Origin of the sequence: Marinobacter sp., from assembly GCF_965229985.1 — a bacterium.
Classification (GTDB): Bacteria; Pseudomonadota; Gammaproteobacteria; order Pseudomonadales; family Oleiphilaceae; genus Marinobacter.
In genome coordinates, this window is the sequence record NZ_OZ245935.1 from 4,297,270 (window position 1) to 4,408,401 (window position 111,132).

The window sequence follows — 111,132 nt, forward strand, 5'->3', positions numbered from 1 at the left end:
ATGTATTCATTGAAAACGGTGGCGTACAGGGGGTTGTCCTTGAAGCTGCGGCGCATGAAGAATGCCCCGCCCCGGCGCAGGATCGGCCCGACAACCGGCATATTGAGATTGATGCCAGCGGCGATATGCGGTGGCATCAGGCCGTTCTTGTAGAGCACATAGGACAACAGCAGGTAGTCGATGTGTGACCGGTGGCAGGGCACATAGACCACCGCGTTGTCCTGGGCCACTTCTTTCACCACCCGGATATTGTTAACGGCAATACCTTTGTAGATCCGGTTCCACAGCCATGACAGCACCACTTCCAGGAACCGGATGGTAACGATGGACATGCTGGCGGCAATTTCGTCTGCGTACTTGTAGGCCTTGGCACGAACCTTCTCCGGGGGGATGTCGTCTTTTGCCGCGGTCTCCCGAATAGCCTCCTTGACTGCCTGGGTGCGCACCAGGCCTGCCACCAGGGTGCGGCGATGAGAGAGGTCGGGCCCCAGAACAGCCTGGCGAACGCGGCGGAAGTGGGTTCTCAGAATTCTCGCCAGTTTGCGGTTGGCGCGCTCCTCACTGTGCCGGTATTCATCGATGACCTGCTTCAGTGACAGCGGCTGGTTGAACTGTACGTAGGTATTGCGGCCGTGAACCATGATGATCAGGAACTTCTGAAGCCGACCGGCAATGGACCATGTGTCGGATAGCAGCAGTTTGACCAGGGATTTTTCCTTGTCCGGAGAGCGGCCCCAGAACAGGGACACAGGCACAATCTGGACATCCTGGTCTGGGTGTTCGAGTCCGTAGCGAACCAGGGCCTGAAATTCATTGGTGGGCGCTGGCGCCTGGCGACCTCTGAAAAAACCGCCAATCCGGCGGTAGAGAAAAAAGAAGGAGTGGGACGGACCGTTCTTCACCGGCAGGGCTTCGGTGGCGCCCGGCAGGCCTGCCCGGATGACCTCCTGCTCGAGAACCAGGCGGCTCGACAGTGAGCTGTACTGCAGCACGTAGCAAACCGGTTTGTCGGGATCCAGGGCGAGGGCCTCAACGCTGTTGCCGCTGACATCTGTCCGGACCCAGATGAACAGTATCTTGCGGAAAAGGGTCAGGATCAGGCTGCGAATGCCCTGGTAAAGACGCATAAATTGCAACTCCGTTGAAGAAACAGGTGCCAAGTTTACTTGGTTGAGTACAGAGCGGAAAGTCGAGCTTTCATTCTTGGCCGGTGCAGCAATGTGGTACATTTCGGACTGATCTATTAATCACCCGATTGACGCATCAAATGGTGGTCGAATGACTCAGTGGATACCCGGCTGGACGACCCGGCCGCCGGAAAAAGGCGATCTCATCCTCGCGTTGTCGGGGACAGACGTGGTCAAGCCTGATAACGGCTGGCTGCATCATGGCGACAGTCGCCTTTTCCGGGACGGGTTGCCCGAGTCGGTGTCTCTGGGCAACTACGACGGACGCGACGTATTCGTGACAGAATTACCGGACTCTGGTGTTGGTGATCATGAGACTATTCCCTTGCGGGATGCTCTGCTGATGCTCAGTGATGCCCCGGCGGATATGCTCAGCACCGGGTTTCAGGTATGGCAGTGGTGGCGCGACCACCGCTATTGCGGTCGGTGCGGCGAACAAACCGGCTTCCACCCCAGGGAGCGGGCCAAGTGGTGCGAACCCTGCGGAATCCCGTGGTATCCGAGGCTCGCACCCTGCGTGATAGTGGTGATCCGTCGGAACGATCGGCTGCTGCTTGCCAGGTCTTCAAGGGTCAAGAGGCATTTCTACAGCCTCATTGCCGGTTTTGTTGAGCCCGGCGAAAGCCTCGAGGGCGCTGTGCATCGCGAGGTGAAGGAAGAGACCGGGCTGGATGTCACCAATATCCGCTACCATGCGTCGCAACCCTGGCCTTTCCCCCACCAACTGATGGTCGGATTTTTTGCCGATTACGCGGGGGGCGAGCTGGTTCTTCAGGAGGATGAGCTTGCCGATGCCGACTGGTTCCTGCCGGGTGATACACCCCCTGTGCCGCCGGAAACCACGATTTCGGGCCGGCTGATCCGGGCCATGGAGAACGAGATTTCCCGGGGAGGCATTCCGGTTTGAGCGGGCAGGCGCCTCCAAGGGTTCTGGTGTTCGACTCCGGCGTGGGCGGGCTGAGCGTCGCGGCCTGCATTCACCGATATCTGCCGGGGCTGGAGATCGTCTACCTTGCGGACAACGCAGGCTTTCCCTATGGCGATAAATCCGAAACGGTCGTGATTGACCGCTGTTGCACCCTGATTGCCAGAGCTCTCCAGCTGTACCCATCGGACGTTATCGTCGTGGCCTGCAATACCGCCAGCACCGTGGTTCTGCCGCATCTACGGGCCATGACACCGGTGCCGGTTGTGGGGGTGGTGCCCGCCATCAAGCCGGCGGCGGCGAAAACCGTGAACCGGCGGATGGGGCTTCTGGCGACGCCGGCAACGGTTCGCAGACCCTATCTGGACAGGCTGATTGAGGAATTCGCCGGCGACTGCAAGGTTGAACGCATCGGTCATCCGGGGCTGGTGCGCTGGGCGGAGGACCTGGTTTCTGGGCGAGAAGTTCCACTTGCCGAGCTGCAAGCAGCAATGCAGCCATTTCGAGACGCCGATGTCGACACGCTGGTTCTGGGCTGCACCCATTATCCGCTGTTACTGGAAAGCCTTAAGCAGACTCTCCCGTCAGTTCGTTTCTGGGTCGACTCGGGGGAGGCCATTGCCCGGCGGGTGGCCTGGCTGCTGGAACAGAAAGGACAACTTGCGCTGGCCGAAGGCCAGACCTGCGGGGCAGGGGATCACCCCGTAATGTCAGCTTTGTTCTCAGGTTCGGCGCCCAAAGGAATCATAACTTTCATGACAGGACTCGGGTTGGCGCCGAGGCTGCTCAATGAAGACTGGCCCGGTGATGCCCCGGGAGTTACAGCAATCGGGTCAGTTTAAACATGGCCAGGAATTCCAGCGCCGGAATCGATCGTTTGTGACAGCAATAGGTTTTAAAGTTCTCGCCCCGGAAGCGCGATTTGGTGAACTCCAGTCCCTTGAAATTATATAGGAAATTACCTTTTTCATAGAGTCCGTGCAGGAGACGTTTCAGCAGCCTGCTCTCCTGATGTTCTGTTGCCGAATCCAGTGACAAGGGAATCAGCCCAAGATCCAGGTAGGGCACGCCCTCGGCCTTGAAAACTTCCATCGCATGGGCCATGAGGGTATAGAAAATACCCTGGCGGAAATCGGCATTGGCCCGGGAAATGTTGGGCACATAACTGATGATCTCGTTGTTGCGATAGATCGGGTCGAAATAGATAAACCCGACCGCCTTGCCATCCTGATAGGCGTAGAAGTGCCTTTCGTTTTCGCGGTAGTCCATTTCCATGGGGCGTATCAGAAATCGAATTTCATTGCTCTTGCATTTCCGTGTTCGGATCCAGGCCTCAGATATTTCACGGGTGTGGTCGTCGCTGAAACGTTCCTTGACGGTAATACCGCTTTTCTCCGCCTGGTTCAGTGCGGTTCTGAGAATCTGCTTCTTCTTTCCACTGAGGGACCATTTTCTCAAATCGATGCGGGACTCGCTGCCAAACTGGGTGCCGTAGAGGCCAAAGCGCAGATGGAGGAAGTCGACCACTGGCTTGGACACCTGGATGTAGCTGGCATTCGGAAATTTCTGGTGAAAGCTCTCCAGCAGGCCGCCGAAATCCTCCGGTGCACAGACCGGGTCCGAGAGCACGAAGGTTGCCCCCCACTTGCGCATGTAGGCGATGTAACCTATACCCGGTACATCGAAATACTGCATGCCTGGTTGGAGCGTGGAAAACGACTGGGAATGGGTGCCGTATCTCTTCAGGAAATCGACACGCTCGGTAAATGTAAATGAGCCGCTCTCCAGCGCGCCAACCCTGTCCAGTGCGAGTATCTGATCCGACATGCTGCTTCTCCCTGTTTATTTTTGTTGGGTGACTCTCTAGCGAAGTGCTCAGGCCTGCTTGCGTCCGAGAATGGACCAGTAGCAGTTCATGTTCAGAAGCTTGAAGTGCTTCTTGTCCGTGACCTGAAGGCCCAGCCGCTGCATGTGCTCGGGGTAGTTGTAGATTTTGTGGAAGGCATTGTTGGCGAACAGCCAGAAAATGAAGACCGCCATGTACCAGTAGAGCTTCTTGAACATTCTGGAAAGCAGGTTGCCCGTGGGGTAGGAAAAGTCGCCAACAACCACTCGGGCGTCGGCCTTGCCCAGACGTATCAGGTGCTCCAGGACCCGGACCATCATGTCTTCGTCGAATACGTTGAGGAAAAAGTTGGCGACCACCATGTCGTACTGCTCGAACTCATCCACCTTCATGATGTCGCTGTGGATGCGATGGATAGTAAGGTGTGGAGCCTCTTTTTCCTGAGCCTCGGCAAACTTTCGCAACATGGTTTCGGACAGATCCACCACAGTCACATCGGCGCCCAGTTCAGCAGCCCGAATGGCATCCCGGCCGTGGCCAACTCCGGCGAACAGTATCCGGTCTCCAGGCTGGACGGTTTCAACATCCAGCATCGCTGTCTTGCAACGGTGAATGTTCTTGCCGCTATAGAGGTTGCTCAGGAAATCGTAGACGGGACCAATATACTTGTACTTGTCGCGCATGATGACTGCTGCCTGTTCTTGTTCCTTGGATGCCGTCACCGTTTTTGTCGTTATTGGTCCGAGAATGTCGGACATTCCGGTGATCAGCGCCTATGGATTTGAGCTTAGAGAACAGGGTGGGAGAAATATGTGCAGTAATGCGCATTTCCGGATACACAAAGTAACGTACTGCAATACTTTGCAAACCAGATCGCGGTTTTATATCGGAGTGTCAGACAATAAATAATCGTCTATCAGAATGATGCGGCTTTGGCTCTTGTGGTGCCGAGGGTTCTGGAGATTTCGGCTGCAGGCCTGGCAGGGCCGTAGAAAAAGCCCTGAACCTGGTGGCAGCCCAGGCCTCGAAGGTATTCCAGTTGCTCGTCGGTCTCCACGCCTTCGGCAACAATCTCCAGTTTCAGCCCGTGAGCCATGGCGACGATGGCATTCACGATGCACGCGCCGTCCTCTCCGCTGCGAATGGCTTTTACGAAAGACTGGTCGACCTTGAGGGTATGGATAGGGAGGCGGTGCAGGTAATTCAGTGACGAATAGCCGGTGCCAAAATCGTCAATCGCTATCCGGACACCCAGAGCCGCCAGTTCACGGAGTTTCTGGGAGATCTGCTCAAGATCGTTCATGATCACGTTTTCGGTGATTTCGATTTCCAGATTGCCGGCCGGGAAGTTGTGGGCCTTTACCTGCTGCATCAGGGTTTCCACAAAGCGCGGGTGTTCGACCTGGATGGGTGACAGGTTGACGGCCAGCCTGAGGTCGGCATGGCCAGCCCGGATCCAGCGGCCAACGTCCTGGCAGGCCTGATCCAGAACCCGCTCACTGAGCTGGCCGATCAATTTGGTCTCCTCCGCCAGGGGCAGGAAATCCCTGGGGTAGAGCAGTCCACGTTCCGGATGCTGCCAGCGGACCAGGGCTTCGAGACCGACAACCCGGTTGGTTGTGGAGCATACCTGGGGTTGGTAGAAAACCCTCAACTCGTCCCGCTCCAGCGCCAGGCGCAGATCCCGCTCCAGGTTAAGCCGGTTGGCGGTGTCGATGCTCATGCTGTCGGAATAGAAGCGGTAGCCGTCCTTGCCCTTGCCTTTGACATGGTACATGGCAATGTCGGCGTTCTGGATCAGCTGGTCCATGAATTCGCCGGCTTCCGGGAAGATGGCAATACCGATGCTCACACCCACGAACACCTCGTGATCACCCAACTGAAAAGGCGCCCTGAGGGCATCAATCAGCTTCTTGGCGATCTGTCTGGCATCGTCGTGATTGTGGATGGAGGGCAATAACAGGGTGAATTCGTCGCCACCGAACCGGGACAGTGTGTCGCCCTTGCGCAGACATTTTTCAAGACGGTGGGTTACTGCTTGCAGCAGACGATCTCCCATGGCGTGACCGAGGGTATCGTTGATGACCTTGAAGCGGTCCAGATCCAGGAACATCACTGCGAGTTTCTGGCCGCCGCGTTTAGCGTGGGTTATTGCAAGCTCAAGACGGTCCTTGAATAGGGCTCTGTTTGGCAGGCGGGTCAGCAAATCATGATAGGCCTGGAAATTGATGAACGCTTCGGCCTCCTTTCGCTCGGTGACATCGCGGGCAGTGCCGTAATAGCGCGCGCCATTGCCATTCCCGCCACCCTGGGTTGTTCCGGAATGGGGCCAGGTTTGCGGATCGATTGGAAAGGCAGTTATCTCGAAGTGTCGGGTTGCCCGGCGGCTTCCGCGGGTTTTAAGGCGAACCTCCAGGGTTCTGGGGTTGTCTGCGGTGATGTTGGGGCCCTTCAGGGCCAGGGTTCCCCGGGTCACGTCCCGGTCGTCAAGGATATGTCGGAAGTGCTGACCACAGAGTTCCGCTGGCTGATATCCGAGCAGGCTCTCGACCTTGCTGTTTACAAAACAGAAGTGGCCGTCGTGATCGAGCATGAACACGATGTCGGGCGAACTGTTAACAATATATCGGTGCAGGGCCTCGGATTTTTCCAGCCGCATCTGGATGTGTTCGTGGGCTTCAAGAAGTGATTTCTTCCCGATAACACTTTCGACGGTGGCCAACAGCTCTTCAGGATCGAAGGGTTTGCGGATGTAATCCAGGGCACCCCGACGCAGGGCGCGGCTCACGGCGCTGAAGGAGCTCTCGCCGCTAACCACAATCACCCCGCAATCCGGTTGCCTATTGGCGAGATGGGCCATGACATCGAAGCCGCTGACTTCTGGCATCCGCAGATCCAGCAGCGCCAGATCGAACGCTTCCTGGTCAATCAGGTCACAGGCTTTTCGACCCCCGTGTGCTTCCGCAACCTCGTACCCCCGGCTGCGCAACAGCGAAGCCAGTGTATTCAGCAGGCGGGGCTCGTCGTCCGCTACCAGTATCCGTGCCGTTAACCCGTGACTGAAAGGCTGATCAGTTTGTTCAGGTGCCATCGGTCTGTGTCCGTTGTTTCTGCGTCAGTCGGTCTCGTTCTTTTTATGGCTGGCCGCCGGGAACAGAATCCTGAAGGTGGTGCCCTCCTGCCCCGTCCGACAAGCTATGATGCCCTCCATGTCATCGACTAGCTGCTTCACAATACTCAGGCCCAAACCGCTGTGGCCTTCTCCCTTTGTGGTTTTTACTGGTGCAAACAGGGTGTCCCTGATCTCACCGGGTATTCCCCTGCCTGTATCTTTAACTTCCAGCTCCACCCAGGTGCGATGATTCTGCCACACCGGGGCAGATGTATGTATTTCAACTGTGCCACCATCATCCGGAAGGCTTTCCGCAGCGTTACGAACCAGGTTGATAACAACCTGGCGAATCCTGGTGGCGCCAGCCGTAACCCGTGTTGGTTCGCTGCACAGGGATAACTTCAGGTTGCGGTTCGCAGAGCTGAACAGGCTATCTTCGAGGATACGGGCCAGACTTTCCAGTTCGGCATTGAGCTCAACCCCGTCGTCACCGTGTTGGCTGTTGTCAGTATGGCTCATCTGCAGCAAAAGGTTGCCGGCCCGGTCCAGCTCATCGCGGATCACGTCCAGCTCCTGCTGGACACCGGCATCTTCAAGCCTGCCGCGTAACTGGTAAATGTACTGTCTGATGATGGTCAGGGGATTGCTGACCTCGTGCACCTGTTTGCGCAGCCGGTCGCGGGCTATTTCCTGATCCAGTCCTTCCGTTCCAGTGTCTGCAGCTGCTCCAGCAGCCGTTCGGTTTGCCAGCACGGAAGCCAACTGGTGGGTAAAGATATCCGCCAGTTCAAGAGTTGTCGGCAGATGATCATTGTCGGTGCCCAGGGCGAATACGCCAGGGCAATTGTCACCACCCTTGACCGGCACGGCTAGCAGCGATGGTGTGTGTAACAGCGAGAGCAGCTGACGGTCCAGTACCGTGGGTGAGCGTTCGCCAAGACTAACTGGCAGGCCGGAAATGAAGGCTTCGGTAAGGACACTGCCACCGGGCTTGGCGGTTACTGCCAGTTCGGGGATGTCTCCAATGGTGCCGGACAGGAGCACGAGGTTGTCTCCTGTGTGTCCAAAGCAAAGTGCCGGTAAGCCCGTGATCAGGGTAAGACTGTTCACCGTTTCGGCGAGAATATCCTCGGTTTCACCGGTCAGGTCGGCAAGGTTGATGGCCTGGTTCGCCATGGCCTGACGCAGAATAGTCTGTTTGAGTTGCCTCGAGGCGCTTTCGCCACAGTAATCCTCATCCAGTGGGATTCCCATAGAAGCGGCCATGCCCGAGACTTCATGTCCAATACGGCGGTTGATCTCACGGGTCAGTTCTTCGTTCAGCCCGAATACCGTGCCTGCAGCTGCAATGCCGGCGGCGTCTGACAGGGCTAGCCGGGTAGCGAGGCTGATCAGCTTCACCAGATGCCCGGCATCCCGCAGTTCCGAGGGCAATGCCTGCTGATAGCGCATGGCATCGGCTGCCATGGGCCCCAGCCCCCAGGAAGCCACGAGCTCGGCGGCGATGTCTGACTGGTGATCAAGATAGTGTTGCTTCGCCTCGGTGGCTGGCGTTTTAATAGCGATCAGTTCACCGATGTTGTGAAGCATGCCCAGCATGAAGGCTTCGTCTGGTTCCGGGTAGCGGGTGAGCGTGGCCAGGGCCCGGGCGGTCAGGGCGGTAGTGAGCGAGTGTCGCCAGAAGTCTCTGAGCTGCTGCCATTCGTCCCCGCCCAGCTCGAACAGCAGTTGTCGAAGGGCGGCGGTCAGTACCAGCGTGTGAAAACGGCGGGTGCCGAGTCTCAGGAGTGCCTGGTCAACGGATCGAATCGGGGTGGAGGGGCCGTACAAGGCGGAATTGGCCAGTGCCAGTATACGAGCCACCAGCGCCGTATCGGCAGAGACAATCTCGCTGATTTTTCGGTAGCTCTCGTCCTGATGACAAGCATCGAGCGCCCGCAAGGTCACCTCCGGGAGACTCGGTAGCTGTAAATCAGGCGCAATGTGCATAGGCTTACCTGCCGTGCGGCGAAAAAATCAGTATCTGACGGAGCGTTCATTCTTATTGTCCGAAAAGAGCTTAGACAATAATCCGTCGTTATTAAATACTTATTGCTCTTTTTTTAAGCAATATATTATCTGATTCGTGATATGTGTAGAATTTTTACAGGTTAAACTATCCGAAACCGAAAAATCAGGGACCTAGATTACCGGTGATGAACGCCAGAGAACCTGTTAAGCACAATCCGAACCAACCTCGCACCATTGCCATTACCGGCGGCAAGGGTGGGGTGGGTAAAACCTCGGTTGCCCTGAATCTTGCGCTTACCCTGGCGAGGCAGGATAACCGGGTTTTGTTGCTGGATGGCGACACTGATCTGGCCAATGTCAGCATCATGGTTGGCCTTTATCCAAGAAAGACCCTTGCCAATGTGATGGCCGGAGAGTGTCGTCTGGAGGATATTATCCTCGAGACCGATTACGGACTGCACATTGTGCCGGGGGCATCTGGCGTCCAGGAATGTATGGACATGGGGCCCACTGAAAGCCTCCGTATACTGCGGGCGCTTTATAATCTCGAAAACCGCTACGATTACGTTATCACCGATACTGCTGCCGGCCTGCAGGCCGCCGGGCTGCATATGATTGCTGCAACAGAGTTGGCCTGTATGGTCGTGACCCCGGATCCGGCCTCCCTGACTGACGCCTTTTCGCTGATCAAGGTTCTGCGGCGCAGGGGGTACAACCGGATACCCAGTATTCTGGTGAATATGGCCCAGGGTGCCAGCCAGGCGCGATCTGTGTTCCAGCGCCTGGATGCCGCTGCCCAGCGCCACCTGGGAATCTCGCTCCATTACATGGGTGGGATCTGGCGGGACGAAACCCTTCGCCAGTCGGTTCTCAACCAGAAGCCCGTTGCGCTTCTGCCTGTTTCGGACCCCTCATGCCGCCAGTTTCATACCCTTGCGGACATGCTGGATGTGCGGCTGTCCCAGTTACCCAGGCGCAAGGCCGGTATTGCAGCCTACTGGCACAAGGTGTCGAAAAGAGAGTCCGCGAACCCACCCAAAGGGTTGAGCAAGCCAGAGCCCCAGGCTGAGAGTGAGGCGCCGGCGATCAAAGAGCGTTGCCTGGAGGCCGTTGGTGAAATTGAGGCAGTGTTCAGTCAGGCGCCGGTGGACCCGATGCTGCGTTATGAAGCATTCACCCGGCTTTTTGCACTGCTGGGGAGCACGCTGGACAGTGATGCCATCGAGATTATCCAGACCGGTTTGGGGTCGTTCCAGTGGGAGAGCCTCAGCCCCGAACGCAAGCATCATCTGGCCATCCACCTTCGTGAGCTGGCGGACCAGATTTCGCCTCCCGCGCGCAAGCCGGAACCCCCTGAACCGGCCCACCCGGTGCTCCGCGAGCCTTTTTACGACCGCATCAGTTTTGGCGAGCAGGATCGCCTGGTGCGGGTGTTGAAGGAGCAGCCGGCAGATATCTCCCTGGATCAGCTTCTGCGGTCTCTCTCGGGCAATGATCCGGGTCGCTCCTGATAGGCAGAAAAACCTACCTTCTTTTCCGTCATTTTATTAGCACTTTTTGTAGCGTAACTTTGCTGTGTGTCACCGCTCTGTCACCAAAGTTGTGCAAGGATTAAGCATAAATTTGAATCGTGGCCCGCAATATGCAGTGGATCTGTTGTACCTGATTCGCAAACTTTCCCTTTGTTGGCAGGTGTGCGCCGACAACGAATTGAAATGAGAAGGAGTTCTCCCATGGCAACACAGCAGCTGAATCCCGAAGCGTCTTCAAAAGTACTTGAGCGGCTCCGGGGCAAGCATGTTCTGATTACTGGTACCACCGGGTTTCTCGGCAAGGTGGTTCTGGAAAAGCTTATTCGCGCCGTCCCCGATATTGGCGGCATTCACCTGCTGATCCGTGGTAATAAACGCCATCCCAATGCCCGGGACCGTTTTTTCGATGAGATCGCCACCTCATCTGTCTTTGATCGGCTTCGTCAGGATGACAACGAGGCTTTCGAAACCTTCATCGACGAGCGTGTGCACTGCGTTACCGGGGAAGTAACCGAGCCATTGTTTGGCCTGTCCGCAGACCGTTTCCGTAAGCTGGCTGGTGGCATTGATGTGGTCATCAATTCCGCGGCCAGTGTGAATTTCCGTGAAGAGCTTGATAAAGCGCTTGCGATCAATACACAGTGCCTGGAAAACGTCGCCGAGCTTGCCCGACAGAACAAGTCCCTGGCGGTACTTCAGGTTTCCACCTGTTATGTGAACGGCATGAATTCCGGACAGATCACAGAAACGGTAATCAAGCCGGCGGGAGAATCCATTCCCCGCAGTACGGAGGGCTATTACGAGATCGAAGAGCTGGTTCGCCTGCTGGAGGACAAGATTGCGGACGTACGCTCGCGCTACTCCGGCAAAATGCTGGAAAAGAAGCTGGTAGACCTGGGCATTCGTGAAGCCAATCACTACGGTTGGAGCGATACCTACACCTTTACCAAATGGCTCGGTGAGCAACTTCTGCTGAAGGCCCTGTCAGGGCGCGCGCTGGCAATCGTGCGCCCATCAATTATTGAAAGTGCACTCGAAGAGCCCGCGCCGGGCTGGATTGAGGGTGTAAAAGTGGCAGACGCCATTATCCTTGCCTACGCCCGTGAGAAGGTCACGTTATTCCCCGGCAAACGCACTGGTGTTATCGACGTTATCCCTGTGGATCTGGTGGCCAACGCCATCATCCTGGCGGCTGCCGAAGCCGTTGCTGATGCACCTCGTCACCGGATTTACCAGTGCTGTAGTGGCAGCTCCAACCCGGTTTCCCTGGGACAGTTCATTGATCACCTTATGGCGGAGTCCAAAGCCAATTTCGCCGAATATGATCAGCTGTTCTACCGTCAGCCGACCAAACCCTTTGTTGCGGTTAACCGCCGGTTGTTCGATGCCGTTGTCGGCGGGGTTCGCATTCCCCTGAGCATTACCGGGAAGGTTTTGCGTATGCTGGGCCAGAATCGCGAGTTGAAAGTGCTCCGGAATCTGGACACGACCCGTTCGCTGGCCACCATCTTTGGTTTCTACACCGCTCCGGACTACATCTTCCGGAATGACGATCTGCTGGCCCTGGCATCGAGGATGGGCGAGCTGGACAAGGTTCTGTTTCCGGTGGACGCACGGCAGATTGACTGGTCGGTTTACCTGCGCAAGATCCACCTGGCGGGCCTTAATCGCTACGCCCTCAAGGAGCGTAAGGTTTATAGCCTCCGCTCTGCCAAGGCTCGCAAAAAGGCAGCGTGAATCCAGAGCCCGGTCGCCAAGACCGGGCTTTTTTCTGCCCGGCCGTTGCTCTTCCCGGTTTGCCATCGGCTCCAATCGAACTATCCTTTAGAAAGCTTCTCGTTCGGCGCAATTTACCGTTGTTTTCTTGCGGGTTACCGACCTTTTTGGGCTAAAAGTTCAGGCGGATTAGGACGTTAGTCTAATTCATTGTGTAGTGGCTAGCATGGTGAACTACCACTATCCGTCTACAGGGCCGGAGAGGTCCCAACGTCTGAATTCCAAAACCGACAATGACAACAGACTCTGACTAAAGGGGGAGCACAATGACTGGTAAACAGGTATATCCGGTAAGCCCGGAAGTGGCCAAACAGGCCCTTCTGAACCGGGAACAGTATGAAAAAATGTATCGTCAGTCAGTTGAAGACCCGGATACCTTCTGGGGTGAGCACGGCAAGCGCCTTGAGTGGATCAAGCCCTACACCAAGGTCAAAAACACGACCTACGATTACAACAACCTGTCCATCAAATGGTTCGAAGATGGCCAGTTGAATGCCTCTGCCAACTGCCTGGACCGTCACCTGGAGAAGCGTGGCGACCAGACCGCCATCATTTTTGAAGGTGATGACCCTGCCGATTCGCGTAACGTGACCTATCGCGAACTGCACGAAGAAACCAGCAAATTCGCCAACGTCCTGAAAGGGCTGGGCGTGAAAAAGGGTGATGTTGTTACGATCTACATGCCGATGATTGTCGAGACAGCCGTCGCCATGCTGGCTTGTGCTCGTATCGGCGCGATTCACTCTGTGGTTTTCGGTGGTTTCTCTCCGGAAGCCCTGGGCGCGCGCATCGTTAACGGCAAGTCCCGCTTTGTGGTGACCGCGGATGAAGGTGTTCGTGGTGGCCGCAAGATCCCGTTGAAAAAGAACGTGGATGCCGCCCTCAAGAACGAAGACACCGCCAATGTCGAAAAAGTGGTGGTAGTGACCCGTACCGGCAATTCCGAAGTGCCCTGGAATGACGCCCGTGACGAGCGTTACGAGGATCTGATGAAGGCTGCATCTGCAGACTGCCCACCAGAGCCCATGAACGCCGAAGATCCGCTGTTCATGCTGTACACCTCTGGCTCCACAGGCGCACCGAAGGGTGTGCTTCACACGACCGGCGGTTACATGGTCTATGCCTCCATGACCCACGAGTACGTGTTCGATTATCACCCGGGTGACGTGTACTGGTGTACGGCTGATTTTGGCTGGGTGACCGGCCATAGTTACATCCTGTATGGCCCGCTGGCCAACGGTGCCATCACCGTTCTGTTCGAAGGTGTGCCTAACTATCCTGACAGCTCGCGTATGGGACAGGTGGTCGACAAACACAAGGTAAACATCCTTTATACCGCGCCGACCGCAATCCGTGCCCTGATGGCGGAAGGTGAGTCCTGCATGAGCGGCACCACCCGCGAAAGCCTGAAACTGCTGGGCTCGGTGGGCGAGCCGATCAACCCGGAAGCCTGGGAGTGGTACCACCGGGTTATCGGCAACAGCAAGTGCCCCATCGTGGATACCTGGTGGCAGACCGAGACCGGCGGCATCCTGATCTCTCCGCTGCCGGGCGCCATTGATCTGAAACCGGGTTCCGCAACCGTTCCGTTCTTCGGTGTCCAGCCGGCATTGGTGGACAATGACGGCAATATCCTTGAGGGCAAGACCGAGGGTAACCTGGTTATCCTGGACAGCTGGCCGGGCCAGATGCGCACAATCTTTGGCGATCATGAGCGCTTTGCCCAGACCTATTTCAGCACCTATAAGGGCATGTACTTTACCGGTGATGGTGCCCGTCGTGATGAGGACGGCTACTACTGGATCACCGGCCGCGTCGATGACGTTCTGAACGTGTCCGGTCACCGTCTGGGTACCGCGGAAGTTGAAAGCGCGCTCGTTGCCCATGATAAAGTCGCCGAAGCGGCGGTTGTTGGCTATCCCCATGAAATCAAAGGGCAGGGCATCTACGTCTACGTTACCCTGGTTCATGGCGAGGAGCCCTCTGACGAGCTGAAGAAGGAACTGGTGCAGTGGGTACGCAAGGAAATCGGTCCGATTGCCTCGCCGGATGTGATCCAGTGGGCGCCTGGACTGCCCAAAACCCGTTCTGGCAAGATTATGCGCCGGATTTTGCGTAAGATTGCGTCTAACGAGCACGACCAGTTGGGTGATACGTCTACGCTGGCAGACCCGGGTGTAGTCGATGACCTGATCAGCGGTCGTGCGAACCAGTAACGCCTGTGTGTTACCAGGCCACGTACCTGTAAGGAATCTGTTGAATGGCACAAACAATTATCGTCGCTGATGATCACCCGCTGTTTCGCGCAGCATTGAAGCAGGCGGTCAGTCAGGCGGTGCCCGATGCCGAGACGGTGGAAGTCGACAGCATCAAGGCACTGCAGGCGGCGGTAGAGTCGCACCCGGATGCGGATCTGGTTCTGCTGGATCTCAACATGCCGGGTGCCCACGGCTTCTCCGGGCTCGTGTTCATGCGCGGGCAGTACCCGGGGCTGCCGGTGGTGGTTGTGTCAGGATCTGAGGAATTGCAGGTGATGCGTCGCTCGATTGACTACGGTGCTTCCGGCTTTATTCCGAAGTCGGCGCCGCTGCCCACCATCACTGAGGCGATTCAGGCTGTTCTGGAAGGGGATGTCTGGTTGCCGGAGGGGGTGGCTGACAAGATCGAGCGGATGCATTCGGATGCCACCGACTTTTCCGAGAAGCTGGCGTCGCTCACGCCGCAACAGTTCCGGGTGCTGGGAATGCTGGCCGAGGGGCTTCTGAACAAGCAGATAGCTTATGATCTGGACGTGTCGGAGGCCACCATCAAAGCGCATATCACGGCGGTGTTCCGGAAGCTCGGGGTGCGGAACCGCACCCAGGCGGTGATTGCGATCCAGCAGATGGAGATCGATCCTTCGGATCAGTCGTTGTCTGGTAGCTGATCTGGTTTTACTGGTTTGGATTTGAGACGGGAGCCTTCGGGCTCCCGTTTTTTTGACTGGGGGATAAAGTCGGTTATTTGCTGCCAGCGTATCCCAGTTCCTTATCCACCAGATTGAACAGCTCCTCGCCCTTGTGCCAACGGTCGAAGTTCTCCAGGAATTGGTCGGTCAGGGCCCGCTTCCAGCCGATGAAGTCGCCGGCCATGTGGGCGGTCATGGTGACGTTCTCCATGTCCCAGAGTGGGTGATCTTCTGCCAGCGGTTCCTCTTCGAAGACATCGAGTCCGGCGCCGGCAATCTCGCCATTTTTGAGGGCTGTGATCAGATCATTGGTTTTGACGATCGGGCCGCGTCCAATGTTGATCAGGCGGGCGGAGTTTTTCATGGCCTTGAAGGCTTTCTCGTCAAACAGGCCTTCGGTCTGGGGCGTCAGGGGTGCCGCAATCACCACGAAGTCCGCGTGACCCAACTGCTCATAAATATCGTCGTTGCCGTGCACCGCTACAAAATCCGGATCCTCTTTTCTCGGTTTGCGGGCAATGCCGTGTGCCTTTAATCCGGCAGCGCCGACCAGGCGACCAATCTGGCGGCCAATAGAGCCGGCACCGACAACCAGAACCTGCTTGCCCTCAGCCCGTTCCGTATCCCGATGTTTCCACTGGTGCTTCATCTGCAGCCGGATGGAGTTAGGGAAATCCTTGGCGAACATCAGGATGGTGCAGAGCACATACTCGGCAATGGTGCGGTCGAAAATGCCCCGGGCATTGGTCACGGTGACATCTCCCTTGATCAGATCCGGGAACATCAGTGCATCGACGCCAGCACTGGTAGCGTGGATCCATTTCAGCTTGTCTGCCGTGTGCCAGGCGGCCGCCAGGGCCTCTGTGCGAAAGTCCGTCACCATCATGATGTCGGTGCCGGGCAGGGTGTCGCGAAGGGTTGGCTCGTCACAGGCAAAGCGCACATCCGCGCGGGCCCTGACTGCGTCCATCCCCGGCGGTTCCTGTTCCCCTGGCGCGGTGAGAACGGTAACAACAGGTTTGCTGTGCTGAGTCATTGAGCCTCCGCTTTTGTGATGAATGACTATGTGTGACTGACGATCGCCCATGAGGGTATTTACAGTCTGGTCGGCAGGTACTGTCGGGTCAACTTGCGTGGCAACAGATTTTGCTCTGACGGCGGTGATGGCGGTACTTTCACGTACATCATCTTTATGACGTTTTGTCTTGTAGAGGCCTTTCATACTGACTAACCTGCAGGAGTAGATTCTATTTGCCCCGTTTGCAGGAGGTGTTTATGGCAGAAGCCGCCAACAAAGAAACCGGCCAGACCAAACCGCGTAGAGTGAAGTACCGGAAAACCAAGGCCAGTTGGAACCCTGCCATGCAGGCGATCCCGGTGCCGGGCATCCGGCGCATGGTGAATATGGCGGCCACCATGAAGGATGTCATTCATCTTTCCATCGGTCAGCCGGATCTGCCGACCCCCAAGCACGTAATCGATGCCTACATCGATGCGCTCAATGCGGGGCAGACCGGCTACACCATGGATGCCGGTCTGCCGGAACTGCTGGTGGCCCTGCGTGACTACTACGGCAAGCGTTACAACCGCAAGCTGACCCGGGATAACATCCTGATTACCAGTGGTGCCACAGAGGCCATGTACCTGGCGATTTCCGCTACCTCTGCGCCAGGTCGGCAGTTTATCGTGACGGATCCGTCATTCCTGCTCTATGCACCACTGATCCGAATGAACGGTGGTGAGGTGAAGTTTGTCCAGACCCGGGCGGAAAACAACCACCAGTTGGACCCGGATGAGGTTATCCGGGCCATGGGGCCCCGTACCTTCGCGCTGATCCTGAACAACCCCAACAATCCGACCGGGGCGGTTTACCCGCGCAGTACCGTTGAAACCATCCTTGAAGAGTGCGCCTACCGGGGCATCCAGGTTTATGCGGACGAAGTTTACGATCACCTGATCTTCGACGATGACGACTTCGCCAGCGTGCTGAACTGCTCGATGGACCTGGACAACATCATGTGCATCAGCAGCTTCTCGAAGACGTATAGCATGGCGGGGCTGCGTGTAGGCTGGGTAATTTCCAGCCAGGCGGCGATCAAGTCGCTGCGGCGCTACCACATGTTCACCACGTCGGTGGCCAACACGCCCTCCCAGTTTGCCGGTGTGGCCGCTCTGACGGGGGACCAGCAGTGCGTTCGCGATATGGTCGATATCTATCGTGAGCGTCGGGACAAGGTGGTTGAGCTGGTTGACCAGACGCCCTACATGACTGGCTACAAGCCTGGTGGTGCCTTTTTTGCGTTTCCCGACCTGCCGCCCCATGTAGATGGCTCGGATCTGGCCCTGCGGATGCTGAAAGAAACGGGCGTCTGTATGGTGCCTGGTGATGCCTTCGGCGAAGGGTGTACCAACGCCGTCAGGATCAGTTTTTCCACAACCTGCGAGAAACTGGAAGAGGCGTTTGATCGCGTCATCCCGTGGATGGCCAAACAACAGTTCTGAGGTGATGCCATGTCAGCCCTGGACTCGGTATTGATTCAGTGCCCGTACTGCTGGGAGACGCTGGATATCAGCGTCGACCCCTCAGTGCCGGAACAGGAGTATGTCGAGGATTGCCAGGTCTGTTGCAGGCCCATCCTGTTGCACGTGGTTTTTGATGACAATCTGACGCCTCAAGTGGAGGCCCGGGCTGAAAATGAATAGAACGCCGCTGTATCTCTTTCGGGCGCTACTGGTTTTGATGCTGGTGCTCGCCAGCGGCTGTGCCAGTCTGTCGCCCTATTCGATTTCTGAAGGTGAGTTGGAGAGACATCTCCAGGATGTGGTGCGTGAATTTGATCGCAACCAGTTGAACAGCGGTTCTCCGCTGAGTCTGAGTCTCGATGATGCAGACATTACCCTCGGGCCCGATGGCCGGGACGTGGCAGTAATCGATGTGAGGGGGCAGGTTGCCCTGAATGCGTTGATGACGAAGCTGCCCGTAGATATTGCCTTGAAGGTTGAGGGTGCGCCGGTTTACGACAGTGCTGAAAAAGCCATTTTCATACGACGGTTGCAGCTTCTGGAGAGCAGTATCGACTCCCCCTTCTTCAAAGGGGATCTGAAGCCTGTAACCGATACGGTGATGCGGCTCGTGGCCCAGATGCTGGAGACCATGCCGGTGTACCGGCTGGACGAAACCGACTTCGCCCAGCGTATGTTCGGTATGATGCCTGTGGATGTGCGCGTGGCACCTGGCCGACTTGAGTTCGTCATGGCCGACCAGTAGCCCTGATTTACTGAGATAGCCTCTCGCAGATCGCAGAGCCGATTTCGTGGGTGCCTCGCCGGCTACCGGAATTTTCGGCCAGATCGGCAGCCACTGCATCGAACAGTTCTTTGCCCGCGGCGGCAATGGCGGGATCTTTGCGCCCCAGCCATTCGAGCATGCGGGCGGCGGTGAATAGCATGGCGGTGGGGTCCGCCAGGCCCTGTCCGGCGATGTCCGGCGCGCTGCCGTGGGTAGGTTCGAACATGGAAGGCATATCCGGATCGGTGGGGTTCAGGTTGCAGGAAGGCGCAACCCCCATGCCGCCTGACAGCACCGCGGCCAGGTCCGTCAGGATGTCGCCCTGCAGGTTACTGGCCACCACCACGTCGAATGCCCAGGGGCTTTGCACGAACTTCATGCAGGCGGCGTCCACCAGTTCATGGTGCGTGGCCACATCCGGGTACTCCTTGCTGATTTCTTCAAAGGCCTCGGTGTACATATCGCCCCAGTAGCGCAGGGCATTGCGCTTGGTTACCAGGCACACCTGGCTTTCGCAGGTTCGGCCATCGAGTGTCCGGAATGTTCGCGTCCGGCCTTCCTTTACCCGATCTGCCGCGCGGTTTCGGGCCTGTTCAAATCCGTAACGTATGATCCGGTCAGTTGCCTTCCGTGTGAACACCTCCATCTGGGTGGCTACCTCGTCGGGCGTGCCCTTGCGTAATCGACCACCCTGGCTGACGTACTCACCCTCCGAGTTTTCCCGAATCACCAGCATGTCGATGTCCTTGGCGCGCTCATCCGCCAGGTATTGGCGGGCACCGGGAAGAAGCCGGGCCGGGCGCTCGCAGACCCACTGGTCGAACCCTTTGCGCATGTCCAGCAGTGGCGCCAGGGAAATGCTGTCCGGTAGCAGGTAGCGGTCCGGGTCGTCCACAGGGCCGGGATCCCCGAGGGCGCCCAACAGAATGGCATCGTACTTCTGTAACTGCGCCAGGGCATCCGCCGGCATGGACTCTCCATGCTCTTCGTGCCAGGCGTGGGAGGGCCAGGGGAAACGCGTCCACTCGATGTCCAGGCCGTGTTTGGCGCGCAGGGTTTCCAGGCAGCGCACAGCCTCGGCCACCACTTCGGGGCCTATGCCGTCGCCCGGGGTTACAGCGATGCGGGTAGATTGGGCCATTCGGGAAACTCCTTTTGTGGACAGACACGTATAAACGACAAACCCCAGTTTAGTCATGTAAACGGGGGATGCCACCGTTTGACATGCTTTAACCATAAAGTGGTTTTACCGGGGAGGGGTTCGAAGCTATATTGGATTGAAAATACGTCTTATTGACACTGTAAAATCGCCAGAAGTGAAGTCAGGAGTTGAAGTGAACCAGCCCGCCGTACTTTTTGATGAGTCTCATTGTGAGCAATGCGCCTGTGGGGAAGGGTTGGATTTTTCCTTTACCTTTGCGTTCCAGCCCATCGTTGACGCTCTTAACCGATCCGTCTACGCCTATGAAGCCCTGGTAAGGGGGACCGACGGTGAGGGCGCCATGAGCGTTCTTTCGAAGGTGAATGAGCGCAATCGCTATGCATTTGATCAGGTCTGTCGGGTCAAGGCGGTCAAGCTTGCGGCCCGGCTGAAAATGGAGCCAATGCTCAGCATTAACTTCATGCCCAATGCAGTGTACCGAGCCGAGTACTGTATTCGGACAACCCTTGCAGCGGCCAAGACCTACAATTTCGATACTCGTAAAATTATCTTCGAGCTGACCGAGGATGAGGCGCTGACTTCAACCTCTGTTGATCACCTTGTGTCCATCATCGAGGCCTATCAGGAAATGGGGTTCAGTACGGCTATTGATGACTTCGGCGCTGGCTTCTCCCGTTACAACATCATGATGGCAAGTCCGCCCAATCTTCTTAAACTGGATATGGCACTGGTTCGTAATATTCATACCGAGCCGAACAAGCAGGCGGTGGTGGCCGGGATTATCACGATGATGAAACAACTGGGCGGTGAGATTATTGCCGAGGGCGTCGAAACCGAGGAGGAATATTTCTGGTTGCGGTCTCAGGGAATTAATCTCTACCAGGGCTATCTGTTTGCCAAACCGGGGTTTGAATGCCTTCCGGAGCCCGAGTTTCCGGCCTGATCGGCCTCTAAACTGACAGGAACAACACCTTGCTATACCGAATGATCACCATTGTCGGCGGACTCGTTTTTGTCATCATCCTGTTCGCCCTGATCTGGTTTTTCTGCAAGAAATTTCTGGAGCACCACGGCGTTACTGACCAGGTAAAAGACCGCGCCATGGTTCTGGCTACCTGGACCTTTGCCGGGATCAGCGTTGGGCTGGTTTTCGCGGTGGTTGGCGCGTTTGTCCTGGGTCCCTGGGCGTTCTACCGAACCCTGCGGGGCCACGGTGTGGAAATCTCCGATGGCGCCGCTGTCTGGTGGGGGCTTGGCATCGTCGTGGCCTCCCTGGGTATCACGGCTATCGGATTTTTCGGTTTCCTGATGCTTGTAGGGGCGTACTGATTCTCAACTGATCGCCTTCAACTGCTCCCGGAACCAGATCAGCGCCGGTTCTCGCTCGTAAGCCTTGTGCCAATACAGGTGAACGTCGATGGACGGCAGGTCCGCCGGCGGGTCCATGATCCGGATATTGGCCCGCTCGGCAATGATGCGGGCGTAGGCTTCCGGCATGGTCAGCAACAGATCGGTGTCCTCCACCACTCTGCAAGCGGCGTAGTAATGCTGGCACCTTAGCCGGATGCTGCGCTGAACCCCCAGCCTCGATAGCTCGAAATCCTCAATCCCCGGCCCCTCGGTCCGTGACGACACCAGCACGTGTTTCGCGGACAGATACCCTTCCATATCCAGAGCCTCTGTTGCCAGCGGGTGCCCTTCCCGGGCCAGAACCACCAGGCGGTCACGCCGCAGCAGTTCATGGGAAGTCTGGTTGCTCACGGGCAACAACACATCCACGGCAAAATCCAGTTTGCCTGCCGCCAGTTGCGTCTCCATATCACGCCGCGCAATCCGCTGACTGACGATCTCCAGTTCCGGGTAGGCGTCCAGTCGTGCCATCAAGCGGGGCAGGAAGGTGGATTCCAGGATGTCTCGCAACCCGAGTGAATAGGTTTTGCGCTGGGTGGCCGGGTCAAAGGCATGAAACTGGTTTACCGCACCCTGGATCTGGGTGAGCCCCGGTCGCATGGACTCGAGGAAGCGCCGGGCCAGGGGCGTTGGCACCATCTGGTTGCCCTGGCGGGTAAACAGCGGATCATCAAAGTGGTCCCGAAGCCGGGACAGCGAGTGACTGACCGCTGGTTGGGTCAGATGCAGTGCCCTGGCCGCGCGGGTCAGGCTTCCTTCCCGGTAGATGGTGTCGAAGACGTGCAGCAGGTTCAGGTCCAAGCGATTGAGGGCCATGAGCGGGTCCGTTCTTTGGAAATTTTGAATAAGTATGGTTAATAATAAACGATAAGAATAATTCAGTCGCGTAATAGTTAAGTCATCCCTAGACTGGTCTCAACGTGATTATTCCGTGCACGCCACCGTGCAACCGTTAGCGAGGAGACGGCGATGGATTTCAATATTTCCGAGAAAGGACAGGATTATCTCAGCCGCGTGAAGCAGTTCATGAAGGATGAGATTTTTCCTATTGAAGAGCAGTACCACAAGGAGCTTGCCTCCCTGGATAACCGCTGGGTTGTGCTGCCGATCATTCGGGAGCTGAAGGAAAAAGCCAGGGCCCAGGGTCTATGGAACATGTTCTTCCCGGACGAAAAATACGGCTGCGGCCTGCTGAACTCAGACTATGCCCTGATTGCCGAGGAAACCGGGCGCAGCTTTATTGCGCCGGAGATCTTCAACTGCAACGCGCCGGACACCGGGAATATGGAAGTATTGATCCATTACGGCTCCGAAGAGCAGAAAGCCGAGTGGCTGCCGCGCCTGCTCAGCGGTGAGATCCGCTCCGCCTTCTGCATGACCGAGCCGGCGGTTGCCTCTTCCGATGCCACCAATATGGAGGCGACTGCTGTTGTTGATGGCGACGAAGTGGTTCTGAACGGCCGCAAGTGGTGGAGCACCGGTATCGGACACCCGGACTGCAAGGTTGCCATCTTCATGGGACTTACCGATCCGGACGCCCACAAGCATCGCCGTCATTCCATGGTGCTGGTGCCGCTGGACACCCCGGGCGTCAAGATCGAGCGTATGCTGCCGGTATTCGGCGAATACGATGAGCCCTACGGCCATGGCGAAGTGCTGTTCGACAACGTTCGCTTGCCCAAGAGCGCGTTCATCGCCGGCCCGGGCCGCGGGTTCGAGATTGCCCAGGGCCGTCTGGGGCCAGGCCGCGTGCACCATTGCATGCGCGCGATCGGTGCGGCGGAGCGCACACTGGAGATTCTGATCAAGCGTGCCACCACTCGTGAGGCCTTCGGGCGGCCGATCGCCAAGCTGGGCGGTAATCCGGATATCATTGCCAATGCCCGCATGGCCATTGAGCAGGCTCGTCTGCTGACCCTCAAATGCGCCTGGGCACTGGATACCAAGGGCATCATGGGGGCACTTCAGGAAGTCTCCATGATCAAGGCGGTGATTCCGTCCATGCTGCAAACCATCGTGGATCAGGCCATTCAGATTCACGGCGGTGCCGGGGTCAGTGACGACGACTTCCCGCTGACGCAGTTGTTCGCCTATGCTCGGGTTCTGCGGCTGGCCGATGGGCCGGATGAGGTGCATCGGGCTATGGTGGCTCGACTCGAATTGCGAAAGTATAAGAACTGATAGCTCGGTGGCAGAGCGGGCGGCGCAGGCCTTCTGAAACACGCTGTGAATACATCCATGTACGCTTGGCTCCGCCATCCATGGCTCCGCACAGTTTCAGAAGGCCAGCCCCGCCCACTCTCGTACATCTGAGAGTTACGCTGATCAAAAATACGACAGAACGGGAATCACCATGACACAAAGAGTATTTATCACCGGAGGCGCGAGCGGACTTGGCCGCGCCATCGCACTGCGCTACGCCAAAGAAGGCGCCAAAGTCTGTATCGGCGATATAAACCCCGAGCAGGGCGTTAGCGTTGAGAAAGAAATCAACGCCGCCGGTGGCGAGGGTTACTACGTCGAGTGTGATGTTCGCCGGCTCACGGATTTTGAAAAAGTCCGCGATGATCTCGTCAAGAAATGGGGTGGCGTTGATGTGGTGGTGAACAACGCCGGTGTGGCTTCTGCTGGCTCCATCGAAGACACCACCATGGCGGACTGGGAGTGGATTCTCGATATTAACGTGCTGGGTGTGGTTCGGGGCTGCAAGGCGTTCACGCCTCAATTCAAGCAGCAGGGCTCCGGTGCGTTCGTGAATGTGGCTTCCATGGCCGGGCTGATGCTGGCGCCATTGATGGATAGCTACAATGTGACCAAGGCCGGGGTGATTGCCCTGTCCGAGACTCTGAGTCAGGAGCTTCGGGATGCCGGTATTCACGTGAGCTGTGTTTGCCCGGCGTTTTTCCAGACCAATCTGACCAGCAGCATGCGTTCCGATATTCCCGGTATCCAGCAGAACGTGAACAAGCTGATGAAGCGGTCCTCTGTGACCGCTGAGGACGTGGCCGAGGATATTTTCCGGTCAGTGAACAACAAGAGCTTCTGGGTGTTGCCTCACGCCAAGGAGCGCCGCATGTGGATGCTCAAACGCCATGCCCCCAAAGCTTTCGACTGGCTGATGCATCAGGAAAGCAAGCGCTGGATGAGCAAGATGGGTGGCAGCAAGGCCTGAGAGCGCTGTTTTGAACTGTCTTAAACTGAAGAGTCAAAAGGAGAGTCCTGAATGACCCAGATCGACCAGGCCGTGGACATCCGGGAAGGCGAGGAGCTGGATACCGGCGCAGTAGACCGGTTCATGAAAGAGGCGATTCCGGATCTTCAAGGCGATCCGGAGATTCGCCAGTATCCGGGCGGCGCCTCAAACCTGACTTACCAGGTGGATTACGGCGATCGTTCCTATGTGTTGCGCCGGCCGCCATTTGGCAAGATCGCCAAGTCCGCCCACGACATGCTGCGTGAGGCGAAGGTCATGCGGGCGCTAAAACCGGTTTATCCCTACGTGCCCAACATCATTGCCATTTGTCATGATCACGACGTGCTGGGTTGCGATTTCTATGTGATGGAACGGTTAAAGGGCATCATTCTGCGCCAGGACTTTCCCAAGGATTTCGAACTCAGTGAAGCCGATACCCGCAAGCTTTGCCTGAACGTGATCGACAAGCTGGTGGATCTTCACCGTGTCGATGCCAAAGCAGCAGGCCTGGACAAGTTGGGCAAGGGCGAAGGTTACGTTCAGCGCCAGATTGGCGGCTGGAGTGACCGTTTCCGCAAGGCACGCACCGATGATGTGGGCGACTTCGAGCAGGTCATGAGCTGGCTCAACGACAAGATGCCCGAGGACATTGCCCAGGTCGTGATCCACAACGATTTCCGCTTCGACAACGTGGTGCTGAATCCGGACAACCCGTTCGAGGTGATCGGCGTGCTGGACTGGGAGATGGCAACCATCGGCGATCCGCTGATGGATCTGGGTAACAGCCTGGCTTACTGGATTGAGGCGGACGACGAAGGCCCGTTCCAGATGCTGCGTCGGCAACCGACCCATAGCCCTGGCATGCTCACCCGCAAGCAGGTGGTGGAGTATTACATGGAGCAGTCCGGCTTTAAGGTCGACAACTTCGATTTCTATGAGATCTACGGCCTGTTCCGGCTGGCAGTTATCATCCAGCAGATCTATTACCGATTCTATCATGGCCAGACCAAAGACAAGCGTTTCGCTGCCTTTGGGCACGCCGCCAATTACCTTGAGAAGCGCTGCCAGCGACTGATTGCGGAGAGCTCCCTGTAATGGCGACGATTTATCTGGTTCGTCACGGCCAGGCCAGTTTCGGGAAGGAGAACTATGACCAACTCTCTTCCACCGGCTGGGAGCAGGGCAGGGTGCTTGGCCGCTGGCTGGCCGGCAAAGTTGAACCGGCGGCGATTTTCGGGGGCGATCTGGAGCGCCACCGGGAAACCGTCGAAGCCATCGCCACCGGGTACGGATCCAAACTGCCCGATATGCAGGTGGTTCCCGGCTTCAACGAGTTTGACCACACAACCGTGGTGGCCCGGTACCGCCCGGAGTGGAGTGACCGCGCGGTGATGGCGCGGGATCTCAAGACGTTCCCCAAGCCGGCCAAGGCGTTCCAGGAGGCCTTTGTACACGCTGTGCGTCGCTGGGCCTCGGGTGAGTATGACCATGAGTACGAGGAAAGCTGGCCGGACTTCAAGGCCCGTGTCCTGGCGGCCTTCGAGGAGATGATTGAGTACGCCGATGGCGGCGACGTGTTGGTGGCGACCTCCGGTGGACCGATTTCCGTAATAGCCCAGCATCTGCTTGGCCTGGACGACGCCCGGGCACTGGGCCTGAACGAGGTGATCGCCAACACCAGTGTCTCGCGGGTCCTTTATTCAGGCCCCCGGCGCAGCCTGGCCGTTTTTAATAACTACAGCCACCTGGAAGCGGATGACCCCGCCCTGGTGACATTCCGATAGTGAATTGAGGTGAACGAATGAGCAGCAAGAACCTGTTTGATCTGACTGGCAAAGTTGCCCTGATTACCGGTGCCAGCCGCGGCATTGGCGAGAGCGTTGCCCGGACCCTGGCCGAGTATGGCGCCCACGTGATTGTCAGTAGCCGGAAGATTGACGGTTGCGAAGCCGTTGCCAGCAGCATCCGGGATGCTGGCGGTAGCGCCGAAGCCTACGCCTGCCACATTGGTGATATGGACCAGATCGAGAGTATCTGGGGGCACATTGAACAGACCCACGGCAAGCTGGACATTCTGGTGAACAACGCTGCCGCCAACCCTTACTTCGGGCCGGTAGAGGACACCGACCTGGGTGCGTTCAACAAGACCGTGGATGTGAATATCCGGGGCTATTTCTTCATGTGCGCCCGTGGCGCCCAGCTGATGAAGAAAGCCGGTGGCGGTTCCATTGTGAACGTGGCTTCCGTGAATGGTGTAAATCCGGGGCACTACCAGGGCATCTACTCGGTCACCAAGGCCGCCGTAATCTCCATGACCAAGTCCTTTGCCATGGAGCTGGGTCAGCAGAAAATCCGCGTGAATGCGCTGCTGCCGGGGCTGACCGATACCAAGTTTGCCAGCGCCCTGACCACCAACGAAGCCATCAAGAAGCAGGCCATGGCTCACATCCCCATGAAGCGGGTGGCCGATCCGAGCGAGATGGCGGGTACAGTGCTGTATCTGGTTTCCGATGCTTCCAGCTACACCACGGGCGCCTGCATCAATGCCGATGGTGGTTACCTGACAGTCTGAGTATCCGTTGGGGTCGGATGAACGCTTTCATCTGCCCCCGCCTTCAATACTTCCGAGACTATCAGGCCGGTGAGCAGGTCAATGCTTCAAAATCGTTTTTGAGCTCTACTGCCCGATTCTGCAGATGGGCCAGTGTTGTGTTGTCACCTGCCAGGATCAGATCATGCATCAGGGACGCCATGGCAACGCGACTCTCCGCCATCATGGCTTTGTAGGCCTCGCCCCTCACCTCCTCGGAATTGAGAATCAGATATTCCAGTTCCGCCTCGAACGTCGGCTCGTCTCTTCCTTCCAGTATTTCCAGTAGTGCCAGTTGCCAGTTCCTGCGGCCCTGCAGCCAGATTTCAGTCTGGGCGCCCCGATTGGCTGACCATTGCCGCACGATGTCTCGTTGATTACTGTTCAGTTCTCCCAGCCAACGTTCGACCCGCTCTGCGGTTCTCTCGGCCCGGGCCTCGGCTGTCGCTTCCGGGGAATCGGCCAGGAATTCCTCTTCCATTTCCCGCTGGCTTTGCCCCATGTTGTCCGCCAACTCCTGTACCTGCTCATCGCTCAGGCTGGAGAGAAGGTTTGTTGCGACCGGGGCTGCCCGTTCCAGAAGACTCGGGAAGAAACTGAAAAGTTGCTGCTGATGGTACTCTATAGTGGCCTGATCGGGTGGCTTGTTGGATACGTCAGACTCGAGTTCATCCAGCCAGGCCTGATAACGGGGCAGCTCGGCACTGCAATGCCATTGCCGGAGTTGTGCAATATCGTTGTTGAGTTGCTGCTTCTGGTCGGCGGTAAGTGACACGTAGTCCTCAACCCACCACACAATGCCCCAGTCCGCATATCGATAAGCCACCTTGGTCGAACTGCAGCCAACCAGACCAAACGCCAGTACCAGAATGAGAACAAAGGGTTTGGCAAAACTGGTTGCGCTCTCGTGACCGGTATCCATGGCTCACCTGTCTTGGTAAAAAGGCGTATCGAAAAAGGGTTGCAAGCTCACTATCATTCAGCGTTTATTGATTAACAGTGTACGACATATCACGCCTTTCAGATGCTGCTCCGAGGAACGCTGGAGCATTGTTCAGGAGAAGTCATGAGCAAAATGAGACTTTCACGTCTACGCCAGCTGATTTTCGGCTTTTACATGTCCGGAATCATGTCCCTGCTGATGTCCGGGGTGATCACTTTCATCAATACGGGCATCGACAGTGAGTTCCATTACAGATGGGGACCGGCTTTCCTGGTCGCCTGGGCCGTTGCCTTCCCTCTGGTGACCTTCATCGCTCCGCTTGCCGGGAAGATGACTGAGTTCACCATGCGCAGACTTGACTGATTGCGTACACATGTAAGCTTAAATGTTAAAAGATGCAAATCCGTTCGTTCTGACTCCCCGTAAATGCATTGACGCATGATTCATGGACTGAATTTATGCAGGTTCGAACCACTCAAATCCTGGTAAACAACCTCTACAAGTGGGGAGTTGAAACAATGAATACAAAATACGCTTTACCGATGGTTTTAGCGGGCAGTGTCATGCTGTCCGGGTGTTGGCTTGATGACGATGATGATCCAGCAACCACCAGTGTCCGAGTCCTGCATGCATCTTCGGATGCACCCGCGGTAAATGTACGGGTGAACGGTGATGTTGTTGTCCCCGGTGCTGATTATAAGCAGGCCGCTGTTTTGACGCCGAGTGCTGGAGTTGCTGATATTGCTGTCGACGGATTGCTCCCGGGCGGTGAGACTGTGACAGTGATTTCTGCCGATGGGGTTTCGCTTCGTTCCGATACCAGCTACGACGTGATTGCAGTTGGTAAAGTTGGCGACGAGACCATCGAGCCTCTGATTCTGACCGATGATGGCGCCCGTGATGATGCCAACAGCGCGCGTTTGAGGGTTGTTCATCTTTCGCCCGAGGCCCAGACCGCTGCCGCTGGTCCAGTGGATGTATATGTGACAGCTTCCGGCGATCCGCTTCCTGCCGAAGCTACCTTCAGCTTCTCCTTCAAAGAAAGTGTAGGCCCACTGGAGCTTCCGGCCTCAGACGACTATCAGATTCGGGTCACTCCTGCAGGTTCAGACACCGTTGTTTATGACAGCGGGCAGATTGGCTTGCCGGCAGGTTCTGATCTTCTGGTCGGCGCCGTCGACAATACTGGTGCGAATGGCGATGCAAGCCCGATCAGCTTAGTCGTACTTAATGGCAGTAATGTTGCCGAAATTTTCGACGCAGGCCAGGACGCCGGCGTGCGCGTTGTGCATGCCTCTTCCAACGCACCTAACGTTGACGTTTTTGTTGGCGAAACAGGTCCGGCGGCATTGTCTGACATCCCGTTCGGCAGTGTTTCTCCGTTCGCCTTCCTTGATGGCTATGCTGCTTTGCCGGCCGGGGATACCCGAGTTCGGGTTGCTGCTGCTGGAACCGGTCTCAGTGGTGGGCAGGTTGTCATTGACGAGACACTGCCACTCGTCAACGGTCAAGGCTATAGCGTTCTTGCGGTTGGGCAGTTGGATAACATCGAAGCGCTCGTCGCAGAGGATACTGTTCGCAGCATCGCGACCCAAGCCTCTTTGAGAATTGTTCACGCGTCCACTGCCGCCGGCAATGTCGACATCTATCTGGTACCGGGCACTCAGGACGGTATCGGTAACGCAGATCCGGCTCTGTCAGACGTGCCCTTCAAAGCCGTAACAGATTACCTGCCGATAGCGGATGGCACATATAACGTTTACATTGCGCTGGCAGGCACTGGTACACCGGCGATCACCGCCGAAGGTGTTGAGCTGAATGCAGGTGGAGTCTACACAGTGGTTGCGCGGGATGCGGATCCTGATAATGCAGATCCAGCGTTGCAAGCGTTGGGGCTTATCTTGTTCGATGACTTCGTAGGTCAGCCCCAGTAAAACGTGTTGTTAAAGCTTTGAGTTGAGCCCCGGCCACGGCCGGGGCTTTTTATTGAATACTGGTTTCAGAAGTGCCGGAGTCGGCATGGGAAATGGCAGTCCCGGTCGGCGGCCGGAAATGCAGCGAATACAGAATCCGGTCCAGCACGGCCTGGCCGTTCCAGGCAGGATCGTTATTGACCATCCCCACCACCGCCCAGGTGGTGTTATTCGAATCGCGGGTGAATCCGGCGATCGATCTCACGTTTTCCAGATAACCGGTTTTGATGCGGCCCTCACCATCCATGCCGGTATTGCGCAGGCGGCGTGCCATGGTTCCATCCATAGCGATGATGGGCATGGAGGCCATCAGGTCCGCCGAATACGGGCTGTTCCACGCGTGTTGCAAGATCTGCGCGCCCTGGCGGGCGGTAATGCGGCCATGCCGGGTGAGGCCGGCGCCGTTGTCGATCACCATACCGGCGGTGTTGATACCCTTGTCTTCAAGCCAGTCATAGATCACACGAATGCCGGCAACCCGGTCATCGTTCTCATCTTCCAGACGGTTCTCCGCACCAATGGTAAGCAACAGCTGGCGAGCCATGACGTTGCTGCTCCACTTGTTGATGTCCCTCACCATGGTGACCAGATCCGGCGAGGTGGTTTTCATCACCAGCCGTGCATCTTCCGGCGTGATTCCGTTGAGATCGCCGCCCGAGACCACGACCCCGAGGTCTGCCAGCAAGGAACGGATCAACGAGGCGCTGTACTGCTCATGGGGCAGCAACGACAGGTATGTGGTGGTTCGGCAGCCCTGGGGCAGTTCGCCGGTTACCCGAACGGTCACCCGGTGGTCTTCATGAATAATGGGTTCCCATTCGAAGTTTCTTCGTGACGGGCAAGGGCCTTCGGCGGTGGCAACCACGCGGTTGTCGATGACCACTTCGCCGAGGGAAGGCGTGCTCCAGGCCTGGGTGCCACGCTCGTCGGCGCGCACCTGGAAGTGCATCAGGTTGAGGTTGGTCAGATACGCGGACGGCTCTACCAGGAAGGGTGCGTGGGGGTTGTCGCCGTTGTCCTCAAACGCAGGAAAACCACCGTCTACCTGAAAGTAGGTGCCATCAAGAATCAGGTCGCCCTCAATTCTGGTAATCCCCATGCTGCGCAGCTCGCTCAGCGTTGTCCAGAGCCGTTCGATGGTGAGCTTCGGGTCGCCGCCAAAGCGGACGTAGAGATTACCTTTGAGGGTGTCGCCGGCCATAACGCCGTCGGTCAGGAAATCGGTATCCCAGTGGTGATTGGGGCCGAGTACCTCCAGTGCCGCAAAGGTGGTTACCAGTTTCATGATGGAGCCCGGGCTCATCAGGGCATCGGCATTGATGTACTGATTGATGCCGGGGCCGTTCAGGGGAATGGCCGCCATGCTCATGGCATCTTCATTCTGCAGGGACTGAAGCGCGTAATCCTTCAGCTGATTGGTCCAGAGGCGATTGCCGGAGAAGCCGGAGTCATCGTTCTCGGCGACTGCGACGGAAGGAGCCGCCATCACAGTGAAGGCCACGAGGGATGCCAGCATAGCCCGCCTGAATCCAGGACACAGTTTTTCTGCTCTTGATGAGCCTGAGCGTCGCATACCCTTGATAACCATCATCACCGTCCAGTGAGTTCTTATACTTCAACAATAGCCCATCCTGGCCGTTTGTACTATGCAGAAAAGCTCTACATGACGTTAAAAAATGGCAGTAGTGTCGTTGTTTGTATTGAATTTTTGTGACGCGATGTAAGTGCCCTTGCGAATCATGGAGTTAGGTGGACAAAAATTAACCTTCTGGTTGTCAATGACCCTGTTATCAGATTTTCGGCTGCTTTTTCCGGCATCTGGGTCATGGAATTGGGACCGAAAAGGGCGTTTCCTAGATAGTGTGTAACCAAGTGTTCCGAAAACAACGAAAGGAGGGCAACATGATCGGTATTCCATTGGGTCTTTTGACTGCGAATGCCGTGGAATGGGTATTCCATAAACACGTTCTTCATGAACTGGGCCGGAACCGGGCAAGTTTCTGGTCGTTTCACTGGCATGATCATCATCGCAATGTGCGTCGAAATGGCTTCCTCGATGACGATTATCGCAATCCGCCCCTGACCTGGAACGCTCAAACCAAAGAGGTGGCTGCACTGGTTGCGGGGGCTGCAGCAGTCACTCCACTGCTGCCTGTGGCACCATTCTTCGTAGGCACCCTCTACTACAGTGCCTGGAATTACTACCGGGTCCATAAGCGCTCACATCTGGATCCGGATTGGGCGAGGGAGAACCTACCCTGGCACTATGATCACCACATGGGACCAAACCCCAACGCCAACTGGTGCGTGACGAAGCCCTGGTTTGACCACATCATGGGCACCCGGGAGCCAATGGAAAATCGTCAGATTGCGTGATAATGGCGTGGTCTCCAACAGAAGGTTTGTTTATGTCGAATATGCTGTCTCATAACGTCCACGTGCTGGGCTCGGTCGCTACATCGTCGCTGACCGCCTGGCGCGGTTGCCTGGTGGTCAAAAACGTGCCACAGCCGGAAAAGCCGATCGTGCTCTATGACATGGAGGGCTGTCCGTACTGCCGTCGTGTTCGTGAAGCCCTGACTGCCCTTAATCTGGATGTGGAAATCCGGCCCTGTCCGAAGGGCGGGTCGATTTTCCGGGCCCAGGCGGAGGCGCTGGGAGGTCGGCAACAGTTCCCTTTGCTGGCGGACCAGAACACGGGCACGGTCATGTACGAATCCGAGGAGATCATCGAGTATCTGTTCCGGCAATATGCCGGCCGGTCGGTACCGTCCTACTATCGTGGTCGGGTCTGGCAGCCGGTCCTGGGCTCTGTAGCCTCGGTAACCAGCGCCATGCGGGGGCTGAGGGTCAGCCATGGCAAGCGTCCGGAGCAGCCTTTGCACCTCTGGAGTTTCGAGGGCAGCCCGTTTTCACGGCTGGTGCGTGAGCGGCTTTGTGAACTGGAAATTCCGTATACCCTGCATAATCTAGGCAAGGAGCACTGGACTGAAATCGGGCCGGCGAAGCAGCGCATTAAACCAGGGCCCTATACCCCGATTCCCGGTGGCAAGCGGGATGCGTTTTTCCAGGTGCACAAGCGGGTTCAGGTGCCTTATCTTGAAGACCCCAATACCGGGGAGGGCTTGTTCGAGTCTGCCCGCATTCTGAAATATCTCGATGCTCACTACGGGAACTGATTTGTTGGTAAGACTGTCAGCCATGTAGCTGCCGCCCGGGTGGGTCATCCCTTCTCCAGACACGCCGTAAATACTTCCATGTAGGCTCGGTCGGGCCATCCATGGCCCTCCACGGGCTGGAGAAGGGATGACCCACCCGCGCTGTTCGGGCATTGTGCTATTCGCACTGAAATTTATGTCAGTGGGGGAGCCGATATGGCGAATCGGATCACGCGAAGGAAGTTTCTTATCAGTTCCGGCCTGGCTGGAATTGCTCTCAAATCCCCGATGCTTTTTGCAAACACGTCGGGAAACGCTGCTTCATCTCCTATCATGCGCAGGATTCCCGGTATGGACGAATCCATCCCTGCGATCGGTATGGGCACCTGGATTACGTTCAACGTGGGTGGCGACACGCAGCTGGTTCAGCAGCGTACCAGGGTTTTGAAGACCTTTTTCGATTTGGGCGGAACCGTTGTGGACGGCTCGCCGATGTATGGCAGCGCAGCGGATGTCATGGGTGAAGCGCTGGACTCTCTGGACGCCCACGACCGGATTTTTGCCGCCACAAAGATCTGGACCGGCGATGAATCAGAAACCCGGGCGGAGGCGGCGCGTTCGAGCAGGCGCTGGGGTGTTGAACGGTTCGATCTGTTGCAGGTGCACAATCTGCTGGGTTGGCAAGGGCATCTTGAAACCCTCAAGCAGATGAAGGCCAACGGTGAGGTTCGGTATATCGGCATTACCACTTCCCACGGTCGGCGGCACCGGGAGTTTGCACAGATCATGGAGCGGGAACCGCTGGATTTCGTGCAACTGACCTATAACGTTCTGGATCGCGAGGTTGAGGATCGGTTGCTGCCACTGGCCCGGGAGCGGGGCATCGGGGTGATCGTTAACCGGCCGTTTCAGGGTGGTTCGCTGTTTCGCCGGTTCCAGTCCGAGCCGCTACCGGGTTGGGCCGGGGAGGCCGGTGTCAGCAACTGGGCAGAGTTCTTTCTCAAGTTCATCATTTCCCATCCGGCCGTGACCTGTGCCATTCCGGCCACGAGCAAGGTCGAGCATATGAAGGAGAACATGGGCGCACTCTATGGGGCGCTTCCGGATGCCGATCAGCGCCAGCGGATGGCGGATTACGTGGGGTCTCTGTGAGTGGCGCGGATTGGCTGAGCTACTCGCTGCAGGATTTCGTGATGTTCGGGCCGCAGGTTTTTCTGCGGCTGTTTGTTCGGATCAACCAGGATCTCTGGCCCTGGCAGGTGCTGGCGGTGGTTGCTGCCATTGGCATTCCTGTTCTGCTTTTCAGGCAGGGGCGGTTCGAACGGCGTCTGGCTGTCGGGCTGATGGCGGTTGCCTGGGTCGTCAGTGGCTATGGCTTTCTGGTGGGCTATTTCGGCCCCATTAATTGGCCGGCGGTTTGGTTTGGCTGGGCCTTTGTGGCGCAAGGGGTTCTGCTTGCCGCCGCGATGTTTTCCGGTGGCGTTCGTGAGGCCGCGCTACCATCTGGCCGATTTGTTGCCCTCTGGCTGATCGTGGTTTGTGGTTTGCCCTGGTTGGCCGTAGCGGAGTCTGGCCAGTGGCAGGCGCTCGCGCTGTTTGGCATCGCGCCCGGAACCACCGCAGCGGCCGGTGCCCTGATTGTTGCAGTGATAACCGGGCCCTGGCGTTGGCTTTACCTGCCGCTGCTGGTGTTGTGGAGTCTGTTCAGCGCGGCCATGTTCTGGGTGCTGCAAGCTTGGTGGTTGCTGGTCGCCCCTGTGGCTACGCTGTTTCTGGTGGGTGCAGGCTCCTGGCTCAGTCCCAGGACGGCGCAAAGTCCGGATTAGCGATGCGTTCGTTACGGTCGAGTTCGTCAATCGCGCGTATTTCCTCCTCGCTCAACTCAACCTCCAGCGCCTCCAGGTTGGCCTTCTGGTGTCCCGGGCGTGTGGACGAAGGGATGGGCACAACGCCTCTCGATGCCACCCAGGCAATAGCCACCTGGGCCGGCGTCAGGTTTCGCTCACCGGCAATGCGTTGCAGTGTTTCGTCCTCCATCACCTTGCCGACTGCCAGCGGCATATAGCCAGTAACGGTAATGCCGAGCTTCTGCGCATGCTCCACGACCTTGCGGTTGGCGAGGAAGGGGTGCACCTCTACCTGGTTGGTGAAAATGGGTGTGTCGCCCAGGATCTCTTTCGCCTCATCCATCTGGGCGCAGGTGAAGTTGGAAATGCCGATGTGCTCGGCCAGCCCTTCGCGCTGGGCATCCCTGAGGGCACCAAGATATTCTTTCATGGGCACTTCATCGCCGGGCGATGGCCAGTGAATCAGGGCCAGATCCACATGGTCGGTTTTCAGCCGCGCAAGACTGTCGTGCAGGCTGTTGATCAGGTCGCTGGCGTGCAGCTGGTCAAACCAGATTTTGGTGGTCAGGAAAATTTCCCGGCGCGGAATGCCGCTGGAGGTAATGCCATCGCCAACTTCCGCTTCATTCTCGTACATCTGGGCGGTATCAATATGGCGGTAGCCCAGGGACAGGGCGCTCTTGACGGCGTCACGGGCGTCATTGCCCTTGAGCCGGAAAGTTCCCATGCCGATTTTCGGAAGTGCGCTGAATGACATAATGTCCTCCTTAGCGAATCATGTGTTTCTAAAGTGGTGCCGGCAGACTGGTTCTTCAAGTGGCCCGCGGGTATCATCGCGCGTGACTTAACCAGTGACCAGAAGCAGTGAGGCCCGGACCATGTACACCGGTCGTTGCCTGTGTGGCGATATCAGTTTCGAATACGACGGCCCGCTCGGCCCGGTGGCCCTTTGCCACTGCAACCAGTGCCGGCGTGCCCACGGAAGTGCGTTCTCGGCCAGCGCGCCGGTGCAGAAGGTGCGGTTCCGGTTCGTATCCGGCGAAGACAGGATTACCGAGTTCGAATCACGCCCCGGCAAGTACCGGGGTTTCTGCAGCCGTTGCGGCAGCCAGCTCTACAGCCGTGTTGATGCCATTCCCGGGATTCTCCGGCTCAGAGTCGGTTGCATCAACGAACCCCTGGGCAAGGGGCCGGCCCAACACGTCTTCGTTGGTTCAAAGTCCGACTGGTTCGAGATTACCGACGAACTGCCGCAGTTCGAAAAGACTGAGAGAACCAACGACCCTCACTGAGCCGGCACCATCCGGTAAACCTTGCCGCGGGGTGAATCCGTGAGCAGCCAGAGTGCCCCATCGGGGCCCATGCGCACATCGCGGATTCGCTCCTCGAGACCGGTCAACAGATCTTCCTCTTCCGTCACCTCACCGTCTTGGATGCGCAGGCGAACCAGCTTGCGCATTTTGAGTGCGCCTACGAACAGGTCCCCCTGCCATTCCGGAAACAGATCTCCGGTATAGAACGCCATGCCCGAGGGCGCAATGGACGGGTCCCAGTAATGCAGTGGCTGGGCCATGCCTTCCTTCTTGGTTTTGTCAGTAATGGGCAGGCCCGAATAGTCGATGCCGTAGGTGATTGTCGGCCATCCGTAATCGGTGCCTGCCCGGATGATGTTGATTTCGTCGCCACCCCGGGGGCCGTGTTCGTGGCTCCAGATCTCGCCCGTTTCCGGGTGGATGGTCATGCCCTGGATATTGCGGTTGCCGGTTGTATAAAAGGTATCGTTGACGCCGCTGGTGTCCAGGAACGGGTTGCCCGGCGCCGGGGCGCCGTCGGTTGTGATTCGGTGAACACCTCCGGCATCGTCAGCGTCGTTCTGGGCGCGATCCATGTCGCCACGATCGCCGACCGAGACGTAGAGATTGCCGTCCCGGTCGAATTCCATGCGGCCCGCGAAGTGCCGACTTGTGTTGGAGCGGGGAAGAGCTTCAAAAATGACATCAACATTCGTAAGGCGGTCTTCTTCCAGCCGGGCGCGGGCAACACGGGTGGTCATGCCTTCCCGGTTGCGGTGGGCATAGCTCAGAAACAGTAACTGATTCTGCTCAAAGTCCGGATGGAGGATAATGTCCAGCAATCCGCCCTGGCCGGATACCACGAGCTCGGGTACCCCGCTGATGGGGGCATTTACCAGCGAGCCGTTCCGAATCATTCGCAGCTGTCCTTCCCGCTCTGTCACCAGCATGGAGCCGTCCGGCATAAATGCCAGGCTCCAGGGGTGTTCCAGATTCTGCGCTACGGTTTCCAGGCGGAAATCCGCTTTATCGGAGGAAAAGGTCTGGTTCGCCATGCCGGGAACGGCAACCAGCAATAAGCTGCCTGTCAGGACAAGGTGTTTGAGATTACCCATTGAAGCCTCCGTTCTTACCGGTGCCATTAGAACATTCAGAGTAGCAGTTGAAGCGGGCTTCGCCGAGGCTTGGTTCCGCCCCCAAGAGTATAGGGCTCCGGACACATTACGGATCATTGATCTCCTGTTGCAAATAATAAGCATTCGCATTAAAGTGAAATTAACTTGGTTTTCGTCAAACGGGAGGAAAGGGAATGGCACCCGAACAGGAAATGATCGAAGGTTTGAAGCTTGCGGCAGGTGCCGGTGTGCTTATCGGCCTGGTTGCCATTGGCCTGGCGTTGTCGTCTGCTTTTGGGGCGTAAGTGCAGCGAGTCGTTCCTTGCGATGTACGCCACAGGTACCGCAGTAACCGCCCTCCGGCAGCAGGTATTTCAGGCAACACCCCTTTCGCTGAGGGATTGCCGTGGCTTGCTCACCGAACACCGCAGGAATCCAGCCAATAAACTGGTTTGCATCGTTTTGAAATTGCTCCAGCCAGCCTTGCGCCAATTGGCAAAGCGCTTGCGGGTCGACCCGGTTCCACACGGCTGAAAACGGCGCCCCCAGTCCAAGACCTGTACTGCTCCAGTAGGCGCCCGGGCTGACTCCCAACTGGCGCCGGAAGACAGGGTACCACTCAGCTGTCAGAGCTCCTGCTGATCTGACAAACGTTTCTTCATCAACACCCTCGCCACCCGGCAGCTGATACCAACGGGATACGGTTTGTTTCGGGTGGTCTGCCGGAGCCAGGAAGATTCGTTTGGCATCCGGTAAAGGCGCGTGGCCGTCGCGGAACAGCCTCAGGGTCAGCGGCGCAATAACGCTCAGCGCCAGATCCTGCTGAAGCACAGAAATATACGCGCGCACGGCCCGGGGCCCGGCGTTGTCAGGGTATTCGATGCCAACCTGGCTGAGTAGTAGCGACGGTTGCTCCAGGCATTGGGCCAGAGAAAAGAGGCCGCTTCGCGCACCGACAGCGGGTTGCAGCGCCTCGTTCACAACCGATTCCCGATCCAGCCCTGACTGGCTCAGAAGATGGCTGTATTCCCGGGCCCACTGGCCGAGCCCGGGCTTAGGGTCAGGCTCTGCCATGGCGACTCAGCCCCCAGAGGAAATACAGGCCACCGACCAGGGCTGCCAGAAGCCCCGCCGGAAGCTGGTTGGGGTAAACCACAATCCTGGACAGGTAGTCTGCCATGCCGAGCAGAAGACCGCCGGCAAGGGCAGCAACAACGAGCTGCCGCCCAACGGTCTGCTGGCCCAGAACACGGGCCAGGTGGGGTGCAATAAGGCCCACAAAACTCAGTGGGCCGATCACGACCGTCGCCGAAGCGGTCAGCAACGCTGCTAACAGAAGCAACATCAGGCGGACTTTCGTCACCGGCAAGCCCAGTGAGCTGGCCGATGTTTCTCCCAGGGGAAGAATGCTCAGGGGTCGGATAATCGCCAGAAGGCCAGCTGAAATCAGCACGATCAGCGCCAAAAGCCCCAGGGCCTCGGCTTCCGAGACCAGCCAGGTGGAACCGTACATCCAGTTGAGAAGCTGCGAGGCGACCGTGCCACCGGAAGCCATGACCAGTCGAAGGCCCGCGTCCATGAACACGTATAAGGCGAGCCCGCCAAGCAGGAGCTGGTTGCCGGCAAACCGGTGCTTGCGGGCCAGCATGATCAACAAACCGAGGGCAGCTGCGGCGCCCAGGGTGGCCGCTCCCAGCTGTCCTGCCCGGCCAATATCGGCACCGAACAGAACGATCAGAACCATAACCACCGCCGCGCCGCCGCTGATGCCGAGCATTTCCGGGCTGGCCATGGGATTGCCTGTCATACGCTGGATCAGTGTGCCCGCAAGGCCCAGGGCCACGCCCGCAAGAATGGCTGCCAGTAATCTGGGGCCGCGCCAGACCCACGCCTCGTGCCACTGGGCGATCGGAGTCCAGCTCCATTCCTCCAGGCCCGGGGACCACCCCATGGAGATGCCAATGGTGCTCAGAAGGAGCGCGGCTATGGCTCCGCCAATCACAGGGGTGGAACGCCTTTTTGGCAGGAAACCGGCGGGGCTGTCGTCTTGCCCCGGCATATGATGGGTGTTCTTCAAACCCTGCAGGGCCAGCAGAATAATCGGTCCGCCGATCAGGGCGGTGGTTGTGCCAGTTGGCACCAGTGATCCGTCGCCCCGGGTGGATGCCCAGTGGGCGAGGGTATCCGCCAGTAACAGCAGACCCGCGCCCAGGAGACTGCTCCAGATCAGGCGCTCAGACAGGGTACGGGCGCCCAACAGCCGTGCCAGCACCGGTGCCGCGAGACCGATAAAGGCCACGACACCAACCCGGCTGACCACGGTGGCACTCATCAAAACCACCAGAAACAGCGCCAGCACCCGAATCAGACCGACCTTGGCACCAAGGGACCGGGCAGAGGTCTGCCCCAGTTGCATGACCTGAAGCGGGCGCATCAACAGGACCATTAACACGCCCAGCGCCAGTACTCGGGGCCAGAGTTCCATTAACGGCTGCCAATTATTCTGGACCAGGGAGCCCGCGCCCCAGATAAACAGGTTTCCCAGCCATTCACCCTTGAGTAACAGGAACGCCATGTTCACGGCGCCCAGGAAAAAGGTGACCACAAGCCCGGCCAGTATCACGGTGACCGGAGAAAAGCCCAGGCGCCAGGTGAGCGCGATAACCAAGCCGATTGCCAGTAGCCCGCCGGAAACCGCCACCAGGTCCTGACTGAAGGCGAGCAACCCGGGGAAGAACATGGTCGCGACTGTTACCCCGAACTGGCCGCCGGCTTCCACGCCCAGGGTTGTGGGCGAGGCGAGGGGATTGCCGAGGATCTGTTGGGTAACCGCGCCGGCGAGGCCAAGGCCACAGCCAATGAGGACAGCAATGGCGACACGGGGTGCCCAGCTGTAGTGCGCCAATACCGATGCGTAATCATTGGCTTCGAACGTCCAGAAGGCGGCGATGAGGGCGCCGGCATCGAGCTGACCAAACCAGGGCGCCGCGCTCGCGAGAAACGCGCTACACCAGATCAGTGCCGCAGCCACCGGCACCCTTGCGGGCAGGGATGGGCGACCGACCGGGCTGTATGTGGATTCAGCGTACATTGTCTGAACCTCCTGCCAGCAGACCATCAGCGAGTAACGTTGCCAGTCGCTTTACCGGGAAGACCCCGCCAAACGGCCAGACCGGATCAATCTGGTACACCTGATCGCGCTGAACCGGCGGCAGGTAGGTCCAGAAAGGGCTGTTGGCCAGGGTGTCAGACAACCTGGGCAGGGTCGGAGAAATGACAACGATCCGGCTGTCCTGATAGGGCGCAAGTGCTTCAAGCCCGACGACCGAGAACCCCCAGTAATTCCCGGAGTGGGGCCAGGCGTTCTCAAGGCCAAGGGCGTTCAGGGCGCTCTGGAAAAGGCCGTTGGGTGCGTATACGCGAACGTGTCGGTCGTCCAGAAAGTTCACCAGCGCCACCGGTCGGTCCGTGAGGCCGGCATTCTCCAGACGACGGCGCTGAGCCTGCAGGGTCTGGTCGATGTCGTTGAGAACAGCCTCTGCCTGCTCCTCCCGGTTCAGTATCTCACCGAGCGTTGTAAGCATGCCGCTGGCCTTTTCAAACGGTCGGGAGCCTTGCTTGTAAACGCTGACAACGTAGGTAGGCGCAATGCGCTCCAGCAGGTTAGCCGCAGGAGCCATCTCGGAGCTGGTGACGATCAGATCCGGTTTGAGCTCGGCAATGGCTTCCAGGCTCGGTGCCACCCGGGTGCCGATGTTGGCCACACCCTCGGGAAGTTCCGGTTCCTTGACCCACACGTTATAGCCATCGCGATCGGCAACGCCGATGGGAGTGACACCCAGTAACAGCAGCGCCTCGGTGGCGGCCCAGTTGAGAGCAATCACCCGTTCCGGCGTTTTATCGAGGGTCAGGGTTCCCTGTTCGTGCTGCCAGCTAGCGGCACTGGAAAAGACCGGCACGAGGCTCAACAGCAGAGCCGCGCCGTATCGCCAACAGCGTTCAGACCTAGTGAACATAGGACACCCACTGCCCGGGCGCGCGCTCCATTACGCCCATGGGCACGCCATAAATGGATTCCAGGATGCCGGAGTCCATGATGTCCCGGGGGCTGCCATCGGCGACAAGCTGACCGGATTTAAGGGCGACCAGGCGGTCGCAGAACCGCGCTGCAAGATCCACATCGTGCAGAACCACGACAACCGTAAGATCCCGCTGTTCGGCGAGACGATGGACCAGGCGCAGGGTTTCAACCTGGTGTTTTACATCCAGGGCCGAAATGGGTTCATCCAAAAGCAGGCACTGGGTCTGCTGGGCCAGCAGCATGGCAATCCAGGCACGCTGGCGCTCACCACCTGAGAGGGTGTCGACAGAGCGATGCTGGAACTGGCCGAGTCCGGTGTCCTCAATGGCCCGGATGATCAGCCGGTGGTCTTCCTCGTTATAACGTCCCAGCGGTCCGCGCCAGGGGTAGCGCCCAAGTGCAACCAGCTCGCGGACCGTCAATCCGTCGGTTCCCGGCGGATGCTGGGGCAAATAGCCCACGCTGCGGGCAAACTCCCGGGCGCCTGTGCTCCGGAAGGATTTGCCCAGAAGCTGTACTTCGCCAGAAGACGGTGCGAGCTGGCGGGCAAGCACCTTGAGCAGGGTGGACTTGCCGGAGCCGTTATGCCCGAGCAGGGCGGTTACCTCACCCTCAACGAATCCGAGGTTCAGGTTTTGAAGGATGGCGGTGTCGCCAATGCGAACATTGAGACTGGAAACGTCAAAAAAAACAGGCATGCAGGCTCCCGGAATACTGAGGGCCTGCAGGATAATTTAAATGCGAATCACTATCAATATATATTGCGTTAAACGGCGGCCTGAATCTGTCCAGTCTGTACCCGCCACTGGTTGGCGTAGGCGCCATCCTGGTCCAGCAGCTCCCGGTGGGTTCCCTGTTCCAGCACTTTGCCGCCTTCAATCACCGCAATGGAGTCGGCATCAACGATCGTGGAGAGTCGATGGGCAATCATGATCACGGTCCGGTTATGGCCAATGCGCTTCAGTGACCGCTGGATGGCGGCTTCTGTTTCGTTGTCCACGGCGCTGGTGGCTTCATCAAGCACCAGGATCGGCGGATTTTTCAGCAGCGCACGTGCGAGGGACAGTCGCTGGCGCTGTCCCCCGGAAAGGCGAACGCCCCGTTCACCGACCGGTGTATCCAGGCCTTCAGGGAGGGCTTCGATGAAGGACCAGGCTTCCGCGGTTTTCGCAGCGTCGGTGATTTCCGCGTCGCTGGCAGCCGGATTTCCGTAGGCCAGGTTCTCCCGAATGGTGCCCTCGAACAGATAGACATCCTGGCTCACCAGCCCGATCGCGCCGCGCAGGGATTTCAGGCTGAGGTCCCGAATGGGTTGGCCATCGATTCGGATTTCGCCATGGCTCGGGTCGTAGAACCGGAGCAGCAACTTGATCAGAGTCGATTTACCGGAACCGGTAGCGCCAACCAGTGCAAGCGTATTGCCGGCTGGCACGGTCAGGCTGATATCCCGGATGCCGGCACCGCTGGAGGGATAGTGAAAGCTTACTTTCTCCAGCTCAACGTCGCCTTTTACCGGTTCCTCGAGAGCCTTGCCTCCCTCGTCACGCACGTGCACGGGTTCGGCCAGCAGGTCCAGAATCCGACGGGTGCTGGCCATGGCACGTTCAAACAGGTCAATGACCTCGGCAAGCCCTGTCAGGGGCCAGAGCAGTCGCTGGGTCAGGAACACCAGTACACCATAGGCACCCACGTTCAGGCTGCCCTCGAGGGCCATCATGCCGCCAACCGTGAAGGTGGCCAGGAAGCCGGCGAGGATGGCCATCCGGATTACCGGGATAAAGGCCGAGCTGATACGGATGGCCCGGCGATTGGCCTCCACGTAAGCTTCGCTGCTCTCTTTCAGGCGCCTGGCTTCCCGCTGTTCAGCAGTAAAACTCTTGATAGTGGCGATGCCGCCCAGGTTGTTGGCCAGCCGGCTGGACAGGTCACCCACTTTTTCACGGACATCGGCATACAATGGCCCGGCTTTGCGCTGAAAGTAGAACGCGCCCCAGATGATCAGTGGAATGGGCGTGAATGCCAGCAGCGCAATAAGTGGCGAGAGCACGAAGAATACGGCGCCGACGGCAACAACAGTCACCAGCACCTGAATCATGGCGTTGGCGCCGCCGTCGAGGAAGCGTTCAAGCTGGTTCACGTCGTCGTTCATGGTGGCCACCAGCTGACCGGAGCTACGGGCCTCGAAGAAGCTCATGTCCAGGCGCTGGGCATGTTCGTAGGCATCCTGCCGCAGGTCCGACTGCAGCCGCTGGGCCAGGTTTCGCCAGAGAATCTGGAACAGGTATTCGAACAGGGATTCGCCGGCCCAGATGAAGAAGGTGAGTACGGCCAGAATGGTGATCTGTTCCTGGGCGGTTTCAAAACCGAGGCCAGCGACAAAGCTCTCTTCCTGGTTGACGACCACATCGATGGCGACACCGATCAGTATTTCCGGGGCGATATCGAACAGTTTGTTGATGATGGAGCAGGTGGTGGCGGCGATGATCTGTCGGCGATAGCCCCGGGCGTATCTGAGCAGGCGGGCCAGGGCAGCAAAACTGCTGGTGGTTTGGTGGCTGTGTGAGGACATACTCCGCTTCTCTCCCGTGAATCAGGCAGGCCCGCGTTGAGCCTGCAATCAATAAGGCGGGAAGGGTAGCGGATCTGTCCGGGTTTTAAAACAGAATCATTATCAACTGCGTGCGTTTCTTTGCAGCCAGCGGTCAAGCTTGTCGGCAAATTCCTTGCGGTCGGTCTGGCTGAAGGGAGCTGGCCCCCCGGTGACCTGGCCAGCGTTGCGCATTTCTTCCATGAAGTTGCGCATGGCCAGGCGCTGGCGAATGTTTTCTTTGGTGAAGGCCTGGCCGCGGGGGTTGAAGACGTCGGCACCTTTTTCAATGGCTTCGGCGGCCAGGGGGATGTCCTGCGTGATCACGAGATCGCCTTCGTGCATCTGGTCCATGATTTCGTTGTCGGCTACATCGAAGCCCTGGGGGACCTGCCGGCGCTTGATGTAGGGGCTCGGGGGCAGGGTGATGGCGTGGTTGGCGATGAAGGTGGTGTCGATTTGCCAGCGGGTGGCGGCGCGGCAGATGATTTCCCGGATTGGAACGGGGCAGGCGTCGGCGTCGACCCAGATTGGCATGGTGGTTCCTTCTTTTGGCTTGGCTCTGCTGGGAGTTTACCTTTTGTTGTTGTGAGCTTGGTAGGGTGGATCCGCGTATCTTTTCGTGGTTCTCGGCTTTGGTGGCTGAGGCATTGGGGGCGCCCTTCCAAAAACCGCTACGAGCACGTCCATGTGCGCTTGTTTCAGGCCATCCCTGGCCTTCAACATTTTTGGAAGGGCACCCCCAATGCCTCTGTCGAGCTCCAGAGGTCGACCCGCGAAAGCAAAGACTCGCGACCATATTTCTAAGAGAGGTGTCGGAGATGATTAGCCGAATTCTATTTTCAGGCCTGTTAGCCCTTCTGTTTTCGTTACCGGCCGTGGCTGCCGATAACAACGAAGAAGCCTGGGACGCCCTGCGAGACGGACGGGCTGTTCTGATGCTGCGCCATGCATTGGCGCCGGGGGGCGGGGACCCGGGTAACTTTGATATTAACGATTGCAGCACTCAGCGAAATTTGAACGATACCGGCCGGGAGCAGGCTCGGGCGTGGAAGCCGTTTCTGGCGGACCATGGTATTACCGAGGCGCGGGTGTTCAGCAGTCAGTGGTGTCGCTGTATGGATACCGCTACCGGAATGGACATGGGTGAGGTGACCGAGTGGCCGTCGCTGAATTCGTTTTTCCGGAATCGTGGTGACGGGCCGACTCAGACGCGGCAGACGATTTCTCTGGTGAATCAGTTGGAGGAAGGTGCGCCGGTGATCATGGTGTCGCACCAGGTGAATGTCACGGCTCTGACCGATATTTTCCCATCGTCCAATGAGGGAGTGATCATTGCCTTGCCTCTGTCCGAGACACCAACAGTTCTGGCAAGGGTTTCGCCCGGGCGTTGATGGTATAATCCTGTGCCCATTCAATTAACAGGAAATGATAATGTCGCAGCTCCCTCCATGCCCCCAGTGCAGTTCTGAATACACCTATGAGGACGGCGTTCAACTGGTATGCCCAGAGTGCGGGCATGAGTGGTCTGAGGCGGAGGCTGCGGCAGCTGACGCCGCGAAGGTGGTTCGCGACGCCAACGGCAATGAGCTTCAGGATGGTGATTCGGTGACTGTTATCAAGGATCTGAAGGTCAAGGGCTCCAGTTCCGTTGTCAAAGTTGGCACCAAGGTGAAGAGTATCCGCCTGGTTGAAGGCGACCACGATATCGACTGCAAGATCGACGGTATTGGCGCCATGAAACTGAAATCGGAATTCGTCAAGAAGGCCTGACTTTTACCCCGTTGTAGCACTCTGGATCTGTTGCTCGAGTTCCCTGGCAAGGCCCGGGTCGAGTTGCAGGGCGCTGGCCAGTTGGTCCAGCCAGGCCCGTTCCATGGGGTTCTGGTCATCAATCATCACTGCGCTGACGATGTAGATTTCCCGGCTTGCCTGTGGCGAGTCGGCATTGCGGGCCAGGGCAACGGCATCCAGCGGGGCGTCGAACTGCTGTTGGATCCAGGCGTGGAGTTCATCATCTGGCCCCAGTTTTTCGATTTCCTGGGTGAGAAGCGCGCGCTCGTTGGCGTCAATGTGGCCGTCTGCGCGGGCCGCCATGATCATGGCCTGGAGGATTTCCAGTCCCCGTTGTTCCTGTGCCTGTCCCTGCAGTTGCTCCAGTGGTTGGCCCTGCTGTGCCGCTGCCGGTTGCGCCGGGCTCTGACTGTTGGTCTGATAGTTCTGATAGGCTTTCCAGGCCAGGACACCCACCCCTGCAAGGGCACCGTATTTCAGTGCTTTGCCGCCCATCTTTCGGCCGCGCTTGGAACCCAGCATCATGCCGAGCGCTCCGCCGCCCAGCAGGCTCTTAACGTCGATGCCTGAACCGGAACTTTGGCCGCCTTTGAATTGGCTGCCTAGGCTGTTCACCATCTTGTTGACATCCATTCCTCCACCCTGGGATTGAGTGCCCTGGGCCTGTTTCATTACCTGGTTCAGTACAGACATCACGTTCATTTGCCAGTTCCTCTCTCGGATAACCCGCTATGTATCGACGCCAGTTTACGCTGCCTGACGCCATGGGTTCATGGGGTCGGTATTACCCTGTTGTCATATTTGGCAGCATTTAGTTCCATGGATGACGGCCTGAAGGCATGGGAGCTTGATTTGGCGCTTCGCCCGACTATCTGCGACCATTCGTCGCACTGAAAAACTTGGATCCGCGGTACCGTCTTTCTATCCTGTACCTCTATATCATCGACAAGGAACACTGGACATGAAGTACTGCCTGAGCGTATTTGTGCTGGCATTGGCCCTGGTTGCCCCGACGACTCTAGCCCATGATTACAGCCAGGGTCCCGTCAAGGTCGATCATCCCTGGAGCCGGCCCACACCGCCTGGCACGCCCATGGGAGTGGGCTACATGAGCATCTCCAACAGCGGCAGCAGTGATATCACCCTCGTTGGGGCCGCAACCCCCAGGGCAGGCAGCGTATCGATCCACGAGACCAGCATGCACGATGGTGTGATGCGAATGGCTCCGGTCAACGGCGGGCTTGTCATACCAGAAGGTAGTACCGTGGAGTTGAAGCCCCACAGCTTTCATCTGATGCTGGAAAAACTAAAAAGCCCGTTGCGCGAGGGTGAGAGTATTCCGCTGACCCTGAGCTTTGAGGGCGCGGAAGATATGCAGGTTGAGCTGAATGTTGCGCCGCTGGATCGCGAGATGATGGAAAAACAGAGTATGGACCACTCTGGCAAAGAGATGGACCACAGCGGGCACTGACGCATCTGCCCGGTTCAGTCTTCTATACTTGAACTGGCCGGGCTACCACTCCTTGTCTTCGGCGCTTTCCTCGGCTTCGATCTCCGCCTTGCGTGCCTGAATCTTCTTCATTTTCTCATCGGAGATTTTCATGCTGTGTGCATTGTCGCGCAGTATCATCAGGCTGCCCACGATCAACGCAAGGGCAACAATTATGAATATCCATCCTATGGCTGGCATGTCCACCTCCACCAAATGATCCGCTTCCCTACATAGTGGACCACGCATCGATCTGTCACAACTGTCACGCATCCTGCCACAGAGTTGTCGGGTCCAGTCGATAATACCCTTGCAGGGCCTTGTAGACCTCGGGCTGTTCTCGCTTGAGATGGCGCGGCTGCTGGAAAAATGCCTCGGTCAGCACTGCGAAAAATTCTGCCGGTTCGGTAGCGCCGTATGGATCAAGCCAGGATCTATGGTGGTGCCGGAGGGAATGCCTGAGGTCTTCGTAGGCCGTCGTCATGGAACTTTGCCAGTGCCGGGCCTGCTCTCCACTCAGCGGCGGTGCCCCGTCTGCGGTGCCGTCCAGGTAGTCCAGCTGGTGTGCAAACTCATGTAGCATGACGTTATGGCCACTGTGCGGGTTCCTGGCGGCCTCCTGGCATTCTCGCCAGGCCAGCACCACCTGGCCCCTGCTTGAGGCCTCACCGGCCCGTATTTCATTACTTTCGCTGACAACCATGCCATCGCTTTCAATGTCTCTGACGTGATAGGCATCGGGATAGACCAGAATGCTGCTTACCTCGTCAAAATCCGAATAGGGGCGGGCAAGAATCAGCAAGCAAGCGTGGCCGGCAATGGTTACTCTCACCGTGTCGTCCACCTCAAAGCCGTCACAGCCATAGAATTCTTTCTCGGAGAGAAAAAGCTGGACCCGTTGCTCCAAGGTTTGCTTGAGGGCTTCAGGAAGCCGTCGGTAAAGCGGCACGTTCGAATCAAGATGCTCGCGCCACGGTGTTGGAAAGGGGACCCTCAGTTCCCGTTCCCTCCGCCAGGCGCGGTAGAAGAAGAGGTAGAATATGGTTGCCGCGATCAGGGTCACTGCAAATACTGCGAAAACAAGTGCTGCTGACATGCTGCTCCCAGCGACCATTGATTGAATTACCCCGTATCTTACAGAAAAATTGGATCTGCACGCAGTCAGGGCCCGTATTGCTGGTTGTTCTAAAGTGCAGGGGATGTGAAGCTGCATGAACTGTATTGATCGTTGAGGAGGCTGATATGTCCGATAATTCCACTGTTGTAATCACCGGGGCAAACCGGGGCATTGGTCTGGAGCTCGCCCGGCTCTATGCAAGCCGCGGCTGCTCGGTGATCGGCGTGTGCCGGGAGGCCTCGCCGGAGCTGGAAGAGGTTGCGGCGAGGATCATCGACAGAGTCGATGTGACCACCGATGAGGGCGTGACGAAGCTCGTGGCCGGTCTTGAGGGCGAGCGTATCGATCTGTTGATCAACAATGCCGGTCTGCTGCAGGACGAGAAACTGGGCAGTATCGATTTCGATTCCATCCGCACCCAGATGGAGATCAATGCCTATGCTCCCCTGAGAGTGGCTGAAGCCTTGTTCGAAAAAATCCCCTCCGGAGGCAAAATCGCCAACATCACCAGCCGGATGGGCTCTATCGCCGACAACGACTCTGGCGGCCGCTATGGGTACCGTGCTTCAAAGGCGGCGTTGAATGCCTTTGGCAAGTCCCTCGCGATGGATCTGAAACCGCGGAGTATCGCCGTGGCCCAGCTGCACCCGGGTTATGTTCAGACCCGAATGGTGAATTTTGGTGGGTTGATTACTCCAGAAGAATCGGCAAAAGGCCTGGCAGAGCGGATTGATGGCCTGACCCTGGAGAATACCGGATCGTTCTGGCACAGCAACGGCGACGAGCTGCCGTGGTGATCCTGAAAACATTTTCATTTGTTTGCATTGGAGTGAGGCAGGATTCTGTTTTAACGAGTACTCTTGTTACCTAAAAAGGAATTCTGCTGTCGATGAAAAGTGCGAGTGCTCCAATGAATTATGAGCCTGAGCGGGAGCGCAGGCCCCAGTTCTGGCGTTTGGCCATGCGATGTGCCCAGATCGCCGGAACTGTAGATGTCATCTTTTTCTTTCTTTTTCATGCATTGGGTTCGCCGATTCTGGCATGGATCAACGTGGTCAGCGTGGCCATGTACGCCGGGGCCTATTACGCACTCAAATACCACAGGAACAGGATTGCGGTCGTACTCATCTGGGCCGAAGTGCTTGGCCATGCCGGACTTGGCATCGTTCTGATTGGATGGGAGAGCGGTTTCCATTATTACCTGTTGATGTTCATACCGGCGATTTGTGTGTCCGCATCACGGAAATGGGCCATCTATGCGCTGTTGGCCCTGTGGGGTTACTACATCGCCCTGGATGTCCTGATGTGGTATATCGAGCCGTTACAGCCGATTCATCAAACGGCTCTGCATATCGTCCATCTGTTTAACCTGAGCGTGGTCTTTGCCATGTTCAGTTACCTGTCTTCCTATTACCTGAGAATGGTGGTCACAGCCCAGCGCAAGCTCCGGGAAATGGCAACAACGGATTCACTGACCGGGCTTTTCAATCGCCGGCACATGACCTATCTGGCTGAAAAAGAATTGGCCAGGTTCAGCCGTAGCGGTCACCCAGTTGGCTTTCTTCTGCTGGATGTCGATCATTTCAAATCAATCAACGACGCCTATGGCCACGAAACCGGCGACCGAGTGTTGGGTTTTGTTGCCGATGTGATTCGTGAGGAGCTCCGGGCCCAGGATTTGATTGGTAGGTGGGGCGGTGAGGAGTTCCTGGCCATTCTCCCTGATACGGATTCCGGCAAAGCGCAGGCAAGCGCGGAGCGGATACGAAACGCGTTTTTGGCCAGGGACTGGAGCGCGATTACTGGCGGTGATGCCGAAGTTACGATCAGTATCGGTGTGAGCGAACTGCGAGCTGGCGACGACCTGAGTGCGGCTGTCAGCCGGGCTGATGAAGCGCTTTACCGGGGTAAAACCGGCGGCCGTAATCGGGTCGAGCTGGAAACCATCTGACGAGATAAAGGGGTAGCTTTGATGAGTCTTGCAATTGCATTGCACGTTCTGTCCGCGGTTATCTGGGTTGGCGGTATGTTCTTCGCCTACATGGCGATGCGTCCGGCCGTGGTTGAGGTTGTGGAGGCCTCTCAGCGTGGCCTTCTGTGGTCCAGGACGCTTGAACGGTTTTTTCGCTGGGTGTGGCTCTCAGTTGTGTTGCTACTGGTCACCGGCTACTGGATGATTTTCAGTGTGTTTGGCGGTATGGCCGGTGCCGGCTGGCATATTCACGCCATGCAGACGCTCGGGCTGGTGATGATGTTGCTCTACTTCCACGTGTATTTTGCGCCTTTCCGGCGGCTCAAGCAGGCGGTTGCAGACAAGGATCCGCAGGCTGGCGGTGTACAGGTGGGCAAGATTCGCCGGCTAGTCGGTATCAATCTGATCCTCGGCCTGATTGTGGTCGCCATAGGGTCTGGCGGTCGGTACCTGTAACCTGCTGAACGATCGGGGACCGATATCATGACCGATATTCGAAAGAGAGCCATTGCCGGCCTGAAAGCGGGGGATTCCTTTACCCTGGCACGAACGTTCACCGAGGACGAAACCCTGTCCTTTGGAGAGATCAGCCGCGATCAGAACCCGGTGCACTACAGCGACGAGTTCGCGCAAGCCAAGAACCTGCAGGGCAAGATCTGCCACGGTCTGCTGGTTGGTGGAATGATCACGGAAGTGGGAGGGCAGATAGGCTGGCTGGCGTCAGGAATGAACTTTCGCTTCCGCCGGCCAGTGTATTTCGGCGACACCATAACCTGCGTGTTCACCATCACCGATGTAGATGAGCGGAACCGGGCCCGGGCCGAAGCGATACTCTCGAATCAGCACGGTGAGCCGGTTATCGAAGCCTGGTTGACGGGTATTCTGCCAGGACCCAGGGAACAGGAAGTGATGTCAGTAATGGTCAGCGAACAGAAAACGACGCCCGAGAGCTGACCAGCAGCGGCTATTATTTCAGTCCTCCTCAGAGTCCCTCATTCGTTCCTGCCGCTCCCACTCTTCTTCCTTTGCCGCATCGATGATTTCCATCAGTTCGTCAACGTTGGCGGCGGTATCATCGTGCTGGAAACAGCCGGTGAGTTTGCTTTCCGGGTGGAGGTCGCCTGATTCGTAGAGCGCCCAGATCTCCTTGCCATAATCGGTGTTCAACAGCTCCGGCGCGAATCGGCCAAAATAGCGGCGCATGTTGTCGACGTCGCGTTCGAGCATGCGTTCCGCGTTGTTATTGCCGGAGGCGTTGACCGCCTGCGGAAGATCAATAATGACCGGTCCGTTGGCATCGACCAGAACGTTGAATTCCGACAGGTCCCCATGGATCAGACCGGCGCTCAACATGCGGACCACCTCGCGGATGACCTGGCCGTGGAAGTCACGGGCCTGCTCCGGGGAAAGGATGACATCATCCAGCCTGGGCGCGGCCTTGCCATCTTCATCCGCCACCAGCTCCATCAGCAGCACGCCGTCCACGAAGCCCAGGGGTTCGGGAACCCGGACACCCGCGGCGGCAAGCCGGTAAAGGGCATCCACCTCGGCATTGAGCCAGGCATCTTCCTGCTCCTTCTGGCCGTATTTGGTTTTCTTGCTCATGGCCCGGGCCCGCCGGCTGTTCCGGACCTTTCGGCCCTCCTGGTATTCCACCGCCTGCTTGAAGCTTCGCTTGGAGGCTTCCTTGAAGACCTTGGCGCAACGTGTCTGGTCGCCACAGCGCACCACATAAACCTGCGCTTCCTTGCCGCTCATAAGCTGGTAGAGCACTTCGTCCACCATGCCGTCATCGACAAGTGGTTGTAATCTCTTCGGTACTTTCATAAAACCTTTCAGACGGACAGTGAGTCGGCCAGCCACGTTCATTGATCTGGAACAAGACTGGATGCAGGCAGGGCAGGGACAATGACTGCTACGGAGCATAGCTTACATGAAAATCGTTTTCCTGATCCTGTTGATTCTGGTGGTTGCTGTCACCATCGCTCTGTGGTTCTGGCGACAGGCTGACCACAATGCGGACCAGGCCGCCATGGCGAGGTTGGCGGCTCTGCAGCCGGCTTCACCGCAGCGTTTTGATCTTTCTCTCCTCGAGGGGCTGCCGGAGCCCGCCCGGCGGTATTTCCGGTACACCATTCAGCCCGGAACTCCGCTTTATACGGTTGCCCGGATATCCATGACCGGAAAATTCGGCATGGGCAATCGGGAATCGCCCGAATACATGGACATGCAGGCCACTCAGATGCTGGCCATGCCCGAAGGCTTTATCTGGAAAATGAGCGCCAGCCGCGGCGCCCTGCGGGTTTCCGGCTCAGACACCGAACAGTGGACGCGGTTCTGGCTGATGGGATTGCTTCCGGTGGCCCGGATGGGCGGCGACCCGGATCACACCCGTTCGGCATTCGGCCGGTATGTGGCGGAGGCGGTGTTCTGGACGCCGGCGGCTCTGCTGCCTGGCCCAGGGGTTGCGTGGCAGCTTGTGGATGTAAATACGGCCAGGGTGATTGTCCGCCACGAGGGTATGGAGCAGGCGGTGAATGTTGTGGTGGCTGAAGACGGTCGTCCCCTCCAAGTGAGTTTCGACCGCTGGAGCAATGCGAATCCGGAAAAAGTTCATCGCTTGCAGCCGTTCGGTGGATACCTGTCAGAGTTTCAAGAGTTTGAGGGATTTGTATTGCCGACCCGCGTAGAAGCCGGGAATTTCTTTGCCACGGACGATTATTTTCCCTTCTTCATTGCCGAAGTCACAGATGTGGAATTTCCGAGGCCCGCCGCAATGATGCATCCGGAGTAGTATCCCGGATGCAATCGCATGGCTACCTTGCCCTTAGCGCACGACAAACACCGAAATGTCACTGTGCCTGACGATGTTGGCGCCGTTGGAGTGGAGAATGTGGAGCTTGTCGCCGATTCCCGGCGGATGAGAAGCCATCACCACCAGGTCTGCACCTGTGGTTTTAATAGCCTCAAGCAACTTGTCTTCAAGTTCCACTGCCGTATCGGCGGTCTCCATGACGATGCTGTCCGTACTGATGCCGTGGGATTTCCCCTGCTCCTCCGCGAAGACGGCCAGTTTCTCCTTGAGTTCTTTCGGATTGTGAGCTGCGGCTCCCGGCGTGCTGTTGGTGACGCTGACGTAACACAGGGTCGCGTTGTAGTGTTTGGCAATATCAATGGATGTATTAAGTGCCTTCACCATTTTATCGGTATGGGCGAGGTCGACCGGAACGAGGATCTTGCTATACATGAGAGTTCTCCTTTTCCGCCTGAGTTGCAGAACATTGGTCTGTTGTCCTGCATTCAGATTGGCAATGCCCTGTTGGGTATGTCAAAAAAAGCCCGGTGAAGTTCACCGGGCTTTTTCGGTCAAGGGTGCCTCGTTACCGTCAGACGAGGTTGTAAAGGAACACTACGGCGATACCGGCCGGCGTTAAATACCGGAGTACAAACATAAACGCCGTGTAGCTGCCGCCCTGCAGACCAATATCGGCCGGCAGACCCTCTCGTTTCATCGCCCAGCCGGCGAACAGGGCAATGGCCAGTCCGCCCAGGGGCATCATCAGGTTGGAGACCAGGAAGTCGAGCAGATCGAACACCGTCTTGCCTTCGAAGAACGGGATGAAGCCCAGCGGGTGCACGCTGTCCCATACGTTGAACGACAATACGGTACCGATACCGATAAACCAGATTGCCAGCCCTCCCCCAAAGGCACTTTTCGCCCGGCTGACACCTTTATGTTCTTCCAGCCATTCCACCACCGGTTCCAGCATGGAAATGGCCGAAGTGATGGCAGCGACCAGCAGCAGGGCAAAGAAAATGGTGCCGAACAGTGCGCCACCGCTCATCTGGCCAAAGGCCAGTGGCAGGGTTACGAAAATCAGGCCGGGGCCTGCCCCTGGCTCAAGGCCATTGGCAAATACCAGAGGAAAGATGGCCAGCCCCGCAAGAAGGGCAACGCTGGTATCCACCACGGCAATGGTCATGGCGGTCCGCGCAATGTTTACGGTTTTTGGCAGGTAGGAGCCATAGGCCATCAGAACACCAATACCGATACTGAGCGTAAAGGCGGCATGGCCCAGGGCCGTCAGAACACCAGCGGTGGTCAGTTTGCTGAAGTCCGGCGAGAACATAAAGCTCACGGCCCGGCCAAAACTGCCACTGTTCATGGCATAGATCACCATCGCAATCAGCAGCAAGAACAGCAGGGGCATCAGCATGTTCACGGCTTTCTCAAGCCCGGAGCGAATGCCCCGGCCAACGATAAACACGACGATGGCCATGAATACGGAGTGCCAGAGCAACAGTTCCCAGGGGTTGGCCAGCAATCCGCCGAACTGGCCGCCAATGGCCTCGGCGTCCGCGCCGGTAAACAGCCCGGTTGCGGCTTTGCCGATATAGACCAGGGCCCAGCCGCCAATCACGGCGTAAAAAGAAAGCACGAGGAAGGATGCAATTACCCCGTTCCAGCCGATGGCTCTCCAGCCCCTGGCGGTGCCTTCGCTTTTGGTCAGGGTGCGCATGGTGGCCACGGGACTCTGACCGCCGCGCCGACCAATCATGGTCTCGGCAATCAGTACCGGCACGCCGATCAGGAAGATACAGGCCAGGTAAATCAGAACGAAGGCGCCGCCGCCGTTCTCGCCAGTAATGTACGGAAACTTCCAGATGTTCCCGAGGCCAACGGCTGAACCAGCCGCAGCCAGGATAAAGGCCATCCGTGAGGACCAGAGGTTATTGGCCTGCTGGTGTGGTTGGGTACTCTCACTCATTCTTCTCTCCGGCTAATTGTTTTTGTCGGACTGATTGGTTGTTGTCGAAAAAGTATTTACTTGCCGAGCACCTCGCGCAGGGCGGAAGCGACTTGTGGCAAGACGCGGTCGTTCAAACCGGCAACGTTTACGCGGCTGCTTTCCAGCATGTAGATGCCGTGTTCCTTCTGTAACCGGCCTACCTGCTCCGGACTGATTCCGAGGAACGAGAACATGCCTCGCTGACGGGCGATGAATTCGAAGTCGCCGACCGGTGAAAGCGCGCCGGCAAAAGCGTGACGCAGATGCAGGATGCGCTCACACATACCGTTTAGCTCCTGTTGCCACTGGGCTCGCAGGGCGTCATCGCCAAGGATGGTCTCCACTATTGAGGCGCCGTGGGCCGGTGGCATTGAATAATTCGACCGGATGACGCTCAGCAGTTGGCTGGTGGCGGCGGCATTTACGGTTGCGGTTTTCGAAACCAGGGCGAGAGCGCCGGTGCGCTCCCGGTAGAGGCCAAAGTTCTTGGAGCACGAGGCTGCGATCAGCATTTCAGGTACCGCACTGGCCAGGTACCTCAGGCCAGCTGCATCCGCGTCCAGGCCTTCGCCAAGGCCCTGATAGGCCATGTCCACGAAGGGCAGCAGGCCTTTGCGCTGGATCAGGCTGGTCACTTCGTGCCACTGGGCCAGGCTCAGGTCCGCGCCCGAGGGGTTGTGGCAGCACCCGTGCAGCAACACCACGTCGCCCGCATCCGCCCGTTCCAGGGTTTCCAGCATGGCGCCGAAGTCTACCTGCAGGGTCTCTGGATTGAGGTACCGATATTCGCGAATAGTCAGGCCGGCGCCACCAAGCAAAGGCAAGTGGTTGGCCCAGGTGGGCGTGCTGACCCAGACTTTTGTGTCCGCCTTGCACAGGCGCAGAAACTCGGCGGCCATACGCAGGGCGCCACATCCGCCCGGTGTCTGGATGACCGATACGCGACCGTCGCGGACCAGCGGGCTGTTGCTGCCCAGGATCAGCTCTGCCATGGCGCTGTTGAAGCCGGCGGACCCGGCCGGCCCCACGTAGCTCTTGGTGGTTTCACCCTCAAGCAGGCGACGCTCCGCTTCGTGCACGGCGGCCATGATGGGCGTATTGCCCGCATCATCCTTGTAGACACCGATGCCCAGGTCCACCTTGTCCGGGCGATTGTCCTCACGGAAGGTCTGCATCAGTTGCAGGATCGGATCCTGGGGCAGTGGCTGGAGTGCTTCAAACATGGTTTGCCTCCTCGTCGGCCTGTTGGGTGCGGATCAGGGTCGGGCGACCGGTGTCCAGCGCCTTGATCAGCTGAGTCTGTTTTTCACGAATGCTTTCTGCCGCTTGCTCCCTCACCGGGCCGTACCCGCGGACATCGGCAGGCAGCTCGGCAAGCTGAAGGAAGGTTTCGTAGTTGCTGGCGTTGAGCTCACGACCGATCCGGTCTACCAGGCTCTGATAGTCCTTCAGCATGGCCCGGTCCAGCTTGCGGTCGGCAGAATAGCGGAACGGATCGATTGCGGTTCCGCGCAGGCCGCGAAGTTTCGCCAGCAGCCGGAAGGCCCGGAACATCCAGGGGCCGAACCGGCGTTTTTTCGGGCGACCCTGGGCATCGGTCTCGCCGCTAAGCAGGGGCGGGGCCAGATGGAAGTGGACTTTGAAGTCACCCTCGAAGGTTTCATTCACCTCTTTCATGAAGTCGGTTTCGGCAAACAGTCGCGCGACTTCGTATTCGTCCTTGTAGGCCATGAACCGGTACAGTTGCTGGGCTACTGCACGAGTCAGCAGCAGGTTGGTTTCACCGAGGGACTCCTCAGCCTTCCGGACCCCTGCAACTGCGTCCCGGTATTGGTCGGCCCAACGCTGGTTCTGGTAGTTGACCAGGTGCTTATGCCGGGTGTTGATCAGTTCGTCCAGGGTTGGCTCGGTTTTGACCTCAACAACCTGGGCTTTGTTGTCGTCCATCAGATCCGTGACTGCGCTGGGTTCCACGGCCGCCAGTCGGCCCCAGCCGAAGGCTTCCTTGTTCCGCTCGATCGCCACGCCATTGAGTTCGATGGCCTTCATCAGGGCGGCTTCTGACAGGGGCAGCAGGCCCTTCTGCCAGGCAAAACCGAGCATCATCACGTTGGAGAATACGGTGTCGCCCATCAGTTTCTCGGCAATGCCATTGGCGTCCAGTTGGTCAAAGTGATCTTTTCCAACTGCGTCCTGCAGCAGGCCAAGCCGTTTGTCGGCCTTCATATCGGCGTCGCGGAAGAGCACGTAGTCGGCGGTAGGCAGTTCCGCTTCGTTGGCGACAATCCGGGTGTGGTTGGGCCGGAGAACGCTCAGGGCCTTCTGGGAAGACGCTACCACCAGATCACAGGCGATGACCGCATCGGCCTGGCCATTGCTGATCCGTACTTGGTGGAGCTTGTCCGGGGACGGTGCCATACGAACGTAGCTCAGCACCGTGCCGCCTTTCTGGGCGAAGCCCATGAAATCCAGTACCGAGGCACCGCGCGACTCCAGATGGGCCGCCATGGTGATCAGCTGGCCGACCGTCACCACTCCTGTACCGCCGACACCGCCCACGAGCAGATCGTAGGAGCCGGTCATTTCAGGCAATTTGGGAGCTGGGATGTCAGCCAGCTTGCGGGTGAGTACGGAGCCGGTGTCAACGCCGCGGGATTTGCGTAACTGACCGCCTTCAATGGTCACGAAGCTGGGGCAGAATCCGTTAACACAGGAGAAGTCCTTGTTGCATGAGGACTGGTCAATCTTGCGCTTGCGGCCCAGTTCGGTCTTGTGCGGCACCACCGAGAGACAGTTGGACTGCACCGAGCAGTCGCCACAGCCTTCGCAGACATGGTGGTTGATAAAGGCCCGCTTTGCCGGATCCGGGAACTGCTTGCGCTTGCGCCGGCGGCGCTTCTCGGCGGCACAGGTCTGGTCGTAGATCAGCACGGTACAACCAGGGATGTCACGCAATTCGCGCTGCACCTGGTCGAGCTCGGACCGATCGTGGAAGGTGACATCCTTGGGGAACAGGTCATGATGGCCATCGTATTTCTCGGGCTCATCACTGAGCACAACAACCCGATTGACCCCTTCTGCGGCCATTTGCTGGGCAATCCTGTCGACGGTGATCTGGCCGTCCACCGGCTGACCGCCGGTCATGGCCACGGCGTCGTTGAACAGGATCTTGTAGGTAATGTTGATGCCGGCAGCTACCGCCTGACGGATAGCCATGGAACCGGAATGGAAATAGGTGCCTTCACCCAGGTTCTGGAACACGTGGGGGTTGCCGGTATAGCGGCTCTTGCCAATCCAGTTGACCCCTTCGCCACCCATCTGGATGAGGGATTCCGTGTTCCGGCCCATCCAGGACGCCATAAAGTGGCAGCCAATGCCGGCCAGGGCCTTGCTGCCCTCAGGGACCTTGGTGGAGGTGTTGTGGGGGCAGCCAGAGCAGAAATAGGGCATACGCTTGACGCCGCCCGGATCCTGAGCGGTGGTCATGGCACTGATTTCAGCCATGCGCTCGCTGAAATCCACCTCGAAGAAGCGACCAAGACGGGCCGCCAGGAAGCCGGCAACCAGTTTCGGGCTCAACTCGCCGACATAGGGGATGAGCGGTCGGCCTAGCTCATCCTGTTTGCCAGTAATCAGAACCTCGCCAGGACGATCCGGCTCTGACATGTATTCCTTGATCTGGCTCTCAATGATGCCGCGCTTTTCCTCGATCACCAGGACTTCTTCCTTGCCGTGAACGAAGTCCAGGATGCCGCGACGCTCCAGGGGCCAGACCATGCCCACCTTGTAGATATCCAGACCCATGTCCCGGGCCTGGTCTTCATCGATGCCCAGCAGGTCCAGGGCTTCAAGCAGATCCAGGTGACCCTTGCCAGTAGTGACAATACCGAAGCGGGCTTCCTTGTTGTCGAACAGGCACCGGTCAATGCGGTTAGCCCGGGCAAAAGCCTGAACGGCTGCGAGCTTGTGTTCGATGCGGGTTTCCAGTTGCGGCCCCGGCAGGTCCGGCCAGCGGTAATGAAGGCCGCTTTCCGGAGCCGTGAAATCGTCCGGGGTAACAAAATCCGGCTCAGGTGGAATTTCGACAGAAGCTGCGCTTTCCACGGTTTCCGAGATCGCTTTGAAGCCGACCCAGCAACCGCTGTAGCGGGACAGGGCGTAGCCCCAGAGCCCGAACTCCAGATACTCGGCGATGTTGGCCGGGTTGATGGTGGGCATGAAGAAACTCATGAACGCCACATCAGACTGATGGGGCATGGACGATGATACGCAGCCGTGGTCATCACCCGCTACCACCAGCACGCCGCCATGGGGCGAGGAGCCATAGGTGGTGCCGTGTTTCAGTGCATCGCCTGCGCGGTCCACGCCCGGCCCTTTGCCATACCAGAGGCCGAAAACCCCGTCCACCTGCCGGTCTTCGTCGGTTTCCACCTGTTGGGTACCGAGCATGATCGTGGCGGCGAGGTCTTCGTTAATGGCGGGCACGAAATCGATTCGGTTTTTCTCCAGGAGATCCTTGGTCTGCCAGAGTGCCTGGTCGACAGCACCCAGAGGGGAGCCCCGGTAGCCACTCACCAGGCCGGCCGTATTCAATCCCTGTTTGCGATCCAGGGCTGCTTGCATCAGGGGGATTCGGACCAGCGCCTGTGTGCCGGTCAGGAACACCCGACCGGATTCCCGCAGGTAGCGGTCTTCGAGTTTGTAATCGTCGAGTTGTGGGGTATCGGCGGACATGGCGCCCTCCTTTTTGTCGATTTTATGACCAAAATTCTAGAGGGAAGTCCGCAAAAGGTGCTTGCGTATTGGGTGACGGTTTCGAGAGTTTGCGAAAGGACGTTTGATAAATGACAATAAAGAGAAAGAACCTTTGATAAAAGTCAGGTGTTACCAAATGAAACAGGTAGAGCTGGACAAGCTGGATCGGAAAATTCTATCGGCACTGCAGCAGGATGGGCGCATCAGTAACCAGTTACTGGCCGAGCAGGTGGGGTTGTCACCGGCTGCTTGCTGGCGCCGGGTGCGGACACTTGAGGAAAGTGGTGTGATCCAGGGATACAGCGCAAGAGTGGATCCGGAGCGCATTGGTCAGGGTCTGTGCGTGCTGGTCAATCTGTCGCTGCAGAGGCACAACATCGACAGTACGGCAGAAATTGAGCAGCAGGTGAGCAGCTACCCCGAGGTACTTCAGTGTTTCGCGGTGACCGGTAATGCCGATTTCGTGCTCAGGGTGATTGTGCCGGACATGGCCAGTTACGATCGGTTCCTGAACGAAAAGATCTTCACCCTGCAGGGCATTGCCCAGGTTAATTCAAACTTTGCGTTGCGGGAGATAAAGAATACCGAGACGATCCCGGTGGAAGGCATTCAGTAGGTTCAGGACGGGTACCTGAACGAAAAAAGGCAGCCGAAGCTGCCTTTTTCTAAACGTGTCGTCTGCTATTTGCAGAGCATCTCTTTATAATTAAAGAGCGACTACGTTTTCCGCCTGAGGACCTTTCTGGCCCTGGGTAACGGTGAACTCGACCTGTTGGCCTTCAGCCAGAGTCTTGAAACCGCCGCCCTGAATGGCGCTGTAGTGAACGAAAACGTCCGGGCCGCTTTCGCGAGTAATAAAGCCAAAACCTTTTGCTTCGTTGAAAAACTTAACGTTGCCGGTAACTGTAGACATAATATTCTTTCCTGATTTCAATCATTTAATGTGCCGTCAGATCATCTTTTGATGCCTGATCAGCGGTATGCGGAAACAAAAAACTGGCGTGATCAAAAACAGGACGTGCTACTTGTTACAACTGAGCGGTCTTATTGATGAAATGCTTTGCTAAATCTTTCCAACGAGGCCCACTGTACTCTCACTGCCGGAGAATGCAAAGCTATTTCTTGTAGGCATAAACCGAGGTGTCGGTTTTTCTGTTACCCAGGAGGTCGAGCCTGCGAGGTTTGGCGATGGCAAAGCCCTGTGCATAGTCCACCTGAATCTCCTTCAGGGTGTCCATGATTTCCATATCCTCGACGTATTCGGCAATGGTCTTCAGGTCGAGGAAATGGCACAGCTCGTTGATCGAGCGCACCATGGCGTAGTTAGTCAGGTTGGTGGCCATGTCCCTGACGAAAATGCCGTCGATTTTCACGAAGTCCACTGGCAGCTTCTGCAGGTAGGCATAGGAGGACAGGCCGGTGCCAAAGTCATCCAGGGCGAACCGGCAATTCAGGCGCTTCATTTCACGCATGAAATCGGAAGCAAAATGGAGGTTGGCCACGGCAGAGGTCTCGGTTATCTCAAAACAGATCTTGTGAGCCAGCTCCGGATTCGACCTGAGGTTGGATTCCAGGCCGAGCATGAAGCTGTCATCGCTTAAAGACGCGCCTGAGAGGTTGACGTTAAGAGTGGCGATTTTGTCCAGCGCCTCCGGATTGTCGCGCATCCAGGCCAGCACTTCGGAAATGACCCACAAATCAACTCGCGTGCTGCGTTTGAATTGTTCGGCCGCCTCAATATAGCCCTGGGGCGAGATTTCCTTGCCAGCGCTGTCTTTCAGGCCAAGCAAGAGTTCATACATCTTGCCTTCGCCGCTTTCCGGAGCAAGTGCAACAATTGGTTGGGCCCGGAGATAGAGGCTGCCGTCGCGGATAGTGCGGTCGATTTCGGTGACCCACTGAGGTGTGCCGATCTGCGACTGGTCTTTGTTTCCCCTTGCCAGTTCAATCCGGTTTCCGCCAAGCTTCTTGGCTGCCTTGAGTGACAGGCTCGCTTGATTGAGAAGATCACCGGGGGAGTTAGCGGCACCGGTAACCGGTCGGATACTGATGCTTACCGTTGCCTTGTATTCCGCCGGCCCATGCTGGAAAACCTGCTGCTCGAAGTTTCGGCGCAGGGATTCTGCGAAATCGAGGCAGTCCTCCGTGCTGATGTTATTGATGAGCACTGCAAACTCGTTGCCGCTTATCCGGCCAACGTGTGATTCTGAGAAACGGGACTCGCAAGCTTGCCGAAGCGTGTCGGCGACGTGTCTTAACAGGGTGTCTCCGGCTTCCGCGCCATAGGAAGCGTTGATGACACTGAACTCGTCTATGTCCAGTACCATCAGGGCGGAAGAACTGTCTTCCGGAGATGATGGTGCTGTGCTGATCAGCCCCGACACCTGCTTTTCGAAGTCATGGCGATGCATGCAGCCGGTCAGGGCGTCGTGGGTGGCCTGGAAATTCAGCTTCCGGTAAACCTCCTCAACAATGCTGAACAGGCTTTGATCAAGGAACGGGATGTCGCCATCTTCTACCAGCCAGGCTTCGCCCTCGGCGAGCTTCTGGACAAATTCCGAGAACCCGTAACTGACTTCGCTCATTCCCTTGGGTGAGAGAAAAACAAACCGGAGTGACTCCTCGCCACCCCAAACCAGGCGCATGCGACGGGGCTCCCCGCTGTCTAGCCAGACTTCAACCCAATCGCCGACGGCTATGTCCTTTGCCCTTGAGACCCAACGGCTGTCCTCAATCTCTGGAGGCAATGTAAGCGGCGCCTCATCGTCGTCGCCGTACTCCTCCACCCAGGTGGTCTGTGCCTCCACATGGCCCTGAAGAATTTCGGATAACTCGTCTATCACGGGTCGTATTCGTGAGACATCACCGGCCGTTCTGAGCTCCCGTTCAATAAACTGCAGCACCACACTGCTTTCAAGTTCTCGTTCAAATGCCAGCTCTTCGGAGGTGCCGGCAGGAGACAGCCAGGCCTGGAGTTGCGCCACTACATCAATGAGTTCTTCACAGTGTCGGCTTTCCTGACCTTCCCGCAACATGGTCAGAACGATCAGTTGCTCCCAGCCCGCCTGAAGAAGACCGATCAGAATTTTCGGAACCTGCCGGCCGCCAAGGAGCGCGTTCACCCTTTGCCTGGCCTGCTTGCGAGTTCTGCGCAGGCGCTCTTTGCCCTCCAGGGTTTTGGCCAGCCGTTCTGAATTCCGGATAAACGATTGATCCTGCCGTTCAACAAGCTGTTTCAGCCTTTGGCCCAGAGTCTCCAGCAGTTCTGGGTCCGAAACCTCAATCTCTGTCAGTTCCTCGACGATGTCGGCAACTGTCGCTTCCAGTTTCTTGCTCGATGCTCTTTCAGCAAGGCAGATGTGCATCAGGTTGTTAATAATGTCCCGGGCAGGGTGGTCGTCGGCATTCAGAAAGTCAGGTGTCTCAACCAGCGTTTCAAATACCGGCAGCCGAAGTTTTTGCAGTTGGTGGCGGAGCGAACCCGACAGCTCCTCGTGAGTCTTTAGCGGCGCAAACAGCCGGTCCACCAGGTTGGCCTTCTCCACCGCTGTGCGGTCCAGAGAGCTTGCCAGGTCTGAGTCCGAGTCGGCCAGTTCCTGGAGCAACCCAGCCATATCCGGTTCGTCGTCGTGTAAGCGATTCAGAAGCTCGCGGCGCCGGGAACGGAGGTTTTCTGAAAGCTTCGGGTTCGGCTCCTCCCAGTCTGCGAGTTCGGAGGAGGGGCTTGCTTCCAGTGCCATCAATTGGAACAGGGAGCGTCCAGCCGATGGCATCTCTGATGTCGCATGCCCAATGTCTTCCGTTCCCGCCGGCTCGGCCGATGAGTTCTTCACGGTTCCAGTAGTTGAATCTGCTTCTTCTGATGGGTGGTCCCTCAGCGACCAGTTTGCCGGCAACTCAGAGATGTCCAGGGCTTCAAGTCCGGCCCGGCGGCAATCATTGATCAGGGAGCGGATTGCCGCGGGCCAGACTCTGCCCAGAGCGCTTTCCCAGGCTCGGTAAATGGTCAGGCGATGCTCCCGCGCAATGCCCAGATGGTCGACCATGTATTGCAGGCAAACACAAAGCGCTCGAGGTGTCAGCGGGTTGTTGTCATCGTTGACGTCCTGCCGGAAAATCTGGTTCAGAAACTGGTTGAGCAAGAAGGTTGCGCCGGAATTTGCCTTGCTTATCCCCGTGGCAATGGCTTGCAAATCAAGCCAGTCTTCAAACTCGTGTTGTTGCAGCAGGTGCAACTCCTTGCTGCCGGCCCGGGACTCAGTGGCGGGCTCAAGGGTCGCCTGATTGGCCTGGAACTGGGCCTGGAAATCCTGGAGCATCCGCTGCTGGCGGCTCTGGAAGATGAAGCGTATATCCTTGAGGCGGGTGATTTCACGCAGTTCGGCCGCCTGTTCCAGGTCGGCTTCAATGCCCTCGAAGGTACCCTCCATAAACTCCGGAAGTAATTGTTCCAGAAGTCGACGGCAATGCTGGTGGTAAAGTTGTTTCAGTGCAGGGTCTGGCGCCGCGTCTGCAAGCCTGCTCCTGCCCGTGTGCTGAACCAGAAGATCAACTTCGCGCTTCAGGTCCGGGGTGATGCCCGCGATGTCGAGCGAAATGCTGTTGCCACGGCCAGCACGGACCGCGCCCCTGAAATGGATATGCTGCTTGTCATGATCGTGATCGAGGAAGACATGAAGATCCGCCTGCCCGGCGGCAGACGATGACAGTTGGTCCAGTACAGCGGGCGAAGTAAATTGCTTCAGGCTGAGGCGAAGCTCTTTGCTGTCCAGAGCCACGCTGTCAATGACGCAGCCGCAGGGAATCAGGCCCGGTGTAACAACAACCGCATCCTTGCTGAGTCTGGACTGTTTTGCGTTGAGCGAGGGCATTGACCGCCTTCCTGAGCAGCGAAAAATGAATCTTTGTTCAATTTATCCTGAATGCAGTTTAATTCGAACTTCACCAAACGCAAAGTGAATCTACAAAAGCGACACACTAGACGTCCTGCACTAGCCTGAATCCACGACTGCATTATAGACGCTCAGTGGCTTCAAACATCAGATCCTTGCCCAGGGTATAGCGTGCGAAATCCCTCGCCAGATACAGGTTTCCCCGATAAATACCTGTGGCCTCGGACTCGATCTCACCAATGTGCGGATAGGCATCCGGATTCAACTGATATCGGGAGCTGAAATGGGTAAGTACGAGATTCGGGACACCTGCCGCCTCGGCGAAGCGGGCCACCTGGGCAGCGGAGCTGTGTTGCGGCCAGGGGCCGACCCGGTCCGAGACTTCCTGTGTGTAGGTTGCCTCATGGACAACCACCTGAACATCAGTGCTCGCTTCCAGAAGCAGGTCGGGCTGATCGTTGTCACCGGCGACGATGACTTTGCGCGGTTTCCTGGCAATTTGGGTGTAGTCATCGCAACGGGCAAGGCGACCATCTTCCAACACCACGTCCTGGCCCTGTTGCAGTCGGCCCCAGGCCGGACCGGCCTCAATACCATCCGCTTCAAGCTTGTCCCGGAGCAGCTGGCGTTCCAGATTCTTTTCAGTGAACACAAACGCCCGGCAGGACACACGATGGGAAAGGGGAACCGCCGTAACCGACAGCGCGTCGTCTTCCCAGCGGAAATTCTCTGCTTCGGAATCGACAAATCTCAGTTCAAAGCTGAGGCTGGAGTCACTGTTGCCCAGAGCCGCCTCAATGAAGGTTCTCACCGGACGGGGCGCGACCAGGTAGAGCGGGGCGGTTCGGCCAAGCATGGAGGCACTGGTCAGCAGCCCGGGGAGCCCGAAGGTATGATCGCCATGAATGTGAGTGATAAATATGGCCTGCAGCTGCATCACCGAATGGTGCGTTCTCAACAACTGGTGCTGGGTACCTTCCCCACAGTCAATCAGGTACCAGTGTTTCGGTCCGCCGTGGCTAAGCGCCAGACCAGTCACATTGCGGGATTTTGTGGGCGTTCCGGCTGAAGTGCCGAGGAAGGTGAATTCCATACCAGGCCTTTTCGGGTTAACGTGTCGACTCTCTGTCCGCCATAATACGAAGGTAGCAGATTTGAGAAACCATTAGCCGGGGCGACCGCTAATGAGCCGGTTTGCGACATACACATAAGGAGTGCTGTCTTGTCTGAATTGTCCAGTTACGAGAGTTTTTCGATTGAGGTCAAAGACCATATCGCCCACGTCCAGTTCAGCCGTCCTGAGGCCCTGAACACGATGAACAAGGCGTTCTGGCTTGAGTTGCCCCGTTGCATGCAGGATATAGAAGCCAACACCGACGCCCGTGTGATCGTGATTTCCTCTACCGGCAAGCACTTTTCGGCCGGAATGGATCTTGGCGTGTTCAGCGATCCCAAGGCGGTGCCCATGAATGGGGACCCCGGGCGCATGGCGGAAAACCTGCGCAGGGTTGTTCTGCAGCTGCAGGATACGCTGACCTCCCTGGAAAAAATTCGACTCCCTGTGCTGGCGGCCATCCACGGTGGCTGCATTGGCGGCGCTCTTGATCTGGTCTGTGCGGCTGACAGCCGTTATTGCACCGAGGATGCCTACTTCACCATCAAGGAAACCGAGCTGGGCATGACCGCTGACGTTGGCACGCTTCAGCGCCTGCCGAAACTGATGCCCGAAGGTGTGGTTCGCGAACTGGCTTATACCGGGCGCAAGTTTTCCGCCACTGAGGCGCAGAATCTTGGCTTCGTAAACGCCGTCTATGCTGACCAGGAAGCCATGCTGGCAGCGGTTATGGATATCGCTGGTCAGATTGCCGCGAATTCCCCGTTGGCCGTCACTGGCTGCAAGGAAATGCTCAATTACAGTCGCGACCACAGCGTGGAAGACAGCCTGAAGTACATGGCCACCTGGCAGGCGGGCATGTTCCGCCCGACAGACATGATGAAAACTTTCCAGGCCAAAGCCCAGAAGCAGGCGCCTCAGTATGACGCACTGTTTCCGGTGAAGCCGTTGTTCGATCAGTAAATGGCGCTGCGGAAACGGCGAACATCCGGTATTTCCTCCAATGCCGCGCTGTTATTCCAGGGCGGCATTGGCGTAATCGGGTTACTGGCTATTCTGATATTCGGGATTCCGGTGCTGCTCGTCGGTCCGGGTCTCTGGCCGAGCCTGCTTTACGGCGCCGTCGGCGCAGCGGCCACCTATGGCATGCTGCTCCTGCTGACACGCTTGCCTGGCTTGTTCCCTGAAAACCTCGAGCGCCAGATGCAGGGCCTGTATGACTTTGCCACCGGCTACTCCCCGGCCGTGTTGGTCCTGCTGTCCCTGTTGGCGGGTATTGGCGAGGAGCTGCTGTTCCGCGGCGCAATCCAGGGCTGGCTGATGGCCCATACGGACCCGGTGACGGCCGTGTTGGCAGCATCGGTGCTGTTCGGGCTGGTGCACTACGTATCGTTTACTTATTTTCTGGTGGCAACCGGACTTGGTTTGATACTGGGTGCAGCCTATGTGCTATCGGAGAGTCTGACGTTGGTCATGATCTGGCATGCCCTCTACGACATGATTGCCTTGTATTGCCTGCTCCGGTTTCCACGCTGGTTTGGTGTCAGAATTGTCGATCCCGGTGGAAACCGGTCTCATGAATAGTCGACATCTTCCCGGCCGGCACTCTTGCGGGCCTCAAAGTTGGACAGCTCAACGTTGATGGCATTGGTTGAGATCTGGATTTCATACAATGAGTACAGCAGCGAGAACGAAAGCAGTACCAGGCTGGCGCCAAACGCCACCACACCCGGCAGATCTGCGCCGAGGAAAAGCAGGAACATGGAAACCGTGCACAGGAAGAAACTGAGCACCCCGTAGGCCTGCATTCGTTTGGTCAGCACAATCCGTTTGCGCAGCATGCTGATCTGGCGGGCGATCAGTGCATGATCCTCTTCCGTGTCCATCTGCTTGAGTTGGCGTATCAGTTGCGCGAGCACCAGAAACCGGTTGGTATAAGCCAGCAACAGAAGTGAAATGGCCGGGAAGAGCAGGGCGGGTGTTGTCAGATCCAATCTAGTGTCCTTTGCCGTGGTGGTGTGTGAGCTGGCTTACCAGCTCCCGGAGTTCAGCCGCTGGATCGTTTTGACCGGCCGGTTGTATATATACACCCAGGCAGGCCCGTGGCGGGTGCCCATGGTCTGGCGGATATACAGGCTGCTTTGCGGGCGTTCAGGAGCATAATCTTCCAGTTCGTCCAGCACCCTCAGCATCGGATCCGTTACTGCATAGACTTCCACGCGAACGCCCGGGGAGGGTTCCTTGATGGCGCCGGGGTAAGGACCCAGGTGGTACAGACTCAATTCAGGCATCCGGTCGGTTCCGACAAACCGGGCGCCTCGCAGAATATGACTGTTGTTCCGGCCTCGTTTCAAGGTGCCGTAGACGGCCACAAGATGCTTCAGTCTGATCGCTTTTCTCCTTCTCTCACGAGCCCGAATGAAGTATGGCTGCAGACCGCAGAGCGTTGGTCAGCCGGTCCATCACGCCGCCGCCGTGACGCCAGAAATGCCAGTATAGCTGCACTTCCAGAGTTTGTTCAGGCGCGATGCTCACCAGTCGCCCGGCGGCAATTTCCGGTCGGGCCTGCATTTCCGGAATCATACCGTAGCCCATACCCGCCAGCGCCAGTTTTACAAAACCTTCCGAGGAAGGGCAAAGGTGGTGGGGGAAGGTGCCGTGATAGCCGCACTGGGCCAGGAACCGGTGTTGCAGCTGGTCATTGGGCCCGAAAACGATGGCCGGTGCACTCTGCAGGCTGGCCTCGCTGAGGCCGTTTGCGAAATAGCGTTGAACATAGTCCGGAGTTGCCAGCGGCATGTAGGTCATGGTGCCAATGGGTACGCATCGGGCACCGGCAACTGGCTGGGGGCTGCTGCACAGGCAGGCAGCCACATCCCCTTCGCGCATCCGGCGGAGGCCAATGTCCTGGTCCTCCACCACAAGATCCAGCAGCAGGGTCTCGTCCGCGCAGAAACTGCCCACGGCTCCTGCCCACCAGGTGGCCAGGCTGTCGGCATTCAGCGCGATGCGCAGTCTTGCCGTGGGTTCCGAGATCGCCGGAATGGATTTTGTCAGGTCTCTTTCCAGCAACTGCACCTGCTGAACGTGGTTAAGCAGGCGTTGCCCGGCCGGCGTGGCTTTGAGCACCGGGCTACGAACCAGAACCGGCTGCCCGAGCCGGATTTCCAGCGTGCGAATGCGCTGGGAAATGGCCGACTGGCTTAGCCCGAGTGCCAGGCCAGCCCGTTCGAACCCGCCGCACTCAATAACCGTCGCCAGTGCTTCCAGCAGTTTGTAATCAATCATAAGTAAAACTGATGCAGCATTATGAGTATGAATTTCAAGTATAGATGTAAAGCGGTAACCTTGCGCCAATCAATGAGGAGAAACCAACGTGCTTGAGAGTTACCTGACCGGATTGATTGTGTGTGGCGGCATTATCGTGGCGATCGGTGCGCAGAACGCCTATTTGCTGAGCCAGGCAATCCGCCGGGAACATCATTGGTGGTCAGCCGGATTGTGCATGGTGGCGGATGTCACGCTGTTTACCCTGGGCATGTTCGGCATCAGTGCTGCCCTGATGGCCATGCCTGAGGCGTTGCAGATTCTCCGCTGGCTCGGGGTGGCCTTCCTGGGCTGGCTTGCGGTCCAGTCCTTTGTCCGCGCGAGCCGTGGTAGGGCGGCCCTTGAAGCGGGTGAGGTAACCAAACGAAGCCTCAAGGCCGTGGTGTTCACAACCCTGGCAGTAACCCTGCTGAATCCCCAGGTTTATCTCGATACGCTGCTCCTGATCCCCGCTATCGGAGCCCAGCAAGAGGACGCGACCACCTTCGTGGCCGGTGCGAGCAGTGCCTCGATTCTCTGGTTTGGTCTGCTGGCCTGGGGTGGCTCGGCGCTGGCCCCGATTCTCGCCCGGCCGCTGGCCTGGCGGATTATCGATGGTGTCATCGGCGTTATGATGGCAGCCATCGCCCTGCACCTGACTTTCAGTGGTCTTTGAAATTGGTGGTCTTTCATATTCAAACGGTCGTATGAATTTCTTGCATTGGCACGCTCCCAGCTGGAAGATAGCGTGCTATTGAATTTGCAGTCATTTTTACCACCGAGGATATTTGATGAATGCCACTGTACGTCGCTGGCTTGCCAGCGCCGGAGCCATGCGCCGTGTGCTGTCTACGTTTGCTCCCTATATCGGTGCTGGAATCCGGGTGACCCATATTGCTGAGGATTTCAGCTCGGCCCGGGTGGAGATGGGCCAGCACTGGTACAACACCAATTACGTGGGTACGCACTTTGGCGGTTCGCTCTACAGCATGGTCGATCCCATGTACATGCTGTTGCTGATGCGACGACTGGGCAACGACTACATCGTGTGGGATAAATCCGCGAGTATCGATTTTATCCGCCCGGGCAAGGGCAAAGTGATGGCCCGGTTTGAGCTGACCGATGAGCGTGTTGACGAGATCCGGGCGGCAACGGCAGACGGAGACAAGATGCTGCCGGAGTGGGACGTGGAGATTGTTGATGAATCCGGTGAACTCGTGGCCAGGGTGCACAAAATTCTTTACGTTCGCCGGAAGAGAGGCTGAATCAGATTGGCCAGCCACTCTCAGTCAAAGCGCCGCGCCTCGGTCAGGCGGCCTTTCCAGTAATAGCCACTGATTGACGACTGGATTACGCCGGCAGATGTTGATGCGTGGATAAACCGGTCCCCGCCCATGTAGATCCCGGCGTGTTGCTCCTTACCGCCAATCCGGAAGAACACCACATCGCCCGGCCGAATCTCGCCGGGGTGAACCACGTCGCCACTGGCGAGCATCTGGGTTGTGGTTCGGGGCAGCTCTTTGCCCAGCCCTTCCTGGTAGGCGGTAAGAATGAACCCGGAACAATCAAAGCCATTGGAGGAGGTGCCGCCGTACTCATAGGGCGTGCCCCGATACCGCTCGAACACCTGCCAGAGTTTCTGTGCCCTGTCTGACGATGAAGCCTCAGCGGGCACTGACTGTAGCCCCGGGGAGGAATCCGGCTGCAAATGACCACTGCTGGCGCAGCCGCCCAGCGCAACCGCTGCGAGTGCCACAAATAAGATGTTCCGCAAGCAATAACGCATTCTGGATCCTGTGCATTTATCAACAGTCTTTACTGTAATAGTCGGCCTGAAGGATGTCAGGTTACGGATCGTGAGATTTTGTTGATACGGCTCAATGAAGTCTGGGTTGGTCGCCGGCTATCTTTTCTTCTCATGCAGGAATAGTCTGTCACGAGACCTCTCGGGAGAGCCGAAATGAGCGAAGGAAAACGCACGAATGCCATTCCGCCAGATACTCTGGCAACTATCCTTGAAAGCGCTGTACTGGCCCCTTCCAGTCACAATACACAGCCCTGGCGCTTTGAGATCAGCGAGACCGGTGTCTCTCTGTTTGCTGACCGGCTGCGGGCCTTGCCGGTAAACGACCCCGACGATAGGGAACTGACCATTAGCTGCGGGTGCGCCCTGTTCAATCTTCGGGTTGCGGCCGCCCATGCCGGATTTAATGCCCACTGCGCACTTCTGCCGGATCCCGGCGATGAGGATCTGCTTGCCACGGTCACGTTTACGCCAGCTTCCGGGTCGGAGGGCCGGCAATCCGGGCTGTTCCAGGCGATTACGAGGCGGCGGACGTATCGCAAGCGGTTTGAGCCAAAGCAGGTGCCTTCGAACGTGCTGAGCATTCTTGAAGAGTCGGCAGAGACCGAAGGGGCCTGGTTCCAGGTTCTGGACTCAGAGCATGCCCGCCATCAGGTGGCCGAGCTGGTGGCAGAGGGCGACGCTGCCCAGTGGTCCAACCCGAGCTGGCGACGGGAACTGGCCGCCTGGATGCATCCCCGCCGCAAGGGCGACGGTTTGACGGTTCCCGGGATGGTTGCGCCCGTGGCCCAGTTGGTGGTGCGCACGTTTGACATGGGGAATGGCGTGGGTGCCAAAGACCGGCAACTGGCCGATGAATCGCCGGTGATTGCTGCACTGGGAACCGCCGGAGATGGCGTAGAAGACTGGCTGAAGGCAGGGCAGGCGCTGGAGCGGGTCTTGCTTCGGTCTCTCGGGCAGGGGTTGCAGGCGTCCTATCTGAACCAGCCCATTCAGGTTGCGGTGCTGCGGCCGAAGCTTCAACACCTGCTCGGCCACTCTGGCTTTCCCCAGATCCTGCTCAGGTTGGGGTTCCCGGCCACGGATTTGCCGGCGGCTCCCAGACGTAATCTGCAGGAAGTTGTAGAAAACTCGGACGCACGGGATATCAAGGCGAAACAGGCAAGCCGGCGGTAATCGGTTCTTCCTCGTCAGTGTCTGGCTTTGGTGACCACTTCCGGTGTCGCTGGCTCACCGGGTGTGCCAGCGAGAATGCGGTCAGCATCAAGAGAGGCAATCGGCACCCGGGTATCCCTGGGAACATCGCCGCTCAGTTGCAGCTCAAGATAGCGGAGCGCACAGACCCGAAGGAAGGACGTGAAGTTACCGAGGTCGTGGCCGGCATCAATGGACTCGTGATAAAGCCGGGTGATCATTTGCGGCAGGTTCATGCCATCCCGTTCGGCCAGCTCGGCCAGTACCTGCCAGAAGGCGTTTTCCATGCGCACACTGGTCACCATCCCATCAATGCGCAGGGAATGAGTCCGGCTAACCCAAAGCTCCGGGTCGGCGTTGATGAAGAGCTTGCACATGTGGGCCTCCCGGGAAGGGATAAGGGGCCGGTGGGCTGGCCCCTGCTCCATTACTGATCCAGCAATTTGAAGAATTGTGCCAGCCAGGCCGGATGAGCAGGCCACGCAGGCGCTGTTACCAGATTAGCATCGGTGACCGCCTGATCAACCTCGATAGCGGCGAACGTACCGCCGGCCAGTTCCACTTCCGGTTGGCAGGCCGGGTAGGCAGAGCATTTGCGCCCCTCCAGAACTCCGGCTGCGGCCAACAGCTGGGCACCATGGCAGATCGCCGCCACGGGCTTGTTGGTCTCAAAAAAGTGGCGAACCAGGTTCTGCACGTCCTTGTTGAGGCGCAGGTATTCAGGTGCTCGACCGCCCGGGACTACCAGCGCGTCGTAGTTAGCCGGGTCCAGTCCATCAAAATCCGCATTCAGGGCGAATCGGTGCCCTGGCTTTTCGGTGTAGGTCTGGTCACCCTCGAAATCATGAATGGCCGTGGCAACAGTGTCGCCGGCTTTTTTGTCGGGGCATACGGCGTGAACCGTGTGGCCAACGGCCTGCAGTGCCTGGAACGGCACCATGGTTTCGTAGTCTTCGGTGAAGTCACCGGTAATCATCAGAATCTTCTTCCCGCTCATGGCTGTCTCCTTGTGTTTGTCGTGCCAAGTCCAGAAACAGTATCAGCGTCGGTGGTGAGGCGGGTATTAAAGGACTACTACAGGCCTCAGGTCTCCCGGATCAGGTCCGGCGAGTTATGCCTGGGATTATTCACCTCCGGCGAAACGGGAACGGCTTTCAGCTGTTCAGGATCCAGGCGATGGGTGACCGACCGCACCTGCGACCGGTCTGAAATTTCCGGATTCAGCCAGTCCCTCAGGCAGGCCGGATCAAGCACCACGGGCTGACGTTCATGGATATGCTTCAGGTGTTCGCTGGCCGGTTCGGTGATGATGGCGCAAGCCGTGGTTTCGTCACCCTCCCTGGGAGTCCAGAGGCCGGCGAAGAAAATCGCCGGATACTTCCCGGAGTCCACTGGTGTTATGTAGTGGGGTTCCTTGCCGTGTTCCGTCTGCTGCCATTCATACCAGCCGTTGGCAGGTATGAGGCAGCGGTGGTGGGCAAAGGCGTCCCGGAAGTATTTTGATGTCGCCGCTGTTTCCGCCCTGGCATTGATCGGGGCAGGGGCTTTTTCATCGGCCCAGGCCGGGCGGAACCCCCAGTGGGAGTGGGCCATGATCAGGGGGCCGGTCATGGTTTTCCGGATCATGGGAATGCCTGTGCCGGGAGGGATGTTGTAGCTGGGGTCAAAGTGCCCATCCACCTCCATACCCTCAGGAAAAAACTCGAGGATCAGGGTGTCCGGCGGCGTATAAAAGGTGAATCGTCCGCACATGGTCGTTGGTTGTTCCTTGATCGAATCCCGGTGCCGAAAGCCCGCGGTTCTGTATTCTGTTAACCTTAGCAGATGCTGAAACTATCCAACGCTGTTGAACTTGCCGACTGGGAAATCGAACTCACCCAGATCCGCGCCCAGGGTGCCGGTGGCCAGAACGTGAATAAAGTCGCCTCGGCCGTGCACTTGCGCTTCGATATCCCGAACTCCTCGTTGCCGCCTTTTTACAAGGAACGGCTGATGTCGCTCAATGACCAGCGCATCAGCAAGGAGGGCGTGCTGATCATCAAGGCGCAATCCTTTCGCACCCTGGAACTGAACAAGGAAGACGCCCTGGAGCGGTTGAAAGAGCTGATCCAGGAGGCTGTAAAGCCCCGCAAGGCACGCCGGCCCACCAAGCCGACCCGCTCCTCCCAGCGTAAGCGGGTGGACAAGAAAACCAAAAAGGGCAAAACCAAGGCGTTGCGCGGAAAGGTTCAGGTTTAAGCCGAAGCCTGTGCGTCGCCTTGAGACCCCAGTTGCTCCAGGAACGCCTTGATGTCGTCGAAGGCCTCTTCCGCCTCCGGAAGCAAGGGCACGAATATCTGCCATACGTGCACCATGCCGTGCCACGTGTGCAGGGTCACCGGAGAGCCTGCGGCTTCGGCCCGTGCTGCGTAACGCCGGGCGTTGTCCAGCAACATCTCGGTATCACTGGCGTGAATCAAAGTCGGCGGCAGGTGTTTCAGGTCGCCTCGAAGTGGTGAGGCAACAGGGCTGGTAGGAGAAACCCGAAACGCTGCCAGTGTTGCCCACCAGATGACTGGCAGGGGGATTTTTGATAACCCGCCAAAAGCCGGCCCCAGCAGGGGATCGGTACCAATGTTGTTACGATTGCTCGGGGCAGTCAGAGTCAGATCGGTTGATGGCGAGAAGGCAATCGCCGCATCCGCCTGGCGCAGACCGTTATCCCGAATCCAGGCAATCAAAGCCAGAGTGTGACTGCCCCCGGCAGAATCCCCGGCGACCACCATGAAATCTACCGGCTCGGCACCGTCGGGCCCTTGTTTCAGTAGCCATTTATAAGCCTCGCGACAATCCCGGACACCGTCCATGAACCGGTTCTCCGGCATCAGCCGGTAATCCACCGCAAACACTGCGGCACGGGTTATCTGCGATAACCGGTCGGTAATGGCCCGATGGCTTCTGGGGCTGCCAGCCGCCCAGGCGCCGCCGTGAATGTACAGGATGCGGCGGCGGGTATCGCAGCCCGGGGCGAGAACCCATTCACCGCGTGGCGAGTCGCAATGGCGCAGCTCAGAGGCCAGCTCAACGCCTTCACTGAGCCTGTCCATGTGTTTGCGCAGTGCCATCAGCCGCGCCTTGCCGCGGAGGCCTTTCGAGGATTGCCCCAGTTCGCGGATGCGCCCCAGCACTTCCCGGTTGGCTTCGCTGGGTGTTGCGTCCTGTACCGGGTAGTCATTCCGGTCCAGATGGGACAGATCCTCAAGCCGGAACAGAATCAGTGTTGCGGCAACAATAAACACGATGATGGCAAGAATAATCCAGAGCATGGGTCTTCCGTATGTTATTGGCCCCACCGGGCAGGTCGAACTATCCTTCAGATGATACTCGCAGATTTGTCCCGGTTTTGCCCGGAACGGTCACAGAAGGAGTCGCGTGTTGCAAATTGCCTATCGGGCGCGAGACATTACCGAGGCCCATATTGTGGCTGGTCTGTTGGAAGCCAACGGTATTGAAGCCCATGTCGGTGGCCATTATCTCCAGGGTGCCTTGGGTGAGATCGGTGCTGCGGGTTTCACCAACGTTCATGTTGATGACGAGGATCTCTACCGGGCGCGGCAACTGGTGTCAGAGTATGAAGAGACGTCAGGCGGCAGTGCCAGCCGCGCTGCCAGTGATGAGGAGGACCGCCCTGACCACTACGCCCGCTGGTTTCTGCTGGCCCTGGCCATCATCGCTCTCATCCTCCTGCAGATCTACTGACTGATCGATCTGGTGTCAGCGGGCGTAGCCCTGGTCACAATTTCCAAGTAACAGGAGAAAAATTCTATGGCAGATCAACCTGTAATGCTGATCACCGGCGCGTCATCGGGTATTGGCGCAGAGACAGCGCGAGCGGCGGCGAAACAGGGCTATCGGCTGGTTCTGGCCGCGCGTTCCGAAGACAAGCTAAAAGGCCTGCAACAGGAGCTGGGTGGCGAAGAAAAGGTATTGACGGTCCAGTGCGATGTCCAGAGTGGCGATGACCAGAAGAACATGGTCGATCAGGCACTGAAGACCTTCGGTCGCATTGATGCGGTGTTTGCCAATGCCGGTCGCGGTGGTGAACCGGGCGGCTTCAGCGGCGCCGACCCCGAGGTCTGGAAGGATATGATTCTTACCAATATCTACGGTGTCGGCCTTACCCTTCAACACTGCATGCCAGCGCTCAGAGAGAGCAAGGGCCACTTGCTACTGACTGGCTCTGCGGCAGGCCGCGCCACCATCCCCGGTTCCATGTACAGTGCGACCAAGTGGGCGGTAACCGCCATTGGCTATGGTGTTCGTGAGGAGGTTCGTGGCTCTGGTATCCGCGTTACCCTGATCGAGCCGGGCATGGTGGACACGCCCTTCTTCGATGAACGTCCTGGCCATGCACTGAAGCCGGAAGACATTGCCAATGCGGTCATGTATGCCGTGGCGCAGCCGGCACATGTGGATGTAAATGAAATTCTTGTCCGGCCCACACCCAAGGTTGAGTAAGCCGGTATGCCCCGGCTTTTCTTCGGACTGGAGCTTCCGCCTGAGATCAAGGACCGGTTGCTGAAGCTCCGGTCCGTGGTGCCGGGCGCAAAATGGCAGGGCGCGGAGCAATTGCACATCACCCTCCTGTTTCTGGGGGCGGTGAGCAAGGAAGATCTTGAAGCCCTGGCCGGTTCAGCCCGCAGCATCACATCACAGCCCTTCCTGCTCGACGTTGCCGGCGTAGGTTGTTTCGGTCAGCCCCAGAGACCTAAGAATCTGTGGGCTGGTGTTCAGCCGGAGGCGCCAGTCGCTGCTCTTAACAAGAGTCTCAGGGCGCGGATGGAGAAATTCGGATTTGGTGCCGAAAGTCGGGTCTTTCGCCCGCATATCACCCTGGCTCGTTTCAAACGCCAGGCGGGCTCGGTTGAACCTTTGTTGGTTGAATATGGAAACTCTGGGTTCGGCCAGTTCCAGGTTACTGAATTTGTCCTTTTCGAAAGCAAACCTGGCCCCGCCGGTTCCGTGTATTCCGTGATTGAGCGCTTCCCCCTGCAAGGCGCCGATTAGCGGATTTGTCTTGACGAAACACCGTCAGCCCACCAAAGATGGAACCAAATCAACGCCTTTCCTGAGGTGTCTATGTGTCCCCCGTTTTCCGATCCTGATCAGCGTCTGTACGTCCGCAATGCCACGCTCGCGGATATCCCCGGCATTATCCAGCTCAGCCGCCGCGTTTACGAAGGCACTGGCATGTATGGCTATACCAAGGGGCCATTGACCGGGCAGATCAATACTTTTCCCGATGGCCAGTTTGTCGCCATGCTGGGTGAAACGGTGGTGGGTTACTGTGCCACCTTCCGGATTGCTGAAGAGATCGCTTTGTCCGCCCACGACTGGACCTCTATTACCGGTAACGGCTACGCATCGCGCCATGATCCGGAGGGTGACTGGCTTTACGGGATGGAGGTGTGTGTTGATCCGGAATGCCGCGGCTATCGCATCGGGGAGCGGCTTTACAACGAGCGCAAGCAGTTATGCCAGGCTCTGGATCTGCAGGGCGTGGTATTCGCCGGGCGCTTGCCGAGCCTGCGCCAGCGGCTGAAGAAATTCACCAGCGTTGAAGAATACGTCGAAGCCATCCGGAGCAAGGAACAGAAGGACCCGGTGCTGTCCTTCCAGCTGCATCAGGGTTTCGAGGTGCACGGCATCATTCCGCATTACCTGGACGCCGACCACGATTCCATGGGCTACGGCATTCATCTGATCTGGCGAAATCCGAAAGTACCCCAATCCGAGAAAAACGGGCGCAGGAAACGCTATGGTCAGCGCATGCGCGATACCGTGCGAATCGGCACGGTTCAGTACCAGCAACGCCCGGTAGGTTCTTTTGACGAATTCAGCGAGATCGTCCGCTATTTCGTGGATGTTGTATCCACCTACAAAGGCGATTTTGTGGTGTTTCCGGAGCTGTTCACCCTGCAGTTGCTTTCCATTGAAGCCCGCAAGGGCAGCCCCGCCGAGACCTTCGCCGCAGTCACCCATTACGCGGAGCGCTATCGCGAACTGATGCGGGATCTGGCGCTGCGCCACAACATCAATATTGTGGCCGGCTCAACGCCCGTCCGTGAGGAAGACGGCACCATCCGGAACATGGCGTATGTGTTTCTGAGGGATGGCCAGGTATTCAGTCAGCCCAAGATCCATCCAACGCCCAACGAGGCGTTCTGGTGGAACGTTCAGGGCGGCAACCGGGTAAGCGCCATCGAGACCGACTGCGGCACCATCGGTGTGCTGATCTGTTATGACGCGGAGTTCCCGGAATTGACCCGCCACCTGGTGGACCAGGGTGTGCATATCATCTTTGTGCCTTTCTGCACCGATGAGCGGCAAAGCTACCTGCGAGTTCGCTATTGTTGCCAGGCCAGAGCTGTGGAGAATCAGGTTTACGTGGTGATGTCCGGCAACGTTGGCAACCTGCCGAATGTGCCGAACATGGAAATCCAGTATGGCCAGAGCTGCATTCTGACGCCGTGCGACTTTCCCTTTGCCCGGGATGGCATTGCCGCCGACACGGAACCCAACGTGGAGACCGTTGCCTTTGCGGATCTCCGTCCGGAAGTGCTGATCACGGCTCGCAACAGTGGTACCGTAAAAAACCTGCAGGACCGCCGGCACGATTTGTACAGCGTGACCTGGCGTGGTGAGTGAACTGAGTCGACAGGAGTGTCGTTTTGCCCGGTAAAGGGTCTGCACAGCCCGAACGCATTGGCCGCGGGTTTCTCTGGGCCGGTGCCCTGGCACTGGTGGCCTGGCCTCTGGCGGTCGCAGGCTGGTCTTTCGCCATTGAACAGGGCTCGATGGGCATGGCATTGCCGGATATCCGGTCCGGTGGTTGGGAAGTCACCGGAAGCCAGGCTGATATCCGGCCCTCTGTGACCGCCAATAGTGACTCCGCGACCATCGAATTTGCCCCTTCCTCCCTGATTGTGACGGATTATCTGGCGTACACCGGCGCGAAGCAGCCCTTGAAGCTCAACACGCTGCGGACTGACCTCAGCAATTCCACCGTTACCTTCGACTACGGCGCGTCGGGCTCCTGGGCAGAACGCATGGCGATTGATGGCGATATCGCCGTTGCTGCCAATCGTGTGGAGCATCCGATCCTGGTGCCGCAGGCCTGGAATTTCGAGGGCAGGGCAGCTGGCCGTCTGGCTGATCTCAGGGTCCAGGGAACGCTGGTTTCTGCGTCCGGCCTCACGGCCGATCTCGACATCCAGCTTGATCCCGATGGTGGTGTTTCGGTTGCCATCGAGTCTGTTATCGACGGTAAACAGGGCGTTCGGGCCCTGGCAGAAACCCTGGCCGGCTGGCCGGATCTTCTGACAGTCGATTCCGGCAATGCCCGTTTGTTGGTGGAGTTCTCTACCGGCAAGGACGGTGAGCTTGAAGCCAGTGGCATTGCTCAACTGCAGGATGTTGGTGGTGTTTTCAATCGCACTGCGGTGTCCGGGCTCAGCGGTCGGGTGCGGGGATCGCTGGAAAATTCACAGATGACGGCCAGTTTCAGGGATATGACCGTTGGCGAGATCAATCCCGGTATTCCGGTCAGCTCGGTTCGTTTCTCCGGGGATTACAATGCGCCGGTGACTGAACTGCTGGCGGGCACCCTGGAGGTTCAGCAGGCCAGAGCCCGGTTCCTGGAAGGTGCACTCAGGATTCCACCAGCCGTTTACGGGCTGGAAGGTGGCTCTGGCCGCATCCCTGTGGACGTTGAGGGCATCTCCCTTGGCCGGCTGATGGCGGTGTACCCGGCGGAGGGGCTCTCAGGGAGCGGGCTTCTTCGCGGGCGAATCCCTCTGGGTATCAGCAGCGATGGCGTTCAGGTAAGCCAGGGAAGTGTCTCGGCGATCGATCCGGGGGGACGCTTACAGCTACCGGCGGAGAAGCTCCAGGCGATGCTCGGTGGCAACCAGGCCATGGACGTTGTGGTTCAGGCGTTGCAAAACTTTCACTATTCAGTGCTTAACAGCACGATAGACTACGATGAACAGGGTAAGTTAACCCTTGGCCTCCGACTTGAGGGCAAGAACCCGGAGCTCAGGGGTGGGCAGCCGGTCGTGCTCAATGTCAATCTTGAGGAAGACATTCCCGCGCTGCTTACCAGTCTGCAGTTGAGTGGCAGGGTTAATGAAGCCGTTACCAAACGTGTCCGGGAGTTGCTGCAGGAATCCGGTGAGGAGACAGCACCATGAGAAAACCGTTGCGGCCTCGGTGGCCTGAAAGGCCGCCTTTGGCAAGAATACTGATGATACTGATGCTGCCGCTGGCAATGGCTGCCTGCACACCGACAGTGCAGATGGCGGCACCGAAGGAGCCGATTACGGTCAACCTGAACGTGAAAATCCAGCACGAAATCTACGTGAAAGTGGATAAGGAAGTGGACGACCTGTTCAGCGAGCAGGGTCTGTTCTGACTGGGTCCGGAAAGTTTAAGGGGTTGAAGATGAAACGATTTATGCAGATGTTTGCGCTGGTTCTGGCGTTTGGTATCAGTGCCTCTGTGCTTGCCATGGGGCTGGACGAGGCCAAACAGAAACTGGACTCGGTCAAGCAGCAGGGATTGGTCGGGGAAACACCGACAGGCTATCTGGACGTGGTGCGTGCCGAAGGGCAGGCGAAGGAAGTGGTGGAAGCTATTAACAGCGCACGTCGGGATGAGTACAAGCGTATCGCCGAGAAACACAACATTCCGGTCACCCAGGTCGAGACCGTTGCGGGCAAGAAAGCCATCGAGAAAACACCAGCAGGCCAGTGGGTACAAATCGACGGCAAGTGGGTGAAAAAGTAGGCCGAGGCATAGGGCCTAAGCCCCGGTTACCGTTTAACGCTCTTCTGTCTTGGCTTGCCGCCTTTGGGCCGTTTGCCCGAGGCAGGCTTTTTGCCAGGCGCGGGCCTGCCTTTCGGGCCGGGCCGCCGAGTACCGCCTGGTTTGCCTGGTGCGGATGGGGAGCCAGACTTGCGATTGGGCTGTGATTTGGCCTTCGCTCCCGGCTTCTTTTTTGCTGGCTTGCCAGAGCTGGGCGGTGCTTCGGAAGACGAATCCCGGATGGCATCGAACAGCCCGGCCAGCTCTTTCTCGCTCAGGTCCCGCCACTGGCCTACCGCAAGCCCTTTCAGGCTCACGTTCATGATCCGGATCCGTTCCAGTTTGGTAACCTCGTAGCCAAAATACTCGCACATCCGGCGAATCTGGCGATTGAGGCCCTGAACCAGGGTGATCCGGAAGACGAACCGGGACTCCCGGGACACCTTGCACTTTTTCGTCACCGTACCAAGGATCGGAACGCCGTTGGCCATCCCCTCGATAAATTCCCCGGTTACCGGTTTGTCGACCGTAACCAGGTATTCCTTTTCGTGGTTGTTGCCCGCCCGCAGGATCTTGTTGACCAGATCGCCGTTGCTGGTCATGAAAATGAGGCCCTGGGAGTCCTTGTCCAGGCGTCCGATCGGGAAGATACGTTCACTGTGGCCGACAAAGCGCTGGATATTGTGTTTCTCCGCGCTGTCCGTGGTGCTGACAATCCCTACCGGCTTGTTCAGTGCAATGAACACGAGATCTTCTTCAGCCCGTGGCTCGATCACCTGGCCGTTCACCTTGACCGTGTCACCCGGAAGCACCTGGTCGCCCACGGTTGCTCGTTTGCCGTTGATGTAGACGTTGCCTTGCTCGATATAGCGATCGGCCTCCCGGCGGGAGCACATGCCGCTTTCGCTGATGTATTTGTTGAGCCGGGTGGAATTGCCAGTGGTCATCGGGTGTCCGGTTGCCAGTGAGAATGACGGGCATCATATCAGTCTGGAACCCCGGTCGCAGCAGGGGTGGTTCTTTCCGGGCGTCTCTGCCATTCTTTGCGCCTATCCTTAAAACCAACAAACCCTGAGCCGCCATGGAAAAGACACGCATCACCATTGTTGCCGTTACGTGCATTGCCCTGTTCTTCCTGACCAACTACCTGTTCCGGTATCTGATCGGATTTACCGGGTTGCTGGCCTCATTGGTCATTGCGGCCCTGATTGCCGTCTACATGAGCTTCTCAATCGCACGGACCCTTGAGCGTTTGCCGATGCCGGAGGAGCGTTCACGGGCGTTGTGGATCTATGGCGGTTTTCTGGGTGCCCTGTTCGTCGCTTTCGGTGCCTGGATGTTCCTGGATGCCGGTATGGATGCCGTCACCCTCGCCACCCTGTTTGTTCACTATCTGCCCTACCCGGCACTTGCTCATGCCCTGCTGTCGGATAAGGCCGTCGGGATGTTCCTGAAGCAGGATCGTCCTGGCGGGTAAATTGTTATAGTATAACATTCTGGATTCTCAAAGGAGTGCCTTCGGCGCCATGACGCAACCTATTCCTACCAGCCTTATTCTTGGTTTTCTGGGTGTTGGTAAAACTACCGCCATTCTGGATCTTCTGAAAAGCAAACCGGAAAACGAGGTCTGGGCGGTTCTGGTCAACGAGTTCGGCGAGGTGGGCATTGATGGCGCCATGCTGCAGACGGAAGGCGCCTTCATCAAGGAAATACCCGGCGGCTGCATGTGCTGCGTTGCCGGCCTGCCGATGCAGATAGGGCTGAACCAGCTGATTCACAAGGCAAAGCCGGATCGGCTGCTGATTGAACCGACCGGGCTCGGTCACCCCTCGCAGATTCTGGAAACCCTGACCAGCGAGCACTACCGCGATGTGCTCACCATGGGCCCGGTGATCTGCCTGGTGGACCCCCGGAGGCTCGAAGAGCCGAAGGTGCTCGGCAATGTCCAGTTCCGGGATCAGGTGGCGGCGGCGGATATTCTCGTTGCCAACAAGACCGATCTTTGCACGCCAGAGCAATTGAATCATTTTGATGAGTGGTCGGCACAGCTGGAGCCCGCCAAGCGCGCGATCCACCACACGCGGTTCGGACAGCTTGCACCGGGATGGCTGGACGGCCAGTCAGATGCGCTGCCGGTGACCGATCCGCATGCTCACCATCACCACCATCAAAAGACCGCATCCTCGGCACCCGCCATAGATGACGAGCCCTGGCAGCAGATCACCAATCAGGGACAGGGGCACTTCAGTGTCGGCTGGCGGATCCATCCGGAACTGATCCTGGACGAGAACGCGTTGCTGGTGATGGCCATGGATTCGGCTTTTGTTCGCTTCAAGGCGGTCGTTAACACCGTGGACGGCTGGCGGGCGCTCAATGTGGTTGATGGCGCCCTGACCGTTATTCAGGGTGAGCCGCAAGCTTATAGCCGGGCGGAGATCATAGCGACCGATCAGATTGACGCCCGGGAACTCGATGCCCGCATGAGGGCGGCCGCGGGACTTGATCCGAGGTGAAAGAGTGAGTCTTTGTCCGGTGTGCGAGCAGGGCAGTCTCTCGGAGTTCCGGGTAGTGAAGGCCCAGCGCTACCTTCGATGTGATGTTTGCGAGGCCACGGTGATGGATGCGTCCTGCCGGTTGTCGCCTGAGCAAGAGCAGGAAATCTATCAACTTCACGACAACGACCCGTCTGATCCGGGGTACCGGAAATTTCTCTCGAAACTGACGGAACCTCTTCTTGAGCGTCTGCCATCGGGCGCCAGCGGACTGGATTTTGGATGCGGCCCCGGCCCGGCACTGGCGCAGATGCTTGAGACGGAAGGCATGGCAGTCAGTCTCTACGATCCCTACTTTTATCCCTCAGCAGTGGCCCTCAATCAAACCTACGATTTCATAACCTGTACCGAAGTGGTGGAGCATCTTTACGCGCCCGCCGGGGTTTTCAGGGACCTTGATCGAATGCTCAGGCCCGGGGGCTGGCTGGGCGTGATGACCTGCTTCCAGACCGACGATGACCGGTTCGACAACTGGCATTATCGCCGTGACCCGACCCATGTGGTCTTCTACCGGGAATCCACCTTCAAGCTGCTTGCCAACCGGTTCGGCTGGCAACTGGAGATACCGAGAAAGGATGTGGCTCTATTCCGGAAGCCAGCCTAGGGCTCTTTCCGCGAGCACTCTGGTAGTGCAGGGCAGTGTTCTGCGGAGGTGGCGCCGTCATGATCCAGCAATTCCGACTGACCGAAACGATCCGGTGCCAGAGAGGCCGCACAGCTTGCAGCCTGCTTTGCTGCGCTGGCACAGCCGCTTGCCTGCAATGCGAAAGCAAGGTTGTTCCAGCCCTCGGCAAATTCCGGAAAACGTTTTACCGTGCGCAGGAAATGCTCCTTTGCTTCGCTGTGGCGGCCCAGCTGCCAGGCAAGGTTGCCTCTGGCCATGGTGGCGGCCGGTTGGTCTGGCCAGGTGGTCTCGGCCGTCTCATAGGCAATGCCAGCGGCGGTGGTTCGGCCGGTTGTCTCAAGGTCATGAGCCGACTTGAGAAAACGGAGTGGTTTTGCGGTGGCAGGGACCTGGTCCGGGGGGAGAATGGTAACGGCCCAGTTGTCTGCCCGACCCCAGGTATTGCGGAACACCTCCAGGTCAATGGCCTCACGCTTGCGGGTATCGGTATGGAGTATCAGGTCTCGTTCCCCGGAGTCATAGCCGATGACAACCGCAAAGTGCCACTGGGGCCACCAGCCAAACCTCAGGTTCTGCATCACCAGCACCGGGTTGCCCGAGGCAACCTCGCCAAGCACGCTTTCAAGTTCTTTCTCCAGAGGGTAAACCAGCATGCCGTGGGCCCGGGCGGCGGCCACCATTTCGACCTGCAGCGATCCCTCACGGCTGGGAATGTAAACGAGCTCTTTCAGGATTTCAGGGTCGGTCTGAAACCCCTGGCTGTTTAGCATCATGGCCAGAGAGGCCGGTCCGCATTGGTATCGTTCCTGGGGATAAAAAGGCACGTCGTCCAGAATGACCCGATCGGGAGTGGAGGGTTGGTCAGTTTCCCGAACGGGCCATTCAGGGGTGCTTGCGCAGCCAGCCAGCAGGCTGACCAGTAACAACACGGTCAGCCTGCCGGGCATGGCTATTGGGGTGGAAAACAGGACTGTCACTGCCCGCCGCTAGCGGATGCAGTTCACGAACGGGAAGATGTTCGTGGCACAAAGCATATCGGTGATAATGAATACCAGCAGGAACAACACGATGATGCCGACCACATCCTGCCCTGCAGGGGCTTCGGCGAGCTGACGTTCAAAATCGGCCAGTTCCGCGGGCGTGAGGTTCTGGATGCGCTCCTTGACCTGATCCTGGCTGACTCCCAGGTCTGCCAGCTTGGCCTGGACATCCTGCCTGTCGAGCATGCCGATCAGCTCCTGTCGATCCAGCTGAACCTGTTGTTGCCCGATCATCTCGCCGGTTCCAACCATGCCGGCGGTTGCGCTGGCTGACCATACGGAACCAAGTGCCATCATCATGGCCATGAAAAAAGAAACGTACCTCAGGTGCTTGCGAATGCCTGACATGGTTCACTCCTGTTGTTGGCTACTTCCGGTGTAGCTGATGTGTTCAGTCACGTTGCATTACCCCGACGATAGAACAACCTGTTGCGTTCCCTCAACATACAAAATGTTCAGGAACCACGCACTTCAAGCTTTCGCTCGGGCCAGTGAAGTATAGCCGAGCGTGTGACCATTCTGGTCGCTAGTTCAGGAAAGGCCTCCCGGATAACGGTGGCGCCGAAGTTTGCCAGAAACGCAGATTTCAATTCCGCCCTGGCCTTCTGGGTGCCCGGTTCCTGGTAGGGCGCAGAGCACAGCAGCAGGAAACCGTCGTCCGGAATCCGGCCGCTGTCCATATTCTTCTTGATAATCCCCGCGGCCTGGCGGATGGGGTGTGACAGATCCGGGCTGTAAGGGCCAATGATCAGTGCGACGTTCGGCGCGTGCAGGAAATCAAAGCCCCTGCCGAGGCAGATTACCCACTCCCGGTGCTCTATGTTCAGTTCCCTATCAAACTGTCGAATCTCATTGATGTGCCGGATGTTGCCCTCAACCAGGGGCAGCAGGTCGCGTTGCACCGGCTCCGGCATATCCGGACAAAGGGCTGCGATTTCGGCGGTCATGTCCCCCAGCCTGGATACTGGGACGGTGGACAGGTCCAGTGTTTGCTCTGGGCTTCCGTGGAGAACCAATGCATCCTCATCACTCTCGAAGCCACACACCAGCGGATAGACCGTTCGGTGGCCGGTGCCAAAAAGTTTCTCAACTTGACTCCTGATCTGGAAGGCATGATTCATGGCCGCTTCACGGTCACAGTCGAAGCCGGCACAGCCCCTCTCCCGGGAGCCTTTTGAGTAGTGGTAGGTGATGATGATCAGTACCCGCCGGCCCTGGTTTACCGCCTGCTGGACCGTATCGGCCAGCATGTCGCCAAGGTAGGGCCAGCCCAGTTCAAAGATCCCGCCAAGGTTCCGGAACGGATGAATGACGCCAAGGGGTGTCTGGGTTACGTAGGGCAGGTGAATGCGGCCGTCCATGCACTTCATGGCAATGATTTGAGTATTGTGCTCTGCCAAATAGCGCTGCCGTGCCAGATGGTTTTCCGGGCTGCAGAAGCTGGCTGAGTGGGCCCGGCTGAGCTCCATCAGCCAGTCGATTCGCTCCGAAATAGGGCGGGCATGGACGGGTGTTGTCATGGCTTTGTCCTGTTATGTTCAGAAGGTCGACAGGCCGGTGGCCTCCATAATCCGGTAGCGCCAGTAGCGAAGTCTGGATTCGTCGGCCCAACGCTCGTAGGGCAGGCTCATCACCGGATCGTCGCCAGGGCCTTTTTGCCATTGCTCGTTAAAGAATCTCCGGGCCCCGTTGGCAACCGGCGACTGCTCCGGCACGGATACCCAGACATCGGTTTCGAGATTCAGGTCATCAAGATTGCGTCGGGTAAAATTCGCCGAACCCAACAGCAGCTCCGTCGCCCCGTTTCCTTTCACCAGCATCAACAGCTTACTGTGACATTGCTCGCCCAGGGTATTACACCAACGGACGGAAATGCCTGCACGGACCAGTTCCATAGCGACCTGGCGGTTCGGAATGCCACTCTTCTGATGGCCGAAGGCTTCGTTGTTGGCATCAAGCAAAACCCGCAGCTCCACACCCCGTTTGGCCGCGCCTATCAAGGCTTCGACAATATCGCGATGTGAGAGATAAAACATGGCCATGTCCAGATGATCACCGGCCGAGGCCTCTTGAATCATGGACAGAGCTTGATCCCGGATTTCCGATTCGGTCAGCACTGCCACCAGGGGGATTTCGGAGTTCTGCGGTTCTCCAGTGACATCGGGAGCCATGCTGATTCGCTCATCAATGGGCGTGGTGTCCGCTTCGGACATGGCCAGAACGGCGCGCTCGCTTTTCAGCAGATCAATCACCGCAGGCCCCTTGAAACTCAACCCCAGATTGCTGTGCCGGCTGCTGCCGTCGTGAGGATTGGCCGAGGTGACAATGGCTCTCAAGGAACCTCCCTCATCCGCGATTACAAGCTTGCGGTGGTTGGCCTTGAAGTTCAGCAGGGCAAGATAGCTTCGAATGGTAACGGGCTTGGTGCCCAGGGCGTTGTCCAGCCAGCCTCCGTCCTGATTGTTGCCGAACCACTGACAACACAGCCGCCAGATTGAAGACCAGGTGGGATTACTGTCCCGTAGCGGGCGGAGTGCCGTCTCCACAACCGGAATGCCCCCATCGCGCAGGGCTTCAAACCAGGGCGAGGTCGTGCCGCCATACATGGTGTTCAGGGGGTCGGAGATAACCGTAATGGATAGCTCAGGTTTCTCGGCTTTCCTCGCCAGCAGGGCTTCTGTGAGCTGTTGAGCCAGAGGGCGGTGGGCTACATCCTCCGGTTTGGTGCTGTTGAATAGAAACATGTCGATCAGAATGAACTCGTTGGCCTGTCCGATGAGCCGGAATACCTCGTCGAAGATTTCATGGTCTCGCTCTTCCCGGCCGTCCTGATAGTGACGGGTGACGTCTGTCAGCAGGACGGGTTCCTCCAACGGCACCGCGGTCCCCCGATAGCTGATGCCTGGCGGCAGTGGCTTTTGAGTATGGTAAAGGCCGATGCCGGCCAGGGTTAGCAACAGCAGGAGAATCAGTAACTTCAGTGTCATGTGTGTATTTCCATCATCCCTGAGGTAAACGACGGCATAACTATACGTGACCTCTCTCTCAGGTAAACAAACACTTACAAAAAACACCCCAGCCGTTGTATCGAAGTTCCGCCACGCTTTCTAAACTAGTCAGATCAACCATTTATAACAAAGTTGCCTGTGAACGCCATACTCTCTTTCATACCGCGCCTGTTCAGTCTGCGGGCCGTTATTCTGGTTCTGGCTGTTGTGTTTGCCCTCATGGGGGACCAGCTTGCCCTCGTTGGCTGGGCTGACCGTGCGCTATTCAGCATTCTCGGCGTGCCAGAGGGCGCTACCCCGGCCACGATTGTCCCGCAGGAGGCATTCGGGCCGGCCATGGCTGATCGGGGGCTTTCGGAACCACTCTGGTCTGACATGGCAGTGACCGCTGGGCTGGCAATTGCGGCACTGTATCTGGTGCTTGCAATTCCGGCGATGGGCGCAGCCGTTTCTCTGCCTGTCACTCTTTTGCTTGGTGGCTCGCTCGTGGTGATCCAGGCGGCTTTGATGTTCTACCGCAATGCCTGGGTGCCGTTTGGCGTGGTGCTCACGTTGCTGGTGGTCGGTTACGTGGTGATGCTGTTCTGGCTGCAGCCCCGCAAACACATCCGTGCCCTGACCGACAATGTGCGCGATGCGCGGCTGAAGCTGGCCAAGGTATTTCTGCAGCAAGGTCATACAGACGAGGCCCTCGAAGCGCTGGATCGCTGCCCCGACTGTGAGAGCGAGATCGAGCTGCGCTACGACGTCGCCATCCAGCAGGAGCGCAAGCGCCAGTACGACAAGGCGGTCAGCACCTACCGCAGTATTCAGGAGCGAAAGAAAGGTTTTCGGGATACCGCCGCAAGGCTGTCGGCACTGGAGAAGCTCGCACCGGATAACTCGTTGATGCAGGGAGGGAGTTTTGACAATACCCGCACCCTGTTGATGCCGGAACCCTCAGTGAGCCGCCCGACTCTCGGACGATACGAGATCGAGAGGGAGATTGGCCGAGGTGCCATGGGCGTGGTCTATCTGGGCAAGGACCCGAAGATTGCCCGTACCGTTGCCATCAAGACACTGAGCTACCAGGCGTTCGATGATGGCCAGCTTCAGGATCTCAAGGAGCGATTCTTCCGGGAGGCAGAAGCCGCTGGCCGCCTGAGCCACCCGGCTATCGTCACCGTGTATGACGTTGGCGAGGAGGCAGACCTCGCCTACATTGCCATGGACTATGCCAAGGGGCGTCCACTCAGTGAGTTCGGCAGAGCCGGCCGGTTACTGCCCCTGCCCAAAGTGCTGGATATCGTTGCCCGCGTGGCGGACGCCCTGGCCTACGCTCACAGCCAGAAAATCGTCCACCGCGACATCAAGCCCGGGAATATCATCTTCAATCCCGACAATGGCGATATAAAGATCACCGATTTCGGCATTGCCAAGATCTCAGATGACTCGCGAACCCGCACCGGCGCGGTAATGGGCAGCCCATTGTACATGTCGCCGGAGCAGTTGAAGGGTCAGAAGGTAACCGGTGCCTCCGATATCTACAGCCTGGGCGTTACGCTTTATAAGCTGGTGAGCGGCGAAACACCCTATCAGGGCGATACCCTGGCCAACCTGACCTACCAGATTCTCAACAAGCGACCGCGCAGCGTCCGTGAGTTCAACGCAGAACTGCCCAATGGTGTGGTCCGTCTGATCAACAAAGCCATCCAGCGCGAGCCGGACAAGCGATTTGCCAGCGCAGCCACCATGGCCGAGGCCGTGCGTCGTCTGGCCGTTCGCGAAGCTGGCCAGGAGGTGTCCTGATGCGATATCACGTTGCCGGCCAGAGTCACCGGGGAGCCGTCCGGGAGTCGAATCAGGACGTTGTCGACTGGCGGATCAATGAAGCCGGTGATCAGGTGCTACTGGTGGTTGCCGATGGCATGGGCGGTCATCAGGGGGGCGAGGTTGCCAGTCGTCTTGCGGTTGACGCCGTTATCGAGTCCCTGGAGCCGGAGATTGCCGCAGCGTCGACCGGAACTACAAATGATGCCATCCAGAAACGCCTGGAGCGGGCTTTTGCGTTGGCCAATGAGCGGATAGTAAGCCACCGTTCCGGGGATTCAAGACTTGAAAAGATGGGCACCACACTGGTGGTGGCCTGGGTGAGTGGCAACCAGGCGCATATTGCTCACATTGGCGATTCCCGGTGCTACAGCCTGCGTGGCAGCCAGGCGCTGTGTCTCACGCGGGACGATACCGTGGTCCAGAATATGCTGGAAGACGGCAGCATTACCAGGGCCGACGTGCCCAATGTACCGTTCCGGAATGTCCTGACCAGGGCCGTGGGAGTGGTGGAGCAGGCGGCCCCCAGTTATCGGCGTGAAACGCTTGATGAAGGAGATGTGCTGCTGCTGTGTTCCGATGGGTTAACTGATTCGGTTCCGGAATACCGGTGGCTTGAAATCCATAAGGAAAGTGACGGCATGGAGCGCACGGTTCAGGCACTGATTGATGCCGGCCTGGCAAACGAGGCCGGTGACAATGTGTCTGTGGTATTACTGACGTTGGAGTATTGAGGAAACTGACATGGCTTCGCTTTCGCAACTGGTGGATAACGTTGTTGTTAACACCTTTGAACTCGGCCGACCGGAAACGCGCATCGGTCGGCGCCCGGACAACGATATCCAGATTGATGAAATTTCTGTGAGCGGCCAGCACGCCCTGATAGAAGCGGTGCCCAATGCCTATCTGGAAGGTACGGTGGATTACTACATTACCGACAGCAACAGCACCAATGGCACTTTTGTGAACGAATTGCGGGTTGCTGACCGCCAGCGTCTTAACAGCAACGACATGGTGCGCATTGGCTGGAACGAGTTCCGCTTCATTGATGAAGAAGAGCAAGCACTGGAAAAAACCGCCTACATCCTCGACTGACAGGAACGAACGGCCCCCGTTTTACCGGATCCGATCCTGGACAAACCTGCTGAAACGGGGGAGCAGTGAAGACGCATCCGGCGCTGGCCTCACGGCGGCGATCAGGGCCTCCGCATCGAGCCCTTCGCGGAGCAGATCGGGGGCCTGTACTTTCAGGTAGGCGCTCATGATGGTGTCCGTGAATTCCGGATGGAACTGTACGCCCCAGGCGCAGGGGCCAATTCTGAAAGCCTGATGGGGCTCGAACTGGTTGCGTCCCAGCAACACCGCACCTTCAGGCAGGCGTAACACTGATTGCCGGTGTGTCAGCTGGGCCGGGAATTTTTCCGGTAGCTCCCGGAAAAGGGCATCCGAGGCGGCCTCGGGAAGGAGCTCAACCTCGTGGGTGCCGGTTTCCCGGCCATTCGGATGGTAACCCGCTTCCCCGCCCAGTGCGTGGGCCAGTAACTGGTGGCCATAGCAGACGCCGAGCACAGGAATTTCGCTTCTGACTGCTTTGGCGAGCCAGCGCCCCGCGTTCTCGCTCCATTCGGCCTTATCGCTCACCATGGCAGGAGAGCCAGTCACCACGATGCCGTCCCAGTCTTCCGGATTCCCGGGCAGTTCACCGGCCTCGGCATCGGCAACGGTAATATCCAGCTCGTCTGACAACCCGCGCAGGAACCACTCGTCAAAATCGCCAAACCTTGCCCGAATGTCTGGGTAGGTGGTGCCTGTTTTAAGGACCACCACGCGCGCCTTGCGGTTTGTGGGAGCGTTCTGTTGCATGGTGTTATCTTCCTGCAAGGCCGGCGGCCCGGGTTGTTTACTGCTCTGGCAGTTCGGCGTTGTGGAACACGTTCTGAACGTCGTCCAGTTCGTTCAGCATGTCGAGGAATTTCTCGAACATGGGGATGTCGTCGCCTTCCACCAGTGTGGTGGTTTTGGGCAGGAACTGGATTTCATCCACTTCAAAATCGATGTCTTCGATTGCGTCCACAAGTGCCTGGCGAGCCTTGGCGTATTCGGTGTTCGGTGTGAACACGGTAATCAGGCCATCTTCGTTCTCGATGTCGGTTACGTCGACATCCGCTTCCATCAGCGCCTCGAGTACGGCTTCTTCATCCTCGCCCTTGAACGCAAAAATAGCGCTGTGGTCGAACATGTGAGACACGGCTCCGGGCGTGCCGATCTTGCACTTGGTCTTGGTGAAGGCCAGGCGCACATCGCCGAACGTACGGTTCGGGTTATCGGTCAGGCAGTCCACGATCACCATGCAGTTACCTGGTCCGTAGCCTTCGTAGCGAGCCGCAGCATAGTCTTCGCCAGCGCCACCCTTAGCCTTGTCGATGGCTTTTTCGATGACGTGAGAGGGTACCTGATCTTTCTTGGCCCGCTCGATCAGTCCGCGCAGGGACAGGTTGGCCTGGGGATCGGGGCCTCCCGACTTGGCGCTCATGTAAATCTCGCGGCCGTACTTGCTGTAGACCTTGGTTTTCGCCGCAGCCGTCTTGGCCATGGATTCTTTGCGGTTCTGGTAGGCTCTGCCCATCTGCGCTGCCTCTAGGTTCTCTGGAAAAGGCCGGATTTTACTCAACATTGCCGGTTTGGGACAGGCTTATTTGGTCCCTGTTCCGGGATGGTTTTCACGATCCGCCAATACCAAGGTGCTAGCAGGACGGCACTTTTGATGCACAGACCTATCGGCAAGCCACTGCTAGCGTGAGAGAACAACTGACAGGCGTCGGGGAGCAGAATGCAAAGACAAAGCGCAACGCAGACAATGGTTCGGATGCTGGTTCTGTGCCTGATCTTTTCATGCTCGTTCGCGAGTGCCGGGGATAACGAGAGCGGCGATCAGGACCAGGTGGCACGGGACATGATCCGGGTTCTCAACGCTTATGTCGTTTACAAGATGGGGCAATATGAATCGGCCTTCGAGAAGTATCTGGAGCTGGCAGAGGAGGGTAGCCGCCAGGGCATGCTGAATGTGGCCAACATGTATGCCCAGGGGCAGGGGGTTGAGCAGAGCGATGACCAGGCCTTCTACTGGTATCGGCGCTCTGCCGAGGATGGGGATGTTATAAGTATGGTGGAAGTTGCACGGGCCTATGATTCCGGGCGTGGTGTTCAAAGGGATACCGCCAAAGCTTGGGAATGGTTGCTGCGGGCTGCAACGGCCGGTAGTGAAGATGCCCAGTGGGAAATTGGCAGGCGACTGTATGATCAGGGTAACCGGCCTGACGGATTTTGCTGGATCAGACTGGCGGCTGTGGAAGGCGGTCAGCCTGCAGCGCAGCAGTTTCTTTCAGAATTAAAAGAGGAGGAGCCGTCCGCACGACCCCGCATCAGTGAAACGTGTCCGCAAGATTAAAGACTCGTCACATTGTTGTCGGGGAGCATGGAAATTGATCTCTGACAGGTTTCTCTCAGTCAACAAGGGAGTATGCTGGAATCATAGATCAGGGATGCCTGTAAAGGTGTCGACTGTTTTCTATAGGGCAGTTCCTGAAGCCGGGGATGGTCGGGCTGATGATGGAGGCTACTTCAATGAAACAGATCGTGATCTATTCTGCAGCGCTTGCACTGGCGCTGACGTTACCGCTCTCAACTACCTTTGCTGCTGACCAGGACCAGGATCGTGACCAGACGCAATTGCAGGACCAAACGCGGCAAAAGGACCGTGACGGTTATCCAATTACCGGTTACGACATGATGACCGATCAGGAGCGAAAGCAATTTCAGGACCAGATGCGTTCCATGGATTCCATGGCAGAGCGCCAGGCCTACCGTGAGCAACATCATGAGAGAATGATGGAACGAGCCCGCGCCCAAGGCATTGATGTTGAAAATCTGCCCCCCACCGCAGCGGGTCGTCCCGATGATAAGGGTATGATGGACGAGGATAAGATGGGGTCCGAAGGCATGGGCAGTGGCGGCATGGGTGGTGGAAGCCACGGTGGCGGCCAGGGAGGTAGCAAATAGAACTGGCTCCTCCTATCCTCCGGTCCTGCCCTCTGCAGGATAGGATTTGAAACACAGAAGCGGCAGCCGTGAGGCTGCTGCTTCTGTTGGTGTTAAACGTAGTCTACCGGCCGTCGGTAGCTGTCCTGTGTAACCAGATCAATCCCGCAATCCATCTCGCTCACCCAGTTCAGGAAACGATCCACCATAACGGGGCCCTCAAAGCGCTTTCCATGCTGAGGGACGATCATGGCTACGTCCATATCGCGAATCATGTTCGCCCACAGCTGACACACCTTCTTTGATGCGATATATCGGCGGTGGAAGCCAATCATGCTCGGTATGTGCTTGTCGAAATCCTTAACGGGCAGGTGATCGTCTTCGCCACCCATGGAGGCTCCAAGGTCACCGGAGAACAGAATTTTGGAGACGGGGTCATAGAACTGCAGGTTGCCCACTGAATGCATGAAGTGGGCCGGGATGCACTGCAGATAGGACTCGCCAAACTTCACGTTGGCACCGGCATCCGGAATGCTGATGATGCGATCGTACACGCTGCCGCTGAGCTGGTTGGTCACATAGCTGGAAACAAGGTGCGGAAGGAAGCGGGCCCAGAGTTTTGAGGTGACGATTTTGGCACGGGTATGAACGATCCAGCGGTCGATGGCGCCGATAATGTCAGGGTCCTGGTGAGAGGCGAACACGTAGTCCATGTCCCGGATGTTCATGTAGCGTGATGCCGCCACAGACAGCGGGGTATAAGTGAGGTCTCCGCCCGGGTCGATCAGTGCCTCGTGTTTGCCGTCGACAATCAGGAACTGGTTGGACTGGACGCCCTCGCCGGTTACCAGGGAATCGAACATCAGGCATTTGTGGTGTCCGTTATCGAACAGGACAATAGGCTCGGCTGCCATTTCGGTCTCCCGCAGAATACAGTTTGATCCGGCCGGAATGGCCGGATATTGCAAGCTGCGCGGAGATTACAAAATTGACAAAAGCTAACTCTTGCCTCAGGTCAATTCTCTGATATTCCTCAAGTAACGATTTGTTGTTACCGACTTTCAGGCCAGCTGAGGTACCCGTTTGATTCCGCGGCGAATACCCTGTTCAAGGGCGCTGCTGACGACCTTCCCGGTGAACGGTACGATGTCTTCAAAGCTGATGGTGTAGTTCACCCGGGTATGGCCCTCCGGTGTGTCCTCGAAACGGATTCTCCCCAGATGGTTGCGGATAGGGCTCATGCTGGTGATGGTGTATTCGATCAATGAATCCGGCTCGAAGCTGGTCACCGTTTCTTCCAGGCCGACAGGCCCGATGCCGATCTTGCGAACGGAGCCGATGCCGTTGGGATCAGCCTGATCGCTGTCCTTGATTCGTTTGACCGGGGCTCCCAGCAGTTTTCCGAAACGGTAGTGGTCGGCGAACAGGGCAAAGACCCGTCGTCGCGGGACATCAAAGGTTTCATCGATTTCAATGGTGTACATGGCCATGGGCTCACTCTTTTTGTCAGTCGATACCCCCAGCCTAACCCCTTGGCTCCTACAACAAAAGTCGTAGAAAGCGGCAGGTCGTAATCTGGCCTCCGGCGACGGGTCAGTGCCGTGCGGTATGCCGGTAGTCCCGGGGTGATTGGCCCATTACCTTTTTGAAAAGCCGGGAAAAATAGTAGGCGTCGTCGTAGCCCAGCCGTCGGCTGATGTCCGCAAAGCTCAGGCTGCTGGTATCCAGCATCTGGCAGGCCCGCTCTACCTTGAGGTGCAGGAAGTGCTGGATCGGGGAGGTGCCTGTCTGTTCCCGATAGCGGGTGGCAAAATGAGCGGGAGACAGGCCGGCAAGATCAGCGAGTTGCTCCAGGCTGATACGCTCATCCAGATGTTCCCTCATATAGTTGTGGATGGTTTCCAGTTCTGCCTGCCGTTTGTGCCCGGTCTCGTCTGCGTTGATCGGAACCGCCGCCAACAGTTGCCGAAGCCTGTTGGCCGCGTGAATCAGGCCGCGGGCCCGGAAGCCGGTCTGTCGCACCGATAGCAGACCGTTGAAGTCAACCAGCAGCCGGGGTTGCCGGCCCAGGTGGCGAATGCGGGTCGGGCCATCAAACCCCATATATTTTCTGAAATCCTCCGCCAGCGGCCCTGTGTAGTGCACCCAGTGGATGGTCCAGGGGTTGTCCGGATCGGCGGTATAGCGGTGGTTGGCACCGGCCGGCAGAAGCAGCAGGTCGCCAGCCTCCACCGTATAGGGCTCGCCGCCAACGTTCAGGAAGGCTCGCCCCTCCGTGCAGTAGATCAAAAGATTGTCGTGATGGTGCTCCCGGTGCATATGGTGCCCCACGGCGCGGCGGTAGTGGCCGAACGCCAGGGGGTACAGGTCCCGGGTGAGTGGATGGCTCGCGAGTAGTCTGATGATCGGCTCAGGCACCACATAGCGAATGCTGTCTTTGGGCACCGGCCACTGTGAGGTTTGAGTCATTTCTGATCTTGTTTGGTTGAGCTTTATCGAAAGATAGTCCATCACGGGCGAAATTTAGTCAATCACCCCTTGGTCGATCCCGTGCTAGCCTTTGGTTAAACGTGGCCGCAACCCTATGGTTCCGGCCGGCTTCCCGCACAACAACAAACAGGGACATCAACATGAAAAATGTACCGCTGTATCTCGCAGGTGAGTTTGTCGATAGCCAAACCAGTGAATGGATCGACGTCACCAACCCCGCCACCAACGAAGTGATTGCCAAGGCGCCGTGCACCACCAATGCGGAAATGCGCAAGGCCATCGAAAGCGCCGGCGAAATGTTCAAGACCTGGAAGGAAGTGCCTGTTTCAGAGCGCGCTCGGGTCATGCTTCGTTACCAGGCTCTGCTGAAAGAGCATCACGATGAGATCGCCGAAATCCTGGCCCAGGAAACCGGCAAGACCTTTGACGACGCCAAAGGTGATGTCTGGCGTGGCATTGAAGTGGTCGAGCACGCTGCCAACGTTGCCTCCATGATGATGGGCGAGACCGTTGAAAACGTGGCCCGTGAAGTGGACACCCATTCCTGGATCCAGCCGCTGGGCGTGTGCGCGGGTATCACCCCGTTCAACTTCCCGGCCATGATTCCGCTGTGGATGTTCCCCATGGCCATTGCCTGCGGTAACACCTTTATCCTGAAGCCGTCCGAGCAGGATCCGCTGACGCCTATGCGCCTTGCGGAGCTGTTCGAGGAAGCTGGTGCGCCGAAGGGCGTCCTACAGGTGGTTCACGGCGGCAAGGAGCAGGTTGATGTGCTGCTGACCGATCCCGCCATCAAGGCCGTTTCTTTTGTAGGTTCTGTACCGGTAGGCCGTTACATCTACGAAACCGGCACTCGCAACATGAAGCGTGTACAGAGCTTCGCTGGCGCCAAGAACCACATGGTTATCCTGCCGGATGCTGACAAGCAACAGGTGATCAATGCCCTGGTCGGCGCCTCCGTGGGTGCGGCTGGTCAGCGCTGCATGGCTATTTCTGTCGCCGTTTTTGTAGGCGAAGCCCAGCAGTGGATTCCCGAGCTGAAAGAAGCCATGGCGAAAGTACGCCCTGGTGCGTGGAACGATTCCGGTGCCAGCTACGGCCCGATCATCTCCGCCAAGGCGAAAGACCGTATTGAATCTCTTATTGCGACTGGCGAAGCCCAGGGCGCCAAGCTGCTGCTGGACGGCCGTGGTTGCACGGTAGACGGTTTGCCGGACGGCAACTGGGTTGGCCCGACGCTGTTCTCCGGTGTGACCACCGAAATGGACATCTATAACGAAGAGATCTTTGGTCCGGTGCTGTCCTGCGTGGAAACCGACACGCTCGGCGATGCCATCGAACTGGTCAACAAGAGCCCATACGGCAACGGTGTCTCCATCTTCACCAGTTCCGGTGGTGCAGCGCGTCGCTTCCAGCACGAGATCGACGTAGGCCAGGTGGGTGTGAACATTCCCATTCCTGTGCCTCTGCCGTTCTTCTCGTTCACCGGCTGGAAGGGCTCCTTCTACGGTGATCAGCATGCCTACGGCAAGCAGGCGGTTCGCTTCTACACTGAGACCAAAACGGTTACCTCCCGCTGGTTCTCCAGTGAAGCAACCAGCACCGAAGCGAACTTCTCTATCCAGTTGCGTTAATTGCGTTGAAGGTGGGGTATTTGGGCCGGAACCCGTTTCCGGCCCCTTGTTTTCCCCGTCCAATGCCAAGCCCTATCTATCTGGAGCGTAACGATGGACTTTAACCTCTCCGAAGATCAGCTGGCGTTTCGCGATGCGGCGCGGGCGTTTGCGGAAAAATCCATGGCGCCTCACGCGGCTAAGTGGGATGACGAGCATATCTTTCCGGTCGATATGATGAAGGAAGCCGGCGAGATGGGCTTCATGGGTATGTACACCCCCGAAGCACTTGGCGGCATGGGTCTGTCCCGGCTCGACACCTCGGTCATCGTGGAAGAACTCGCCGCTGCGTGTCCTTCCACCGCTGCGTTTATCACCATCCACAACATGGCTACCTGGATGGTGGCCAGCTTTGCCTCGGACGATCTCAAACAGGAAATCGTGCCAAAACTTGCCAGCGGCGAGTGGCTCGCCTCCTACTGCCTGACCGAGCCGGGTGCCGGCTCAGACGCGGCCAGCCTTCGTACCAGGGCCGAGCGCGATGGTGACAGCTATGTGATCAATGGCAGTAAGGTATTTATCTCTGGCGCTGGAGCGACCGACATTCTGGTTCTGATGGCGCGGACCGGAGCGCCGGATTCCGGTTACAAGGGTATTTCCACCTTTGTGATTCCGGCAGATGCCGATGGCGTTTCCTACGGCAAGAACGAAGAAAAAATGGGCTGGCACAGTCAGCCGACCCGGATGATCAGCCTCGAGAATGTGCGCATTCCAGCCAGCAACCGTGTCGGTGAAGAGGGCGATGGGTTTGCCATCGCCATGAAAGGCCTTGATGGCGGGCGGCTGAATATCGCCACCTGTTCCCTCGGCGGAGCGCAGGCGGCTCTGCTGCGGGCCCGTAATTACATGCACGAGCGCGAACAGTTTGGCAAACCGCTGGCGGCGTTCCAGGCTTTGCAGTTCAAGCTGGCCGATATGGCCACCAACCTGGTCGCAGCGCGGCAGATGGTTCGTCTGGGTGCCTTCAAACTCGACAATGCCGACCCGGAAGCGACATTGCATTGCGCCATGGCCAAGCGGTTCGCCACCGATGCCTGTTTTGAGGTGGTCAACGAGGCACTGCAGCTTCACGGCGGTTATGGCTACATTCGCGAATACCCGCTTGAGCGCTACCTGCGCGACCTGCGGGTGCACCAGATCCTGGAAGGCACCAACGAAATCATGCGTCTGATTGTTGCCCGTCGCCTGCTCGATGACGGCGTGGCTGAAGCGATTCAATAAGGAGATCCCCATGAGCGATCTTATCCAGCTCGAAAAACGCGGACACATCGCGGTATTGACCATCAACAATCCGCCGGCCAACACCTGGACCAAGGATTCACTGATTGACCTGACGAATATCGTCAAGGAGCTGAACGAAGACCGGAATATCTTTGCCCTGGTGATGACCGGGCAGGGTGAGAAGTTCTATTCCGCTGGTGCTGACCTGAAAACCTTCGCCGATGGCGATAAGGCCCGGGCCAATGAGATGGCTCAACTGTTTGGCGAGGCTTTCTCCACGCTGGGTCGCTTCCGGGGCGTGTCGATCGCCGCGGTTAACGGCTATGCGATGGGGGGCGGCCTGGAGTGCGCCATGGCCTGCGACATCCGCATTGCCGAAGAGCATGCTCAAATGGCGCTTCCTGAGGCCGGTGTTGGCCTGCTGCCCTGCGCCGGTGGTACCCAGAACCTGCCCTGGCTGGTAGGCGAGGGCTGGGCCAAGCGGATGATTCTTTGCGGAGAGCGGGTGAAAGCCGATACGGCATTGCGAATCGGCCTGGTTGAAGAGGTGGTGCCAACCGGACAGAGCCTTGATAAGGCGCTCGAACTGGCGGAAATGGCCTGCCAGCAGAGCCCGTCTTCCACTGCCCGTTGCAAGACCCTGGTGATGAGCGCCCGTGATGGACGCAGCCACGACGACGGCTGGCGCATGGAGCGGGAACTGTTTGTTGAGCTGTTCTCCACCGAAGACCAGAAAGAAGGCGTGAACGCGTTTCTCGACAAGCGTAAGCCGGAATGGAAAAACCGCTGAAGCCGGCCCGAAACACGCTGGCTCAAGGACCTGTTATGAGTGATCAACCCATTATCTTTGAAGAGTGGAAAACCGGCGATGGCGCGCTGATCGCCGTGGCCAGGCTGAATACGCCCAAAACGCTGAATTCGTTGTCTCTGGAGATGATCCGGTTGCTGACGCCGCAACTGAAGCGCTGGGCGGAAGACCCTGCTGTCCAGGCCGTCTGGCTGGAATCCGAGGGCGACAAGGCATTCTGCGCCGGGGGGGATATTGTCGCCCTGTATCGCAGCATGACCGAGCCCCAGGGCGCCAGTGAAGGTGAAGCATTCTTCAATGAGGAATATGAACTGGATTACCTGATCCATACCTTCGCGAAACCGATCGTGTGCTGGGGTCACGGCATCGTGATGGGTGGCGGCATGGGCATTATGGAGGGCGCCTCCCACCGGGTGGTGACTGAAGCCTCGAAACTTGCCATGCCCGAGATCACCATCGGTCTCTACCCTGACGTAGCTGCCGGCTGGTTCCTCAACCGGACGCCCGGTCGCACCGGTCTGTTTCTGGGCCTGACCGGCGCCCGCCTAAACGGTGCCGATGCAATCTTCACCGGCCTTGCGGATCGCTTCATCCGGCATGATCTGAAGGCCGAGGTTATTGCCGAGCTTTGCAAGCGCGACTGGCAGGGAGAGGATCCCCATGCGGTGGTCGGTAGCGTGCTTCGCCAATACGAGCGTGAGAGCGCCGACGCCATGCCGGAATCACCGGTGCGCACTCATTTCGATGAGATCAACCGGGTTAGCGATGCCGACTCCCTGGAAGCAACGGTTAACCAGCTGAAAGAGCTGTCCGGTGGCGACGGATGGGTGGCGAAGGCGACCCGCTCCCTGGCTGGTGCGTCACCCACATCCCTGGCTTTGGTCTGGCGGCACCTGCACGGCTGCAAACACGACAGCCTGAAAGAGGTGCTCGACAAGGAATTAGTGCTTTCCACCAAATGCCTGACCAAGGGCGAGTTTGCCGAAGGCATCCGCGCGCTTCTGATCGACAAGGACCAGCAGCCCCGCTGGCGCTATGCGTCCCTTGCCGAAATGGACAGCGCATGGATCGACGATTTTTTTAGCTGATCTATTACAAGAACAAGGAGAAAAAACATGGCAAAGATTACCTTCATCGGTCTCGGTAACATGGGCGGCCCAATGGCCGGAAACCTGGTAAAAGCCGGCCACGAGGTCACCGTATTCGACCTGTCCAAAGACGCTGTTGCTGCCCTGGTGTCCGAAGGCGCAAAAACGGCAGACACGGCCCATGAAGCCGCCAATGGCGCTGAGTGTGTCATCACCATGCTGCCTGCCGGGCAACATGTGGAAGCGGTTTACCTGGGGGATGATGGTCTGCTGGCAAAACTGCCGGCTGGCACCCTGGTGATTGATTCTTCCACTATCGCACCGGAAACAGCCCGAGGTGTGGCCGAAGTGGCACGAGCAAAGGATATCCCGTTCCTCGATGCGCCGGTATCCGGCGGAGTGGGCGGTGCCAAGGCCGGTACGCTGACCTTCATTTGCGGTGGCTCGGAAGAGGCCTTCAACAAGGCCAAGCCGATTCTCGATGCCATGGGCAAGAACATCTTCCACGCCGGTGATCATGGCTCCGGCCAGGTGGCCAAGATCTGCAACAACATGCTGCTGGCCATCCTTATGTCCGGTACCAGCGAAGCGCTGGCATTGGGCGTGAAAAACGGTCTGGATCCGGCGGTGCTCTCGGAAATCATGAAACAGAGCTCTGGTGGCAACTGGGCGTTGAACGTCTACAACCCCTGGCCAGGTGTGATGGAAGGCGTTCCCGCGTCCCGTAACTACGAGGGCGGCTTCCTGGTCAATCTGATGACCAAGGATCTTGGGCTGGCGTTCGACAACGCCGTCAAGAACCAGGCTTCCATTCCCATGGGCTCTCTGGCCCGCAACCTGTTCCAGCTCCATGCGGGGCAGGGCAATGGAAATCTGGACTTCTCCAGTATCCAGCGGCTCTACAAGCCCGAGTAAAGCGCTATCGGGGTCAGATGAAGTATTTCATCTGACCCCAGCCATCTTCCGGTTTTTGCGACCAGCCGCTGGATTTTCCGGGTCAGTGCTGGTACTTTTCCCGCCAGTTGTTATTCGGTAGCCCAATCAGGGATGTGGTTGGCCAAAGGCTGCCGGGAACAGGACATAACCATACCTTCAGGGATTGAAGATATGCCCCAGGCAAGCGGATTGCAGTTCACCGCCCGTGTTGGCGGACTCCCCTCAGATTTATTTTCCGTGGTTGGCTTCGCACTGACCGAACGCCTTTCCGAGGTGTTTCAGGGTCGTATTGAGCTGGCCAGTACCGACCCATCCATTAGGGCTGCAGAGATTCTGGAGCAACCAGTTGATCTTGTTATCTGGCAGGACGGCATGCCGCTCAGGCGGTTTACCGGGGTGGTCAACGAATTCGTTCGGGGCGATGCCGGTCACCGGCGTACCCGCTATGAATTGAGTATCCAGCCGCCGCTCTGGCGCCTTGGGATGATGCACAACAGCCGGCTTTTCCAGACCCAGAGCACCGACACGATCGTAAGGACTCTGCTTGAGGAACGCGGCATTATCGATTCGGTTTTCGATCTGAAGCGCGCCCCTGAGCAACGTGAGTATTGTGTTCAGCATCGAGAAAGCGACCTGGCCTTTCTCGAGCGCCTCGCGGCTGAAGAGGGCTGGCATTATCGCTATGAACACGGGAGCGTGGACGCGGACACACAGCCGGCGCTTGTAATCGCCGACCATCATGGCGATGCGCCGAAGCTGGAGCCGGCAGAATATAACGCCAGAGCCGGCGGCAGCAGCAGGCGCCCGGTCGTGTACCGATTTCGATATGAAGAGCGGGTGCGGGTGGCCTCTGTGGCCATGAAGGATTATACCTTTAAGAATCCCGCCTATGCTTTGATGCATCAGCATGCTTCCGGCGACCTGAAGCACCGGGAAGATTACCAGCACTACGATTACCCCGGCCGCTTCAAGGCCGACGCCAGTGGCCAGCCTTTTACCGAAGCCAGACTGCAATCCCTTCGCAATGATGCCAGTACCGCATCCGGCGAGAGCAACCGCCCGGATTTCAGCGCCGGCGCCAAGGTTGAACTGAAGGAGCACGACAGCGACGCCCTGAATCGGGAATGGCTGCTGACAGCCGTCACCCACACTGGCACTCAGCCCCAGGCATTGGAAGAGGAGGGCGGCAGCGAACCTACCACTTACCACAACCAGTTCAAGGCCATACCTGCAGATCTGACCTGGTGCCCGCAGACGCCGCACCGCCCCCTGATGGACGGCCCACAAATCGCGATTGTCACCGGCCCGGAAGGCGAGGAGATTCACTGCGACGAATATGGTCGGGTGAAAGTGCGGTTTCCCTGGGATCGTTATTCAAAGAATGATGAGCACAGCAGCGCCTGGCTCCGAGTCAGCCAGGGCTGGGCCGGTGGCCAGTATGGTTTCATGGCCCTGCCGCGAATTGGCCACGAAGTGATTGTCTCCTTCCTCGACGGTGACCCGGACCAGCCGATCATCACCGGCCGAACCCATCACGTGACGAACACGCCACCCTATGGGCTGCCGGAGCACAAAACCCGCACCACCCTGAAAACGAAAACCCACAAGGGCGAGGGCAGCAACGAACTGAGGTTTGAGGATGAGGCGGAGCAGGAACAGATCTACGTCCATGCCCAGAAAGACCTGGATCTGCTCACCGAGAACAACCGCACGGAGGTGATTCGTAACGACAGTCACCGCACAGTCGAAAACAACGATTTCAGTCACGTGAAAGGCAATGAGCACCGCACTGTCGATGGTGAACAGCGTGAGTCGGTCGGAAGTGATTACAGCCTCTCCATCGGTGGCAGTCTTCACAGCAAGCAGGGCAAAAGCCAGCTCGTTGAAGCTGGCACCGAGATCCACCATAAAGCGGGTATGAAGGTAGTAATCGAGGCGGGCGCCGAACTCACGCTCAAAGCAGGTGGTAGCTTTCTGAAGCTGGATCCCAGTGGCGTTACGGTCTCCGGGCCTTCGGTGCGCATGAACTCTGGCGGTGGGCCTGGGAGTGGGAGTGGGGTTTCAGCCAAGGTGCCTGCACTACCGCGCAGCTTGAGTGAAATTTCAGATACGAATGAACCGGAACGGCTTGCTGAAACAGATACCCGGGCTTTAGCGGGTCCCACGCCAAGCTCGGTGCAGGCGCTGAAAATAGCGGCCAGGAACGATGTTGCACTGGTCAAGCAATGCGGGCGCAAGTCGGATGGCACCTGCGCCCTCTCATCCTGTTCATGCGAGGGCGTGACTGCATGATAGGGCTGGATGAAACAACCAGGGCGAAGGCCTACATTCTTTTCGACGGTGCGTTGTTTGATGCACCGCGCTTCATCTACGAGCATGACGATCAGCCCGAGCTGGAATATCTGTTCTTGGGCACGCCACATGAAGCCGCTTTGGAAGTAACCCCGTGTCTGGTCAAACCTTCCGAGGCCACACGGCTCTGGCGAGCCCCATCTGTTTGGCAGGATAAAGCGATTATCGTTGTCTCGGATGAAAGCCTTCCGCTTGTGGCGGGTCATTTGCGCAGTTTGCTCAGTGTGCAGATGCCGGATGGGGGATTCTCCTATTTGCGCTATTACGCACCCAAGCAGCTCACGCGGCTGATGTCTGCATTAAATGAGCAAGAACGCGCTCGCTTTAGCGGGCCAGTCAGAGAGTGGCTGGTCTTCCAGCCGGACGGAGAGCTATCCCGGTTCGATTCAGATGGCTCGCAACTCGCCAGGAAAGCCGTTGAGGAAGGCTGGTTTCTGCTTACTGATATTCATGTGGCGGCGCTGTCAGAGAGCGCCAGGCATGAATTCGTCGAGAAGTTGGGCCGCTTTCTCGACATCAAGGATCGAGCACGGTTGGAGCACTGGATCAATGAGGCAACCGCGCTGGGTTTTCGAACCGAAAAGGAGGTTAGCCGTTACGCAGAGCTGGCTGTGGTTCACGGGGAGCGGATCAAGCTTGCCGAAATCCGCACCATTCTGTCTGACTCTGAGGTCTCGACTGGCGCACGTCTGGAAGCAGCTGATAACCATTTGGCATACGGAGTTGCCTGATGAATTCTGAATACACCGTTCGCTCCGGCGACACCCTCAGTGCGATTGCACAACGGCATCAAACGACCCTCAGCAGCCTGATGCGGCTGAATCCTGAAATTGAGAACCCGGATCGAATCTTCCCGGGACAACCGCTCAAGATTCCGGCGGCTAACGAGGAGCAATTCTCCAGCTGTGACGTGGGTTCTGTTGCCCAGGAGCCATCCTGTTCCGAAGAAATCGTGGAAGTTGTTCACGTAACCGGAGCGGACGACCTGATTCTTTTGACTGAGGCGGAATTGGCGGAGTGGGTCGAAGAAGAGGAATTTGTTTGTGGTCCGATAACCGAATTCTACCGCAAGCTTGACGGACTCGATGAAGGCGAGACCGATTCTGAACTTGGCGCGACTGAAGGCGAAGGGCAACTGTTGTCTGAAGTGCAGGAGGAGAAAGAGCGGCTGATAAACGAACTTGAGGCTCGCTCAGTCCTGACCACCGACATGCAGTCCATCCCACCGATTACTGAGATAAAGCGGTTGGCTGGCAATAAACACGTCACTTTCGTGCGCTCTGACAAGATCGCGAACCACCCTCGCCGGTATCCGATGGCATCGCGAGACAGCGAGCGCAGCAAGGGGTGGCTGACCGAGAACGGCGTTGATCCAGCGAAGCTTCGAGACGCTATCCGTAGCGAACTCAACGTCAAGTTCAACGCAACCCTCTGGGAGCCGGATAAGAATGGCGCGCTTATGACGACGTTGAACAAGTTTTACGATGAGGCATCCTGGTCCATCTGGGGAGACACGGAAGCCAGGCGGGAAGCGGTCGACGAAACCGGGTTTGATGCCTCCGCAGAGGCACAGTTCATGCGCTTTGCTGCCGGCGCGGCAGCTTCGGGTGAATTTGATCCGCGCAAGGGAAAAGTGCATTTCCAGGCGAAAGCGGAAGCGCAGTATGCGCTGGCGCAGGGCAAGGTTGGTGTTGAGCAGGCGTTTCCGGTGAATAACCGCTCGGAAATCAGGATTCCTTATCGGGTTGGAGGCTGGGATGGCGAGCGAAGAGTTGCTTCGTTGGGGCATTTTCAGGCTGCAATTAATGCCTCGCTCTCGGGTTTCGCCGGCGCTTCAGCTCTTATTGCTGGCAATGTCCACGTGTCCACAAAAGATGGCCTTCCCACTCTCAAGGGAATTGCGTCGAGGAAGAGCGGGCAAAAAGCGGGGGGCGAGGCAGGCGTATTTGCAGGCATTCGTGGCGGCTGTGAGGTGTCGGGAGAATTGCGCTGGAAGGACGTACTGACCGATAAGCGTGAGTGGGAAAGGCTTTGTCGTGTAGGTAAGAAGGTCGAGGCAGCGTTGGGGGCTGGGGCAGAGGCCGACCTCAGGCTGTTATTCAGCCCGGAGACTGGCAAATTTTATGTAAACGCACACGCCGGGCTTGTGCTAGGCGTGGGGCCATCCGGAAGCTTTCTCTTGGAGATCGAGACTCAGAAAGTCATTCGGATGCTCCATTTCGTTTACAACGCACTGATGGATGTGGACTTCAGATATTTAGAGCTCTTTGATTCGAATAGTTCCGCCTTTGAGTGGTACCAGCGAATTAGTTTGTATGCCCTTGGTAGGGGACTGTCTGCCGTTGCGGCTGCGGAAGAATTTGCCAACTCCATGGCGACAGAGATCGTTCGATTTGTCGAGTCGTTTTTCGTAAACCGTGCTCGTGAGGAGCGGGGTCATGAATTAGCTTACAACGTGGTCGTCGATTTGGCGTTGGCCGAGGACTCTGTGTTTAGGCATTCCCCTCCTGAAGTAAAAGGGGTGGTATTGGACAATATTCTTTATGACTGGTGGGTGACCCCTAATTTGTGGGGTGACGATGACATCAAAATTACGGCTGTTAAGCAGATAATGGAAACCTTTCAGGGTTGGCGCGATTTCGAGGAAACCGTTATGCGAATGAACCCTGAAGGTTTTGCGAGGCAAGAGGATTTTGACTCGAATGTTGAGCGACTTTTTGCGTTCATTGGGAAAAACAAAGCGGATCAGCGCATGTTCATACTTGGGCTTCAAGGCCAAAGGGCAATTGCGGGAAGGCCCGTGAAAATGGATCCTTTCAACGTCTGCCGTATTTGTAGGATCGGCTAAGGAAAAATTACATATGGTTCTGAAAAACCGTTTGCAGCTGGGTTTGTTGGTGGTGCTTGCAACCTCATTACCTGCATGTGAGAGATTTGGTAATGGCTCGGCCGATGCGGTTTCGCGGATCAAGCAAAAAGCGATTGAAAACCTGGTATTTGTTGAGGGAGGTATTTTTGAGTTGGGTGACGTGGGACACTCGAATGGTTCGCCTTATGTAGTTTTAACGGATCACGCCCGGCCTGCGGTCGAGGTCAGCGTCGATAGCTACTCAATCTCCAAATACGAGACAACTTGGGGAGAAATGCACGTCTATTACGAGAAAGTTGGACACATTTCCTTGTATGAGGGGTCGGGGTATGACGAGAAATTTATCGCCGAACCAAGTGAAGATCCCCTGTCTCCTTATTTCCATCTTAAACCCGCCAGGACCCCAAACTACCATGAAGCAGAAGGCTACTGCGCCTGGTTAGGCGATCAAACCGGTTTACCTTTTGCACTGCCTACGGAAGCTCAGTGGGAATATGCAGCGAGAAGCCGGGGAAAGAAAGTGCCTTATGCGACCAACACGGGAGAAAAAGCTCCGGATACTTATTTGCAGAGACCCGTGCAATACATTGATCCGAGCACACCTCCATCGGGCAACATGCTTAGCCATGATTTCAGTGTGATGGAGCGTCGTCCTGTGGGGTCCTATCCGCCAAATTCAATTGGTATTCACGATATGACGGGTAACGTCGCTGAATGGACTCAGGATTGGTTTAAATCTGACTATTACGTGGAGGCCGGCTTTGATAATCCAGGAGGTCCTCAGAAGCCGGTAGATCCTGCAAATCCTGAGAAGACTGTTCGAGACTGGGCTGGTATGGGGGGTAGCTTTGGCGGCGGTGATACTGTGTTTGCGAGAAGCGGAGGATCTGTTGACTCAGGGAGCATAGGCTTCCGCTGCGTCGTCAATCATCCTGAGCCGATAAACTAACGAAAGGGCAGGAAGCCCTTGATAAAAGCGAAGTGCCCATCTTGGGCAAGTTGATCGGCAGCCAACTAATCGTCTCTGCCTTTCATTACGATTCAAGGAGGAAAATTATGAGTGACATGGAGCTGAAGGTATCCAAGCAAAAGAACCGCTTGTTGGCACTTTTTCTTGCAGGTTTTCTAGGGCTTTTCGGCGCAGATCGGTTTTACCTTGGTAAGTGGAAATCGGGCGTTGGAAAAGCTTTGACATTCGGGGGACTAGGTATCTGGTGGTTCTTTGACTGTGCTGCCATGTTGATAGATGCATTTCTTCACTCACTTGGCAGAGATACTGGCTTTGTGAAGGATGCTCAAGGACGTGATCTGCGTTACGGCCTTTCAATGTACAGATTGAAGGATGGTCGTCTGCAAAGGGATTGGTTTACGGGCTAAACATTTGGTTTTCGAAACTTTGGCTGCTGTTTCTAGTGAACCTCCCGTAACCCTCTCCCGGATGCGCCCGCTAACCGGTGAAGGTAGACTGACCGTTTTGAACGCTGGCCCGGATTCTCCCGGGCCAAGTTATTTCCACGGCATGCAGGGTTCATCATGGACGGCCAATCCACTAATAACGAACCGGCGGGCGAGAACAAGCGCCCGCTGATTTCATCAGATCTCGCCACGCCGATCTACGGGTTGTTCGGCCTGGGGATCCTTTACACCCTGTACGTGGCTCACCAGATTGTTCTGCCCATCATTCTCGCGGTAATGACGAGCCTGCTGCTTTCGCCTCTGGTCAAGAAGGCATACCTAAAGTGGCGGATTCCCCGGATGATCAGTTCTCTGATTTTCGTGCTGTTGGTGCTGGCGGGAATCGTCGGCATAACTCTGGCGGTGGCAACCCCGGCGTTGAAGTGGGCGGAAGAGGTGCCCCAGGGCATTTCGCGCTTGCTCGTTGGCGAGAGTGAAATCAGCCGCCAGATCGCGAAAGTCACAGAATCCGCGGAGCAGGTTGAAAAGTCCGTGGAGGAGCTTTCAGAGTCGGAACAACAGCAGCCAACCGCAGTTGTTCTACAAACGGACTCCTGGCGCAGCCAGTTAATGGCCAAGGCCCGAAATGCGATCGCCGGCCTGGCGCTGGCACTGGCATTGACCTATTTTCTGCTGGTCAGCGGTGATCGTCTGATCAAGAATTTTGTCCGTCAGTTGCCCATTGATCAGCGGAAAACGGTACTTCGGATTACCCACGATTCCCAGCATCAGATTGCCCAGTACCTGGGTGTTCTCAGCCTGAGTAATCTGGCAGTGGGCACCACAACCGGGCTGATCTGCTGGGCGGTCGGGCTGCCGGATCCGGCTGTGTGGGGGCTGGTCGCCGGGCTAGCCCGGTTTATCCCCTATCTGGGGGTTATTCTCTCTATCTCCATGCTTACGATTGTCTCCGCCATCAGCCTTGATGAGTTCTGGATGATGGCCATTGCGCCGCTGGGATTCCTCGGTTTGACCACGCTGGTCGGTTTTTTCATCGAACCCTGGATTCACGGCTTTCGGATGGCGATCAATCCGGTGATTATCTTTGTCTCGATTTTCTTCTGGGGCTGGCTCTGGGGCCCGGTTGGCGTGCTTCTGGCGGTACCCCTGATGACGGTCATTCAGGTTGTGCTCAAGCAGATTCCCAAGCTACGCCCGGTGTACAAGGTAATTGCGCGGTAGAGCTGAAGTGCCTTTGAATAATGGATACCCGTAACATGCCCTGACACGCTCCGGAAACTCACCTATCCTCTCTGGATACCCGAAATTCAGCAAACAGGGAGGATCGTCAGCCCATGATCCCGAACACCATGAAAGCCATGGTTCTGACCGGTCACGGTGATGTCGATAAACTGGAGTATCAGGACGTGTCTGTTCCTGCTCCCGGACCGGGAGAGGTGCTTGTCCAGGTGACGGCTACGGCGAAGAACAACACCGACCGCAAAGCGCGGGAAGGGCTGTACCCCACCAAAAAAGGCGAAATGACATCCTTCCAGATGGGCGGAAAGCCCACGCTGGTTTTTCCGCGGATTCAGGGGGCAGACATCGCCGGGCGTGTTGTGGCTGTTGGTGACGGTGTGGACGAGTCTCGTATCGGCGAGCGGGGACTGCTGGATTTCAACATTTACGCCAATGACCGGCGGGACATCAACCTCACACCCGATTACTTCGGGCACGGTGCCGATGGCGGCTATGCGGAATATGTAGCGCTCCCGTCCGACCAGTTCCACCACATACCCAACGCCGAGTTGGCCGATGCCGAAGTCGCGTCCATGGGGATGTGTTCCTATCAGACTGCCATGCACATGCTTACTTCGGCCAACATCAGCGCCGGCGAGCGGGTGCTGGTTACCGGTGCCAGTGGCGGTGTCGGCACGGCCCTGATCCAGCTTTGCCGGATCATGGGGGCCATTCCCTACGCTCTCAGCAAACAGGACAAGGCGTCGGCTCTCCTTGAGTTGGGTGCCGAGGCCGTGCTGGATCGGTCTGATATGGACAGTTTTGTGGATCGTGTGAAAGCGGAAACCGGTGGCAAACCCATCGATGCGGTAATGGACCTGGTCGGCGGTGAGATGACCGATGTGTTCATCGACACCATGATCTTTGATATGAACGCCCGCAG

Annotated in this window: 112 protein-coding genes (2 of these 112 cut by a window edge); 65 read left to right on the forward strand and 47 right to left on the reverse strand. The window is 57.7% G+C overall.

The window, feature by feature from the left end:
* Window positions 1-1,127, reverse strand: the beginning of a protein-coding gene (plsB, locus tag ACO06L_RS19750) for a glycerol-3-phosphate 1-O-acyltransferase PlsB (protein ID WP_202347137.1). It extends 1,342 nt beyond the left edge of the window; only the first 1,127 of its 2,469 coding nucleotides appear in the window; its start codon is at window positions 1,125-1,127; its stop codon lies off the left edge, out of view.
* A gap of 151 nt (window positions 1,128-1,278) precedes the next feature.
* On the opposite strand from plsB, the gene nudC reads away from it, so the two are divergent.
* On the forward strand, window positions 1,279-2,094 hold the full coding sequence (nudC, locus tag ACO06L_RS19755; RefSeq protein WP_202347138.1) for an NAD(+) diphosphatase: 816 nt from the start codon (window positions 1,279-1,281) through the stop codon (window positions 2,092-2,094).
* Window positions 2,091-2,954: a glutamate racemase gene (murI, locus tag ACO06L_RS19760; RefSeq protein WP_202347140.1), complete on the forward strand. Its 864-nt coding sequence runs from the start codon at window positions 2,091-2,093 to the stop codon at window positions 2,952-2,954. The genes nudC and murI overlap by 4 nt, the downstream gene beginning before the upstream one ends.
* Here the strand turns inward: murI and ACO06L_RS19765 are convergent.
* The 4 genes from ACO06L_RS19765 to ACO06L_RS19780 all read right to left on the reverse strand — a co-directional run bounded on the left by ACO06L_RS19765 (window position 2,932) and on the right by ACO06L_RS19780 (window position 9,059).
* Entirely contained in the window at window positions 2,932-3,939 is a 1,008-nt protein-coding gene (locus ACO06L_RS19765; protein WP_064227140.1) for a DUF2156 domain-containing protein, read from the reverse strand. The two genes, murI and ACO06L_RS19765, sit on opposite strands and share 23 nt — an antisense overlap.
* Before the next feature lie 48 nt (window positions 3,940-3,987).
* On the reverse strand, window positions 3,988-4,641 hold the full coding sequence (locus ACO06L_RS19770) for a class I SAM-dependent methyltransferase (protein ID WP_202347214.1): 654 nt from the start codon (window positions 4,639-4,641) through the stop codon (window positions 3,988-3,990).
* A 233-nt stretch (window positions 4,642-4,874) separates the two neighbouring features.
* Entirely contained in the window at window positions 4,875-7,049 is a 2,175-nt protein-coding gene (locus ACO06L_RS19775; RefSeq protein WP_202347141.1) for an EAL domain-containing response regulator, read from the reverse strand.
* A gap of 24 nt (window positions 7,050-7,073) precedes the next feature.
* Window positions 7,074-9,059 (reverse strand): HDOD domain-containing protein, encoded by a 1,986-nt coding sequence (locus ACO06L_RS19780; protein ID WP_202347142.1) that lies wholly within the window; start codon window positions 9,057-9,059, stop codon window positions 7,074-7,076.
* A 206-nt stretch (window positions 9,060-9,265) separates the two neighbouring features.
* Here ACO06L_RS19780 and ACO06L_RS19785 point away from each other — a divergent pair, with 206 nt between their 5' ends.
* From ACO06L_RS19785 to ACO06L_RS19800, 4 genes are all read left to right on the forward strand, one after another.
* Window positions 9,266-10,591: a MinD/ParA family ATP-binding protein gene (locus ACO06L_RS19785; protein WP_202347143.1), complete on the forward strand. Its 1,326-nt coding sequence runs from the start codon at window positions 9,266-9,268 to the stop codon at window positions 10,589-10,591.
* A 222-nt stretch (window positions 10,592-10,813) separates the two neighbouring features.
* Entirely contained in the window at window positions 10,814-12,349 is a 1,536-nt protein-coding gene (locus ACO06L_RS19790) for a fatty acyl-CoA reductase (protein ID WP_202347144.1), read from the forward strand.
* Window positions 12,350-12,654: 305 nt separating this feature from the next.
* Entirely contained in the window at window positions 12,655-14,604 is a 1,950-nt protein-coding gene (gene acs, locus ACO06L_RS19795) for an acetate--CoA ligase (RefSeq protein ID WP_064227146.1), read from the forward strand.
* 44 nt (window positions 14,605-14,648) lie between these two features.
* A complete protein-coding gene (locus ACO06L_RS19800) occupies window positions 14,649-15,314 on the forward strand; it encodes a LuxR C-terminal-related transcriptional regulator (RefSeq protein ID WP_064227147.1) in 666 nt (221 codons plus the stop codon).
* A gap of 73 nt (window positions 15,315-15,387) precedes the next feature.
* On the opposite strand, the gene ACO06L_RS19805 is transcribed toward ACO06L_RS19800, so the two are convergent.
* A complete protein-coding gene (locus ACO06L_RS19805) occupies window positions 15,388-16,371 on the reverse strand; it encodes a D-2-hydroxyacid dehydrogenase (RefSeq protein WP_201257871.1) in 984 nt (327 codons plus the stop codon).
* Window positions 16,372-16,610: 239 nt separating this feature from the next.
* On the opposite strand from ACO06L_RS19805, the gene ACO06L_RS19810 reads away from it, so the two are divergent.
* The 3 genes from ACO06L_RS19810 to ACO06L_RS19820 are packed head-to-tail and all read left to right on the forward strand — an operon-like array spanning window position 16,611 to window position 18,603.
* Window positions 16,611-17,837, forward strand: coding sequence for a pyridoxal phosphate-dependent aminotransferase (locus tag ACO06L_RS19810; RefSeq protein ID WP_064227150.1), 1,227 nt, complete (start codon window positions 16,611-16,613; stop codon window positions 17,835-17,837).
* A 9-nt stretch (window positions 17,838-17,846) separates the two neighbouring features.
* The gene (locus ACO06L_RS19815; RefSeq protein ID WP_064227151.1) at window positions 17,847-18,038 is read left to right on the forward strand and encodes a CPXCG motif-containing cysteine-rich protein; all 192 of its coding nucleotides are present in this window, start codon (window positions 17,847-17,849) and stop codon (window positions 18,036-18,038) included.
* Window positions 18,031-18,603, forward strand: a complete 573-nt coding sequence (locus ACO06L_RS19820) for a DUF1439 domain-containing protein (protein ID WP_064227152.1) — start codon at window positions 18,031-18,033, stop codon at window positions 18,601-18,603. Before ACO06L_RS19815 ends, ACO06L_RS19820 begins: the two co-directional genes overlap by 8 nt.
* A gap of 7 nt (window positions 18,604-18,610) precedes the next feature.
* Here ACO06L_RS19820 and ACO06L_RS19825 read toward each other — a convergent pair whose 3' ends face one another.
* Window positions 18,611-19,765, reverse strand: a complete 1,155-nt coding sequence (locus ACO06L_RS19825) for an isocitrate/isopropylmalate dehydrogenase family protein (RefSeq protein ID WP_064227153.1) — start codon at window positions 19,763-19,765, stop codon at window positions 18,611-18,613.
* Window positions 19,766-19,958: 193 nt separating this feature from the next.
* On the opposite strand from ACO06L_RS19825, the gene ACO06L_RS19830 reads away from it, so the two are divergent.
* Together ACO06L_RS19830 and ACO06L_RS19835 are read left to right on the forward strand one after the other, a co-directional pair.
* On the forward strand, window positions 19,959-20,729 hold the full coding sequence (locus ACO06L_RS19830; RefSeq protein ID WP_201257870.1) for an EAL domain-containing protein: 771 nt from the start codon (window positions 19,959-19,961) through the stop codon (window positions 20,727-20,729).
* A 29-nt stretch (window positions 20,730-20,758) separates the two neighbouring features.
* The gene (locus ACO06L_RS19835) at window positions 20,759-21,115 is read left to right on the forward strand and encodes a hypothetical protein (protein ID WP_227715883.1); all 357 of its coding nucleotides are present in this window, start codon (window positions 20,759-20,761) and stop codon (window positions 21,113-21,115) included.
* 3 nt (window positions 21,116-21,118) lie between these two features.
* Here ACO06L_RS19835 and ACO06L_RS19840 read toward each other — a convergent pair whose 3' ends face one another.
* Window positions 21,119-22,012 carry a LysR family transcriptional regulator gene (locus tag ACO06L_RS19840; protein ID WP_202347145.1) on the reverse strand — a complete coding sequence of 298 codons (894 nt, stop codon included), beginning with the start codon at window positions 22,010-22,012 and terminating at the stop codon, window positions 21,119-21,121.
* A 153-nt stretch (window positions 22,013-22,165) separates the two neighbouring features.
* On the opposite strand from ACO06L_RS19840, the gene ACO06L_RS19845 reads away from it, so the two are divergent.
* The 5 genes from ACO06L_RS19845 to ACO06L_RS19865 all read left to right on the forward strand — a co-directional run bounded on the left by ACO06L_RS19845 (window position 22,166) and on the right by ACO06L_RS19865 (window position 26,961).
* Window positions 22,166-23,377: an acyl-CoA dehydrogenase family protein gene (locus ACO06L_RS19845; RefSeq protein WP_064227156.1), complete on the forward strand. Its 1,212-nt coding sequence runs from the start codon at window positions 22,166-22,168 to the stop codon at window positions 23,375-23,377.
* 172 nt (window positions 23,378-23,549) lie between these two features.
* Window positions 23,550-24,368 carry an SDR family oxidoreductase gene (locus ACO06L_RS19850; protein WP_202347146.1) on the forward strand — a complete coding sequence of 273 codons (819 nt, stop codon included), beginning with the start codon at window positions 23,550-23,552 and terminating at the stop codon, window positions 24,366-24,368.
* A gap of 51 nt (window positions 24,369-24,419) precedes the next feature.
* Window positions 24,420-25,484 carry a phosphotransferase family protein gene (locus ACO06L_RS19855; RefSeq protein WP_202347147.1) on the forward strand — a complete coding sequence of 355 codons (1,065 nt, stop codon included), beginning with the start codon at window positions 24,420-24,422 and terminating at the stop codon, window positions 25,482-25,484.
* Window positions 25,484-26,173: a histidine phosphatase family protein gene (locus ACO06L_RS19860; RefSeq protein WP_202347148.1), complete on the forward strand. Its 690-nt coding sequence runs from the start codon at window positions 25,484-25,486 to the stop codon at window positions 26,171-26,173. Before ACO06L_RS19855 ends, ACO06L_RS19860 begins: the two co-directional genes overlap by 1 nt.
* Window positions 26,174-26,190: 17 nt before the next feature.
* Window positions 26,191-26,961 (forward strand): SDR family oxidoreductase, encoded by a 771-nt coding sequence (locus ACO06L_RS19865; RefSeq protein WP_202347149.1) that lies wholly within the window; start codon window positions 26,191-26,193, stop codon window positions 26,959-26,961.
* Between the two features lie 61 nt (window positions 26,962-27,022).
* Here the strand turns inward: ACO06L_RS19865 and ACO06L_RS19870 are convergent, their stop codons facing one another.
* Entirely contained in the window at window positions 27,023-27,901 is an 879-nt protein-coding gene (locus tag ACO06L_RS19870; protein ID WP_064227161.1) for a DUF6279 family lipoprotein, read from the reverse strand.
* 144 nt (window positions 27,902-28,045) lie between these two features.
* Here ACO06L_RS19870 and ACO06L_RS19875 point away from each other — a divergent pair, with 144 nt between their 5' ends.
* Together ACO06L_RS19875 and ACO06L_RS19880 are read left to right on the forward strand one after the other, a co-directional pair.
* Complete coding sequence (locus tag ACO06L_RS19875) at window positions 28,046-28,285, forward strand: DUF2798 domain-containing protein (RefSeq protein WP_064227162.1); 240 nt, start codon at window positions 28,046-28,048, stop codon at window positions 28,283-28,285.
* A gap of 95 nt (window positions 28,286-28,380) precedes the next feature.
* Complete coding sequence (locus ACO06L_RS19880) at window positions 28,381-29,856, forward strand: DUF4397 domain-containing protein (protein ID WP_202347150.1); 1,476 nt, start codon at window positions 28,381-28,383, stop codon at window positions 29,854-29,856.
* Window positions 29,857-29,905: 49 nt separating this feature from the next.
* Here the strand turns inward: ACO06L_RS19880 and dacB are convergent, their stop codons facing one another.
* Window positions 29,906-31,411 carry a D-alanyl-D-alanine carboxypeptidase/D-alanyl-D-alanine endopeptidase gene (gene dacB / locus ACO06L_RS19885; RefSeq protein ID WP_202347151.1) on the reverse strand — a complete coding sequence of 502 codons (1,506 nt, stop codon included), beginning with the start codon at window positions 31,409-31,411 and terminating at the stop codon, window positions 29,906-29,908.
* A 386-nt stretch (window positions 31,412-31,797) separates the two neighbouring features.
* Here dacB and ACO06L_RS19890 point away from each other — a divergent pair, with 386 nt between their 5' ends.
* The 4 genes from ACO06L_RS19890 (at window position 31,798) to ACO06L_RS19905 (ending at window position 34,879) form a co-directional block, all read left to right on the forward strand.
* Window positions 31,798-32,271, forward strand: coding sequence for a sterol desaturase family protein (locus tag ACO06L_RS19890; protein ID WP_064227163.1), 474 nt, complete (start codon window positions 31,798-31,800; stop codon window positions 32,269-32,271).
* Between the two features lie 32 nt (window positions 32,272-32,303).
* Window positions 32,304-33,074, forward strand: a complete 771-nt coding sequence (locus ACO06L_RS19895) for a glutathione S-transferase N-terminal domain-containing protein (protein WP_202347152.1) — start codon at window positions 32,304-32,306, stop codon at window positions 33,072-33,074.
* A 330-nt stretch (window positions 33,075-33,404) separates the two neighbouring features.
* The gene (locus tag ACO06L_RS19900; RefSeq protein ID WP_227715884.1) at window positions 33,405-34,205 is read left to right on the forward strand and encodes an aldo/keto reductase; all 801 of its coding nucleotides are present in this window, start codon (window positions 33,405-33,407) and stop codon (window positions 34,203-34,205) included.
* Window positions 34,202-34,879 (forward strand): DUF6064 family protein, encoded by a 678-nt coding sequence (locus ACO06L_RS19905; protein ID WP_202347153.1) that lies wholly within the window; start codon window positions 34,202-34,204, stop codon window positions 34,877-34,879. Before ACO06L_RS19900 ends, ACO06L_RS19905 begins: the two co-directional genes overlap by 4 nt.
* On the opposite strand, the gene dkgB is transcribed toward ACO06L_RS19905, so the two are convergent.
* A complete protein-coding gene (dkgB, locus tag ACO06L_RS19910; RefSeq protein WP_064227166.1) occupies window positions 34,848-35,657 on the reverse strand; it encodes a 2,5-didehydrogluconate reductase DkgB in 810 nt (269 codons plus the stop codon). The two genes, ACO06L_RS19905 and dkgB, sit on opposite strands and share 32 nt — an antisense overlap.
* A gap of 121 nt (window positions 35,658-35,778) precedes the next feature.
* On the opposite strand from dkgB, the gene ACO06L_RS19915 reads away from it, so the two are divergent.
* Window positions 35,779-36,192, forward strand: coding sequence for a GFA family protein (locus tag ACO06L_RS19915; protein ID WP_064227167.1), 414 nt, complete (start codon window positions 35,779-35,781; stop codon window positions 36,190-36,192).
* Here ACO06L_RS19915 and ACO06L_RS19920 read toward each other — a convergent pair.
* The 7 genes from ACO06L_RS19920 to ACO06L_RS19950 all read right to left on the reverse strand — a co-directional run bounded on the left by ACO06L_RS19920 (window position 36,186) and on the right by ACO06L_RS19950 (window position 44,512).
* Window positions 36,186-37,307, reverse strand: a complete 1,122-nt coding sequence (locus tag ACO06L_RS19920) for a PQQ-dependent sugar dehydrogenase (protein ID WP_202347154.1) — start codon at window positions 37,305-37,307, stop codon at window positions 36,186-36,188. The genes ACO06L_RS19915 and ACO06L_RS19920 overlap by 7 nt on opposite strands.
* A 252-nt stretch (window positions 37,308-37,559) precedes the next feature.
* Entirely contained in the window at window positions 37,560-38,381 is an 822-nt protein-coding gene (locus tag ACO06L_RS19925; RefSeq protein WP_064227169.1) for a (2Fe-2S)-binding protein, read from the reverse strand.
* Entirely contained in the window at window positions 38,368-40,398 is a 2,031-nt protein-coding gene (gene fhuB / locus ACO06L_RS19930) for a Fe(3+)-hydroxamate ABC transporter permease FhuB (protein WP_202347155.1), read from the reverse strand. The genes ACO06L_RS19925 and fhuB overlap by 14 nt, the downstream gene beginning before the upstream one ends.
* A complete protein-coding gene (locus ACO06L_RS19935) occupies window positions 40,388-41,323 on the reverse strand; it encodes an ABC transporter substrate-binding protein (protein ID WP_202347156.1) in 936 nt (311 codons plus the stop codon). The genes fhuB and ACO06L_RS19935 overlap by 11 nt, the downstream gene beginning before the upstream one ends.
* The gene (locus ACO06L_RS19940; RefSeq protein WP_202347157.1) at window positions 41,313-42,086 is read right to left on the reverse strand and encodes an ABC transporter ATP-binding protein; all 774 of its coding nucleotides are present in this window, start codon (window positions 42,084-42,086) and stop codon (window positions 41,313-41,315) included. Before ACO06L_RS19940 ends, ACO06L_RS19935 begins: the two co-directional genes overlap by 11 nt.
* Window positions 42,087-42,154: 68 nt before the next feature.
* Window positions 42,155-43,957, reverse strand: coding sequence for an ABC transporter ATP-binding protein (locus ACO06L_RS19945; protein WP_064227172.1), 1,803 nt, complete (start codon window positions 43,955-43,957; stop codon window positions 42,155-42,157).
* 102 nt (window positions 43,958-44,059) lie between these two features.
* Complete coding sequence (locus ACO06L_RS19950; protein WP_202347158.1) at window positions 44,060-44,512, reverse strand: YaiI/YqxD family protein; 453 nt, start codon at window positions 44,510-44,512, stop codon at window positions 44,060-44,062.
* Between the two features lie 284 nt (window positions 44,513-44,796).
* Here ACO06L_RS19950 and ACO06L_RS19955 point away from each other — a divergent pair, with 284 nt between their 5' ends.
* The gene (locus tag ACO06L_RS19955; protein WP_202347159.1) at window positions 44,797-45,369 is read left to right on the forward strand and encodes a histidine phosphatase family protein; all 573 of its coding nucleotides are present in this window, start codon (window positions 44,797-44,799) and stop codon (window positions 45,367-45,369) included.
* A 40-nt stretch (window positions 45,370-45,409) separates the two neighbouring features.
* On the forward strand, window positions 45,410-45,748 hold the full coding sequence (locus ACO06L_RS19960) for a zinc ribbon domain-containing protein YjdM (RefSeq protein WP_008176055.1): 339 nt from the start codon (window positions 45,410-45,412) through the stop codon (window positions 45,746-45,748).
* Between the two features lie 3 nt (window positions 45,749-45,751).
* Here ACO06L_RS19960 and ACO06L_RS19965 read toward each other — a convergent pair whose 3' ends face one another.
* Complete coding sequence (locus tag ACO06L_RS19965; protein WP_202347160.1) at window positions 45,752-46,471, reverse strand: tellurite resistance TerB family protein; 720 nt, start codon at window positions 46,469-46,471, stop codon at window positions 45,752-45,754.
* A gap of 259 nt (window positions 46,472-46,730) precedes the next feature.
* On the opposite strand from ACO06L_RS19965, the gene ACO06L_RS19970 reads away from it, so the two are divergent.
* Complete coding sequence (locus tag ACO06L_RS19970) at window positions 46,731-47,240, forward strand: copper chaperone PCu(A)C (protein ID WP_202347161.1); 510 nt, start codon at window positions 46,731-46,733, stop codon at window positions 47,238-47,240.
* A gap of 42 nt (window positions 47,241-47,282) precedes the next feature.
* On the opposite strand, the gene ACO06L_RS19975 is transcribed toward ACO06L_RS19970, so the two are convergent.
* Together ACO06L_RS19975 and ACO06L_RS19980 are read right to left on the reverse strand one after the other, a co-directional pair.
* On the reverse strand, window positions 47,283-47,459 hold the full coding sequence (locus ACO06L_RS19975) for a DUF2897 family protein (protein WP_064502513.1): 177 nt from the start codon (window positions 47,457-47,459) through the stop codon (window positions 47,283-47,285).
* A 64-nt stretch (window positions 47,460-47,523) separates the two neighbouring features.
* Entirely contained in the window at window positions 47,524-48,354 is an 831-nt protein-coding gene (locus tag ACO06L_RS19980) for a zinc-dependent peptidase (RefSeq protein ID WP_064227179.1), read from the reverse strand.
* Between the two features lie 146 nt (window positions 48,355-48,500).
* Here ACO06L_RS19980 and ACO06L_RS19985 point away from each other — a divergent pair, with 146 nt between their 5' ends.
* The 4 genes from ACO06L_RS19985 to ACO06L_RS20000 all read left to right on the forward strand — a co-directional run bounded on the left by ACO06L_RS19985 (window position 48,501) and on the right by ACO06L_RS20000 (window position 51,301).
* Window positions 48,501-49,172: an SDR family oxidoreductase gene (locus ACO06L_RS19985; RefSeq protein WP_202347162.1), complete on the forward strand. Its 672-nt coding sequence runs from the start codon at window positions 48,501-48,503 to the stop codon at window positions 49,170-49,172.
* 113 nt (window positions 49,173-49,285) lie between these two features.
* On the forward strand, window positions 49,286-50,326 hold the full coding sequence (locus ACO06L_RS19990) for a GGDEF domain-containing protein (RefSeq protein WP_227512636.1): 1,041 nt from the start codon (window positions 49,286-49,288) through the stop codon (window positions 50,324-50,326).
* A gap of 21 nt (window positions 50,327-50,347) precedes the next feature.
* Window positions 50,348-50,803, forward strand: coding sequence for a CopD family protein (locus ACO06L_RS19995; RefSeq protein ID WP_202347163.1), 456 nt, complete (start codon window positions 50,348-50,350; stop codon window positions 50,801-50,803).
* 27 nt (window positions 50,804-50,830) lie between these two features.
* Window positions 50,831-51,301, forward strand: a complete 471-nt coding sequence (locus ACO06L_RS20000; protein ID WP_202347164.1) for a MaoC family dehydratase — start codon at window positions 50,831-50,833, stop codon at window positions 51,299-51,301.
* 18 nt (window positions 51,302-51,319) lie between these two features.
* Here the strand turns inward: ACO06L_RS20000 and ACO06L_RS20005 are convergent, their stop codons facing one another.
* The gene (locus ACO06L_RS20005) at window positions 51,320-52,174 is read right to left on the reverse strand and encodes a PA4780 family RIO1-like protein kinase (RefSeq protein ID WP_202347165.1); all 855 of its coding nucleotides are present in this window, start codon (window positions 52,172-52,174) and stop codon (window positions 51,320-51,322) included.
* A gap of 106 nt (window positions 52,175-52,280) precedes the next feature.
* Between ACO06L_RS20005 and ACO06L_RS20010 the strand changes: the two genes are divergently transcribed.
* The gene (locus ACO06L_RS20010) at window positions 52,281-53,141 is read left to right on the forward strand and encodes a DUF6544 family protein (RefSeq protein WP_421846181.1); all 861 of its coding nucleotides are present in this window, start codon (window positions 52,281-52,283) and stop codon (window positions 53,139-53,141) included.
* A gap of 33 nt (window positions 53,142-53,174) precedes the next feature.
* On the opposite strand, the gene ACO06L_RS20015 is transcribed toward ACO06L_RS20010, so the two are convergent.
* From ACO06L_RS20015 to ACO06L_RS20030, 4 genes are all read right to left on the reverse strand, one after another.
* Complete coding sequence (locus ACO06L_RS20015) at window positions 53,175-53,594, reverse strand: universal stress protein (protein ID WP_202347167.1); 420 nt, start codon at window positions 53,592-53,594, stop codon at window positions 53,175-53,177.
* 139 nt (window positions 53,595-53,733) lie between these two features.
* Window positions 53,734-55,116, reverse strand: a complete 1,383-nt coding sequence (locus ACO06L_RS20020) for a sodium-dependent transporter (RefSeq protein ID WP_202347168.1) — start codon at window positions 55,114-55,116, stop codon at window positions 53,734-53,736.
* A gap of 56 nt (window positions 55,117-55,172) precedes the next feature.
* A complete protein-coding gene (locus tag ACO06L_RS20025; RefSeq protein ID WP_202347169.1) occupies window positions 55,173-56,360 on the reverse strand; it encodes an aromatic amino acid transaminase in 1,188 nt (395 codons plus the stop codon).
* Window positions 56,353-59,871: an indolepyruvate ferredoxin oxidoreductase family protein gene (locus tag ACO06L_RS20030; RefSeq protein WP_202347170.1), complete on the reverse strand. Its 3,519-nt coding sequence runs from the start codon at window positions 59,869-59,871 to the stop codon at window positions 56,353-56,355. The genes ACO06L_RS20025 and ACO06L_RS20030 overlap by 8 nt, the downstream gene beginning before the upstream one ends.
* Before the next feature lie 157 nt (window positions 59,872-60,028).
* On the opposite strand from ACO06L_RS20030, the gene ACO06L_RS20035 reads away from it, so the two are divergent.
* A complete protein-coding gene (locus tag ACO06L_RS20035; protein ID WP_064227189.1) occupies window positions 60,029-60,508 on the forward strand; it encodes an Lrp/AsnC family transcriptional regulator in 480 nt (159 codons plus the stop codon).
* A 90-nt stretch (window positions 60,509-60,598) separates the two neighbouring features.
* On the opposite strand, the gene ACO06L_RS20040 is transcribed toward ACO06L_RS20035, so the two are convergent.
* The 3 genes from ACO06L_RS20040 to ACO06L_RS20050 all read right to left on the reverse strand — a co-directional run bounded on the left by ACO06L_RS20040 (window position 60,599) and on the right by ACO06L_RS20050 (window position 65,877).
* Window positions 60,599-60,805 carry a cold-shock protein gene (locus ACO06L_RS20040; RefSeq protein ID WP_008176018.1) on the reverse strand — a complete coding sequence of 69 codons (207 nt, stop codon included), beginning with the start codon at window positions 60,803-60,805 and terminating at the stop codon, window positions 60,599-60,601.
* Window positions 60,806-61,007: 202 nt separating this feature from the next.
* Window positions 61,008-64,763 carry a DUF1631 family protein gene (locus tag ACO06L_RS20045; protein ID WP_202347171.1) on the reverse strand — a complete coding sequence of 1,252 codons (3,756 nt, stop codon included), beginning with the start codon at window positions 64,761-64,763 and terminating at the stop codon, window positions 61,008-61,010.
* 142 nt (window positions 64,764-64,905) lie between these two features.
* The gene (locus tag ACO06L_RS20050; protein WP_202347172.1) at window positions 64,906-65,877 is read right to left on the reverse strand and encodes a ribonuclease Z; all 972 of its coding nucleotides are present in this window, start codon (window positions 65,875-65,877) and stop codon (window positions 64,906-64,908) included.
* 138 nt (window positions 65,878-66,015) lie between these two features.
* On the opposite strand from ACO06L_RS20050, the gene ACO06L_RS20055 reads away from it, so the two are divergent.
* Entirely contained in the window at window positions 66,016-66,861 is an 846-nt protein-coding gene (locus ACO06L_RS20055; RefSeq protein ID WP_227512655.1) for a crotonase/enoyl-CoA hydratase family protein, read from the forward strand.
* Window positions 66,862-67,482 (forward strand): CPBP family intramembrane glutamic endopeptidase, encoded by a 621-nt coding sequence (locus tag ACO06L_RS20060; RefSeq protein WP_202347173.1) that lies wholly within the window; start codon window positions 66,862-66,864, stop codon window positions 67,480-67,482. It abuts the gene before it with no gap.
* On the opposite strand, the gene ACO06L_RS20065 is transcribed toward ACO06L_RS20060, so the two are convergent.
* The 3 genes from ACO06L_RS20065 to ACO06L_RS20075 are packed head-to-tail and all read right to left on the reverse strand — an operon-like array spanning window position 67,473 to window position 69,186.
* Window positions 67,473-67,892 (reverse strand): DUF2721 domain-containing protein, encoded by a 420-nt coding sequence (locus ACO06L_RS20065; protein WP_202347174.1) that lies wholly within the window; start codon window positions 67,890-67,892, stop codon window positions 67,473-67,475. The two genes, ACO06L_RS20060 and ACO06L_RS20065, sit on opposite strands and share 10 nt — an antisense overlap.
* A 36-nt stretch (window positions 67,893-67,928) precedes the next feature.
* Window positions 67,929-68,270, reverse strand: coding sequence for a gamma-glutamylcyclotransferase family protein (locus ACO06L_RS20070; RefSeq protein WP_320407631.1), 342 nt, complete (start codon window positions 68,268-68,270; stop codon window positions 67,929-67,931).
* 34 nt (window positions 68,271-68,304) lie between these two features.
* Window positions 68,305-69,186 (reverse strand): LysR family transcriptional regulator ArgP, encoded by an 882-nt coding sequence (locus ACO06L_RS20075; RefSeq protein ID WP_202347175.1) that lies wholly within the window; start codon window positions 69,184-69,186, stop codon window positions 68,305-68,307.
* Between the two features lie 88 nt (window positions 69,187-69,274).
* On the opposite strand from ACO06L_RS20075, the gene ACO06L_RS20080 reads away from it, so the two are divergent.
* Complete coding sequence (locus ACO06L_RS20080) at window positions 69,275-69,880, forward strand: LysE/ArgO family amino acid transporter (protein ID WP_064227196.1); 606 nt, start codon at window positions 69,275-69,277, stop codon at window positions 69,878-69,880.
* Window positions 69,881-69,995: 115 nt separating this feature from the next.
* Window positions 69,996-70,469, forward strand: a complete 474-nt coding sequence (locus tag ACO06L_RS20085; RefSeq protein ID WP_202347176.1) for a DUF4442 domain-containing protein — start codon at window positions 69,996-69,998, stop codon at window positions 70,467-70,469.
* Window positions 70,470-70,489: 20 nt separating this feature from the next.
* Here the strand turns inward: ACO06L_RS20085 and ACO06L_RS20090 are convergent, their stop codons facing one another.
* A complete protein-coding gene (locus ACO06L_RS20090) occupies window positions 70,490-70,960 on the reverse strand; it encodes a C40 family peptidase (protein WP_320407632.1) in 471 nt (156 codons plus the stop codon).
* 204 nt (window positions 70,961-71,164) lie between these two features.
* On the opposite strand from ACO06L_RS20090, the gene ACO06L_RS20095 reads away from it, so the two are divergent.
* Window positions 71,165-72,184, forward strand: coding sequence for an Acg family FMN-binding oxidoreductase (locus ACO06L_RS20095; protein WP_202347178.1), 1,020 nt, complete (start codon window positions 71,165-71,167; stop codon window positions 72,182-72,184).
* A gap of 14 nt (window positions 72,185-72,198) precedes the next feature.
* Here the strand turns inward: ACO06L_RS20095 and ACO06L_RS20100 are convergent, their stop codons facing one another.
* From ACO06L_RS20100 to ACO06L_RS20110, 3 genes are all read right to left on the reverse strand, one after another.
* Window positions 72,199-72,579: a ribbon-helix-helix domain-containing protein gene (locus ACO06L_RS20100; protein WP_064227500.1), complete on the reverse strand. Its 381-nt coding sequence runs from the start codon at window positions 72,577-72,579 to the stop codon at window positions 72,199-72,201.
* Window positions 72,580-72,629: 50 nt separating this feature from the next.
* Window positions 72,630-73,199 carry a DJ-1/PfpI family protein gene (locus ACO06L_RS20105; RefSeq protein ID WP_064227501.1) on the reverse strand — a complete coding sequence of 190 codons (570 nt, stop codon included), beginning with the start codon at window positions 73,197-73,199 and terminating at the stop codon, window positions 72,630-72,632.
* Between the two features lie 86 nt (window positions 73,200-73,285).
* Window positions 73,286-73,954 (reverse strand): SOS response-associated peptidase, encoded by a 669-nt coding sequence (locus tag ACO06L_RS20110; RefSeq protein ID WP_202347179.1) that lies wholly within the window; start codon window positions 73,952-73,954, stop codon window positions 73,286-73,288.
* A gap of 72 nt (window positions 73,955-74,026) precedes the next feature.
* On the opposite strand from ACO06L_RS20110, the gene arfB reads away from it, so the two are divergent.
* The gene (arfB, locus tag ACO06L_RS20115) at window positions 74,027-74,440 is read left to right on the forward strand and encodes an alternative ribosome rescue aminoacyl-tRNA hydrolase ArfB (RefSeq protein ID WP_064227201.1); all 414 of its coding nucleotides are present in this window, start codon (window positions 74,027-74,029) and stop codon (window positions 74,438-74,440) included.
* Here arfB and ACO06L_RS20120 read toward each other — a convergent pair.
* Window positions 74,437-75,507 carry an alpha/beta hydrolase gene (locus ACO06L_RS20120; protein ID WP_202347180.1) on the reverse strand — a complete coding sequence of 357 codons (1,071 nt, stop codon included), beginning with the start codon at window positions 75,505-75,507 and terminating at the stop codon, window positions 74,437-74,439. The genes arfB and ACO06L_RS20120 overlap by 4 nt on opposite strands.
* A gap of 106 nt (window positions 75,508-75,613) precedes the next feature.
* On the opposite strand from ACO06L_RS20120, the gene ACO06L_RS20125 reads away from it, so the two are divergent.
* The 7 genes from ACO06L_RS20125 (at window position 75,614) to ACO06L_RS20155 (ending at window position 81,028) form a co-directional block, all read left to right on the forward strand.
* A complete protein-coding gene (locus tag ACO06L_RS20125; protein WP_320407633.1) occupies window positions 75,614-75,940 on the forward strand; it encodes a DUF2007 domain-containing protein in 327 nt (108 codons plus the stop codon).
* A gap of 66 nt (window positions 75,941-76,006) precedes the next feature.
* Window positions 76,007-76,699, forward strand: a complete 693-nt coding sequence (locus tag ACO06L_RS20130; protein WP_202347182.1) for an SDR family oxidoreductase — start codon at window positions 76,007-76,009, stop codon at window positions 76,697-76,699.
* Between the two features lie 6 nt (window positions 76,700-76,705).
* Complete coding sequence (gene thpR, locus ACO06L_RS20135) at window positions 76,706-77,248, forward strand: RNA 2',3'-cyclic phosphodiesterase (RefSeq protein ID WP_202347183.1); 543 nt, start codon at window positions 76,706-76,708, stop codon at window positions 77,246-77,248.
* A 72-nt stretch (window positions 77,249-77,320) separates the two neighbouring features.
* Window positions 77,321-78,889, forward strand: a complete 1,569-nt coding sequence (locus ACO06L_RS20140; RefSeq protein ID WP_202347184.1) for a bifunctional GNAT family N-acetyltransferase/carbon-nitrogen hydrolase family protein — start codon at window positions 77,321-77,323, stop codon at window positions 78,887-78,889.
* A gap of 23 nt (window positions 78,890-78,912) precedes the next feature.
* Window positions 78,913-80,433, forward strand: a complete 1,521-nt coding sequence (locus ACO06L_RS20145) for a YdbH domain-containing protein (RefSeq protein ID WP_227715885.1) — start codon at window positions 78,913-78,915, stop codon at window positions 80,431-80,433.
* Window positions 80,430-80,654, forward strand: coding sequence for a YnbE family lipoprotein (locus ACO06L_RS20150; protein WP_265103100.1), 225 nt, complete (start codon window positions 80,430-80,432; stop codon window positions 80,652-80,654). The genes ACO06L_RS20145 and ACO06L_RS20150 overlap by 4 nt, the downstream gene beginning before the upstream one ends.
* 29 nt (window positions 80,655-80,683) lie before the next feature.
* Window positions 80,684-81,028 (forward strand): YdbL family protein, encoded by a 345-nt coding sequence (locus ACO06L_RS20155; RefSeq protein ID WP_202347185.1) that lies wholly within the window; start codon window positions 80,684-80,686, stop codon window positions 81,026-81,028.
* A 26-nt stretch (window positions 81,029-81,054) separates the two neighbouring features.
* On the opposite strand, the gene rluF is transcribed toward ACO06L_RS20155, so the two are convergent.
* On the reverse strand, window positions 81,055-81,993 hold the full coding sequence (rluF, locus tag ACO06L_RS20160) for a 23S rRNA pseudouridine(2604) synthase RluF (protein ID WP_202347186.1): 939 nt from the start codon (window positions 81,991-81,993) through the stop codon (window positions 81,055-81,057).
* A gap of 134 nt (window positions 81,994-82,127) precedes the next feature.
* Here rluF and ACO06L_RS20165 point away from each other — a divergent pair, with 134 nt between their 5' ends.
* From ACO06L_RS20165 to ACO06L_RS20175, 3 genes are all read left to right on the forward strand, one after another.
* Window positions 82,128-82,523 carry a hypothetical protein gene (locus tag ACO06L_RS20165; protein WP_202347187.1) on the forward strand — a complete coding sequence of 132 codons (396 nt, stop codon included), beginning with the start codon at window positions 82,128-82,130 and terminating at the stop codon, window positions 82,521-82,523.
* A 49-nt stretch (window positions 82,524-82,572) separates the two neighbouring features.
* A complete protein-coding gene (locus tag ACO06L_RS20170; RefSeq protein WP_202347188.1) occupies window positions 82,573-83,559 on the forward strand; it encodes a CobW family GTP-binding protein in 987 nt (328 codons plus the stop codon).
* 103 nt (window positions 83,560-83,662) lie between these two features.
* A complete protein-coding gene (locus tag ACO06L_RS20175) occupies window positions 83,663-84,202 on the forward strand; it encodes a class I SAM-dependent methyltransferase (RefSeq protein ID WP_227715909.1) in 540 nt (179 codons plus the stop codon).
* Here ACO06L_RS20175 and ACO06L_RS20180 read toward each other — a convergent pair.
* From ACO06L_RS20180 to ACO06L_RS20195, 4 genes are all read right to left on the reverse strand, one after another.
* Window positions 84,199-85,200 (reverse strand): PA2778 family cysteine peptidase, encoded by a 1,002-nt coding sequence (locus tag ACO06L_RS20180; protein WP_320407634.1) that lies wholly within the window; start codon window positions 85,198-85,200, stop codon window positions 84,199-84,201. The two genes, ACO06L_RS20175 and ACO06L_RS20180, sit on opposite strands and share 4 nt — an antisense overlap.
* A 9-nt stretch (window positions 85,201-85,209) precedes the next feature.
* A complete protein-coding gene (locus ACO06L_RS20185) occupies window positions 85,210-85,611 on the reverse strand; it encodes a PA2779 family protein (RefSeq protein WP_064227213.1) in 402 nt (133 codons plus the stop codon).
* 107 nt (window positions 85,612-85,718) lie between these two features.
* On the reverse strand, window positions 85,719-86,783 hold the full coding sequence (locus ACO06L_RS20190; protein WP_064227214.1) for a carboxysome shell carbonic anhydrase domain-containg protein: 1,065 nt from the start codon (window positions 86,781-86,783) through the stop codon (window positions 85,719-85,721).
* A gap of 18 nt (window positions 86,784-86,801) precedes the next feature.
* The gene (locus ACO06L_RS20195; protein WP_202347189.1) at window positions 86,802-88,250 is read right to left on the reverse strand and encodes a phospholipase D family protein; all 1,449 of its coding nucleotides are present in this window, start codon (window positions 88,248-88,250) and stop codon (window positions 86,802-86,804) included.
* A 159-nt stretch (window positions 88,251-88,409) separates the two neighbouring features.
* Between ACO06L_RS20195 and ACO06L_RS20200 the strand changes: the two genes are divergently transcribed.
* The 3 genes from ACO06L_RS20200 to ACO06L_RS20210 are packed head-to-tail and all read left to right on the forward strand — an operon-like array spanning window position 88,410 to window position 91,175.
* On the forward strand, window positions 88,410-90,059 hold the full coding sequence (locus tag ACO06L_RS20200) for a serine/threonine-protein kinase (RefSeq protein WP_202347190.1): 1,650 nt from the start codon (window positions 88,410-88,412) through the stop codon (window positions 90,057-90,059).
* A complete protein-coding gene (locus ACO06L_RS20205; RefSeq protein WP_202347191.1) occupies window positions 90,059-90,814 on the forward strand; it encodes a protein phosphatase 2C domain-containing protein in 756 nt (251 codons plus the stop codon). The genes ACO06L_RS20200 and ACO06L_RS20205 overlap by 1 nt, the downstream gene beginning before the upstream one ends.
* Before the next feature lie 10 nt (window positions 90,815-90,824).
* Entirely contained in the window at window positions 90,825-91,175 is a 351-nt protein-coding gene (locus ACO06L_RS20210; protein ID WP_064227218.1) for an FHA domain-containing protein, read from the forward strand.
* Between the two features lie 21 nt (window positions 91,176-91,196).
* Here the strand turns inward: ACO06L_RS20210 and ACO06L_RS20215 are convergent, their stop codons facing one another.
* Window positions 91,197-91,943, reverse strand: coding sequence for a glutamine amidotransferase (locus ACO06L_RS20215; RefSeq protein ID WP_202347192.1), 747 nt, complete (start codon window positions 91,941-91,943; stop codon window positions 91,197-91,199).
* Window positions 91,944-91,980: 37 nt separating this feature from the next.
* Window positions 91,981-92,706, reverse strand: coding sequence for a YebC/PmpR family DNA-binding transcriptional regulator (locus ACO06L_RS20220; RefSeq protein ID WP_202347193.1), 726 nt, complete (start codon window positions 92,704-92,706; stop codon window positions 91,981-91,983).
* A 204-nt stretch (window positions 92,707-92,910) separates the two neighbouring features.
* Here ACO06L_RS20220 and ACO06L_RS20225 point away from each other — a divergent pair, with 204 nt between their 5' ends.
* Both ACO06L_RS20225 and ACO06L_RS20230 read left to right on the forward strand, forming a co-directional pair.
* Complete coding sequence (locus ACO06L_RS20225; RefSeq protein ID WP_227715886.1) at window positions 92,911-93,528, forward strand: tetratricopeptide repeat protein; 618 nt, start codon at window positions 92,911-92,913, stop codon at window positions 93,526-93,528.
* 176 nt (window positions 93,529-93,704) lie between these two features.
* On the forward strand, window positions 93,705-94,139 hold the full coding sequence (locus ACO06L_RS20230; protein WP_202347194.1) for a hypothetical protein: 435 nt from the start codon (window positions 93,705-93,707) through the stop codon (window positions 94,137-94,139).
* Window positions 94,140-94,231: 92 nt separating this feature from the next.
* Here the strand turns inward: ACO06L_RS20230 and ACO06L_RS20235 are convergent, their stop codons facing one another.
* The 3 genes from ACO06L_RS20235 to ACO06L_RS20245 all read right to left on the reverse strand — a co-directional run bounded on the left by ACO06L_RS20235 (window position 94,232) and on the right by ACO06L_RS20245 (window position 96,587).
* Window positions 94,232-95,032 carry an MBL fold metallo-hydrolase gene (locus ACO06L_RS20235; protein ID WP_202347195.1) on the reverse strand — a complete coding sequence of 267 codons (801 nt, stop codon included), beginning with the start codon at window positions 95,030-95,032 and terminating at the stop codon, window positions 94,232-94,234.
* 147 nt (window positions 95,033-95,179) lie between these two features.
* A complete protein-coding gene (locus ACO06L_RS20240; RefSeq protein ID WP_064227222.1) occupies window positions 95,180-95,608 on the reverse strand; it encodes an SRPBCC family protein in 429 nt (142 codons plus the stop codon).
* A gap of 103 nt (window positions 95,609-95,711) precedes the next feature.
* Window positions 95,712-96,587, reverse strand: a complete 876-nt coding sequence (locus ACO06L_RS20245; protein ID WP_202347196.1) for an AraC family transcriptional regulator — start codon at window positions 96,585-96,587, stop codon at window positions 95,712-95,714.
* A gap of 161 nt (window positions 96,588-96,748) precedes the next feature.
* On the opposite strand from ACO06L_RS20245, the gene ACO06L_RS20250 reads away from it, so the two are divergent.
* The 12 genes from ACO06L_RS20250 to ACO06L_RS20305 form a co-directional block, all read left to right on the forward strand.
* Complete coding sequence (locus ACO06L_RS20250) at window positions 96,749-98,242, forward strand: CoA-acylating methylmalonate-semialdehyde dehydrogenase (protein WP_064227224.1); 1,494 nt, start codon at window positions 96,749-96,751, stop codon at window positions 98,240-98,242.
* A 93-nt stretch (window positions 98,243-98,335) separates the two neighbouring features.
* A complete protein-coding gene (locus tag ACO06L_RS20255; protein ID WP_064227225.1) occupies window positions 98,336-99,502 on the forward strand; it encodes an acyl-CoA dehydrogenase family protein in 1,167 nt (388 codons plus the stop codon).
* A 10-nt stretch (window positions 99,503-99,512) separates the two neighbouring features.
* Window positions 99,513-100,292 (forward strand): enoyl-CoA hydratase, encoded by a 780-nt coding sequence (locus ACO06L_RS20260; RefSeq protein WP_202347197.1) that lies wholly within the window; start codon window positions 99,513-99,515, stop codon window positions 100,290-100,292.
* A 35-nt stretch (window positions 100,293-100,327) separates the two neighbouring features.
* Window positions 100,328-101,398, forward strand: coding sequence for an enoyl-CoA hydratase/isomerase family protein (locus ACO06L_RS20265; RefSeq protein ID WP_202347198.1), 1,071 nt, complete (start codon window positions 100,328-100,330; stop codon window positions 101,396-101,398).
* Between the two features lie 27 nt (window positions 101,399-101,425).
* On the forward strand, window positions 101,426-102,313 hold the full coding sequence (gene mmsB, locus ACO06L_RS20270) for a 3-hydroxyisobutyrate dehydrogenase (RefSeq protein ID WP_202347199.1): 888 nt from the start codon (window positions 101,426-101,428) through the stop codon (window positions 102,311-102,313).
* Between the two features lie 192 nt (window positions 102,314-102,505).
* Window positions 102,506-104,626: a type VI secretion system Vgr family protein gene (locus ACO06L_RS20275; RefSeq protein ID WP_202347200.1), complete on the forward strand. Its 2,121-nt coding sequence runs from the start codon at window positions 102,506-102,508 to the stop codon at window positions 104,624-104,626.
* Entirely contained in the window at window positions 104,623-105,417 is a 795-nt protein-coding gene (locus tag ACO06L_RS20280; protein WP_202347201.1) for a DUF4123 domain-containing protein, read from the forward strand. Before ACO06L_RS20275 ends, ACO06L_RS20280 begins: the two co-directional genes overlap by 4 nt.
* On the forward strand, window positions 105,417-107,534 hold the full coding sequence (locus ACO06L_RS20285) for a LysM peptidoglycan-binding domain-containing protein (RefSeq protein ID WP_202347202.1): 2,118 nt from the start codon (window positions 105,417-105,419) through the stop codon (window positions 107,532-107,534). The genes ACO06L_RS20280 and ACO06L_RS20285 overlap by 1 nt, the downstream gene beginning before the upstream one ends.
* Before the next feature lie 13 nt (window positions 107,535-107,547).
* A complete protein-coding gene (locus ACO06L_RS20290; protein ID WP_064227232.1) occupies window positions 107,548-108,504 on the forward strand; it encodes a formylglycine-generating enzyme family protein in 957 nt (318 codons plus the stop codon).
* A gap of 107 nt (window positions 108,505-108,611) precedes the next feature.
* On the forward strand, window positions 108,612-108,932 hold the full coding sequence (locus ACO06L_RS20295; protein WP_227715888.1) for a TM2 domain-containing protein: 321 nt from the start codon (window positions 108,612-108,614) through the stop codon (window positions 108,930-108,932).
* Window positions 108,933-109,088: 156 nt separating this feature from the next.
* Complete coding sequence (locus ACO06L_RS20300) at window positions 109,089-110,192, forward strand: AI-2E family transporter (RefSeq protein WP_336144586.1); 1,104 nt, start codon at window positions 109,089-109,091, stop codon at window positions 110,190-110,192.
* A 113-nt stretch (window positions 110,193-110,305) separates the two neighbouring features.
* Window positions 110,306-111,132, forward strand: partial view of a zinc-binding dehydrogenase gene (locus ACO06L_RS20305; protein WP_202348696.1) — the 5' portion only. Its footprint extends 316 nt past the window's final position; only the first 827 of its 1,143 coding nucleotides appear in the window; it begins with the start codon at window positions 110,306-110,308; its stop codon lies beyond the right edge, outside the window.

Bases quoted from the DNA above. Each gene is read 5' to 3' on its own strand.
- ACO06L_RS19875 (WP_064227162.1), top strand. From the start codon at position 28,046: ATGAGCAAAATGAGACTTTCACGTCTACGCCAGCTGATTTTCGGCTTT.
- ACO06L_RS19805 (WP_201257871.1), bottom strand. From the start codon at position 16,371: ATGACTCAGCACAGCAAACCTGTTGTTACCGTTCTCACCGCGCCAGGG.
- ACO06L_RS20190 (WP_064227214.1), bottom strand. From the start codon at position 86,783: ATGACAACACCCGTCCATGCCCGCCCTATTTCGGAGCGAATCGACTGG.
- ACO06L_RS19810 (WP_064227150.1), top strand. From the start codon at position 16,611: ATGGCAGAAGCCGCCAACAAAGAAACCGGCCAGACCAAACCGCGTAGA.
- ACO06L_RS20170 (WP_202347188.1), top strand. From the start codon at position 82,573: ATGACGCAACCTATTCCTACCAGCCTTATTCTTGGTTTTCTGGGTGTT.
- ACO06L_RS20250 (WP_064227224.1), top strand. From the start codon at position 96,749: ATGAAAAATGTACCGCTGTATCTCGCAGGTGAGTTTGTCGATAGCCAA.
- ACO06L_RS19770 (WP_202347214.1), bottom strand. From the start codon at position 4,641: ATGCGCGACAAGTACAAGTATATTGGTCCCGTCTACGATTTCCTGAGC.
- ACO06L_RS19790 (WP_202347144.1), top strand. From the start codon at position 10,814: ATGGCAACACAGCAGCTGAATCCCGAAGCGTCTTCAAAAGTACTTGAG.
- ACO06L_RS20260 (WP_202347197.1), top strand. From the start codon at position 99,513: ATGAGCGATCTTATCCAGCTCGAAAAACGCGGACACATCGCGGTATTG.
- ACO06L_RS20300 (WP_336144586.1), top strand. From the start codon at position 109,089: ATGGACGGCCAATCCACTAATAACGAACCGGCGGGCGAGAACAAGCGC.
- ACO06L_RS20110 (WP_202347179.1), bottom strand. From the start codon at position 73,954: ATGTGCGGACGATTCACCTTTTATACGCCGCCGGACACCCTGATCCTC.
- dacB (WP_202347151.1), bottom strand. From the start codon at position 31,411: ATGCTGGCATCCCTCGTGGCCTTCACTGTGATGGCGGCTCCTTCCGTC.
- ACO06L_RS20085 (WP_202347176.1), top strand. From the start codon at position 69,996: ATGAATGCCACTGTACGTCGCTGGCTTGCCAGCGCCGGAGCCATGCGC.
- ACO06L_RS20235 (WP_202347195.1), bottom strand. From the start codon at position 95,032: ATGGCAGCCGAGCCTATTGTCCTGTTCGATAACGGACACCACAAATGC.
- ACO06L_RS20005 (WP_202347165.1), bottom strand. From the start codon at position 52,174: ATGAAAGTACCGAAGAGATTACAACCACTTGTCGATGACGGCATGGTG.
- ACO06L_RS20215 (WP_202347192.1), bottom strand. From the start codon at position 91,943: ATGCAACAGAACGCTCCCACAAACCGCAAGGCGCGCGTGGTGGTCCTT.
- ACO06L_RS20025 (WP_202347169.1), bottom strand. From the start codon at position 56,360: ATGTTTGAAGCACTCCAGCCACTGCCCCAGGATCCGATCCTGCAACTG.
- ACO06L_RS19975 (WP_064502513.1), bottom strand. From the start codon at position 47,459: ATGCCAGCCATAGGATGGATATTCATAATTGTTGCCCTTGCGTTGATC.
- ACO06L_RS20075 (WP_202347175.1), bottom strand. From the start codon at position 69,186: ATGATTGATTACAAACTGCTGGAAGCACTGGCGACGGTTATTGAGTGC.
- ACO06L_RS20265 (WP_202347198.1), top strand. From the start codon at position 100,328: ATGAGTGATCAACCCATTATCTTTGAAGAGTGGAAAACCGGCGATGGC.
- ACO06L_RS20220 (WP_202347193.1), bottom strand. From the start codon at position 92,706: ATGGGCAGAGCCTACCAGAACCGCAAAGAATCCATGGCCAAGACGGCT.
- ACO06L_RS19820 (WP_064227152.1), top strand. From the start codon at position 18,031: ATGAATAGAACGCCGCTGTATCTCTTTCGGGCGCTACTGGTTTTGATG.
- ACO06L_RS20205 (WP_202347191.1), top strand. From the start codon at position 90,059: ATGCGATATCACGTTGCCGGCCAGAGTCACCGGGGAGCCGTCCGGGAG.
- ACO06L_RS20150 (WP_265103100.1), top strand. From the start codon at position 80,430: ATGAGAAAACCGTTGCGGCCTCGGTGGCCTGAAAGGCCGCCTTTGGCA.
- ACO06L_RS20040 (WP_008176018.1), bottom strand. From the start codon at position 60,805: ATGTCTACAGTTACCGGCAACGTTAAGTTTTTCAACGAAGCAAAAGGT.
- ACO06L_RS20050 (WP_202347172.1), bottom strand. From the start codon at position 65,877: ATGGAATTCACCTTCCTCGGCACTTCAGCCGGAACGCCCACAAAATCC.
- ACO06L_RS20165 (WP_202347187.1), top strand. From the start codon at position 82,128: ATGGAAAAGACACGCATCACCATTGTTGCCGTTACGTGCATTGCCCTG.
- ACO06L_RS20280 (WP_202347201.1), top strand. From the start codon at position 104,623: ATGATAGGGCTGGATGAAACAACCAGGGCGAAGGCCTACATTCTTTTC.
- ACO06L_RS19990 (WP_227512636.1), top strand. From the start codon at position 49,286: ATGAATTATGAGCCTGAGCGGGAGCGCAGGCCCCAGTTCTGGCGTTTG.
- ACO06L_RS20290 (WP_064227232.1), top strand. From the start codon at position 107,548: ATGGTTCTGAAAAACCGTTTGCAGCTGGGTTTGTTGGTGGTGCTTGCA.
- ACO06L_RS19985 (WP_202347162.1), top strand. From the start codon at position 48,501: ATGTCCGATAATTCCACTGTTGTAATCACCGGGGCAAACCGGGGCATT.
- ACO06L_RS19945 (WP_064227172.1), bottom strand. From the start codon at position 43,957: ATGTCCTCACACAGCCACCAAACCACCAGCAGTTTTGCTGCCCTGGCC.
- ACO06L_RS19970 (WP_202347161.1), top strand. From the start codon at position 46,731: ATGAAGTACTGCCTGAGCGTATTTGTGCTGGCATTGGCCCTGGTTGCC.
- ACO06L_RS19965 (WP_202347160.1), bottom strand. From the start codon at position 46,471: ATGAACGTGATGTCTGTACTGAACCAGGTAATGAAACAGGCCCAGGGC.
- ACO06L_RS19890 (WP_064227163.1), top strand. From the start codon at position 31,798: ATGATCGGTATTCCATTGGGTCTTTTGACTGCGAATGCCGTGGAATGG.
- ACO06L_RS20095 (WP_202347178.1), top strand. From the start codon at position 71,165: ATGAGCGAAGGAAAACGCACGAATGCCATTCCGCCAGATACTCTGGCA.
- ACO06L_RS20285 (WP_202347202.1), top strand. From the start codon at position 105,417: ATGAATTCTGAATACACCGTTCGCTCCGGCGACACCCTCAGTGCGATT.
- ACO06L_RS19980 (WP_064227179.1), bottom strand. From the start codon at position 48,354: ATGTCAGCAGCACTTGTTTTCGCAGTATTTGCAGTGACCCTGATCGCG.
- ACO06L_RS19775 (WP_202347141.1), bottom strand. From the start codon at position 7,049: ATGGCACCTGAACAAACTGATCAGCCTTTCAGTCACGGGTTAACGGCA.
- ACO06L_RS20000 (WP_202347164.1), top strand. From the start codon at position 50,831: ATGACCGATATTCGAAAGAGAGCCATTGCCGGCCTGAAAGCGGGGGAT.
- ACO06L_RS19955 (WP_202347159.1), top strand. From the start codon at position 44,797: ATGATTAGCCGAATTCTATTTTCAGGCCTGTTAGCCCTTCTGTTTTCG.
- ACO06L_RS19800 (WP_064227147.1), top strand. From the start codon at position 14,649: ATGGCACAAACAATTATCGTCGCTGATGATCACCCGCTGTTTCGCGCA.
- ACO06L_RS19785 (WP_202347143.1), top strand. From the start codon at position 9,266: ATGAACGCCAGAGAACCTGTTAAGCACAATCCGAACCAACCTCGCACC.
- ACO06L_RS20120 (WP_202347180.1), bottom strand. From the start codon at position 75,507: ATGCTCTGGATTATTCTTGCCATCATCGTGTTTATTGTTGCCGCAACA.
- ACO06L_RS19920 (WP_202347154.1), bottom strand. From the start codon at position 37,307: ATGGGTAATCTCAAACACCTTGTCCTGACAGGCAGCTTATTGCTGGTT.
- ACO06L_RS19825 (WP_064227153.1), bottom strand. From the start codon at position 19,765: ATGGCCCAATCTACCCGCATCGCTGTAACCCCGGGCGACGGCATAGGC.
- ACO06L_RS20240 (WP_064227222.1), bottom strand. From the start codon at position 95,608: ATGGCCATGTACACCATTGAAATCGATGAAACCTTTGATGTCCCGCGA.
- ACO06L_RS19860 (WP_202347148.1), top strand. From the start codon at position 25,484: ATGGCGACGATTTATCTGGTTCGTCACGGCCAGGCCAGTTTCGGGAAG.
- ACO06L_RS20225 (WP_227715886.1), top strand. From the start codon at position 92,911: ATGCAAAGACAAAGCGCAACGCAGACAATGGTTCGGATGCTGGTTCTG.
- ACO06L_RS19845 (WP_064227156.1), top strand. From the start codon at position 22,166: ATGGATTTCAATATTTCCGAGAAAGGACAGGATTATCTCAGCCGCGTG.
- ACO06L_RS20195 (WP_202347189.1), bottom strand. From the start codon at position 88,250: ATGACACTGAAGTTACTGATTCTCCTGCTGTTGCTAACCCTGGCCGGC.
- ACO06L_RS20100 (WP_064227500.1), bottom strand. From the start codon at position 72,579: ATGTGCAAGCTCTTCATCAACGCCGACCCGGAGCTTTGGGTTAGCCGG.
- ACO06L_RS20105 (WP_064227501.1), bottom strand. From the start codon at position 73,199: ATGAGCGGGAAGAAGATTCTGATGATTACCGGTGACTTCACCGAAGAC.
- ACO06L_RS20060 (WP_202347173.1), top strand. From the start codon at position 66,862: ATGGCGCTGCGGAAACGGCGAACATCCGGTATTTCCTCCAATGCCGCG.
- thpR (WP_202347183.1), top strand. From the start codon at position 76,706: ATGCCCCGGCTTTTCTTCGGACTGGAGCTTCCGCCTGAGATCAAGGAC.
- ACO06L_RS20185 (WP_064227213.1), bottom strand. From the start codon at position 85,611: ATGTCAGGCATTCGCAAGCACCTGAGGTACGTTTCTTTTTTCATGGCC.
- ACO06L_RS19870 (WP_064227161.1), bottom strand. From the start codon at position 27,901: ATGGATACCGGTCACGAGAGCGCAACCAGTTTTGCCAAACCCTTTGTT.
- ACO06L_RS20030 (WP_202347170.1), bottom strand. From the start codon at position 59,871: ATGTCCGCCGATACCCCACAACTCGACGATTACAAACTCGAAGACCGC.
- ACO06L_RS19855 (WP_202347147.1), top strand. From the start codon at position 24,420: ATGACCCAGATCGACCAGGCCGTGGACATCCGGGAAGGCGAGGAGCTG.
- ACO06L_RS20155 (WP_202347185.1), top strand. From the start codon at position 80,684: ATGAAACGATTTATGCAGATGTTTGCGCTGGTTCTGGCGTTTGGTATC.
- rluF (WP_202347186.1), bottom strand. From the start codon at position 81,993: ATGACCACTGGCAATTCCACCCGGCTCAACAAATACATCAGCGAAAGC.
- ACO06L_RS19935 (WP_202347156.1), bottom strand. From the start codon at position 41,323: ATGTTCACTAGGTCTGAACGCTGTTGGCGATACGGCGCGGCTCTGCTG.
- ACO06L_RS20175 (WP_227715909.1), top strand. From the start codon at position 83,663: ATGGATGCGTCCTGCCGGTTGTCGCCTGAGCAAGAGCAGGAAATCTAT.
- ACO06L_RS19960 (WP_008176055.1), top strand. From the start codon at position 45,410: ATGTCGCAGCTCCCTCCATGCCCCCAGTGCAGTTCTGAATACACCTAT.
- ACO06L_RS19780 (WP_202347142.1), bottom strand. From the start codon at position 9,059: ATGCACATTGCGCCTGATTTACAGCTACCGAGTCTCCCGGAGGTGACC.
- acs (WP_064227146.1), top strand. From the start codon at position 12,655: ATGACTGGTAAACAGGTATATCCGGTAAGCCCGGAAGTGGCCAAACAG.
- ACO06L_RS19765 (WP_064227140.1), bottom strand. From the start codon at position 3,939: ATGTCGGATCAGATACTCGCACTGGACAGGGTTGGCGCGCTGGAGAGC.
- ACO06L_RS20015 (WP_202347167.1), bottom strand. From the start codon at position 53,594: ATGTATAGCAAGATCCTCGTTCCGGTCGACCTCGCCCATACCGATAAA.
- ACO06L_RS19995 (WP_202347163.1), top strand. From the start codon at position 50,348: ATGAGTCTTGCAATTGCATTGCACGTTCTGTCCGCGGTTATCTGGGTT.
- ACO06L_RS19925 (WP_064227169.1), bottom strand. From the start codon at position 38,381: ATGGCAGAGCCTGACCCTAAGCCCGGGCTCGGCCAGTGGGCCCGGGAA.
- ACO06L_RS20210 (WP_064227218.1), top strand. From the start codon at position 90,825: ATGGCTTCGCTTTCGCAACTGGTGGATAACGTTGTTGTTAACACCTTT.
- dkgB (WP_064227166.1), bottom strand. From the start codon at position 35,657: ATGTCATTCAGCGCACTTCCGAAAATCGGCATGGGAACTTTCCGGCTC.
- ACO06L_RS19880 (WP_202347150.1), top strand. From the start codon at position 28,381: ATGCAGGTTCGAACCACTCAAATCCTGGTAAACAACCTCTACAAGTGG.
- ACO06L_RS20295 (WP_227715888.1), top strand. From the start codon at position 108,612: ATGAGTGACATGGAGCTGAAGGTATCCAAGCAAAAGAACCGCTTGTTG.
- ACO06L_RS19915 (WP_064227167.1), top strand. From the start codon at position 35,779: ATGTACACCGGTCGTTGCCTGTGTGGCGATATCAGTTTCGAATACGAC.
- ACO06L_RS20010 (WP_421846181.1), top strand. From the start codon at position 52,281: ATGAAAATCGTTTTCCTGATCCTGTTGATTCTGGTGGTTGCTGTCACC.
- ACO06L_RS19895 (WP_202347152.1), top strand. From the start codon at position 32,304: ATGTCGAATATGCTGTCTCATAACGTCCACGTGCTGGGCTCGGTCGCT.
- ACO06L_RS20045 (WP_202347171.1), bottom strand. From the start codon at position 64,763: ATGCCCTCGCTCAACGCAAAACAGTCCAGACTCAGCAAGGATGCGGTT.
- ACO06L_RS20130 (WP_202347182.1), top strand. From the start codon at position 76,007: ATGGCAGATCAACCTGTAATGCTGATCACCGGCGCGTCATCGGGTATT.
- fhuB (WP_202347155.1), bottom strand. From the start codon at position 40,398: ATGTACGCTGAATCCACATACAGCCCGGTCGGTCGCCCATCCCTGCCC.
- nudC (WP_202347138.1), top strand. From the start codon at position 1,279: ATGACTCAGTGGATACCCGGCTGGACGACCCGGCCGCCGGAAAAAGGC.
- mmsB (WP_202347199.1), top strand. From the start codon at position 101,426: ATGGCAAAGATTACCTTCATCGGTCTCGGTAACATGGGCGGCCCAATG.
- ACO06L_RS19940 (WP_202347157.1), bottom strand. From the start codon at position 42,086: ATGCCTGTTTTTTTTGACGTTTCCAGTCTCAATGTTCGCATTGGCGAC.
- ACO06L_RS19950 (WP_202347158.1), bottom strand. From the start codon at position 44,512: ATGCCAATCTGGGTCGACGCCGACGCCTGCCCCGTTCCAATCCGGGAA.
- ACO06L_RS20230 (WP_202347194.1), top strand. From the start codon at position 93,705: ATGAAACAGATCGTGATCTATTCTGCAGCGCTTGCACTGGCGCTGACG.
- ACO06L_RS19865 (WP_202347149.1), top strand. From the start codon at position 26,191: ATGAGCAGCAAGAACCTGTTTGATCTGACTGGCAAAGTTGCCCTGATT.
- ACO06L_RS19815 (WP_064227151.1), top strand. From the start codon at position 17,847: ATGTCAGCCCTGGACTCGGTATTGATTCAGTGCCCGTACTGCTGGGAG.
- ACO06L_RS20275 (WP_202347200.1), top strand. From the start codon at position 102,506: ATGCCCCAGGCAAGCGGATTGCAGTTCACCGCCCGTGTTGGCGGACTC.
- ACO06L_RS19840 (WP_202347145.1), bottom strand. From the start codon at position 22,012: ATGGCCCTCAATCGCTTGGACCTGAACCTGCTGCACGTCTTCGACACC.
- arfB (WP_064227201.1), top strand. From the start codon at position 74,027: ATGCTGAAACTATCCAACGCTGTTGAACTTGCCGACTGGGAAATCGAA.
- ACO06L_RS20140 (WP_202347184.1), top strand. From the start codon at position 77,321: ATGTGTCCCCCGTTTTCCGATCCTGATCAGCGTCTGTACGTCCGCAAT.
- ACO06L_RS20020 (WP_202347168.1), bottom strand. From the start codon at position 55,116: ATGAGTGAGAGTACCCAACCACACCAGCAGGCCAATAACCTCTGGTCC.
- ACO06L_RS19900 (WP_227715884.1), top strand. From the start codon at position 33,405: ATGGACGAATCCATCCCTGCGATCGGTATGGGCACCTGGATTACGTTC.
- ACO06L_RS20245 (WP_202347196.1), bottom strand. From the start codon at position 96,587: ATGACTCAAACCTCACAGTGGCCGGTGCCCAAAGACAGCATTCGCTAT.
- ACO06L_RS20255 (WP_064227225.1), top strand. From the start codon at position 98,336: ATGGACTTTAACCTCTCCGAAGATCAGCTGGCGTTTCGCGATGCGGCG.
- ACO06L_RS19850 (WP_202347146.1), top strand. From the start codon at position 23,550: ATGACACAAAGAGTATTTATCACCGGAGGCGCGAGCGGACTTGGCCGC.
- ACO06L_RS20035 (WP_064227189.1), top strand. From the start codon at position 60,029: ATGAAACAGGTAGAGCTGGACAAGCTGGATCGGAAAATTCTATCGGCA.